Genomic DNA, 111,591 nt, shown 5'->3' with positions numbered 1-111,591 from the left:
GTGAACCACTCGGCTTGGCGCCGTGGCAGGCTGCGTGCAAGAATCGGCCTGCGATTTCAGGCGCAACAGCGCAGACACCACAGCGGATACGACACCCCTCAAGAACAAAAAGCGCATCACGCCTCTTCTCCGCCGAGCACGAGCGCCCCTGCGCCGTGCCTGCCGCCCTCTTCCCCAGGAGCCCAAATGAACACTCGCCGCTTCGGTGATCTCGAAGTCCTCTGCCACTCGCCCGCCACCCCGGTCCATTCGACGCCGCTGCTGTTCGTGCACGGCGCCTACGTCTCGGCCTGGTGTTGGGAAGAGCACTTCCAGCCCTGGTTCGCCTCGCGCGGCTGGACGTCCTACGCGGTGTCGCTGTCCGGCCACGGCTTCAGCCGGCAGCGGGAGCATCTCGACACCTACTCCATCGACGACTACGTGCGCGACGTCGCCGAAGTGGCCGCGTCGCTGCCGGCGGCGCCGGTGCTGATCGGCCATTCGATGGGCGGCCTGGTGGTGCAGAAATACCTCGAGCGGCACGACGCGCCCGCAGCCGTACTGATGTCCTCGGTACCGCCGCAAGGCCTGATGAGTTCGGCGCTCGGCCTGATGATGCAGCGCCCCACGCTGATGAGCGACCTCAACCGCATCATGGCCGGCAACGACATCGACATCAGCAGCCTGCGCGAGGCGCTGTTCCACCAGCCGGTGGACGCCCGCGACCTGCAGCGCTACTACACCCTGTGCCAACCCGAATCGCACCGCGCGATCTGGGACATGACGCTGTTCAACCTGCCCAACCCGATGCAGGTGCGCAAGGTGCCGATGCTGATCCTCGGCGCCGAGCACGACACCCTGATCCCGCCCGACCAGGTGCGGATGACCGCCATGACCTACGGCCGCCAGGCGGAAATCTTCCCCGGCATGGGGCACGGCCTGATGCTCGAGCGCGACTGGGAAAAAGTCGCCGAGCGCATCGCCGCCTGGCTGCAGGAACAGCGCTGCTGAAGCGGCGTGCCGCCGGCGGCACGCCTACAGGGTGTGCAGCCGGTCGCCGCGGGTGAAGCCCCGCAGCGGTTCGGCCATGCCGCGGCCGAGCGCCAGCACCTTGAACAGTTCGCCCATCTCCTGCGGTGCCGTCAGCCGCTGCACCGCCCGCGCTGCGCGGATGTAGTCGGCGCTTTCCTGCGGGCCGCGCCGCGCCAGGCAGTCGAGCACGCCGCAGTTGAACAGGAAATGGGCCTGGGAGGTGTAGCCCAGCACGTCCAGCCCCGCCGCGAAGCCCGCTTCCGCCACCGCGGTGAAATCGACGAAGGTCGTGATGTCGTTCAGCCCCGGCCACAGGAAGGGATCGCCGTGGGCATGGTGGCGGTAGTAGCACAGCAAGGTGCCGCCGGAGCGCGAAGGCAGGTAGTACTCGGCGCGCGGGTAGCCGTAGTCGATCAGCAGCATCGCCCCGCGCTCCAGCCGCTCGGCCCAGGCCGCCACCCAGGCGCCTCCGGCCAGATTCAGCTCGGTCACGTATTCGCCGCTGGCGGGTGCGGGCAGCTCCAGCGCCTGCGCGGCATCGCGCACCGCGCCGGCCGCCGGCACGTCGGCCCAGCACAGGCGGCGCCCGCCGGCACCGTCGTCGGCAAGCCCCACGCCGCGCTCGAACAGGCCGTCCGCGCGCGAAGCCAGCAGATGCACCGGCATCACGTCCAGCACTTCGTTCGCCACCACCGCGCCGCTGAAGCGCCCGGGCAGTTCGTCCAGCCAGCGCACCCGCGCGGCCAGATGCGGCGCCTTCTGCGCCAGGGTGTCGAACTGGCGCTCGCGTAGTTCGCCCGACAGTTCGAGAATGCCGTAGTGCTCGGGCAGGCAGCCGCGGCGCTCCAGTTCGAGCAGCAGGTCGGTGGCGAGCAGGCCGGTGCCGGCGCCGACTTCGATCACCTGCGGCGCGCTCGCCCGCATCACCTGTTCGACCTGGGCGGCCAGCGCCTGGCCGAACAGCGGCGTGAGTTCGGGCGCGGTGATGAAATCGCCGCCGGGGCCGAACTTTCGCGCGCCGCCGCTGTAATAGCCCAGGCCCGGTGCGTACAGCACCCGCTCCATGTAGCGGGAAAACGGCAGCCAGCCGCCGGCAGCATCGATGTCGGCCTCGACGAGTCGGAGCAGGCGGGAGCTCTGGTCGAGCGCATCGGCGGAGGGCTGGGGCAATGAGGACATGGGCGCGGCAGGCAGTGAAACGGAAGTGCGGGATTGTACCGGCAAGCCCGATCGTCCATGCTCATGCCGTGGGCAGACCAAAACCTTCGACAGCTCGATCCGACATGACGCTTTTCGATCCTTCCAAGACCGATCCGAACGCACCCGCCACGGGCAGCGCACCCGTCGTCCTCGTCACCGGCGCCGCCCGCCGCGTCGGTGCCGAGATCGCCCGCCAGCTGCACGCCGCCGGCGCCCGCGTCGTGCTGCACTACCGCAACAGCGGCGACGAGGCGGAAAGGCTCGCGGCGGAACTGAACAGGCAACGCGCCGGCTCGGCCGCCACCGTCGGTGGCGATCTCGCCCGTTTCGGCGCCGCCGACGAAGTCGCCGCCGCCGCCCTCGCCCGCTTCGGCCGCATCGACGGGCTGGTGAACAACGCCTCCAGCTTCTTCCCCACGCCGCTCGGCCACATCGACCGCGCCGCCTGGGACGAACTGGTCGGCTCGAACCTGATGGGTCCGCTGTTCCTGTCGCAGGCGCTGGCGCCCGAGATCCGGCATCGGCACGGCGCCGTCGTCAACATCGTCGATATCCACGCCGAACGGCCGCTGCCGCACTACCCGGTGTACAGTGCGGCCAAGGCCGGCCTGGCCGGTCTGACCCGCGCACTGGCGATCGAGCTGGCGCCCGAAGCGCGCGTCAACGGCATATCGCCGGGGCCGATCGAATGGCCGGAAGACGGCCAGTTCTCCGCCGAGGAACGCCGGCGGATCATCGGCGACACCCTGCTCAAGCGCATCGGCTCGGCGGCGGACATCGCCCGCACGGTGCGCTTCCTGATCTTCGATGCGCCCTACGTCACCGGCCAGATCATCGCCGTCGATGGCGGCCGCAGCGCCCACCTGTAGGCCAGCCGGGCAGCGCCAAGTGTATAATTCTTCGCTTTTTTCGCCGACCGAGCCGACCCGTGAGTGCAGCCACCGCCCCGCTTGAAACCCTCGCCCCCGCCGTCGATGCCGGGCCGGAAACCCGCCATTCGAACACCTTCCTGCGGCTGAAGAAGAAGCTCGAACGCAGCGTCGGCGAAGCGATCGGCGACTACGACATGATCGGCGACGGCGATACCGTGATGGTCTGCATCTCGGGCGGCAAGGATTCCTACACGCTGCTGTCCTGCCTGCTGGCGCTGCGCGAACGCGCACCGGTCGACTTCCGCATCGTGGCGATGAACCTCGACCAGAAGCAGCCCGGCTTCCCCGACCACATCCTGCCGGCCTATTTCGAATCCATCGGCGTCGAATACCGCATCGTCACCGAGGACACCTATTCCATCGTCAAGGACAAGATCCCGGAAGGCAAGACCACCTGCTCGCTGTGCTCGCGCCTGCGCCGCGGCATCATCTACCGCACCGCGAAGGAGATCGGCGCCACCCGCATCGCGCTCGGCCACCATCGCGACGACATTCTGGAAACCCTGTTCCTGAACATGTTCTTCGGCGGCAAGATCAAGGCCATGCCGCCCAAGCTCGTCAGCGACGACGGCAACCACGTCGTGATCCGGCCGCTGGCCTACTGCACCGAAGCCGAGATCGCCCGCTTCGCCCGCGCGATGGACTTCCCCATCATCCCGTGCAACCTGTGCGGCTCGCAGGAGAACGCCCAGCGCAAGCAGATCAAGGCGATGCTGCAGGGCTGGGCGCGCGACTTCCCCGGCCGCATCGAATCGCTGGCGACCTCGCTGAAGAACGTCGTGCCCTCGCACCTGGCCGATCAGCGCCTGTTCGATTTCACCGGTCTCACGCAGCAGACGGAAGTGGAGGAAGGCGACACCGCCTTCGACCCGCCCGAACTGCCGCGCCTAGTGCCACAAGCCGTCCGGATCGTGTCGCGGCTGCAGGATGCGGACTGAAGCCGCTGCCCCGGCGAGGGCTTGCGCAACAGGCCGCATTTCAACATCATTGGACGCTGCCACGCACGCTCCCTGCATCCAGACGACATCGAAGCCATGCCCGACCGCAAGAACCTCTGCGTGCTCGCCGCCAATGCGCTTGCCGACGACAGCTTCGTCGCACGCCTCGGCAGCACGGAAGCCAGCCATGCGGCCGAACGCTGCCTGAACCGCATCGAGCGCGCGATCGCTGCACACGGCGGCCGGATGCTGCAGCAGCAGGGCCGCTCGATCGTCGCGGCCTTCGAGCGCTGCGACACCGGCGTGCTCGCGGCGAGCGACATGCTCGAGCGGATCAGGAACCTGCCGAGCATGAACGGGCTGCGCCAGCCGGTGCGGATCGGCCTGCACTACGGCATCGTCGATCCGTCGCAGGGATCGGGAGAAGGCATCGACATCGCCCGGCGCATCGCCGCCCACGCCGAATCGGAGCAGGCGCTGGCCAGCAGCACCGCCGTGCTGCTGCTGACGCCCGCCGCCCGCCACACCGCAAGCGCCCATCCGCTGCAGGCACCGGCGCTGCAGGCGCTCGACTGGCCGATCTACGCCATCGGCCAGCGCATGGGTACGGTGACGTCCATCCCGCCCACCGCACGACTGTCGCAGCGCCTGCGCCTGCGCCACCAGCAGGACGTCGTGTTCGTCGAGGAACAGCGGCCGGTCCTGCTGCTGGGCCGCGAACTGGGCAACGACATCGTGATCATGGACCCTCGCGCCTCGCGCCAGCATGCGCGCATCGAGCGGCAGCGCGAGGGCTTCACCCTCATCGACGAAAGCACCAACGGCACTTTCGTGTCGGTCGAAGGCGGCGAGGAACGCCGCATCCGTCACGACAAGCTGGTGCTGCGCGGCCCCGGCCGGATCGGCTGTGGCTTCTCCGCCGATGAAATCGAGCGCGACCTGGTGTTCTTCGACATCGTCTGAGACCGCGCCCCCGCCACGCCCTCTCCCGGCGCCCACGAAGCATTGCGCCGCCTTCCCGCCCTTGGCGGGTCGGCGGCGCATGTCGAGAAAAAACCTGTCAGGCCTTGGTGCACTCGGCAATGAAAGCCTTGCGCTTGGCGCCGGTCAGCGACTGCTCGGTCGCCGCCTGGTTGCAGGCCTTCTTCTTGTCGACACCGTCATCCGGCATCGCAGCCCGGGAAACCGGCTGCTCGTCGGCGACCGGCACAGCGGCTGCGGCCCCCGTCTCCGCCGCGACGTGCTTGCCCTTCAGGCAAGTGCTCATGAACGCTTTCCGCTCATCGCCTTTCAGCTCCTGCGCCTTGGCTTCGGCATTGCAGTTCCTCATGCGCTCGTGCTGCGGATTGGCCAGTGCATCGGCAGGAGCCAGCATCAGGACGGCAAGGCTGGCGACAAGAGCATGCAATGTGTTCTTCATCATCGAATCTCCTCTGGTTTGCGCAGCATGGCTGCGGCCAGATTCTGCTTTTGTCATATTCATATGTCAATTAAATTGAATCGAATGTCATCGTCAACAGCACACCGCCGCCCCTGCCATGGGCGCTGACACCGATCTCGCCCTGCTCGGCTCGCTGACGCTTGCCGCCTTCCTCGCCGCAACGCTGCTGCCCGGCGGCTCGGAAGCGGTGTTCGCCGGCCTCGTCGCCCTTCGGCCGGACCTGAGCCTGCCCGCACTCGCGCTGGCGACCCTCGGCAACACCGCAGGCGGCATGAGCACCTACGCCCTCGGCCGCCTGCTGCCGCGCAAGGAGCTGCCGCCGCGGCTCGAACTGGTGCGCCGCCACGGCAGCCTGATCCTGCTGCTGTCCTGGGTGCCGCTGATCGGCGACGCGCTGTGCGCCGCAGCCGGCGTGCTGCGCCTGAACTGGCTTGCCTGCATGGCCTGGATGGCTCTTGGAAAGGGTTTGCGCTACGGTGCGATCGCCTGGCTGATGGCGTGAGGAAGCCTTGCAAGCAAGCATCGCGCACTGGAGCCTGGCCCATACTGCCCCACTGACAGGAGCCTCTTCCGCATGGAAACCGTGGACGTCGTAGTGATCGGCGCCGGCGTGGTCGGCCTCGCCTGCGCCAGCGCGCTGGCCGAGGCCGGCCGCGAAGTGCTGATCGTGGAGCGCGAGCACTGCATCGGCAGCGGCATCAGTTCGCGCAACAGCGAAGTGATCCATGCCGGCCTCTATTACCCGCCCGGCTCGCTGAAAGCACGGCTGTGCGTGGAAGGACGGCAACGCCTGTACGCCTATTGCGCGCAGCGCGGGGTAGCCCATGCCCGCTGCGGCAAGCTGGTGGTCGCCAGCCGCGAGGCTCAGCTCGATGCACTGCAGGAGATCGCCGGCCGCGCACGCCAGAACGGCGTGGACGACCTGCGCCTGCTCGATCGCGCCGAGATCGCCGAACTCGAACCGGCACTCGACGCCGAAGCAGGCCTGCTGTCGCCCTCCACCGGCATCGTCGACAGCCACGGTCTGATGCTCGCCCTGCTCGGCGATGCCGAAGACCACGGCGCAATGCTGGCACTCGGCAGCCCAGTGGAAGGCGGTGCCGCCGACGGCGGCGGCATCGTACTGGAGATCGGCGGCAAGGCGCCGATGACGCTGCGCACGCGCTGCGTGATCAATGCGGCCGGCCTGGATGCGGTGGCACTCAGCAGCGCCATCCGCAGCGCAGCGTCGGCGCAGGCGCCGCAGGCTCATTTCGCCCGCGGCGTGTATTTCGGCTACAGCGGCAAGGCACCGTTCTCGCGCCTGATCTATCCGATTCCCGAGCCGGGCGGGCTGGGCGTGCATCTGACCCTGGATCTGGGCGGCCAGGCCAGGTTCGGCCCGGACGTCGAGTGGATCGTACACCCCGACTACCATGTCGACCCGGCCAGGGCCGCGCGCTTCGCCGACGCGATCCGCAACTGGTGGCCGGCGCTCGACGCCGATCGCCTGCAGCCCGGCTATGCCGGTGTGCGGCCCAAGATCGTCGGCCCCGGCCAGGCGGACGCGGATTTCCGCATCGACGGTCCGGCACGGCACGGTGTGGCCGGGCTGGTCCATCTGTACGGCATCGAATCGCCCGGGCTGACCGCTTCGCTGGCGATCGGCGCCCACGTGGCGAAGCTGGTGAGCGGCTGATCCCCACCGCACGCTGAACCGGCTCCTGCATGCCGATGCGTGCCCACGCTCCCGGTAAGGTCTTGTTTTTTGCTGCATGGTGCACTGCGGTCGGCTAAAATGGCACGTTCCCCAGCAGCAGCTCTCCCGGTATCCCGATGACCCAACGCCTGCGCGAAATTCCGTACAACTACACTTCGTTCTCGGATCGCGAGATCGTCATGCGCCTGCTCGGCAGCGAAGCCTGGGCGGTGCTCGATGAGCTGCGCGCGGAGCGCGTCACCGGCCGTTCGGCGCGCATGCTGTACGAAGTCCTCGGCGACATCTGGGTGGTGCGCCGCAACCCCTATCTCGAGGACGACCTGCTCGACAGCCGCGAACGGCGCGAGGCGCTGATCGGCGCGCTGAACCACCGCCTCAACGAAATCGAGAAGCGCCGCCAGGGCAACGACCGCGTGACCTTGCTGATTGCGCGCACCCGCGATGCCATCTCCAGCTTCGAGAGCTGGTTCGACGCCACCGCGCGGCGGCGCAAGTCGGTGCTCAAGGCGCTGTCGCGCCACACCCGGCGCGACAACATCTGCTTCGACGGCCACGCCCGCGTATCGCACGTCACCGACGCTACCGACTGGCGCGTCGAGTACCCCTTCGTCGTGCTCTATCCCGACACCGAGGAAGAGATGGCGCCGCTGGTGCGCGAGTGCATCAGCCTCGGCCTCACCATCATTCCGCGCGGCGGCGGCACCGGCTACACCGGCGGCGCGGTGCCGCTGGACGCCGACTCGGTGGTGATCAACACCGAGAAGCTGATCGCCATCGGCACGGTCGAGGACATGGTGCTGCCCGATGCCGAAGGCAAGCCGATGGATTCGCCCTACGCGACGATCCGCACCGGCGCCGGCGTCGTCACCGAGCGCGTGTCCGAGGCCGCCGCGCTGGCCGGCCGCGTGTTCGCGGTCGACCCGACGTCGGCCAGCGCCTCCTGTGTGGGCGGCAACATCGCGATGAATGCCGGCGGCAAGAAGGCCGTGCTGTGGGGCACCGCACTCGACAACCTGGCGTGGTGGAAGATGGTCACGCCGGACGGCAACTGGCTGGAAGTCGAGCGCCTCGACCACAACTTCGGCAAGATCCACGAACAGCACACCGCGCGCTTCCGCCTGCGCCGCTTCGACGGCTTCACCTACGCGCCGCTGGGCGAGGAGCTGCTGTCGATGCCTGGCGCCCACTGCCGCAAGGACGGCCTGGGCAAGGACGTCACCGACAAGTTCCTCGGCGGCATCCCGGGCGTGCAGAAGGAAGGCACGGACGGCCTGATCGTCGCTGCGCGCTGGGTGCTGCACAAGATGCCGCCGATCACCCGCACCGTGTGCCTGGAGTTCTTCGGCCAGGTGCGCGAGGCGGTGCCGGCGATCGTCGAGATCACCGACTGGTTCAAGCCGGGCGGCGCCGGCAACCTCGCCGGCGTGCTGCTGGCCGGCCTCGAGCACCTCGACGAGCGCTACGTGAAGGCGGTCGGCTACGCCACCAAGGCCAAGCGCCACGGCCGGCCGAAGATGGTGCTGATCGGCGACATCGTCGGCTTCGACGAGAACGCGGTGATGCAGGCCGCCTCCGAAGTCGTGCGCATGACCAACAGCCGCGGCGCCGAAGGCTTCATCGCCGTCAGCCCCGAGCAGCGCAAGCGCTTCTGGCTCGAACGCAGCCGCACCGCGGCGATCTCGCGCCACACCAACGCCTTCAAGATCAACGAGGACGTGGTCATTCCGCTGCCGCGCATGGGCGAGTACTGCGACGGCATCGAGCGCATCAACATCGAACTGTCGCTGCAGAACAAGATCGAGCTGTGCGACACGCTGGAAACTTTCCTGCGTGGCGAGTTGCCGCTCGAGGTCAAGGACGAGATCGTCGACCGTGAGACGCTGATCGCCGATCACCGCGCCCAGGCGCTGGCCTACGTCGCCGCGGTGCGGCGGCGCTGGCAGTGGCTGCTCGACAACCTCGACCTGCCGCTGGCCGAAGCCGAGCCGCAGTTCGCCGACTACGGCATCGACGCCGGCGAGCTGAGTAACCGCGCCGCCGATCCGGTGCTGTTCCACCGCCTGCAGGATTACTCCATCCGCGTGTCGTGGAAGACCGAGCTGCGCCCGCTGCTCGAACAGGTCTTCGACGGCGCGCTGTTCGCCCGCATCCTGGCCCGCATCGCCGACATCCACCGCGAAGTGCTGCGCGGCCGCGTCTTCGTCGCGCTGCACATGCACGCCGGCGACGGCAACGTGCACACCAACCTGCCGGTCAACTCCGACCACTACGAGATGCTGCAGACCGCCAACCGCGCGGTCGACCGCATCATGGCGCTGGCGCGCAGCCTGGACGGCGTGATCTCGGGCGAGCACGGCATCGGCATCACCAAGCTCGACTACCTCACCGACGAGGAGATGGCGAGCTTCTGGGCCTACAAGCAGAAGGTCGACCCCGAGGGCCGCTTCAACCGCGGCAAGCTGATGCGCAAGGGGCCGGTCAAGGGCAACCTCGACAACGCCTACACGCCCAGCTTCAACCTGATGGGGCACGAGTCCCTGATCATGGAGCAGACCGACGTCGGCGACATCGCCCACGACATCAAGGACTGCCTGCGCTGCGGCAAGTGCAAGCCGGTGTGCTCGACCCACGTGCCGCGCGCCAACCTGCTGTACAGCCCGCGCAACAAGATCCTGTCGACCTCGCTGCTGATCGAGGCCTTCCTGTACGAGGAACAGACCCGCCGCGGCGTGTCGCTGGCGCACTGGGCCGAGTTCGAGGACGTCGCCGACCACTGCACGATCTGCCACAAGTGCGAGAAGCCCTGTCCGGTGGACATCGACTTCGGCGACGTCTCGATCAAGATGCGCAACCTGCTGCGCAAGCAGGGCAAGAAGTCGTTCAACCCGGGCAAGGCGGCGGCGATGGCCTTCCTGACCATCAAGGACCCGGCGACGATCAAGGCCATGCGCGTCGGCATGATGGGCTGGGGCTACAAGGCCCAGCGCTGGGCGCACGGCATGGCGAAGAAGTTCGGCCTGATCCAGCCGCAGCTGAAAGCGCCGCCGGCGACGCTCGGCAAGCCGCCGGTCAAGGCCCAGGTGATCCACTTCATCAACAAGCCGATGCCCGGCAACCTGCCCAAGCGCACCAGCCGCGCGCTGCTCGACATCGAGGACGACAAGGTCATCCCGGTGATCCGCGACCCGCGCAAGGTCAACGGCCCCGACTACAACGGCGACGCCGTGTTCTACTTCCCCGGCTGCGGCTCCGAGCGCCTGTTCAGCCAGGTCGGCCTGGCCACCCAGGCCATGCTCTACCACGTCGGCGCCCAGACCGTGCTGCCGCCGGGCTACCTGTGCTGCGGCTACCCGCAGACGGCCGCCGGCGAAGACGAAAAGGGCCAGAAGATCACCACCGACAACCGCGTGCTGTTCCACCGCGTCGCCAACACGCTGAACTATCTCGACATCAAGACCGTGATCGTGTCCTGCGGCACCTGCATGGATCAGTTGCAGAAGTACGAGTTCGAGAAGATCTTCCCCGGCTGCCGGCTGCTCGACATCCACGAGTACCTGATGGAGAAAGGCGTCAAGCTCGATGGCGTGCAGGGCGTGAAATACATGTACCACGAGCCCTGCCACACGCCGATGAAGGTGCACTCCGGCATCAAGGTGGCCAATGAACTGATGGGCACGCGCGTCGACCTGTCCGACCGCTGCTGCGGCGAATCCGGCACGCTCGCCGTCGCCCGCCCCGACATCTCGACCCAGGTGCGCTTCCGCAAGCAGGAAGAGATCGAGAAGGGCGCGGCCAGGCTGCGCGAGGACGACCCCGACGCCCGCATCAAGCTGCTGACCTCCTGCCCGAGCTGCCTGCAGGGCATGCACCGCTACGCCAACGACGCTGGCGGCGTCGAGCCCGACTACATCGTGATCGAACTCGCCCGCCACCTGCTCGGCGAGAACTGGCTGCCCGACTACGTCAGCAAGGCCAACAACGGCGGCATCGAGCGCGTGCTGCTGTAGGCGGAGGCGACGCAGCAAAACAAAGGGCCGGGATCGCAAGACCCCGGCCCTTTGCATTCGACCCTGCTACAACAAGGCTGGACGAGCCAGCCATCGCGCCGGGCAGCGCAGCTTCAGCCTTCGGCAGCTTCGCTGGGGTGGGTGCGGTCCCACAGCGCACGCAGCGCTTCGCTCGCGGTCAGGCGCAGGCGATGGCGGACGATGCTGCTGACCTCGGTATCGCCCGGGTTGATCTCCACCGTCGGCACGCCGTCCTGCGCCGCCCATACGACGGGCCCGGCAATGTAGGGAAAGACGCTGGTGGTGCCGATCGAGACCACCAGATCGAGCCCCTGCTGCAGCACGTGCTCCAGGCGCTCCAGCGCATGCTGCGGCAACTGCTCGCCGAACAGCACGATGTCCGGCCGCATGATGCCGCCGCAGCGCGGACATTCGGGCGGGATCTGCAGCCCGGCGTAGTCGGCCACCCGGCGCGCATTCATGCAGTCGTCGCAGCGCAGGCGGTGCACCGTGCCGTGCATCTCGATCAGCTTGCGCGAGCCGGCATCGGCATGCAGGCCGTCGACGTTCTGCGTCAGCACGCAGACCATCGACTTCTCCTGCTCGAGCGCGGCGATCAGGCGATGCGCGGTATTGGGGCGGGCGCCGCGGCAGTTGGCCTCGATCTCGGCGATGTATTTCCACGAGACCTCGGGCCGCAGCGCCATCATCTCGCCCGACAGCGCTTCCTCGATCGTCAGCCCTTCGGCCGTCAGGCGCTCGTGGTACAGGCCGCCGATGCCGCGGTAAGTGGGCAGGCCGGAATCGGCCGAGATGCCCGCGCCGGTGATGAAGAGAATGCGTTGCGCCCGGGCCAGCAGCGCGGCGACGCGGTCCAGTTCGGAATCCGGATGATCGCGGTACATGGCGGGAAGAGCTCAGTGCCCCCCGGGCTGCGAGGCAGAAGAGGCGGGCGAGGTCAGCTCGATGTAGCGCTGCCGGTCTTCGTCGAAACGGTCGAGTATCGCCGAGCGCTCGCGCATCTTGGCATCGATCACGCTGCGCTGGGCGACGATCTCGCCGTCCAGGCTGCGGATGTTCTCCTCGATCACCGGATCGGCCTGGCCCTCGCCCGCCCGCGACGCTTCCTCGATCAGCTCGTGCTGGCGCTCGATCAGTTCGGCCTCGCGCTGGCGCAGGACCTGGATGGACTTGTCCAGCGCACCGATTTCCCGGTCGCGCCGCTCGTCGAGATGCTGCAGGCTGCGATAGGTTTCGAGCAGGGCCTCGTCCATGCGCTGCTGCTTCAGGCGAACCGCCTCCTGGGCGCGGCGCTCCCGTTCCAGCGCATTGCGCCGGGCGATCTCCTCGGTGGTCAAGGGTGCCGGCACGATGCGGCGCACGGTACCCGATGGATTCATCTCGCGATAGGCGCGGCCATAGCAGACAGGGGGCAGGATGTCGCCGCAGACCGCCTGGCTGCCGACGTCGCAGCAATAGATCACGCGCCCGCCTTGCGCCTGGGCCAGCGCCCCATCGACCGCCATCAGCGCCGCAGCGGCCAGCACGCCCGCCAGCACGCCCCTGCCGGACGACTGCTCAGTTCGACGCAATGCCATATTGTTCGCGGTAGGCCTGCACTGCACCCAGGTTCGCCGCAAGCTCGGGACTGTCGGCCAGGTAGGCGATCAGGTCTTCGAGCGTCGCCACCGCGATCACCGGAATGCCGAACTGCTCGCGCACTTCCTGCACCGCCGACAGCGCCCCCTTGCCGCGCTCCATGCGATCGAGGGCGATCACCACGCCTGCCGGCGTCGCGCCCGCGGCACGGATGATCTCCACCGACTCGCGCACCGAAGTGCCGGCCGAGATCACGTCGTCGAGGATCAGCACGCCGCCCTTCAGCGGCGCGCCGATCAGGGTGCCGCCTTCGCCATGGTCCTTGGCTTCCTTGCGGTTGAAGGCGAAAGGCAGGTCGATGCCTTCTTCGACGAGGCGGATCGCCGTGCCGGCGACCAGCGGGATCCCCTTGTAGGCCGGGCCGAAGAGCATGTCGCAGGCCACGCCCGAAGCACGGATCGCCCGCGCGTAATAGCCGCACAGCTCGCGGAAGGAGGCACCGTCGTCGAACAGACCGGCATTGAAGAAATACGGCGAGTTGCGCCCCGCCTTGGTCACGAAGGCGCCGAAGCGCAGCACCCCCTTGCGACAGGCAAGCGCGATGAAATCCCGGCTAAAATCCACGGCTGTCCGGCTGCTGTGCAGCATTTCTGGAAAGTATCCATGTTACGCATCATCTCCCTCAACCTCAACGGCATCCGCTCCGCAGTCAGCAAGGGTTACCTGGAATGGCTGCCCCGCCAGCAGGCCGACATCGTCTGCATGCAGGAGCTGAAAGCGCAGGCCGGCGACCTGAGCGCGGAGATGCGCGCGCCGGCAGGCATGAAGGGTTGGTTCCATCACGCCGAGAAGAAGGGCTACAGCGGCGTCGGCATCTACAGCCGCATCGAGCCGGACCGCGTCGTCGAAGGCCTGGGCATCGCCGACATCGACGCCGAAGGCCGTTTCCTGCAGCTCGATTTCGGCAAGCTCTCGGTGGTGTCGCTGTACCTGCCGTCGGGCTCCAGCTCAGAAGAGCGGCTGCAGATCAAGTTCGGTTTCATGGACCGCTTCCTGCCGCACATGGCCGCGCTCGCCGCCAGCGGCCAGGAAGTCGTGGTGTGCGGCGACTGGAACATCGCCCACCGCGAGATCGACCTGAAAAACTGGAAATCGAACCAGAAGAACTCGGGCTTCCTGCCCGAGGAACGCGCCTGGCTCAGCCGCCTGTTCGACGAGCAGGGCTGGATCGACGTCTATCGCCGGCTGCACCCCGAGGCCACCGATGCCTGCTACACGTGGTGGTCGAACCGCGGCCAGGCCTGGGCGAAGAACGTCGGCTGGCGGCTGGACTACCAGATCGCCACGCCCGGCCTGGCCGACACCGCCGCCGCCGCGGCGATCTACAAAGAACAGCGCTTCTCGGACCACGCGCCGCTGACCGTCGACTACGACTGGGCGCCATAGGGCGCACCGTTTCAGCGGCGGCGCGCGATCACGAGCTGGTAGAGGCCGCCGAAGCGGGTCTCCTTGTGCCATTCGAAGTCGCCCGCCTCGTCGGCGAGCGTTTCCAGCGGCACGTCGAGCAGGGATTCGGCGAAGGGCTCGAGCCAGCGGAACACGCCCGCCATCACCGGCGCCAGCGGATGCCAGGCGCGCGGCCGGTGGTAATCAACGAACACCGCGCGGCCGCCGGGCTTCACCGCCGCGAGCAGATTGGCGACGATGCGCCGCCGCTCGGCCTCGGGCACCTCGTGGAGCAGGAAGAAACAGCACACGGCGTCATGGCGTGTGGGCAGGGGATCGACGAGGTCGGCCACTTCGGCGTCGGCCTGCGGCAGGCCGGCGAGCTTGCGCCGCACGTTGTCGATCTGGATCGGCGCCACGTCGCGGATCGACAGGCGCCCCTGCGGGCCGACGCGCCGCGCCAGCATCGGCGAGAAATCGCCATACACGCAGGCCGCCTGCAAGACATGCTCGCCCGGCGCGAACTGCGCCGCCGCCCAGCGCATCAGGCGGCCGGCGTTGCCCCACAGGATCGCCGACACCACCGGCGCCCGGTCCAGCCAGGGCATGGTGCGCGGGCTCAGGTAAGCCCAGGTATAGGTGCGGCGCAGATATTCCGGCAGCTTCGCGCCGGACATCTTGTTACCGGCCAGCGGCACGGATTCGGTATGTATGCTCATCGGGCAGAGGGAAAGGGAATTGCTGCCTGGCTGGCCGCCCGCCACACGGATGGCGTATCCGGACGATGCCGTCAGGCTGTTGGTCTTCATCGGACTATACGCGGTTTTGCGCCGCACCAACCCTCCGGCGCCAGCACTGGCGCCCATTTCAGGGCACGCGCCCATTTTTTGTTACCCGCTTTTGCATTGCCTTTGCCCCCCTGCGGCGTTAGCCTGTGGATGGGCGCGCAGAAGCGCGATCATTCATGACGGATGAACAAGGAGAGATACCATGGCCAAAGCTGCAATCCCCTCGAAAGACAAGCTCGTCGATGATCTCAAGGCCATCATCACCGACGCTGAAGATCTGCTTGCCCTGACCGCCGACCAGACCGGCGACAAGCTGGGCGACCTTCGCGGCCGCATCACCGAACGCCTCGCCGCTGCCAAGGACAAGCTGTCCGACGCCGAAGCCGCGCTGATCGATTCGAGCAAGAAAGCTGCCCGCGCCACCGACGACTACGTGCATGAGCACCCCTGGCAGTCGCTGGGCGTCGCCGCCGGCGTCGCCTTCCTGCTCGGCCTGCTCGCCAGCCGCCGCTGACGCCGAAGATGGAGCAGGCCCGCAAGCCGCGCCTGGCCGGACGCCTGCGCGGCATCGCCGATGCCGCGCTGCAGACACTGCAGACGCGGCTCGAACTGCTGGCGCTCGAGGCGCAGGAAGAAAAACTGCGCCTCGCCCGCCTGGCGATCAACATCGTGCTGTGCGGACTGCTGCTGGGCTTCGGCCTGGTCTTCCTGATGGTGTTCCTGACCGTGCTGTTCTGGGAGGAGCACCGCCTGCTCGCACTCGGCCTGTCGACCGCGATCTGCCTCGGCGGTGCACTATTCACCGCCACCAACGTGGCGCGCGAATTCAAGCAGGGCAGCCGGCTGTTCGCCGCCAGCCTCGCCGAACTCGCCCGCGACCGGGATGCCCTGCGCGCACCCGACGACGACAACTGAACGGCTTTCCGCCATGGACCCGCGACTCGTCGACATCGCCCTGCGCAAGCAGCGCCTGCAGCTTCGCGCCGAGGCCCAGCGCGAAGACATGACGGCACGCCTGGCCGGCATCGAAGCCGGCCTGTCGCGCCTCGACGTCGTGCGCGACCAGTTGTCGTGGGCGAAGGAGAAGGTACCGCTGCTGTCGATCGGCGTGATCACCGTGCTGCTGTTCAAACCTCGCCTCACCTTGCGCCTGGCCCGGCGCGCCTGGCTGGGCTGGCTGCTGCTGCGCCAGGCGCGCGGCAGCCGTCTGCTGCCGTTCGCCGTCCCGGTGCTGCGGCGCCTGCTGCGCTCGCTGAAGCGCGCGCTGTCGGCCTGAACGGCGCCATCGTTTCCCGCTTGCCGCCCGGCCGGCGGCCTCATTGCCCGGAAACAAGGTCCGCCACGGCACGCCGCAGATCAGTCGTGGCGTGTGCCGAAGATCTTGTCGCCCGCATCGCCGAGCCCGGGAATGATGTAGCCTTGCTCATCGAGGTGGCTGTCGATGCTGGCCGTGAAGACATCGACATCCGGATGCTGCGCGTTCATCAGCGCGATGCCCTCGGGCGCCGCCACCAGTACCAGCGCGCGAACCTGCCTGCAGCCCTTGCGCTTGAGCATATCGACCGTCGCCGCCATCGAGCCGCCGGTGGCCAGCATCGGGTCGATGATCAGCGCCATCCGCTCGTCGAGCTGGCCGACGAACTTCTCGAAGTACGGCACCGGCTGCAGGGTTTCCTCGTCGCGTGCAATACCGACCACGCTGACCTTGGCGCTCGGCACCATGTCGAGCACCCCGTCGAGCATCCCCAGCCCCGCGCGCAGGATGGGCACCACGGTGACCTTCTTGCCCTTGATCCGCTCGATCCGGACCGGACCCGCCCAGCCGTCGATTTCGACCGTTTCCAGCGGGAAATCCTTGCAGGCCTCATAGGCCAGCAGGCGCGCGATCTCGGCCGTGAGCTCGCGGAATTTCTTGGTGCTGATGTCGCCTTCACGCATCAGGCCGATCTTGTGGCGCACGAGCGGGTGGCGGATTTCGTGGATGGGCATGGCGGTTCCAGGCAACAGGGCAAAGATCCGCTTCTTCTACCGCACAGCCGGAACCCACACAAGGACATGCAGCACCATATGCCGCCGCCGTTTCCAGTTCGGCGCTAGAATGACGAGCCCGAACATTCGCCAGGCGCGGCTCCGCGGCCCATCGACATGCAAGCAGATCTGGAAGAAATCAAACGCGCCCGCGAGGAAGCGGACTGTCTCGCCGACGGTGCCACCGTGGAAGCGGCGCTCGACCGCATGGCAGCGGAAATCACCGCGCGCCTGGCCGATCGCAATCCGCTGGTCTATACGGTGATGAACGGCGGCCTCATCCTCGCCGGACGCATCCTGCCACGCCTGCTGTTCCCGCTCGAAGTCGCCTACCTGCACGCCACCCGCTACGGCCATGCGCTGCAGGGCACCCAGCTCGACTGGCGCGTGCGCCCGACCCAGGATCTGCGCGGCCGCAGCGTGCTGGTGCTGGACGACATCCTCGACGAAGGCCACACGCTGAAGGCCATCATCGAGCACCTGAAGGAAGAAGGCGCCGCCGAAGTGCTGTCCGCGGTGCTGGTGCACAAGCTGCACGAGCGCAAGGCCAGCCCCGGCATGCGTGCCGATTTCAGCGGCCTCGACGTCGCCGACCGCTTCCTGTTCGGCTGCGGCATGGACTACAAGGGCTACTGGCGCAACGCGCCGGGCATCTACGCCGTCAAAGGCCTGTAAGACCGACCCTGACCACCAGGAGAATCGCCATGCTCTACACCTTCAAGTCTTCCGCCAGCGCCGACGTGCTGATGCTGGGCGACTCGGCGAAGAAGCTCATCGCCATCATGGGCAAGGACGCTGCCGACAGCCAGGGCATCGTCACGGTCGAACAGTTGCCGGACGCGATCGTCTGCCTGCGCACCGCGATCGAGGAAGACCGCGCGCGCCAGGCCGAACTCGAACGCCAGCGCACCGAACAGGATGTTGCCGCCGACCGCGAAGCCGGCCGCACCGGCATGGCGGCGCCGGTCGGGCTCGCGCAGCGCGCCTGGCCGCTGCTCGACATGCTCGAAACCGCGCAGAAGGAAGCAGTGCCGGTGACCTGGGGGACTTGAGCCGGCGTGCGTGCGGTACCGCGGCATCAGACCCGCTGCCCGCAGCGGGTGCAGAAAACCTGGCCAGGCGCAATCCGGTGGCCACAGGCGACGCAGAACTGCGGCCGCGCGGGTGTAGGCGGCGCGGCGGGCGCCACCAAGGCCTCGATCGCTGCCGCCAGGCGCTTGACGCCGTCGGCGAAGTAGGGCTCGGGCGGGATGATCACGGCATTGATCGAGGGCAGCGCCGCGAGCGAGGCCGGCAAGTCCTCGCGCGCGGGCATCCTGGCCTGCTTGACGAGCACCGGCACCAGTGGCAGCGCCAGGCCGAGCGCAGTCTCGAGCTCGAAGCGCACCGGATCGTCGGCCTGATCGAGGCGGCGGCGGCCCTGGCGATCGGTAGCCTCGGCCCATTGCGGACCGATGATCGCCACCATCGCATGCGCGACCCGGATCGTTTCCTCGACCTTGCGCACGAAGTCCATGCCGGCCGGGATCGAGTCGACGTCGCGGAAGATCGCGTGTTCGCCGAAGCACATGCCGAGCCGGTCGCGGATACGGCCGGTGATGTGTTCGGTGTCGTCGCGGCGGTAGGACAGGAAGATCATCGGCTCGGCGCTCGCCTGCAGGCGCGGCGGAGGCGTGATGCGGTCCGCTGCTGCGGTCGCGGAGCCGGCTGCAGGCGCCTCGGCCACTTCGGTGCCGACGACGCTCAGGTAGAAATAGTCGCTTGGTGACAGCATCGAACCGAACGCTGCGCCCAGCCCGCGCAAGGACAGTCCACTCTGGCCGAGCAAGGGCGCTCTTTCGCCGCATTCCAGGCGCACGGTCTGGCCCGCACGCAATTCGAGCATCAGCGGCAGGCTCTTGTAGAAATCCATCTCCACACCGATCTCGTGGGCGCCGGCCGGCAAGGCATAGCGCCGCGTAGCACCCGCTTCGAGGCTGTCCACCTTGCGGCCATCGATGAGCACGCCGTAGCTGCGCAGCACGTTCACCGCCGCGCGCGGGCGGGTAAGTTCAATGGCGGCCAGCGGGGCACTCACGAGTCCGGGCTCCCTCAATACTGCTCGGTACCGAGCAAAAGGTAGAAAACAGTGATGCCGAGGCCGACGAAGAACCAGGTCTTGCCGAGCGCCAGCTTCTCCGGCGACTCGGCACGCATCCAGTAATACAGCCCCATGCCCATGCCGACGATCGGGAACACCACGCTGGCGGCGATCACCCCCCATTTGAGCCCCGGCGAGACAGCGGGGCCGGCGCGGCTGAGATCGACGATACGCACAGGCTCGCCAGGCGCGACAGGGCGTCCCGGCGCCGGCGGGGGCTCGGGTGCGGGTTCGCCGACGGCCGCGCCGCAATGGCCGCAGAATCGTGCGCCCGCCTCGTTCTCCTTACCGCACTGGGGGCAGAACATGATGGCATCCTCCGCACTGGGGTCGGTTCCAGTATAGCCAAGGAAGCCGGTTCGTGAGCCGGTGCACAGCCAGGCGATCGGGTGCCGGGCGCCCACTGGAGCGCCGCGCTCGCCTGCCCCGCCGGATTGCGGAGGTCAGTTGCCGCCGCAGTCAACTATCACAACTCGCAGCGAGCCAGCGCGCCGCGGTTTCGACATCGAGATCGCCTTGCGTGGAGCGCATCGTCACCCGCGTGGTGAAGCGCTCGGGGCTATCGACCTGGGCCCTGAACCGGCCGGTCGCGTCCGGCCCGGTACACTTCAGCGTGCCGGTGACCGCATTGCCGGCCTTCGCGACATCGCTCAGCGTGCAGTTGCCTTCCACCTTGCCCGAATAGATCGTGTCCTGGCGCGCCTGCTCGGGCGTGATACAAGTGCGGGCGGAACCGTCCTGGCCAAGGCTCACGCCGCGCTGCGCCATCTCCTGTTCGAGCATGCGGCGGGTTTCGGCGGGCAGGAGCTTGAGCTGCTGCTGCAGTTGGGCCATCTGCGACGACATGTCGGGCAAACCGCCCAGGCTCAGGTGGGTGGAGCGGAACTCCCACAGGCCGGGGCGGATGTCGTCGACCGCGTGGGCAGGGAGCGAAAGGCCGGCCAGGGCCAGCAAGAATGCGGCGGATGCAGCGGGGCGACGAGAGGGCATGAACGGTGTCCTGTGGTGTGGGCTCGGTTATGGGCCGCAGACGATCGAAACGATGGAATTATCTCCGGCAGGGGCAGCGCGTTCCATGCACGCGCACCTTCCGTTGGTGAGCAAAGTTGTCCGCCAAGGCGCCCGACGCCGGCGGCCACTGCCGGATCGGCCCGGCAGGATGGTCGCCGCCGGCCGCGTTGGGCGTATTCTCCCGGGCTCGTCCGATCGACGACTTCCTGCACAGGCCGCGAGCCCTGCGCCGCGGCCTGTGCGGCACGACAACCCTGAACACGCTGAAGATGCCCGACGCCACGCCCGCCCCGCTCCGCCGCCTCCACGCCGACATCGACGCGCGTGTCGCGGCCATCCGTCAATCCCACCCCGACTGGCAGTGCGCGCGCGGCTGCGCCACCTGTTGCCGGCAGCTGGCCGATGTCCCGCGGCTGAGCGCGGCCGAGTGGGCCTTGCTGAAACAAGGCCTCGCCACCCTGCCACCGTCGCGCCTGGCCGGGATCGGCGACAAGCTCGCCCGGCTTGCCGCCGCGCCGTCGCGCCCCATCGTGTGTCCGATGCTGGACGAAATCGAAGGCGCCTGTCCGGTCTACGCCCAGCGCCCGGTCGCCTGCCGGACCTACGGCTTCTACGTGCAGCGCGAACTCGGCCTGTATTGCGGCGACATCGAACAACGCGCCGCCGGCGGCGAACTGGCCGACGTGGTGTGGGGCAACCACGACGCTGTCGACCGCGCTCTCGGCGCGCTCGGCGAACTGCGGCCGCTCACCGAATGGTTTGTGCGGGACACGCCAGGGGTCGAGGATGCCGGGCAAAACGTGCCGGGTTCCTCCGCGAAGACCTGACCGACAGGATCGCCACTTCCGGAAGCCGCCACTGCGCAAGGGCCTCCCAGGCCGGAACCTCCCTTCGCGGCCGGGCGGCAGCCCGCAGCCGGTCGCCCGCAGCCAGCCGCCGGGAACCGCCAGCTCAGCCGGCCACCAGCATGCCCTGGCGCTCGATGAAGCCGATGATCTCGACCAGCCCCTGCCCCGTCTTCTGATTGGAGAAGACGAAGGGGCGCGGGCCGCGCATCTTGCACGCGTCCCGTTCCATGACGTCCAGCGATGCGCCGACCAGCGGCGCGAGGTCGATCTTGTTGATGACCAGCAGGTCGCTGCGGGTAATGCCCGGCCCGCCCTTGCGCGGGATCTTGTCGCCGGCGGAAACGTCGATGACGTAGATCGTCAGGTCGGACAGTTCCGGCGAGAAGGTCGCCGCCAGGTTGTCGCCGCCGGATTCGACGAAGATGATGTCCAGCCCCGGAAAGCGGGCATTGAGGCGATCCACCGCCTCCAGGTTGATCGAGGCGTCCTCGCGGATCGCGGTATGCGGACAGCCGCCGGTCTCGACGCCGATGATCCGCTCCGGCGCCAGCGCCTCGTTGCGCACCAGGAACTGGGCGTCCTCGGCGGTGTAGATGTCGTTGGTGACGACGGCGATGTCGTACTTGTCGCGCAGCGTCAGGCACAGCGCCAGCGTCAGCGCGGTCTTGCCCGAACCGACCGGGCCGCCGATGCCGACGCGCAAGGGGCCGCGCCGATTGGGGACATGCATGTTCATGATCTGAAAAGCCTCGTGTATTGGGTTTCATGCCGACTGCTGGCGATCGCCAGGCCGGGGGTGTAGTTGCTCCAGCGCGCCTCGGGCAGGCACAGCGCCACCTCCACCAGCGGCACGATGCGCTCGCCCAGCGCGGCGAGCAGGCGCTGGCCGGCGCTCTGGCCCAGCGGCACGCATTTCACCGCCGCCATCACCTGGTTCTCGGCCCAGGCCCACAGGTAGGCGGCCAGCGCCTGCGCGGCCGGCACCTGCCAGGCCGCGGCGGCCGCCGACCAGGCGGTCGGGAAGGCCGGCGTGTCGATGGCGAGCAGGCGTTCGCGCCAGCCGGGCAGCGTGGCGAAGGCATCGAGCTCGGCCAGCAGGCGCACCAGCGACCAGCCCATCTGCACGGTTTCGGCGCGCAGTTCGGCGCTCTCGCGGCTGGCGAGGAAATCGTCGTTGAGGCGCGCGACCTCGGCATCGTCGCCCCGCGCCCAGGCACCGATCTGGCAGGCCAGCAGCGGGGCCTCGAAACGCGCCAGGCTCCATTCGAGCAGGTCGCCGATCCATGCCGCGGCATCCGCCTCCTTGCCCACGACACCGCTTTCCACCGCCCATTCCAGGCCTTGCGAATAGGTGTAGGCACCCACCGGCAGCGCCGGACTGCTCAATTGCAGCAGGCGCAGCAGCGGCAGCAGGCCGCCGTTCAGTGCCGGCGGACCGGCGGACATGTCCACGCTCAACGCCCCGCCATCATATGGATGCGTGCGCCGCTGCCGTCGCCGGGGTGCTGATGGCCGTGGGCATAGGCGCCGGCCTCGGGCTCGAACGGCGCATTCAGCTTCACCAACTGCGCGCCCAGGCCGGCGAGCATGCCTTCGAGCACATGGTCGTCCTGGATGCGCAGCCAGTCGCCGCCGGCGTCGCTGCCGACCTGCACCGCGACGTGGCGGTTGCCCAGGTGGTAGGCCGCACGGGCGAGTTCGACCGCCGAGGCACAGCGCGCTTCGATCAGCTCTTCGGCCGCGGCGCGGACTTCGACGATGCGGCCGTCCCTGGCCCGCAGCTTCTGCCCGCCGCGCAGGATGGTGCCGCGCGGCAGGAACAGCCCGGCCTCGGCGCCCGACACCAGCTTCGCGCGCAGCCGGCTCTTGGTGCGGTAGTTGAAGTCGAGTTCGAGCACCTCGGCCGCCGCTTCGCTGCCCTCGTAAAGCGATTCGATCAGCAGCACCGCGGCGGTTTCGGCCCGGGTATCGTTGGCCGGCATTCCGGTGGCCGGCGCGCCGGTGTCTGGAGTCAGGATAGTCGTCATGGCTGGATTCAGAACAGGAAATAGCGCTGCGCCATCGGCAGCGTGTCCGCCGGCTCGCACACCAGGTGCTCGCCATCGGCGCGGACGACGTAGGTTTCGGGATCGACTTCGATCTCCGGCGTGGCGTCGTTGAGCACCATGTCGCGCTTCTGCACCGTGCGGCAGCCTTTGACCGCGACCAGCGGCTTGCCCAGGCCGAGCGCCGCCACCGCCGGATTGGCCAGCGCGGCCTGCGACACGAAGGTCACCGACGTCGCCAGCGCCTTGCCGAAGGCGCCGAACATCGGCCGGTAATGCACCGGCTGCGGCGTCGGGATCGAGGCATTGGGGTCGCCCATCGCCGCCACCGCGATCATGCCGCCCTTCAGCACCAGGCTCGGCTTGACGCCGAAGAAGGCCGGCCGCCACAGCACCAGGTCGGCGAGCTTGCCTTCCTCGATCGAGCCGACGACGTGTCCGATGCCGTGCGTGATCGCCGGGTTGATGGTGTATTTGGCGATGTAGCGGCGCACGCGGAAGTTGTCGTTGCCGCTGCCCTCGTCCTCGGGCAGGGCGCCGCGCTGCAGCTTCATCTTGTGCGCGGTCTGCCAGCTGCGGATCACCACTTCGCCGACCCGTCCCATCGCCTGCGAATCCGACGACATCATCGAGAACGCGCCGGTGTCGTGCAGGATGTCCTCGGCGGCGATGGTCTCGCGCCGGATGCGCGACTCGGCGAAAGCGACGTCCTCGGCGATCGCCGGGTCGAGGTGGTGGCACACCATCAGCATGTCGAGGTGCTCATCGATGGTGTTGACCGTGTAGGGACGCGTCGGGTTGGTGGACGACGGCAGCACGTTCGGACGGCTGATCGCCTTGATGATGTCCGGCGCATGGCCGCCGCCCGCGCCTTCGGTGTGGAAGGTATGGATGGTCCGGCCCTTGAACGCCGCCAGCGTGGTCTCGACGAAGCCGGATTCGTTGAGCGTGTCGGAGTGGATCGCGACCTGCACGTCCATCTCGTCGGCCACCGTCAGGCAGTTGTCGATCGCCGCCGGCGTCGTGCCCCAGTCCTCGTGCAGCTTCAGGCCGATCGCACCGGCCACCACCTGTTCCTTCAGCGGTGCCGGCAGGCTGGCGTTGCCCTTGCCGAAGAAGCCCATGTTCATCGGAAAGGCATCGGCCGCTTCGAGCATGCGGTGGATGTGCCACGGCCCCGGCGTGCAGGTGGTGGCGAAAGTGCCGGTCGCCGGCCCGGTGCCGCCGCCCAGCATGGTGGTGACGCCGCTGGTCAGCGCTTCCTCGATCTGCTGCGGGCAGATCCAGTGGATGTGGCTGTCGATGCCGCCGGCGGTCAGGATCATGCCCTCGCCGGCGATGACCTCGGTACCGGCGCCGACCGGAATCGTCACCCCCGGCTGGATGTCCGGGTTGCCTCCCTTGCCGATGCGCCAGATGCGCCCGTCCTTGAGACCGACGTCGGCCTTGACGATGCCGGTCACCGCATCGACGATCAGCGCATTGGTGATGAGGGTGTCCGCGATGTTGGCCGCCACGTCCTGGCCCTGGCCCATGCCGTCGCGGATCACCTTGCCGCCGCCGAACTTCACTTCCTCGCCGTAGATCGTCCAGTCCTTCTCGACCTCGATCACGAGTTCGGTGTCCGCCAGCCGCACGCGGTCGCCCACCGTCGGGCCGAACATTTCCGCATAGGCGCGGCGCGATATCCTTGCCATCTCAGGCCTCCTGCCGGGCCGCCCCGCGGGAAGCCTGCGCCCCCATGGATGGCAGCGAATGCAATGAGCGCGGGGGCTCGCCCAGTGCTCCCATGACCTGGCCGTTGAAGCCATACACTTCGCGCTCGCCGGCCAGCGCCACCAGCTCGACGGTGCGCGACTGCCCCGGCTCGAAGCGCACCGCCGTGCCCGCCGCGATGTTCAGCCGGAAGCCGCGCGCCGCCGCGCGATCGAAGGCCAGCGCAGCATTGGTCTCGGCGAAGTGGTAGTGCGAGCCGACCTGGATCGGGCGGTCGCCGGTATTGCTCACCGCCAGACTCAGCGTGGCGCGACCGGCATTGAGTTCGATGTCGCCGTCGGCGACGAAGAATTCTCCGGGGATCATGCTATTTCTCCTTGAATCCTTGAAGCATGGTCAAACGTATGTCCGGCATGCGGGTGGAGGCGTATTGGCAGGAGCGGACGGTGAGGCCATCCAAAGGGGGTCAGACAATCGGTGCATGCACGGTCACCAGCTTGGTACCGTCCGGAAACGTCGCCTCGACCTGGATGTCCGGGATCATCTCCGGCACCCCTTCCATCACGTCCTCGCGTCTCAGCAGCGTCGCGCCGTGGCTCATCAGTTCGGCCACCGTGCGGCCGTCGCGCGCACCTTCCAGGATCGCGCAGGTGATCAAGGCCACGGCCTCCGGGTAGTTCAGCTTCAGGCCCCGTGCGCGCCGCCGCTCGGCCAGCAGGCCGGCGGTGAAGATCAGCAGCTTGTCCTTCTCGCGTGGCGTCAGTTCCATCGTCCTCTCCGCGGCGCCCGGCGCCGCCTGCAACACAATTGATCAGGTATTCCAGATGCGCGGGGTCTGCGCTTCCCGCCCCGCCACCACCGGCCGCGCCGCAGCCCACAGGCGCGCGAACCACGCCCGCCCCGGCTCGCAGACCGGCCCCAGCCAGCGCGCCAGCAGCAGGCCGGGCAGCAGCGTCACCGCGCCCTGACCCGCCTCGGTTTCGATGCCGCGCCAGCATTCGAGCAATGCACCATCACAGTGCGGCGAAGCGACGACGAAGCTGCCGCCGACCGGCTGCCCCTGCATGCCGACCGCCACGCCGAGCAAGGCGCTGCCGCCCGCCAGCACACCGCGTTCGAGCCACAGCGGACGGCCGTCGCGCTCGATCCGGGTGCGCATCGCCAGTTCGCCATGGTTGAAGCGCTCGCCGGACGCGGTGCGCCCGAAGCACAGCATCTCGCTGCCGACGAAGCAGGCGTCGCCATGCAGGCGCACGTCGGTAGACAGCTCGCCCAGCGCGCCATCGAAGACGATGCTCTCCTGCGGCAACCATTCGCAGACGCCGCCGGCAGCGACTTCGATGCGCTGCGCCAGCGAGCCCGTCTGCCCCGCACTGCGGTACCACTTGCCCGCGCCCGGGGTGGTCACCAGCGCATGCGCGCCCGGCCCGACGTCGAGATCGACGCTCAGGCGGTCGCCGCCCGCAATCCCCGCCGGCGGATGCACCAGAATGGTGTGGCATACCGCCTCTCCTTCGGGATACAGCGGCCGCTGCACCACCAGCGGTCCGACATGTTCGCGGCGCGCCAGCACCGTCCGCCCGCCGCGCCGCTCATAGCCAAGGCGCAATTCGGCCCGCCAGCCGCGGCCGGCGAGCTGCTCGGCCAGGGCATGGGTTTCGGGCGTGCTTACGGCGTTCATCCCGGACGATAAGCAAACGGCGTTCCAGCACTGGCAGGAAGGCCGTATCTGCTTGTCGATCAAGGAAATTTCAGCGCCACTCCGGCACCGGAACGGTCGATGGCAGGCAGTCGGACAGTCCGCGATCGAAGACTTGCACCATCTCGGTGCATGAACTCGATCGGCGTCTAGGGACAAGGCCGCCGAGTGCATCGAACCTGCTGCCGTGTCCCAATCCCGCAGGCCGAAGCCGCAGCGGCCGGCGCCCTGCCTTAGGGCGTGTCGCCGCCCTGCGCTTTCTTCATCAGCGCCACGTCCTTGCACGGCACTTCGCACAACCAGCCGAAACGATCCGCCAGCCAGCGGAAGGTCGCCTCGCGGTAGAACACCACGTGCGTCGGGTCGCGGCGGTAATGCCAGCCGGCGAAGCGGGCATCGTCGGTCTGGAAACAGGTCATCACCGCCAGCCAGCCGCCGGGCCGCAGCAGGCCGTCGAGGCGGGCGAATTCGGCTGCCGGATCATGGAAATGCTCCGCGACCTCGGTGCAGGTGATGAAGTCGTAGCTTCGCGCCAGCGCGGTGGCATCCGGCACGAAGAAGGGGTCGTACAGCGCCACCGCATGCCCGGCTGCGCGCAGCATGCCGGCCAATGCCGGGCCGGGGCCGCAGCCGTAGTCCAGTCCCGTGCTCGCCGGCGCCAATCGTGCCAGCAGCGGCGCGGCCAAGCGGCCGAGAAAACGGCGATAGGCTGGATCGGCGGCATCGTTGCAATGCAGCTCGTACTCCGCCCGCTCGGCTGCCGCCGCAGGGTGCTGCGCGGGCAGCAGGAAAGTCGCCTCGCAGCGTCCGCAGCGCAGATAGTCCCGCCCTTCGACGCACATGAAGGGGCGCACGTCGGCGCCCCGGCACACCGGGCAGACCGCGGCGGATGCCGGCGGGACGGCTTCAGCCCTTGCGTTGTCGGGCACGCCTGGCCGCCGACAAGGTGGTGATCGCCACGCCGGCCAGCACCGCCGCGCCCGCCAGCCAGCGCTCCGCGCCAAGGTGCTCGCCGAGCATCATCATGCCGAGCAGGGCACTGAGCACCGGCACGCTCAGTTGCACCGAACCGGCGGCGATCGCGGTCATCCGCACCCGGACCCAGTACCACACCGCATAGCCCAGCCCCGACATCACGGCGCCGGACAGCAGCGCGTAGGCCACGCCGACGCCGTCCAGCCGGATGGCGTCGCGCTGCAGGAACATCAGGCCGAGCGCCAGCGGCAGGGCCCAGATGAAGCTGCTGGCGGTGTTGCCCACCGGCGTGTCCTGGCTGAAGCGCCCGAGCAGCGAGAAGCCGCCCCAGGCGATGCCGGCGATCGTCATCAGCCCGGCGGGCAGCAGCGCCGGCGCCGACGCGCCCGGCGCCAGGAAAGCCACCAGACCGGCGAGTGCCAGCAGCACGCCCGGCAGGCTGGCACGCTCGCCGCGGGCATAGCCGTAGGCGATCATCGTCAGTTGCGCGCTGGCGAACAGCAGCAGCGCCCCCGCGCCGGTGTCGATGCCGCGATAGGCGAAGGAAAAAGCCACCGCATAGATGAACAGCAGCACGGCGGACGGCCATGATTTCTGCAGTGACGGCAGCCTGAGGCGCTGGAGCATCACGATCAGCGCCAGCATCGCCGCACCCGAGGCGAGGCGGACGACGATGAAGGATGTCGGGTCGATGGATGTCGTCTGCAAGGCCAGCCGGGTGAGCAGCGAATTGGCCGCAAAGGCCAGCATGGTGGCGACCGTCAGCAGGACGATGAGCGAGCCATGCCTTTCCGCCCCGGCGGCATCCTGCGATGCCGCGGTCTCGTTGCCATTCATCGATGATGTCTCCTCAAAGCGGGCGGCCTTGGAGGCTGCCTCATGTCTGCGACCTCGCCCGCTGGCCTCGTCCTGCGGCCGCGGTGCCAATCATCCGGCGAAGTTCGGGATACGGCGCTCAGCCCGGCGGCGGCCGCTCATGAGGCCGCGCGGATTCATCCACACCCGCGATGCGCAACAGGATGCCGGTATCGAAACGACCATCGCCTTGCAGCACCCAGTCGACGAAGCTCGCCCCTTCCATCTGGCTGAGAAGCTGGTGCGCACGGGTCCTGGTGTCGATGCCCGAAGGGATCTCGCTGCGCTTCACGCCCTCGTCCAGCACCTTCGTCAACCAGTCGATCTGGAACTGGAAGAAATGCCGGGTCAGCAGCTGCAGCCGCTCCGGCAGCACGGCCATCTCTGCCGCCAGCGCGCCGCACAGCGGCAACTGGCCCTCCTGCTTGCCAACCTTGAACACACCGGCAAAAGCCTCCAGGCGATCCGCAACCGCAGCGAATTCGGCCTCGATGCCGGCGAAGGTCTGCACGACGCCTTCGACATAGGCCTCCACCACCGCCACACCCAGATCCTCCTTGGTGGGAAAGTGGTAGTGGATGCTCGCCTTGCGGATGCCGATCGCCTGTGCAAGGTCGGCATAGCTGAAGGCCGCATAGCCCTTGGATCGCAGCAGCGACTCGGCCGTCTTCAGCAGGGATTCGCGGGTGCCGGGAGCGCTCATCGGATGCGTCGTATCGGATTGGTCGGCGCGATACTACCTACTAGTTGATAGGCAATCAAGGCAAACAAAACGGGGCGAGCGCCCCGTTTCCGATCAAATGCTCCTGCGAACCTCTCAGAAGTGCAGTTCCATCTGGAACATCGGCGCCGTGGTCTTGATGCCCGGCTTCTGATCGCCATTGGCGAAGGCATGGTTGCCGAATTTGTTGCGCCAGTATTCGTAGCCCACGCCCATCAGGAAAGTGTTCTTCTTGCCCCAGGCCATCTGGCCGACGTCGACCATCAGCGAAGTGCGCATCAGGGTTTCGGTCTTGGTCTCGACGCCGGCGTAGTCCTTGCCCTTTTCGCTGTTGACGTTGATAAAGCCCTGGAACTTCAGCGGCACCGGACCGGCGTTGAAGGGGATGCCCCAGGCCGCGCTCAGGATCCATTGCGGGTCGAAAGCGATGTCGCTCTTCGGGCAGGCGGGCGAGCCGAGGCCGCAGTGGTTCCATTCCTTGCCGTACAGCAGGCTGACGTCGAGGAAGCCCGGCACGTCGAACTTCAGCGTCGGGCCGATGACCAGCAGACGCTTGCGCGGCGCGAAGGTGGTGTTCTTGGTGTTGAGGTCGAAACCGGCGGTCAGCGCGACTTCCTTGACCGGACCGAAGGCGAGGCTGCGGTCGAAGATCTTGCTCAGATGGAACTGGTGACGGTAGGTCAGGTAGAACTCGGTGGCGCCGTTGCTGCCGTTGCGCGTCGTCGGATCCTTGTCGTCGGACTGGAAGACGTCGAGGTTCACGAAATGCTGCCCGATCGAATAGCCGCTGGCATGGGTGAGCTGCAGCACATGCTTGCGCACCTTCTCGGTGTTGTTGGGCTCGCGGAAGTCGGTACCGTAGCGATAGCCGATGAAGGTGTCGCTCCAGGTCGCCGCCTGGGCGACGGCCGGCAGGGCGGCAAAGGCACAGACGATGGCGAGCGTCTTACCGCGAGGGTGTCTCTTTATCATTTTTTGGCTCCGGAGAAAGCTGTGGGTGGCAGGAAAAAGAAGCGGAACGGGAATCGGGCAAATCGATGGCAAACAGGCCGGCGAACGACTTTGCGTGCGCTTTTCTCAAGTTAACAGCACACTTCGCGTACGGAAATCACACAGCCGTGATAGCGCGCATCAGACTTGCCTGATACCGTGCATCCTGCTGCGATGCACAAACCATGCCAATCGCACATGCAGTATGCGTTTGTACTGCCACCCACAAGACGAAGCACCCCTATCGAGGGAATTTCCCACAGCCACGCAACTCGATAGACGTGTATGGTGTCGGGGCTTTTTCGACCGCAAGGCGCGCGAACCCAGGTTCGGAACGCAGCGCAGCCATAAGGAGGAAACACCATGAATGCGACCGCCGCCGACTCCCTGCCGAGCGAAGCCGAGATTCGCCAGGCCCCCGCCGACGACTACATGTCCGCCCGGCAACTGGCTTTCTTCCGCGCCCTGCTGGAGCGCGAGCGCGACGCGCTGCTGGAGTCCGCCCACCGCACCACCCTGCACCTGCAGGAGTTCGAGAGCACGCCCGACCCGTCCGACCGCGCCTCGCTCGAAGAAGACCACACGCTGGAACTGCGCGTGCGCGACCGCGAACGCAAGCTGCTGCACAAGATCGACGAGGCCCTGGCCCGCATCGACAACGGCAGCTACGGCTGGTGCGAGGACACCGGCGAACCGATCGGCATTCCCCGCCTGCTGGCGCGGCCGACCGCCACGCTGAGCGTCGAGGCGCAGGAAATCCACGAGGCACGGCGCAAGATGCAGGGTGGCTGAAGACCGCTCAGGGACGTGCCAGCCGCGCGAACTGGGCGACCGCGGCGGTCCGCGTTTCCACTCCGAGCTTCTCGTAAATGTGCTCGAGATGCTTGTTGACGGTGCGCGGGCTCATGTCGAGGATTTCCGCCACGTCGCGGTTGGTCTTGCCGCGCGCCACCCATTCCAGCACGTCCATTTCGCGCGGAGTCAGCGGATTCGGCAGCAGGCCCGGTGACGCACTTTCCGCCGACGCCTCACTGCCGCGGGCGCTGATCGCGGCATTCATTTCTCGCGCGACACGCAGATGGGCCTGCAGCCGGGCAACCAACTCGTCGGGTACCACAGGCTTCACCAGGTAGTCGATGCCGCCGGCCGACAAACCTTCGACCAAGCGCTCGGTTTCCGCCAGCCCGGTCATGAAGATCACCGGCACGGTGCGCATGCCCGATACCTGCTTGAGCCGGCGGCAAGTCTCGAAACCATCCATGCCCGGCATGCAGGCATCGAGCAGCACCGCGTCGGGAATGACGCGCCCGACCCGCTTCAGCGCGGTAACGCCGTCGGTTGCCACCAGCACGGTATAGCCGGCGTCGTCGAGCGCCTCGGCGATCATGCGCACCGTGTCGGGCGCATCGTCGATCAGCAGCACGACCGCGCGCTCACGCGCAGTGGCATTCGTCTCAGTCATCGGCAGCCTCATCCAGCACTCGCAGCAGGGCGTCGAAGCGTAGAGCGAGTGTCATTTCACGCAGCGAGGCAAGCGGCGCCTGCAGTTCGGGGTGCAGCACCTCGAGTTCGTCGAGGCGGCGGACCAAGCCCTGCAGGTGGCCCAGATCGGCCAGGTCGCGCAGCTCGGCACGGACGCGTGCAGACAGCCCCGACAGCCCGGAGTCAGGTACCGCAGAGAGGAGATCAGTGACCGTCAGCAAGGCATCGCCGGCCACTCCCATGCTCCGCTGCAGTGCATGCGGCACCGGCGAAGGCACCGGCATGGTATGCCCGGCGCCCGCGCCGGTCTCTCCGCCCGCCTGGGCGTCCGCATAGATCCAGCGCAGCCCCAGCCAGGCGCTCAGGCACGCAAAGAGTTCGGTTTCCAGCACCGGCTTGACGATGAAGTCATCGCAGCCTGCCGCCTCGCGCCGCTGCGGCAGGTTCTCGTAGGCATTGGCCGAAACCATCACGATCGGCATGCCGTGACCGGCGTCGCGCAGCCGGCGGCACAGCGTCCAGCCGTCGAGCACCGGCATCGACACATCGAGGAAAACCAAGTCGGGCTGCAAGCTGCCGAGCAGGCCCGGCACTTCGTCCGGATGCCGGCATTCATGCACCAGGAAGCCGCGCGGCCGCAACATGTCGGCGATCAGCCGGCTCTGGCCGGGCTGGTCATCCACCACCAGCAGGCAGCGGCGGCGGCCGGCATAGCCGCGGATCTCGCGCTCGGGCCGCAGCGCCAGCTTCGGCCGGGCAACGCGCGGCAGGTGAAGCTTGACGCGGAACACGCTGCCGCGCCCCGGCGTGCTGCTGACGGTGAGCTGGCCGCCGGCGAGTTCGACCAGCAGGCGGGTGATCGTCAGCCCCAGGCCCGTGCCGGGTACGCTGGCCACGCCAGCACCGGCGCCACGCTCGAAGGGCAGGAAGATGCGCTCCATGTCCTCCTGCGCGATGCCGCAGCCGGTATCGCAGACCTCGAACACCGCGGTCTCGCTTCGCCAGGCGATCTTCAGCCGCACTTCGCCGCGCTCGGTATAGCGCACCGCGTTGGCGAGCAGGTTGATCAGGATCTGGCGCAAGCGGCCGGTGTCGCCCTGCACCACTTCGGGCATGCCGTCGCTGAACTCGGAGCGGAAATCCAGCCCCTTCCTCACCGCTTCGAGACGGAACATCTTTTCGATGTGGGCGAGGAATTCGCCGAAGCGGATTTCCTCGCGCCTGAACTGCAGGCGGCCGGCCTCGATGCTGGCGATGTCGAGCAGGCCGTCGATCAGCCCCAGCAGGTGCTCGCCGCTGCGCTGGATGGTGGAGATCGCGTCGCGCCGCCGGCGCGGCAGGTCGGTGTCGCGCAGCATGATCTGGCAGTAGCCGAGAATGGTGTTGAGCGGCGTGCGCAGCTCGTGGCTGATGCCGCGCACGTAGCGGCTCTTGGCCGCATTGGCGGCCTCGGCGTCTTCCTTGGCCTGCTGCAGCTTGGCGTCGGTGTCGCGGTGGGCCTCGATCTCGCGCAGCAGCAGCTGGTTCTGGCGCTCGGACTCCTCCTGCGCCACCCGCCGGCTTTCATTGACCAGGACCAGCCACCAGATGCCGAGCGCGGCGAGCAGCACCAGCACCGCGAAGATGCGCACGAAGGCGATGCCGAGATCGGTTTCGCCGGCCTCGGCGGCGATCAGCTCCTGCTGGTAGACCAGCGCCACCACCGCGGCCAGCACCAGGCTGCAGACCGAGAACACCAGCAGGAACTGCCCCACCCGCCGCGCCACCCGCGCCGAAGCCGGCGACGGCATCCAGCCTGCCATCCGCGCCGCCAGGCGCCCGAACAAGCCAGGTGCCGGCTTGCAGCGGTCGCGGCAGCGCGCATCCAGCGTGCAGCACAGCGAACAGATCGCGCCGCCGTAGGCTGGGCACTGCGCCATGTCCTCGGACTCGAAGCGGTTCTCGCACACCACGCAGCGCAGTTGCTGCGCCGGCCGCCACTGCGTTTCGCGCGGCCGGGCGAGGTAATAACGGCCGCCGCTGGCCCAGGCGATCAGCGGCGCCAGCACGAAGGCGGTGCCGAGCGAGATGAAGGGCGCGAAAGCCTGCGCCGCGGCGCCCAGATGGCCGCCGAAGGCGACGATGCCGAGCACCGAACCGGCCAGCATCGAACCGACGCCGACCGGATTGATGTCGTACAGGTAGGCGCGCTTGAACTCGATGTGGCGCGGCGACAGGCCGAGCGGCTTGTTGACGACGAGATCCGCCACCACCGCGCCGATCCAGGCCACCGCCACGCTGGCATACACGCCGAGCACCTGTTCCAGCGCCTCGAACACCCCCAGCAGCATCAGCATCAAGGCGATCAGCACGTTGAAGATCAGCCATACCACCCGTCCGGGATGGCTGTGGGTCAGGCGCGAGAAGAAGTTCGACCAGGCCAGCGAGCCGGCATAGGCGTTGGTGACGTTGATCTTGACCTGGCAGATGATGACGAAGACGCAGGCCAGCGCCACCGCGGCGCGCGGATCGTCCACCACGTGGCCGAAGCCGGCCAGGTACATCTGCGTCGGCTGCAAGGCCTTGTCGGGCGGCACCATCGCCTGCAGCGCGACAAAGGCGAGGAAGGCGCCGCCCAGCATCTTCAGCGCGCCGGGGATGATCCAGCCCGGCCCGGCGGCGATCACCGACGCCCACCAGCGCAGCGTGTTGCGCCTGCCCGGCGGCGGCAGGAAGCGCAGGAAGTCGACCTGCTCGCCGATCTGCGAGATCAGCGCCACCGCCACGGTACAGCCGGCCCCGACCGCCAGCCAGTCGAAGCTGTTGCCGTGGCGGCCGCCGAATTCGGTGAAGGCCACGTACAGCTCGGGCTCGCGCACCAGCATGAAGAAGAAGGGCGTCAGCAGCAGCACGACGAACACCGGCTGGGTCCACGCCTGCAGGCGGCTGATCCAGGTGATGCCGTGCGTGACCAGCGGAATCACCACCAGCGAACTGAGCAGATAGCCCCACTGCAGCGGCAGGCCGAACCATAGTTCCAGCGCCAACGCCATGATCGCCGCCTCGATGGCGAAGAAGATGAAGGTGAAGGAGGCGTAGATCAGCGAGGTGATGGTCGAGCCGATGTAGCCGAAGCCGGCGCCGCGCGTCAGCAGGTCCATGTCCAGCGCCTCGCGCGCGGCGTAGTAGCTGATCGGCAGGCCAGTGAGGAAGATCACCAGCGCCACCAGGCCGATCGCCCACACCGCGTTGGTGAAGCCCCAGTTCAGCGCGATGGTGCCGCCGATCGCCTCCAGGGCGAGAAAGGACACCGCGCCGAGCGCGGTATTGGCGATGCGCGAGAACGACCACTTGCGGAAGCCGAGCGGCGCATAACGCAGGGCGTAGTCCTCCAGCGTCTCGTCCGCGACCCAGGCGTTGTACTCGCGGCGGATGGGGAGAATGCGCTGGGTGGCAGGAGCGGTCACGGCGATAGGCGGCGAGAGAAAAGGATCGGGGCAAGCCCGAGGTTCAGCAAAAGGCGTTCCCGTACGGCACACGGGCCCCGGGGACGGCACCGCGGCCCTCCACGGTTCGCAGCGCGCGCCGGTTCGCACCGTGTCGGCGCATCCTGCCCGCGCTCATGCACCAGTATGGAAGACGAATGCCCGCGCGCGGCGCCTGTGCGCTGCACAAAACCATAGCGCCGCCGCCTGCGCATCCCCATACGTCGTTTGACGTATTCGCCGCATGGCGCCCGATGGGTAGTTTGTGCACCGCAGCGAGACGCCGAGCCGTCCCGCCTCCCGCACCGCCGCCCACCCATCAAGGAGCGATCCATGTCCGACCAGCACCTGCCCTCCTCCCAGCGCCGCAAGTTCATGCTCGGCGCCGCAGCCCTCCCGCTCGCCCTGGCGATGTCCCGCATCGGCCATGCCGCCGCGCTGCCCACCGCCCAGGTCAATACCACCGGCCTGGCCGTCACCGACACCGAGGTCGTGGTCGGCCAGCTGCACTCGGCCACCGGCACCATGGCGATCTCCGAGACCGGCTCGATCCAGGCCGAACAGCTCGCCATCGACCAGATCAACGCGATGGGCGGCATCCTCGGCCGCAAGATCCGCGTCATCAAGGAAGACGGCGCCTCCGACTGGCCGACCTTCGCCGAGAAGTCGCGCAAGCTGCTGGTCAACGACAAGGTCGCCACCGTGTTCGGCTGCTGGACCTCGGCCTCGCGCAAGGCGGTGCTGCCGATCTTCGAGAAGGAAAACGGCCTGCTCTACTACCCGACCTTCTACGAAGGCCTGGAGCAGTCGAAGAACGTCATCTACACCGGCCAGGAAGCGACCCAGCAGATCCTCTACGGCCTCGACTGGGCCAAGCAGGAAAAAAGCGCCAAGACCTTCTTCCTGATCGGCTCCGACTACATCTGGCCGCGCACCTCGATGAAGATCGCGCGCAAGCACGTCGAGGCCTTCCAGGGCGGCAAGATCGTCGGCGAGGAGTACTACCCGCTCGGCCACACCAACTTCAACTCGCTGATCAACAAGATCAAGATCGCCAAGCCGGACTGCATCTTCGCCGCGGTGGTGGGCGGCTCGAACGTGGCCTTCTACAAGCAGTTGAAGGCGGCCGGCATCACCGGCGCGAAGCAGTTCCTGCTGACGCTGTCGGTGACCGAGGACGAGATGCTGGGCGTCGGCGGCGAAAACTTCGCCGGCTTCTATTCCTCGATGAAGTACTTCCAGTCGCTCGACAACGCCAACAACAAGGCCTTCGTCGAAGCCTTCAAGAAGGCCTACGGGCCGAAGGCGGTGATCGGCGACGTCACCCAGGCGGCCTATCTCGGCCCCTGGCTGTGGAAGGCGGCGGTCGAGAAGGCAGGCAGCTTCGACGTCGACAAGGTCGTCGCCGCCTCGCCGGGCATCGAGCTGCCGACCGCGCCCGAAGGCTACGTGAAGATCCACGAGAACCACCACCTGTACAGCAAGGCCCGCATCGCCGAAGGCCAGCCCGACGGCAGCTTCAAGGTGGTGGCGGAATCGCCCGAGCTGATGGTGCCGGACCCCTTCCCCAAGGGCTACCAGTAAGCCCCGCCGGCCGCCGCGCCGCTCACGGCGCGGCGGCGCTGCCCCGTCCGACTTTCCCCGGAGAAGCGCCATGTCCTTCGACGAAATCTACAACATCACCCTGATGCAGGGTTTTGCCGGCCTGAGCCTGTTCGCGGTGCTGCTGCTGATGGGGCTGGGCCTGGCGATCATCTTCGGCCAGATGGGCGTCATCAACATGGCGCACGGCGAGTTCATGACCATCGGCGCCTACACCATCTTCCTGCTGTCGACGCTGACCGAAAGCTACGCGCCGGGACTGATGCAGGCCTATTTCCCCTTCGCCATCGTCTGCGCTTTCATCGTCGCTTTCATCTTCGGCTGGCTGGCGGAATGGGCGCTGATCCGGCACCTGTACAAGCGCCCGCTCGACACCCTGCTCGCCACCTGGGGCCTGTCGCTGGCGATGCAGCAGGCCTTCCGCACCCTGATCGGGCCGAAGGAAGTCAGCCCCACGCTGCCCGACTGGCTGATGGGCTCGTGGGAAGTCACCGAAGGCCTCGACATCCCGATCAACGGCATGTTCGTGCTCGCCCTCACCCTGCTCGTCACCGGCGGCGTGCTGCTGGCGCTGTACAAGTCGCGCTGGGGCCTGCGCGTGCGCGCCACCGTCGCCAACCGCGCCATGGCCAACGCCACCGGCATCAACACCACGCGCACCGACCGCGTCACCTTCGCCATCGGCTGCGGCATCGCCGGCGTCGCCGGCGCGGCCTTCACCACCATCGGCTCGACCGGCCCGACCAGCGGCTCGCTGTACATCGTCGACGCCTTCCTGGTGGTGACCTTCGGCGGCGCCGCCAGTCTGTGGGGCACCGTGGTGTCGGCCTTCGGCATCGCCCAGACGCAGTCGATCTCGGAGTTCTTCCTGTCCGGCTCGATGGCCAAGGTGCTGACCCTGCTGCTGATCGTGACCATCCTGATGCTGCGCCCGCAAGGCCTGTTCGCATCCAAGGTACGCCGCTGATCCGGCGCCCCGACACACGAGAACCCACGGAGAGCCAATCATGGATGCACTCAAAACCTGGCTGGATCGCAGCGGCCTCGCCAGCATCGCGATCCTCGCCGTCCTGCTGCTGGTGGTGTTCCCGCTGGCGATGGACAGCTTCCGCCTGAACCTGGTCGGCAAGTACCTGACCTACGGCTTCGTCGCCATCGGCCTGGTGATGCTGTGGGGCTACGGCGGCGTGCTGAGCCTGGGCCAGGGCGTGTTCTTCGGCCTCGGCGGCTACGCGATGGCGATGTTCCTGAAGCTGGAAGCGTCCGACCCGCAAAGCACCGCCATCCAGTCGACGCCGGGCATCCCCGACTTCATGGACTGGAACCAGCTCACCGCGCTGCCGCTGTGGTGGGAACCGTTCAACTCCTTCGGCTTCACCCTGTCCGCGGTGGTGGCGGTGCCGGTGCTGCTGGCCTTCGTCATCAGCTACGCGATGTTCAAGCGCCGCGTCGGCGGGGTGTATTTCGCCATCATCACCCAGGCGGTGGCGCTGATCCTGACCGTGCTGATCATCGGCCAGCAGGGCTACACCGGCGGCGTCAACGGCATGACCGACCTCAAGACCCTGCTCGGCTGGGACATCCGCAGCGACGAAGCCAAGACCGTGCTGTATTTCGTCACGACCGCGCTGCTGCTCGCCGCCGTGCTGCTGTGCCGCTGGATCCAGCTCAGCAAGCTCGGCACGCTGCTACTGGCGATGCGCGACAAGGAAGACCGCGTGCGCTTCTCGGGCTACGACGTGTCGATGTTCAAGGTCTTCGCCTTCTGCCTGGCGGCGGCGCTGTCGGCGATCGGCGGCGCGCTATTCACGCTGCAGGTCGGCTTCATGTCGCCGACGCTGATCGGCATCGTGCCCTCGATCGAGATGGTGATCTTCGCCGCGGTGGGCGGACGCATGAGCCTGGTCGGCGCGGTGTATGGCGCGCTGCTGGTCAATTTCGGCAAGACCTACTTCTCCGAGACCTTCCCCGACCTGTGGCTGTTCCTGATGGCCGCGCTGTTCATCGGTGTCGTCATGGCCTTCCCCAACGGCCTGGCCGGCCTGTACGAGAGCCACGTCAAGCCCTGGCTGGCGCGGCGCAAGGGCGGTGCCGCCGAGGCCGGCGGACCGCCGGCCGGCACGCCGGGCGAAGCCGGCCAGCAGGCTGCCGCCCCGATCGCATCGCCCGGCCCCTCGGCTTCCCCCGCGGCCCCACATTCCACACCCGCGGTCGCCGCCGACCCCGGCCTGGGCCTCGGCACCAAGGTCAGCAGCCAGTCGGCCTGACGGCACAGGGAGACAGACATCATGAGCAACACCGACTTCGTCCTCGCGGTGGAAGACCTGACGGTCTCCTTCGACGGCTTCAAGGCCATCGACGGCCTCAACCTCTACGTCGATCGCGGCGAGCTGCGCGTGGTCATCGGCCCCAACGGCGCCGGCAAGACCACGCTGCTCGACCTCATCTGCGGCAAGACCAAGGCCTCGGCCGGCAGCATCAAGTTCAAGAACCAGGAGATGACCCGGCTGCCCGAGCACATGATCGTGCGCGCCGGCATCGGGCGGAAGTTCCAGACCCCGTCGATCTACGAAAACCTCAGCGTGTTCAAGAACCTGGAAGTGTCCTACCCGCGCGGCCGCGGCGTGTTCGGCGCGCTCGGCTTCAAGTGCGATAAGGAAGTGAAGGCCAAGGTCGACGAGATCGCCGACATGATCGGCCTCGCCGACCGTCTCGAGCTGGAAGCCGGCCTGCTGTCGCACGGCCAGAAGCAGTGGCTGGAGATCGGCATGCTGCTGATGCAGGACCCCGAGCTGCTGATGCTCGACGAACCGATCGCCGGCATGAGCGCGCGCGAGCGCGAACTGACCGCCGAGCTGCTGAACCGCATCTGCCGCAACCGCTCGGTGATCGTCATCGAGCACGACATGGAATTCGTCGCCCGCATCGCCCACAAGGTCACGGTCATGCACCAGGGCAGGATCCTCGCCGAAGGGCCGATGGACAAGGTGCAGGCCGATCCCAAGGTCATCGACGTCTACCTGGGCCATTGATTGCGGCCACGCCCCCACTGGAGAACACCATGCTCAAGGTATCCAACCTCGTCGTCAATTACGGCCAGAGCGAGGCCCTGCACGGCATCTCGTTCGCCGCGCAGCGCAATGAAGCCGTCGCCATCATGGGCCGCAACGGCATGGGCAAGACCACCTTGTTCAAGTCGCTGATGGGCGTGCTGCCGCTCAGGTCCGGCAGCGTCGAGGTCGACGGCGTCGAAGTCGGCAAGGACGAAAGCTACCGCCGCGTCGCCAAGGGCATCGCCTACGTGCCGCAGGGCCGGATGATCTTCCCCACCCTCACGGTGCAGGAAAACATCGAGACCGGGCTGGAGAACGCCAGGGTCAAGAAAGTGCCCGAGGAAATCTACGCCCTGTTCCCGGTGCTGTGGGACATGCGCCGGCGCAAGGGCGGCAACCTGTCGGGCGGCCAGCAGCAGCAACTGGCGATCGCCCGCGCGCTCGTCACCGAGCCCAAGGTGCTGCTGCTCGACGAGCCCACCGAGGGAATCCAGCCCTCGATCATCAAGGACATCGCGAAGGCGCTGAACGAGATCCGCAAGATCCGCCAGATCACCATCGTCGTGTCCGAGCAGGTTCTTTCCTTCGCGATGGACGTGGCCGACCGCCTGTTCGTCATCGAAGGCGGACGCCTCGTCCATGAAAGCGCGCGCGCCGACACCGACGAAGCCCACATCAAGCAGTTCCTCTCCGTGTAACCCATCCAAGAAAGAGGTGTGCCATGCCTGAAACCCTGATCAAGGTCGATCTGAAGCAGTCCCCCTACGAAAACGAGATGGTGCACAACCGCTGGCACCCGGACATCCCGATGGCGTGCTGGGTCAAGCCGGGCGACGACTTCGTGCTCGAAACCTACGACTGGACCGGCGGCGCGATCAAGAACGACGACGATGCGTCCGACGTGCGCGACGTCGACCTGTCGACGGTGCATTTCCTGTCCGGCCCGGTCGGCGTCGAAGGCGCCGAGCCCGGCGACCTGCTGGTGGTCGACCTGCTCGACATCGGCGCCAAGGACGAGAGCCTGTGGGGCTTCAACGGCTTCTTCTCCAAGACCAACGGCGGCGGCTTCCTGACCGAGCACTTCCCCCACGCGCAGAAGTCGATCTGGGACTTCGAAGGCATGTTCACCAAGAGCCGCCACATCCCCGGCGTGCGCTTCGCCGGCCTGATCCACCCCGGCCTGATCGGCTGCCTGCCCGACCAGAAGATGCTCGACACCTGGAACGAGCGCGAAGTGGATTTCATCGCCACCCAGCCCGACCGCGTGCCGCCGCTGGCCAACCCGCCCGCGCCCAGGACCGCGCACATGGGCAAGCTCAAGGGCGAGGCGCGCGACAAGGCCGCCGCCGAAGGCGCCCGCACCGTGCCGCCGCGCGAACACGGCGGCAACTGCGACATCAAGGACCTATCGCGCGGCGCACGCGTGTTCTTCCCGGTCTACGTCAAGGGCGCCGGCCTGTCGGTGGGCGACCTGCACTTCTCCCAGGGCGACGGCGAGATCACCTTCTGCGGCGCCATCGAGATGGCCGGCTGGGTGCACATGCGCGTCAGCCTGATCAAGGACGGCATGGCCAAGTACGCCATCAAGAACCCGATCTTCAAGCCCAGCCCGATCACGCCGAGCTACAAGGACTACGTCATCTTCGAAGGCATCTCGGTCGATGAGCAGGGCAAGCAGCACTACCTCGACGTGCATGTGGCCTACCGCCAGGCCTGCCTCAACGCCATCGAGTACCTGAAGAAGTTCGGCTACTCCGGCGCCCAGGCCTACTCCATCCTCGGCACCGCGCCGGTGCAGGGCCACATCAGCGGCGTGGTCGACATCCCCAACGCCTGCGCCACGCTGTGGCTGCCGACCGAGATCTTCGAGTTCGACATCAACCCGAGTGCCGCCGGCCCGACCAGATTCATCGACGGCGCCGTCGACATGCCGATCGCCTACGACAAGGCCTGACCGCCACACGCCAGACGGACCGCCGCCCCAATGCGGCGGCCCGCTTAGGGAGCACACCATGCCGACCTACGAATACTTCTGCGAAGACTGCGGCGACTTCTCCGCGCTGCGCCCGATGAGCGCCCGCAACGAAGCCTGCCCCTGCCCCCGCTGCGGCACCGCCGCCTACCGCGTGATGCTGAGCGCCCCCACGCTGGCCACCCTGGACAGCGCCAGCCGCAGCGCCCACGCCACCAACGAACGCGCCGCCCACGCACCGATGACCAGCGCCGAATACGCCACCCGCCACAAGCACGGGCCGGGCTGCGGCTGCTGCGGCGGCAAGCCCTCGAAAGCCACCCTGCGTGCGCCCGACGGCTCGAAAGCCTTCCCGACCAAGCGGCCGTGGATGATCAGCCACTGAGGAAACGACAGCAGGGGCCATCGCCGTCTTCCGACCAGCCTGCACAGCCATCACGGCACGCTCCCCTGACACTCAAGGCTTCCGGCGCGGCGCGAGCAATTCGGATCGACCGATCTCCGTTCGAGCGCTCTCGGGTGGCTCCGGAGCGGAGAAACCCGCTGCGGCAATGGCCGCATCCAGTCCTCTGAACACCACCGATTTCTTCGGGCCGCGCAGGGACGACATGCCTTCGTTCCACGCATGCACCATCTGCTTGGCGACGACATGCCAGCGCGGCTCGTTCCTTGCCGCCTCGATCACTTCGTTGCCCACCTCCACGGCCGACTCGCACAGGCGCTCGACCATTTCGGCGTAGCGCCGCGGCGGCACTCCCAAACGTGTATTGAAGAAGCGCTCCAGCGTCTTGCCCGCGACCCAGGTCTGGCGGCCATCGACCGGCAAGCCCGGGGGATTGTTCGCGTAGCGCGGATACGCCTGAGTGGTCACGACATCGTAGACCGGGGAATAGCCCACGTCGGCCAGGCTGGTGTAATGGAGCGCGATGTTCTTCGCATGGCAGTCGGCATTGCGCACCACATAGTTGAGCAGCAGATGCCAGCCGAACTGCTCCAGTTGCCTGCGCGCCTGCGCAGGCGGCAGATAGGCGCGCGTGGCGTTCAGCACCTTCTCGGTGGTGGTGGCGTACTTCTCGTGCGGCGGTAGCCCCAGCAGGCCGCAAGCATCCTCGAGCCCATGGGTGGGCACACCATCCGCATCGACGTCGAAACGCTCGACGACCAGAACACGGCCATCATCCGACATCCGGGCCCTGGCGACGGGCACGACATCCAGGCGCTCCAGCACGCGCAGGCTGTAGAACTCATTGAAACCAAGGTACGGCGTACTGTCATCCGAACCCTTGATGATGTGGCGGCTCGTGCGCAACGTGGGCTTGCCCAGCGGATCTGCCTGCCCGTTCGACGGGCTGTCCGGTGCGATGAACTTGGGGACCATGCCCGAGATCGATGCACGCGCATATCGGCGCACCAGCGATGCGAAGTGCTCCGTGGTGTTATCGGCCTTCAACAGGGTTTCGATCTGCAGAGGCTCCATCTCCGCACCGGGCTGGCCCCCCTCGGTCGTGACCGTGACGCGGCCGATGCCAGCGCCGCCGACGACCGCCAACAGGGACAGATCGGTGCCATCGAGCAGAGGGCCGAAGACCTCGCGAATGATGTTCAGCAAATAGCCTTCCGGCAGGTTCTGGCGAAAGAACGGATGCAGGTCCCGCGGCCAGCGCCAGGGCTCTTCGCGCACCGGCATGGTCAGGCTCACGAAATGGGCCGGATCGGTGCCGGGGAGATATTTCAGGACGTACTCATCGCGCTCTCGATAGAGTTGGGCGACGGTTTTTCCGCTGACCTGGACGTCGAGTTTCATCACGCATCATCCTGGCGCTGCTCGGCCAGGATGTCCTCGACCGTGCGCACGTGACCGGCCTTGACCAGCTTCAGGTCATAACCCGCCGCTTCGAGCAGGCGCACCAGAACCGACACGCTCATGTCCCCCTTGGACAGATTCTCCATCCGCGCCACAGTCGTGCGCGCAACGCCTGCCCGCTGGGCCAGTTCATGCTGGCTCAGCAGCGCTTCGCGGCGAGCGCTCCTGAGCATCTGGGCAACATCGGAAAGTGTAGTCATTGTAGCCCTCAGGCATCTTTTTCCATTTTTTCATCAAAAATGTAGCCCAAGGGATACAGAACAGCAAGAGAGATCAGGGTGCTTGATGCTGACCGCGTACACTGGCGAACATGAGGAAACCAGACGCAACCGGGCACGCAGTCCGGTAGCCCAAGCGCGTCAACGCTGCAAATCCTGCGCCACGCTCTTCACCACGGCGCGGAAGAATGCCGCGCGCGGAAAATCGGCTGGCGAAGCGATGGTGCGAACCAGCAGGCTGGGATGTCCCGACAGCGGCAGCACATAAGTCCAATGGTCGGACTTCACTTCGGCCAGCAGCGTCGATCCCGGCAGCAGGCTCCAGCCGGCGATCACCTGCCCGTCGTTCATCGGGTCCAGCGTGGCCAGCAAGTCGTGGAAGTGGCGCAGGCCCGGAGAAACCGCGTCGCGCTCCGCATGAGCGACCACCGAATAAAGCGCGATGCGCTCCGGCAGGCGCCGGGCGACGAGCCAGGGCAGGCGCTCCCGTACCGTGAGGCTCGCCACCTCGCCGCCGGCCGACTGCGAGCATCCCAGCGGCGCAAACAGTGGCGCCAGGCTGTCGTGCAGGCGCTGGTAGCGATCCGCGATCGGCGTTCCCAGCAGCACACCCGAGATCGACACCAAGGCTTTCAGCTCCGACGGCAAGCGGCCTTCGCGCCGCAAGGTGTCCAGCGCCAGCAGCGCATCCGGCAATCCCTTGGAGTAGGCCACCAATACGATCACCTCGACATCCGCGCGCCGGGCCTCGGCCTGCACTTCGTCGGCAATCAGCACGGCATTGCTCGCCGACGAAGCACGTCCGCTCAACTGGATTGCGCGCACCGAACCCAGCGATGCCCGGTAATGCGCGTAGCCTTTGGTGTAATTCGCCGGCCGTTCACGCTCGATACCATCGCTGAAGGGCAGCGACTGCTCGTCCACGCAATCGCCGAAGATGCCGGGGACGAGCAGCACACTCAACCCGCCGGGGATCGCCTCCACAGGTAATGCCTTACCCGCCGCCTCATCGACATGATGGAGCCAGTGCGACGGATTCGCGGAGTAGCCATCCGCCTCGAGCTCGCGGGAGAAGCGCGCCGCAAATGCTTCGCGGCCGTCCTCGATCCCTGCTGCCTGGAAAGGCAGCGTCGCCAACAACGGATTTCCGGGGACACGCGGTACGGACAGCGAGGTACAGGCGGCACACAGCACGGCTGCCAGCGGCAGGCCCGTACGCAACAGGCAGTGGCGCATCATTGCTCCGCCTCTCGAGCAGCCCCGTCATGAGTCATGATTTCAGACGTTTCTTCAGGGCGTTTTCCAGAGCCTTCAGTTCGGCTTCGTCCCGCTCGTCGGCCTGACGTGCCTCGTCCTGTTTGCGGCGCCGGTCATAGTCCAAATAGCGCAAGCCCGTGGCGCGCTCCATCTGCGCATGGCTCACTTTGCCCGCATGCGCGAGCACGGAAAAGCCATTGCTGCTGATGATCTGGTCCACGTTCTGGCGCCAGAAGCTCATGCGAATCTCCTCGCGGCGTCTGGTACATTGCGCCGCACCCGGCGGGAAGCTTCGGTTTGAACTGTCAAGGATTCCTTGACAGTTGCCGCCGGGTCCAACTCTCCGTCGCCAAAGATGTTCTTCAGGTGCAGCGAAATGTTCTGCTTGGTAGCGTCGAACAACTCGGCCATTTCAAGCTGGGTCAACCAGACCGTCTGCTGCTCGGCCCTCAGCTTGATCTGGCTGCGTCCATCTTCGGTAGTGTAGAGGATCAGTTCGCTCATACGGCCAGCGCCTCGTTGATATGGCATCCGAGAATTCTATCTTGAGTCATCTACAGAGCCTCATGCTGGTGATGCGCAACACCAAGGATTTCGCCGGCCTGTACAGCGACTCCCCACGGCCTCACCCGGCTCAGCCCCCAATACGTCAAACGACGTATTTGTGCAGCGCACAAGCCTTCCGACAATGTCTCCAGGCCTTTCGCCCCCCCCCCCCACTTTCCACCGGAGACCCCGCCGATGAGACACGGAGACATTTCCAGCAGCGCCGATTGCGTGGGCGTTGCCGTCGTCAATTACAGGATGCCTCGCCTGCATACCCGGGCGGAGGTGCTGGACAATGCCCGCAGGATCGCCGACATGGTGGTCGGCATGAAGCAGGGCCTGCCCGGCATGGATCTGGTGATCTTCCCCGAGTACTCCACCCACGGGATCATGTACGACCCCAAGGAGATGTACGACACCGCCGCCACCGTGCCCGGCGACGAAACCGAAATCTTCGCCGCCGCCTGCCGCAAGGCCAAGGTGTGGGGCGTGTTCTCGCTGACCGGCGAGCAGCATGAGGAGCATCCCAACAAGGCGCCCTACAACACGCTGATCCTGATGAACGACCAGGGCGAGATCGTGCAGAAGTACCGCAAGATCATGCCCTGGGTGCCGATCGAGGGCTGGTATCCGGGCGACTGCACCTATGTGTCCGACGGCCCGAAGGGCATGAAGATCAGCCTCATCATCTGCGACGACGGCAACTACCCCGAGATCTGGCGCGACTGCGCGATGAAGGGCGCCGAGTTGGTCATCCGCTGCCAGGGCTACATGTACCCGGCCAAGGACCAGCAGGTGATGGTGTCGAAGGCGATGGCGTGGATGAACAACTGCTACGTCGCGGTCGCCAATGCCACCGGCTTCGACGGCGTGTATTCCTACTTCGGCCATTCCGCCATCATCGGCTTCGACGGCCGCACACTGGGCGAATGCGGTGAAGAGGACATGGGCATCCAGTACGCCGAACTGTCCACCAGCCTGATCCGCGATTTCCGCAAGAACGCGCAGTCGCAGAACCACCTGTTCAAACTGCTGCACCGCGGCTACACCGGCAAGATCAACTCCGGCGAGGATGCGGCCGGCGTCGCCGCCTGCCCCTACAGCTTCTACGGCGAATGGATCAACGATCCGGAAGGCACGCGCAAGAAGGTCGAAGCCCTCACCCGCTCGACGGTGGGCACGGCGGAATGCCCGATCGACGGCATTCCCAACCAGGAAAGCCAGCACCGCTGAACGCCCCGCCTGCCGAGCCGCACATGGATCTCTCTTCCTGGCGCATCGCCGCCGAGCCCTACTACCGCCCGACCGGCCACGAGATCGCGCTCTACGGGCACGCCTATGCCCACCGCCTGCCGCTGGTGCTGAAGGGCCCCACCGGCTGCGGCAAGACGCGCTTCGTCGAGTACATGGCCTGGCGTCTCGGCAGGCCGCTGATCACGCTGGCCTGCAACGAGGACATGACTGCCGCCGACCTCGTCGGCCGCTACCTGCTCGACGCCGACGGCACCCGCTGGCACGACGGCCCGCTCACCACCGCGGTGCGCCACGGCGCCATCTGCTACCTCGACGAAGTCGTCGAGGCGCGGCAGGACACCACCGTGGTCATCCACCCGCTCACCGACAGCCGCCGCATCCTGCCGCTCGACAAGAAAGGCGAGATCGTCACCGCCCACCCCGACTTCCAGCTCGTGGTGTCCTACAACCCCGGTTACCAGAGCCACAGCAAGAGCCTCAAGCAATCCACCCGCCAGCGCTTCGCCGCGCTGGAATTCGACTATCCCGCCGCCGCGGCCGAAGCCGACATCGTCGCCCACGAGGCGAACATCGAGCCGACGCTCGCCGCGCGCCTGGTGGACATCGCGGTCAAGTCGCGCCGGCTGCGCGAACGCGGGCTGGAGGAAGGCATCTCCACCCGCATGCTGATCTATGCCGGCATCCTGATCCGCGACGGCCTGCCGCCGGTCGACAGCTGCCGCATGGCGATGACCGCGCCGATCACCGACGATCCGGACATGCAGGCCGCGCTGGACGCGATCCTGGAAGCGACCTTCTGACGGGGCGTGCCACCATGCCCCCGGCGCCGACCAGCGATGTCCTTGCTACGCACCTGAGCCGGCTGAGCCACCTGCTCCACGCCTTCGGCGTCGAGGATGGCCAAGTCCAGTTGCTAGAGCGCCCGCCGCAGGACGGCCCGCCGGCACGCCCGGTGCTGCACGGCGCCACCCTGCTGCTGCCGGCCGTCCCCAGCAACTGGCGCAGCGACGGCGGCCACTTCCAGCTCGCCGCCACGCTGCACGCCATCGGCCACCTGCTGCATTCGCCGCGCCGGCAGCCGACCGGCAAGCGCAAACCGATGGGACTGGCGCTCGCCGCGGCGATCGAGGACGTGCGCGTCGACCGTCTGCTGATGGAGCGCTATCCGGGCGTCGCACGGCTGATCCGCCACCTGGTCCGCACCCAGGACGAACCGGCGCAAGTCGGTTTCGATGCCCGTATCGCGCGCCTGCAGCGCGTGCTGCTCGATCCGCTCGCGGCCGCCGACAACGATGACGATGCCTGGGTACGCAAGGGCCGCAGCCTGTTCGAGGAGCAGGGCGAGCGGCTGGACGACCCGGAAGCTTTCCGCCCGGTGATCGACGTACTCGCCAACGACCTCGGCCAGTTGCGCGTGCGCATGAACCTGCAGACCTATGCCCCGCCCTTTCCCTGGCACGACGACAACAGCCACCTGTGGGCCCACGCCGCCGACGCCGAGCAGGCGGACACGCCGCTGCGCCGCCCGCCGCCTCCCACCGGAGAAAGCAGCGCTGCCACAGCACAGACATCGGCCCCGCCGCCTGAAACAGCGGCGCTGCCCGAAATCGCCCGCCACGACTATCCCGAGTGGCACTACCAAATGGCGCGAATGCGCGACAACTGGTGCACCGTGATCGAACGCGCCGTGCCGCCTCCAGCTCCGGACGAAAGCGGGATACGGACGAGCGACAGCCTGCGACTGCAACGCGGCCTGCGCCTCGACCGCCGCGAACGCATCCGCCGCCAGTGGGAAGGCGAGGACATCGACCTCGACGCCGCTACCGAAGTTTTCGTCGACCGCCGCCTGGGCCTCGCCCCCGACCCGCGCCTGTTCCGCCGCACCGGCCGCAGCCCGCGCCATGCCAGCATCCTGCTGCTGCTCGACCTGTCGGCCTCGACCGCCGACTGCCTCGCCGACGGCCGCAGCGTGCTCGGACTCGAACACGAAGCCGCCGGCATGCTGATGACGGCGCTGCGGACAGGCGCCGACCGTCTGGAAGTCGCCGGTTTCGATTCCGATGGCCGGCAGGCGGTCAACTACCTGCGCCTGCTCGACTTCGGCCAGCCGATTCCGGCCGAGCCGGCAGCGGTCCTTGCCCATGCGCGCAGCGGCCTGTCGACGCGCATGGGCGCCGCGATCCGCCACGCCACAGCGCGCCTGGCCACGGAACGCAATGACTCCCGCGTGCTGATCCTGCTGTCGGACGGCGCGCCGTCCGACATCGACGTCTTCGATGAACGCCACCTCATCGAAGACGCGACCTTCGCCGTCGGCGAAGCGAGGCGCAAAGGCATCCGCTGCTTCTGCCTGACGCTGGACCGCCAATCCGAAACCTATGTGCGCCGCATCTTCGGCCGCGACGGCTACCGCATCGTCGACGACGCCCGCAGGCTTGCCCGCGTGCTGCGCGAGACCTGCGCGCGGATGGTGGACAGCAGCTGACGCCCCAAGGAGGTGCCGAAGAACCTGACCGACAGCGGGCCTGGCAGCCCCCGGACAGCCGCCATGCACACAACTGATGCCGACGCGCTCGGCAGGCCCTCGTTTTGCGCACGACATTGGTGCGCCGCAGCGCTTTTTCAGCCCGATGCACCGTTCGAGAGCATGAAAGCTCGAACCGCAGAATCCTGCCGCACCGCCGCAGCCAAAGGCTTGCAGGCGAATGGCACAGGCTTTGCTAAAGGGTCATCGAGCCCGCCAATCCGGCGGCATTCAGCCCTTTGGAGGACATCGTCACCATGCGTCACCTCACCCTCAAGACTCTCACCGCCGCCCTTGCCGTCGCCGGCCTGTCCTTCTCCGCACAGGCTGCGGACACCATCAAGGTCGGCGTGCTGCATGCGCTCTCCGGCACGATGGCGATCTCCGAAACCGCGCTGAAGGACATGGCGCTGATGACCATCGAGGACATCAACGCCAAGGGCGGCGTGCTGGGCAAGAAGCTGGAGCCGGTCATCATCGATACCGCCTCCAACTGGCCGCTGGCGGCGGAAAAGGCCAAGCAGCTCATCGGCCAGGACAAGGTGGCCGTCACCTTCGGCTGCTGGACCTCGGTGTGCCGCAAATCGGTGCTGCCGGTCTATGAAGAGAACAACGCGCTACTGTTCTACCCCGTCCAGTACGAAGGCGAGGAACTGTCCAAGAACGTCTTCTACACCGGCGCCGCGCCCAACCAGCAGGCCATTCCCGCGGTGGAATACCTGATGAGCGAGGACGGCGGCGAGGCCAAGCGCTGGGTGCTGCTGGGCACCGACTACGTCTATCCGCGCACGGCCAACAAGATCCTGCGCGCCTTCCTGAAAGCCAAGGGCGTGGATGACAAGGACATCATGGAGACCTACACGCCCTTCGGCCACAGCGACTACCAGACCATCGTCGCCGACATCAAGCGCTTCGCCGCGGGCGGCAAGACGGCGGTGGTGTCCACCATCAACGGCGACTCCAACGTGCCCTTCTACAAGGAACTGGGCAACGCCGGCCTGAAGGCCACCGACGTGCCGGTGGTCGCCTTCAGCGTCGGCGAGGAAGAGCTGCGCGGCCTCGATCCCAAGCCGCTGGAAGGCCACCTGGCGGCGTGGAACTACTTCATGAGCGTCAAGAACCCGACCAACGACGCCTGGATCAAGCAGTGGAGCGACTACGCCAAGGCCAAGCGCCTGCCCGGCCAATCGACCAAGCCGCTGACCAACGACCCGATGGAAGCCACCTACGTCGGCATCCACATGTGGAAGCAGGCGGTCGAGAAGGCCGGCAGCGTCGATCCCGACAAGGTCATCGCCGCGATGGCCGGCCAGAGCTTCGAGGCGCCCAGCGGCTTCACGCTGACGATGGACGAGAAGAACCACCACCTGCACAAGCCGGTGCTGATCGGCGAGATCCGCGGCGACGGCCAGTTCAACGTGGTGTGGAAGACTGCCGCGCCGGTGAAGGCCCAGCCCTGGAGCCCGTACATCGAAGGCAACGACAAGAAGAAGGACGAGCCGGAAAAGCAGTAAGCCTCCTCTTCCGCCTCTCGCCCTGGCGGGTCGCCCGGGCACGGCGTGCGCCGTGCCCGCGGCCCCCTCGTGCCCCGACACCGGTGCGTGCCGCGCCACTCGCCGCAATCCGCTCGTGGCCTGGCTCATACCGCTCGCCGCGCACCGCTAGGCGCAAGCCGCACCGTTTCTTTTGAGTGTTCCCCATGACTGGATACTTGCGAAAGCTGGCCCTGCTGGCCTGCCTTGCGCTGCCCGGCTTGTCGCACGCGCTGGCGCCCGACGCCGCCCTGGCGATGGCCAAGGGCGACAGCAACAGCCGCATCGCCGCCATGCAGGCGGCCATCGCCGACGACCCCGACGAGCGCACCGCGGCCTTCCTGCGCGCGCTGGCCGCCAATGAAGTGGTGGTGACCGACGACCGCGCCCTGATCGTGCGCAACGGCCAGGCGCAGGACCCCGTCAGCGGCGAAACCCTGGCATTGCCCGCGGGCGCGGAAAGCGTGATGAACAACAACCGCATGCGCGGCGCGATCAGCGCCGCCCTGGCCGCGCTCGACCTGTTCGCGGCCGACGCCGGCCAGCGCCTGAAGGCCGCGCAAGCCATGCGCCAGAGCGCATCGGCCGAGCGCCTGCCGCTGGTCGAAAAGGCGCTTGCCCAGGAAACGGATTCACGCGTGAAGCAGGCACTGGAGCAGATCCGCGCCTCGGTGCAGTTGAATGCCGAGCTGCCCGCCGCACGGCTGGCCGCGATCGACACGCTGGCCGCCGACGCCAGCCCCGCCACCCGCCTGCTGCTCGACGAGCGTCTGGCCGCCGAAAGCGACGACCAGGTGCGCAGCGAGCTGCAGCGCACACTGCGCAAGATCGACGACAGGCTGGCCTGGGGCGAGCGCCTGGGCGTCGCCTTCACCGGCATCAGCCTCGGCAGCATCCTGCTGCTGGTGGCGCTCGGCCTGGCGATCACCTACGGCCTGATGGGCGTCATCAACATGGCCCACGGCGAACTGATGATGATCGGCGCCTACGCCACCTACGTGGTGCAGGACCTGTTCCGGCAATACCTCCCGGGCGTCTTCGACGCCTACCTGCTCGCCGCGATCCCGGTCGCCTTCCTCGCCTCGGCGCTGGTCGGTGCGATCCTCGAACGCAGCGTGATCCGCTTCCTGTACGGCCGCCCGCTGGAAACCCTGCTGGCGACCTGGGGCATCTCGCTGATCCTGATGCAGCTGGTGCGCACCGTGTTCGGCGCGCAGAACGTCGCGGTTGAAAACCCCTCGTGGATGAGCGGCGGCTGGCAGGCGCTGCCCAACCTGACGCTGCCCTACAACCGGATCATCATCATCGGCTTCGCCTTCGCGGTGCTGGCGCTGGTGGCCTGGATCATCTCGCGCACCCGCATGGGCCTGTTCGTGCGCGGCGTCACCCAGAACCGCCCGATCGCCTCGTGCATGGGGGTCAATACCGCGCGCGTCGACACCATGGCCTTCGCGCTCGGCAGCGGCATCGCCGGGCTGGCGGGCTGCGCGCTGAGCCAGGTCGGCAACGTCGGCCCGGACCTGGGGCAGAGCTACATCGTCGACTCCTTCATGGTCGTGGTGCTGGGCGGCGTCGGCCAGTTGGCAGGCACAGTCTATGCGGCGCTGGGCCTCGGCATCCTGAACAAATTCCTCGAAGGCTGGACAGGTGCGGTGCTCGCCAAGATCGCCGTGCTGGTGTTCATCATCGCCTTCATCCAGAAGCGCCCGCAGGGCCTGTTCGCCATGAAAGGCCGCAGCGCGGAGGCATGACATGCAAGCTACGACTTCCTCGACTCCTGCCGTGCAACTCCCGGGCCGCAGGCCACTGCTGACGCGCAAGGGCTGGGGCGCATTCTTCGCCGCGCTGCTGGCGGTGTGCGCGCTCGCCCCGCTGCTCAACCTGTGGGTGCCGCCGGACAGCGCCTTCCACCTGTCGGACTACGCGGTGGCGCTGCTCGGCAAGATCATGTGCTACGCCATCTGCGCGCTGGCGATGGACCTGATCTGGGGCTACACCGGCATCCTGAGCCTGGGCCACGGCCTGTTCTTCGCCCTTGGCGGCTACGTCATGGGCATGTACCTGATGCGCCAGATCGGCACCGAAGGCAACTACGGCAGCGAGCTGCCCGACTTCATGGTCTTCCTCGACTGGAAGGAGCTGCCCTGGCACTGGATGCTGTCCGACAGCTTCGTCGCCACGCTGATCCTGATCGTCGCGGTACCCGGGCTGCTGGCCTTCGTGTTCGGCTGGTTCGCCTTCCGCTCGCGCATCAAGGGCGTGTATTTCGCCATCATCACGCAGGCGCTGACCTACGCCGCGATGCTGCTGTTCTTCCGCAACGAGACCGGCTTCGGCGGCAACAACGGCTTCACCGACTTCAAGCGCATCCTCGGCCAGCCGCTCGCGACGCAGGAAATGCGCATGCTGCTGTTCGTGCTGACCGGCTGCACCCTGCTCGGCTTCTTCCTGCTGGCGCGCTGGCTGGTGCGCAGCAAGTTCGGCCGCGTGCTGCAGGCGATCCGCGACGCCGAAAGCCGGGTGATGTTCTCGGGCTATTCGCCGCTGCCCTACAAGCTGACGATCTGGGTCATCAGCGCGATGATGTGCGGCGTCGCCGGCGCGCTCTACGTGCCGCAGGTCGGCATCATCAACCCCGGCGAGATGAGCCCCGCCGCCTCGATCGAGATCGCGGTGTGGGCCGCGGTGGGCGGGCGCGGCACGCTGATCGGCCCGATCGCCGGCGCCTTCCTGGTCAACGGCGCGAAGAGCTGGCTGACCGTGGTGGCGCCGGAATTCTGGCTCTACTTCCTCGGCGCGCTGTTCATCGCCGTCACGCTGTTCCTGCCGCAAGGCATCGCCGGCATGGCGCGCAAGCTGCGCCGCAGCGGCGGCGAAGCCCGGCCCCTTGCAGGCACACAGGCGGAAGACCGCAGCCCCGCTGCCAAAGAGGAGACGCGCGCATGACGCCCGAACTGATGAAGGCGGGCACGGCCCGCTTCGAACGCCACCTCGAACGCGAGGCCCAGCGCCGCGCCGCGCTCACCGAGTCGGGCGGCCGCAGCGCCGGTTATGCCCGCCACGCGCTGGCCGGCGAAGTGGACGTCACCCACGGCCGCATCCTGTACCTGGAGGACGTGCATGTCAGCTTCGACGGCTTCAAGGCCATCAACGGCCTGAACCTGGACATCGCCCCCGGCGAGCTGCGCTGCATCATCGGCCCCAACGGCGCCGGCAAGACCACGATGATGGACATCATCACCGGCAAGACCCGGCCCGACAAAGGCACGGTGTTCTTCGGTTCGACCATCGACCTGCTGCGCCACAACGAGCCGCAGATCGCGCAGTTGGGCATCGGCCGCAAGTTCCAGAAGCCGACGGTGTTCGAGCAGTTGAGCGTGTTCGAGAACCTCGAGCTCGCGCTGAAGACGCACAAGGGCGTCAAGCACTCGATGTTCTTCCAGCTCGACAGCGCCCAGCGCGACCGCCTCGCCGAAGTGCTGCACACCATCCACCTCGCCGGCAGCGTCGGCCGCATGGCGGGCGAGCTGAGCCACGGCCAGAAGCAGTGGCTGGAAATCGGCATGCTGCTGATGCAGGACCCCAAGCTGCTGCTGCTCGACGAACCCGTCGCCGGCATGACCGACGAGGAAACCGCCCGCACCGCCGAGCTCTTCCTGCGCCTGAAGGGCAAGCACTCGCTGATGGTGGTGGAGCACGACATGCACTTCATCCGCGCCATCTCGGAAAAAGTCACCGTGCTGTGCGACGGCTCGGTGCTCGCCGAAGGCACGCTCGACCAGGTCCAGGCCGACGAGCGCGTGATCGAGGTCTATCTGGGGCGCTGAAGCCCCGGCATGCCCTCTCCCGATGGATAAGCGATAAAGACCGAACCATGCTCAAAGTCCACAACCTGCACCAGTACTACGGCGGCTCGCACATCCTGCGCGGGGTCGGCCTCACCGCCGAGCCGGGCCAGATCACCGTGCTGCTGGGCCGCAACGGCGTCGGCAAGACCACCCTGCTCAAGAGCCTGATGGGCCTGGTGCCGATCAAGGACGGCAGCATCGAATGGAACGGCCAGTCCCTGCTCGGCCGCGCACCCTACGAACGCACCCGCGCCGGCATCGGCTTCGTGCCGCAGGGCCGCGAGATCTTCGGCCGCCTGACGGTGGAAGACAACCTGCGCATGGGCCTGGCCTACAAGAGCGCCAGCACGCCGATCCCGCCCGACCTATACGAACTCTTCCCGGTGCTGAAGCAGATGCTGCACCGCCGTGGCGGCGACCTGTCCGGCGGCCAGCAGCAGCAACTGGCGATCGCCCGCGCGCTGGCGCCGGGGCCCAAGCTGCTGATCCTCGACGAACCGACCGAAGGCATCCAGCCCAGCATCATCAAGGACATCGGCCGCGTGATCCGCATGCTCGCCAAGGAGCGCGGCATGGCCGTGCTGCTGTGCGAACAGTATTACGACTTCGCCGAGGAACTGGCCGACGCCTACCTGGTGATGGAGCGTGGCGAGGTCATCGCCCATGGGCCGGGCAGCGAGATGCGGGAGAAGAACATCCAGGGCCTGGTGGCAATCTGAGGAAGCGCGGGCCTGAAGAACCAGCCTGCGTTCCCCATTCCTGCCAAGCCGCCCGAGAAGAGCCGGCACGATATGCATGAGTTGAACTGTGCAGCAACTGTGCATAAAATGTTCACGTCGTCTGATCTTCCACAGGAGCCTGGTCATGGCAGCCATCCTCTCGGACGTGCTCGAATCGGCCCGCGAACCCGGCACGTCGCGGTTTTCTGCATCGAGCATCGCCGGCATTCTCGGCCTGCAGCAACAGGATCTGGCCGAACTGGCTGGCGTTCACCGCAATACGCTGCGCACCCATCCCGAGTCCCCGCGGCTGCAATCGGTGCTGCGTGATTTGATGCGGGTGCTGTCGGCCGCCACGGTGCTGCAGCCGGACCCGCAGCGGGCGATCTTCCTGATCAAGAACGAACCCATCCCTGCCTTCCGCCACAAGACTCTGTTGCAGTTGGTGCAGGAAGGGCGAACGGAGGATGCGATCGATTACCTGGAATCGGTCAGTTCCGGGTTCGTCGGATGATTCTTCAAGATCTGCCGCCCGGCACCACGCTGTTTCGGGCGCACACGCCGCAATGGGCCAGTCGGCCCGTCAGTGGCGAGGGAGCTGCGCGCAAAGGCGGCCGCTTCAATCGGCCCGGGGTCGCGGCCTTGTACCTGTCACTGGACGAACTGACGGCACTGCGCGAGTACCAGCAGACATCACCTTTCCTGCCCCCCGTAGCACCGCGATACGCGCTTCCATATCTGTACGCTCTTCAGGCGCCCTGGCCAGCCACCAGTGACGCACGTTCGAATTGTCCAGCGGCACCAGCCAATCGCCGTGAGCAGCACGCACCTGTTCGGGGAAGCCATTGCGCTCGCCGCGCACATACCTGTCGAAGAAAGTGCGCACCATGTCTTTCTGCAGGCCGATCATCGTGTGCGGCGGCACCTTCCCCAGGAACATCTGGCCCAGCGGCGGGCGGACGAACACGGTGAAGTCGGAGAAGCCCATATGCAGCGCGTCCCTGATCTGAAAGCGATGGACGTGATCCGATAGTCCAGCGGTTTCGAAACGCTCGTAGGAAAACTGGTTGAAGCTCTGCGGCGGCTGGCCGAAGCGCCCCAGCTCGGAATGCAGCATCAGGAACGGCACCGGCATGTCCGCATTCAGGGTCTGCAGATGATAGCTCAGCCCGTCGAGGTTCACGCCCGCTGCGCAGCGCGTATCCGTCATGCAGAAACCACCCGTCGTCGAGCCGCCGAAGGACATGCCGATCTGGCCCGTTCTCGACACGTCGCTGGCCGCGACGATGTCGGCAATGGCTTCCGGCACCTCACCTGCCGCCAGCCGGTCGAGCAGGAAGCTGCGGTCCTGCACCCATATCGCCGCGCTCGGCCCGACCATGCGCCCGTCCTGTTCGGGCAGCAGCAGATGCCCTCCAAAGCGTTCATTGAGCGTCTTGCCACCAAGGATGGCACTCATGCCCTCTGGGCGCCTGGCATCGTGACGACGCTTCAGTTGCGTATCCATCGGCGCGACGTCGCCATCGGGGAACACGGTGTCGGAAGCATCGTAGGTGTGCTGGATCGAATAGACGATATAACCGTGGCTCGCGAGTTCTTCCATCAGCGCGGTGTGCTGCCCCAGAAAGGACATGTAGCCATGGCCATAGACGACGACCGGGCGCTTGCCCGGCGCCGGCCGCAATGGCGCGTTTTCGTAGGCATTGGCGCGCACATGCTTGAGATGGCTCAGCAATTGGGGAAAGCCGATCAATTCCCCCAGGCCATGTGCGGTGCTGCGGGCCTCGGCGGCGGAGAAATACGGTGCAGGTCGCGCGTCGCCCGCAGGCGTGGTGGCGGGATACCAGACCCGCAGCAATAAACGGCGTGGTGCGTCCGGTGCGGCGGAAAAAACGCCCGGTCGGCTCGGATCGTCCAGTTCGAAGGTCCGCACACCGACTGCCTCCGGCCCGCCGGGTTTCGGCAGGGCGGTGACGGGAAACATGTAAAGCACCAGCCCTGCGCAAACACTCAGCAGCGCCAGCAGCGTCCCCGACACGAAAGGCACACCCCGTGTGCGCCCCCGCGCGATGAACATCGCCAGCAGGCAGACCAGGGCCACCACGCCGCCGACGGCGGCCTGCCAGCGCTCATCGAGTACCCCCCACAGACTGGCCGCCATTGCAACGAAAGCCGCGACCAGCAGAACCGTCCCCCGTTCGGGCAGCCTGGCAAGCCACCAGACGATCACGAAAACGGCAAGTGCGGCAATCAGTACGACATCGGAAACGAGCACGACGGTTCTTCCTCGGAAAATGAATGTACAGGCCGCTTCAGAAGCGCCGCTCCGCGGTCAGCATCCACTGCCGTACCGTACGCGAGTACAGCTCGGCGATGTTGCTGTCCACCTTCTCGAACTGGAAACCCAGCTTCGTCTCGAAACCCGCCATGTTCAGCCCGGCGTGGCCGATGTTGAGCATCGCGTTCAGGCGGCGGTCGCGGCGCTGGTGCGCAAACAGCGGATGCACACCCTCATGGCGGCGAAACGCCAACTGCACGTTGCCGCTCAGGTTCAGGCCCTTGTCCCACTGCGTCGAGAAGCCCCCATTGAGACCGCGCTGCTCGAACGACTCCGTCCGGACCGACACACGCTCGCGCTGCCAGACCAGCCCGCCGAACACTGCCGTGTTCGGCGAAATCACCCGCAGCAGCCCCGGCACCACGCTCAGCGCATGGCCGTCATAGTCGTCCAGCGCCTCGTCCACATAATCCTTGTCCATCCAGCGCACATGCAGCGTGGCCTGCCAGCCTGGCGACAGCCAGCGGCCATGCCCCGCGGCCACGCCGTGGCTGTTCACGTAGCGCTTCCCGTCCAGCCAGCGCAGTTCCAGCACCGGCCCCGCATACAGCCAGGAGCGGGCATCCTGCCAGCGGTAGGCCAGGTTAAGCGACACCGCGTTCTCGTTGAATTCCTGCGCGCTAGAATAATGCAGCCCGTCGGCCGAAAGCTCCCAACTCAGGAAATGGTTGCCCTGCAGGTTCCACTCCTGATCCAGCGTCAGACCATAGTTCAGCCCAGCCGACGAGCGCGGCATGAATTCCGCGTTCTTCTCGAATATCCAGCCGCCCAGTTCCAGATAACGATCGTCGCTCGCCTGGTTCACATTGTAGTTGTGCAGCAGCCTCAGCCGCAGGCGCTTGTTCACCCGTTCGCGCTGCACAATCTGCGCCAGGTACTGGCGCGCCATTTCCTGAAAGTTCCGGTCCACCAGCGGGTTGCCGACCGTATCGGCAAACAGCTCGCGCGCTTCGCGGTGCTCGCGGTTCTCGAACAGCATCGCCGCCAGATCGAAACGCACATAATCCAGACCGGCATCGCGCGCCAGCATCCCGCGGTACTGCTCGATCGCCTCCGCCTGGCGGCCCTGCTGGCGCAGCAAGGCGCCTTCCACATAGCTGACCATTTGCGCATCGTGCCGGAACGACTGCCGGTACAGCGGCAGCACCCGTGCCAGCGTCGGCCAGTCGCGCTGCTGCAGCGCGGTGTTGATGATGATCTCGGCAATCTGCGGGTTGGCCTTCACGTCCTCGTCGCTCAACTCGACGGGTTTGTCCGCGCCGGCTTCGGCGCTGCCCGCCGCGTCAGGCGCCGCGTGCTCCGGGGCACGATACTGCTCGGACCAGTCGGGCGAGAGAGTGCGCAGGTTGTCGATCGGTTCGCCCAGCGTGGCCGGCAGGCTCGGCTGCGCCAGCGCACTGCCGCTGAAGAGGCCGCCCCAAGGCAGGACGAAAACCAGCAAAAGCGGAATGCACCAATGGACGGCGCTGCGGCCGGTTTGCCGAAAAAAACGAAGAAAGTGCATCGGAATGGGCACCAGGCCGTGCATGCCGAACTCAGCCTGCATGCAGCCCCTGTAGCAATGAGGAAAAAAAGAAAAAGGACGCCGGTCGATGCATCGAATGACCGACGTCCAACACTTGGCCAGGCAAGGATGGAGCATCCCTGCCTGGCTGTATGCCATGGATTTGGCTGTTCAAATCAGGCTTTTGTCACTGCTGCTGGTGGCAAGCCTGAATCAACGCTTGCCGGCGAAGGCGTAGCCGCTGATTCGGGGCTGAAGCGTACCGCCGTAGATGCCGCCGGCAACCTCCTGGGCATTGGGGCCGAAGACACCCAGGTCATACTGGGCAGTATGGCTCTCGGAACCCGTTGCATTGCTCGCCGTGGCGGTGACGTTGCCACCGCTGACGCCCAGGCGTCCATCCGGTTGCGTCGTGATGGCTGCGGAATGCAGAGTGCCTGCCAGGGTGAAATTGCCGATACCTGAGCCACCGGAGCCTGTCACACCGCTGAACGAGCCCTGGCCTGTTGCCGCACCCGCCGCATTGACTGTGATGGTGTAGGCAAACGTGCCTTCCGTGCCCGGAATATGATTGAACGTCACCCCGCTGTAGTTATACGTCACATTGCTGGGAAGCGAAGTGGTGAACTGGCCAACCACGTCCTTGACGAACTGGCGGTTGGTAGCAGGAGCGGGAGGGAATGGGAAAATAGGAGCGGAAGCGATGTTGCCAATCACCGTCGAAACGCCTGCTTGTAGAAGCGGTAGGACACAGTTCTAAGGGCGCCGTCAACAACCTGCAGAGAAGTCGCAGGAGTGGTGAAGCCGCTGGGCAGACTATTTACATTAAACGTGCTGCCAGCACCATAGGTATTGCCACCATAACTGAATGTGCCGAGGTAATTGGTGCCGAAAGTGAAGGCCGTCTGATTCTGGGAAAAACCAACCCCAGCCGATGCGACAGCGGAAACGGCGGAAAGAGCGACAACTGCGGCCGCCTTGAGTGCGAATTTACGCATGAGAACTCCAGGAAAATAGGAAAACGTAAAACAAAAAATGCTTGAGTGTGTCCTGCTATGCGATAGCATCCTCCTTGTTTCGGTTTAGAAACTGGCATTTAAGGAGAAGGTGTAGCTTCTGGGCGAACCGTAGTAACTGCCGGCATAATCCATTTTGTAGACCTTGTCGAAGACGTTTCCAATATTCAGACCAGCGGTAATGTTCTTGCTGATCCGGTGCCGCGCCATCAGATCAAGAACGGCATAGCCCCCTTGATCAGCAAATCCGTTGTATGTGCCAGGACGGTCGGTACCCATACGAGATTTGCTCTTGAAGCGCCAACGGCCGCCCAATGTCAGCTTTTCGTCGAGCTGATAACTGGCGCCGATGTTGACCGTATGCCTCGGCCGGGCATAATCCATCGACTCCCCGTAATTGAAATACGACGAGTGATCGGGGAGAGCGCCATCGAGATCGACATGCAGATAGGTGTACCCCGCATTGAGCATCAGTTTCGGCGTCGGCCTGCCTGCCACCGAGAGATCAATGCCCGTTATTAGCGGGCCTTGATTGTTGTAATTAAGGTCGCAGTACCCGCCGTTCACCGGGTGCGTGCAGCCTTGTACCGGTGCTGGCACAGCGTCGCTGTACATGGTTGCGACTTTCTTCTGTTTCATTCGGAACACCGCTGCATGCAGGTTCAAGGCGTTGTCGTACAGCGCGCTCTTGATGCCGGCCTCGAAGGAATTGCCCTCCTTGGGCTCCAGGAGGTAATAACCCCGACCGGCTTTCCAGCCCACCTGGCTCTGCGGGTTGTAGGTGCCGGTATAGCTGGCATACATGGACGTACTCGGACTGATGTCGTAGATGGCACCGACGTAGGGAATGAATTTTTGATTGGGTGCTTCGCGGTAGGATCTGTTGAAAAACCACTGCGTACATCCAGGTGCATGTTGAGTACCGCAACCTCTGAGGTAGGCATCGGAAGCGCGTTCATAGTGGCTGTAGCGCGTACCAAGGATGAATTTAAGCCGCTCGATCGGCTCGAATTTGGCGGTGAGAAAATAACCCCATTGCTTGTCCTTGACGTCGGTATAGAACGTCTGCACACCCAATACATCCCTGGGCAATGAACTTTGATGGGTAACATTCTCCGGCCAAGGCTGGACACCATTGTTCCATTGATCCTCGAAAATCACATCACCATAGAGATTCAATTGGCCGGGATAGCCTCGCACCAAGGTGTCACCTTTGTAGCCATTGACGCCAAACGCCACCTGTGCCTCGCGCCCGAACCACTCGAACGTGCCGGTCGCGGTCAGATCCAGGTTGTGCAATTTGTGTTCGTTGTTGGAACGCCCATAGCCGTAGCCGAACACCCCGTAATCCGACCAGTAATTGGTCAACTGGCCATAGACTTGGTCGTTCGTGCCGCGGGTATGCTGATAGCTTGCCTGTACCTTCCATCGATCGTTGAATTCGTGCTTCAGATCAATGAAGACATTCCGGCTGTTCAGATCCACATAAGACCACTGTGTGGCGGCATTGAAACTGCGGCCGAAATCCACGGTGCCCACGGTTTCAGCAGTCATGGGATCCACGTTTAAACCGGAGACGCCGCCAGACTTCGCCGCGTCATCCAGCCGCTTCTCGAACCAGGTGCCGCCCAGGGTCAGAGTGCTCCTGCTGCCCAGGTCGGCCTCGACGACGCCATAAAGCAGCTTGCTCTTGTCTTCCACCCGGTCGATCCAGTGGTCGCCCTGGCCATACGCGGCCACCAGCCTGCCGCGCAGGCTGCCGTCTTCGTTGAAGGGGCGTGACAGATCCACCTCTGCCCTCGCCTTGTTCCAGCGCCCGTAGCTGAGCTTGGCGCTGCTTTGAGGCGTATAGCCGGGACGCTTGCGCACGAAGTTGATGCTGGCCGAAGGGTCGCCGGTGCCGCTGGACAGGCCGGTCGAGCCGCGCACGATCTCGACCCGCTCGTAGATGGCCGTGTCGTGGCCGGCCAACTGGCTCATGCCGCCGCCGAAGGCGCCGCTGCGGGTGGGCATGCCGTCGATCATCAGGTTGGTGATCTCGTAGCCGCGCGAGTAGAAGGTGGTCTCGCCCGCGCCAGGCACGCCGGTCTGCACGACGGAGATGCCGGGCGTGGATTCGAGGATGTCCTGCACCGAGGTGAGGTTCTGCTCCTCGATCTGGCGCTGGGTGATGATAGTCATGCTCTGCGGCGTTTCCTTGATGGAAAGGTCGAGCTTGGTGGCGCTGGTAGAGCGGCTGACGGTGTAGTTGGTCCGGGCTTCTTCCGCCGGGCTGGGCGACAGTGCGGGTTCGGTGACGACCACCGCGCCCAGCGTGCTGATACCGCTGGAGGGGATCCGCTGCAGGGTGTATTCATTGCCGGTGCCGCGCACGGCTTGCAAGCCGGTACCGGCAAGCAGCCGATTCAGGGCCTGCGGCGCGGAGTGATTGCCGCTCAACCCCGGACTGCGCAGGCCAGCCGTCAAGCTGCCGTCGACGACGATCTGCATGCCTGACTGGCGGCCGAAGCGGCTCAGAGCCTGGTCCAGCGGCCCTGCGGGAATGTCGAAGCGGTGTGGCGCGACGGCGGCGCTTTCCTGCGCCATGGCAACACCGGGCAGCGAGATCGCGGTGCAGGCGCAGAGGCTGAACAGGGCATGGGCGACCGGCGTGAGGATGGATGGCTTCGCTGGCGAGCGGCGCAGCGGGCGATGAAGCGGCATGTGCGGATCCTTGGGGGCTGCGTGGTTGATCCCGCCCCATGGGGGCGGCCGACACGCTGGATGCCGCATGGCGTTTCAGCCCTTCGCATCCAGCGTTCGGAAGTACAGCCGGACGAAACGCAAAAAACTGCCGTTTTTTTCAGGGGACCTGCTTCCCTCGCCTGTTTCAGGCTTCCGGCCGGGCCTCGATGCTGATCCAGTAGCGGGTCAGGCGAAGGATGAGCACGGGCAGGTGTTGCTCCAGGGAGACGAGGATGTGGCCGGTGGGGTCGGCCGGGTCGGGTCCGTCCAGGGGCCAGGCGCCGGTCAGGCGCAGATCGGCAACGTTGCCGGCACAGCGCAGGCGGCCAGGGCGGTAGCGGCCCAGGTCGGCAAGGAAGTCGGCGAGACGCATGCCTTCCGCAGTGATGAAGCCGTCGGTCCATGCCAGGCGCGATTCGTCCAGCGGCGCCGGCGGTGCGGAGTGCGTGGGCGTAAAACGGGTCTGCAGTCCTGCGGCAAGGCGCAAGCTTCTGCCGGCTGCGGCGGGGTGGATGTCGACCGCGCCTTCGACGACGGCGACCGAGCAGGTGCCGCTGTCTTCGCGGCGTACGGCGAAGCGGGTGCCGACCGGGCGGAGCAGGCCGGCAGCGGTGTCGACGACGAGGGGGCGGGCCGGGTCTGGCGCGGTAGCGACCAGAATTTCGCCCTGATGCAGGATGATGCGGCGCTCTTCGGCGGTCTGGCGGATGTCGATGGACGTGGCCGTATTGAGCAGCAGTTGGGTGCCGTCATCCAGCATTCTCCGGCTGCGCTGCCCTGTCGCGGTGCGGGCATCGGCCAGCATGCTGTCCAGATGGCCGGACCATGGCGGCTGCCCGTGCAGGACGTGCAGCACGGCAGTGCTTGTGCCGATGGCCGCCAGGCCGTAGAGCAGTGCGCGTCGCTTGCCTTGCAGGCTTCCGGCACGATTCAGGGCGTCGCGGGCAAGCGGCGACGGAACCCGAAGGGCGCTGTCCTGGAGGCGGCTGCCGATGCCCAGCATGCGCTGCCACGCCACAGCGTGGTCCGGGCTGGCATCGTGCCAGCGAGCAAATTCGACATTGCCGCCTTCATCGCGTGGATTGGACGAAAGGCGGACATACCAGGCGATGGCTTGTTCGACCACGGCTTCCGGCAGTTTGCCGCCATTGCCGGCGGAGTCGGGCAACGGATTCATGGTGACGGCGGCCGGTGGGCAGTGGGTTCACCGCTCAGCATGGGTAAAGTACCCGGTAGCAATTGACCAGCGCCCGGCTCATGGCTTTCTGCACGACATTGACGGTGGTGCCGAGTTGGGCGGCAATCTGGGGATAGGTGAGGCCGTCGAGCTGGGACAGCAGGAAAATGGTGCGCGTCCTCGGCGGCAGGCCATCGAGCAGGCGGGAGATTTCTTCCAGGGTCTCGATGATCAGGCTGCGCTCCTCGGGCGAGGGAGCGAGCGGCATGGGTTGCGCAGCGAGCGTTTCCAGCCAGGCCTGCTCCAGGGCCTGACGGCGCCAGTGGTCGTCGAGAAGGCCGCCGCCGATGCGAACGAGATATGCCCGGGGTTCGCGAATCTCGCCGATGTCGTGCGACTTGCCGAGTATGCGCACGAAGACGTCATGCGCCAGATCGGCTGCGCGGTGGCTGTTGCCGAGCTTCTTGCGCAGCCAGTTCTGCAGCCAGCCATGGTGTTCGATATACAGTTCGGCGACGCTGCCTGGAGAAACAGTGTTGTTTGCAGAGGACATGGAAAGAACCTGTGTGTCGGACAGCATGCCCGGGGGTTGAGGGACAGGCTGGTCGGAACACGCTCGTCACGAATTCGGCTTCCGGTGTTCCTGAACATAGAGTCCTTGCGAACGGCGCTCGAAAATTATTCATTACGATGTAAATAATGAGAATTATTTACATCGTCAAGCGGATTCTTTCTTGACATCGCTCTGCTGTCAAGACGATGTGATGTGCGCAGGGTACGGTAGAAATTGATACCGCCTTGTCTTACCAGTAAGACAAGAATAGGATGAGCGGCAGCTTCCCCCTCGGAGTACGCCATGACCACGGTCATCCTTTCGTCCAAAGGCCAACTGGTGCTGCCCGCCGAGGTGCGGCAGCACTTTGGCCTGACCCCCGGCAGCCGGCTCGAACTGGTCGAGGAACCGGACGGCATCCGGCTGATCGTTCCCCATCCTGCGCCCCAGGCAGACGTGGAGTCCGGCTACGGCATGCTCAAGCCTAGATCCAAGGGCAAGCCGCGGCGTCTGGCGGATTTCGATGCCGCCGGTCTGCTTGCCAAAGCCAAGCCATGAAAGCCGTCGACACCAATGTGCTGGCACGCTTCTTCGTGGATGATCCGGACGACCCGGAAGCCGCGCGCCAGCGCCCTGCGGCGCTGGAGGCCATGCGGGGCCGTGTGTTCGTTTCCGTGACGGTGATGCTGGAGCTGGAATGGGTGCTGCGCGGCTTCTACGAATTGCCGCGTGCTTCCATCCACCGCGCCCTGAGCGCGCTGTGCACGTATGGCAACGTCGTCGTCGAAGACCGTGCCCGCGTGCTGGCTGCCTTGCAGGCGTTCGAGCAGGGACTGGACTTTGCCGACGCGCTGCATCTGAGCCGCGCCGCATCCTGCACGGCGCTGCTGACGTTCGACAAGCGCTTCATCAAGCGGGCGTCCAGCCTGCCGGATGCCATTCCATGCGAGCAGCCTCGCTCGTCCTGATGATGCTCCCGTGTGAGGAAACGCGATGTTCTGGCAGGCTCTGACCACGATGCGCGATCTGGGGCGCTTGCACGAAATCGCCTCGATCCTGGTCCGTTACGGATTCGGCGACATCGTGCGGCGGATGGGGCTGGCCAACGCCCTGGAGCGCACGGGGACGGCGCTGCACTGGAGTGAAGCGGCCGACTTCGCCCACATGACGCCGCCCGAACGGGTGCGGCGGGCGCTGGAAGACATGGGGCCGGCCTTCGTCAAGCTCGGCCAGGTACTCGCGACCCGGGTCGATCTGCTCGAACCCGAATGGATCGCCGAATTCGGGAAACTGCAGGACAGCGCGCCGCCCGCCCCCTGGGCTGCCGTGCATCAGCAGCTCAGCGAAGACCTCGGCGCGCCACCCGAGGAAATCTTCGCCGCGTTCGAGCCCGAGCCGCTGGCAGCCGGCTCGATTGCACAGGTACATCGAGCGCGCCTCGACGACGGCAGCGAAGTCGTGGTCAAGGTGCGGCGGCCGGGCATTCGCCCGATTCTGGAAGCCGACCTGCGCTGGCTTGCACGCCTGGCCGAACTCGCCGAGGCGGAGAGCCCCGAATGGCGTGTCCTGCACCCACGGGAGATGGTGCGCCAGTTCGCCCAGTCGCTGCGCAACGAACTCGACTTCGCCGGCGAATGCCGCAATGCCGATCGCATCGCAAGAAACTTCGCGGGCTATGCCGACCAGGACTCGGCTGCTGCCGTTCCCGGCAGCGGGGAGCCGGATTCCGCCGGTGACCCGGCCATCATCGTCATTCCCCGCGTCCATTGGCAATGGACCGGCGAGCGGGTCTGCGTACAGGAATTCATCGGCGGTATTTCCGGGCGCAGGCTGCAAGCCATCGACCAAGCCGGTCTGGACCGCAAGCTTCTCGCCCGGCGCGGCGCCAATGCCGTACTAAAAATGATCGTCGAGGATGGGCTGTTCCACGCCGACCCTCACCCGGGCAACGTGTTCTACCTGCCGGGCAATCGCATCGCCTTCATCGACTTCGGCATGGTCGGCAGGCTGTCGGAGGAGCGCCGCGACGAGCTGATCCGGCTGATGCTGGGGCTGGTGAAGAACGACGCCCGCAGCGTCGTCGACGTCATGCTCGAATGGGCGAACGACGGTGCGGCAAATGAACAGGAGCTGCTGCTGGAAATCCAGTCCTTCGTCGATCGCTACCACGGCGTGCCACTGAAGCAGCTGCGCCTGAGCGAGATGCTGACCGATCTGGTCGCAATCCCGCGCCGGCATCATCTCGTGCTGCCCAACGATCTGGCCTTGCTGGTCAAGGCCTTCGTCACCCTCGAAGGCCTGGGCCGCGAACTCGACCCCGGTTTCGACATCGCCAGCCAGGCCCTGCCCCTGCTGGAGCGTGCCATGCAGGCACGCTACTCCCCGGCCGCACTGCTCAAACGGGGAAAACAGTCAGCAACCGAGGTGTTCTCACTGCTGGCGAGCTTGCCCCAGGATCTCTCCCGCCTGCTGCGCCTTGCCCGTCGCGGCCGGCTGGAAATGCACATCGACGTCCCCCACCTGAAACGGCTCGGCGATCAACTCGATCGCGCCGCCAACCGACTCGTACTCGGGATCGTCGTCGCCGCGCTCATCGTCGGCTCGTCCATCGTCATGACCGTGCCGGGCGGGCCGACGCTCCTGGGCTTGCCGGTCTTCGGACTCGTCGGCTTTCTCGGCGCGATGGTCGGCGGCGTATGGCTTCTGCTCTCCATTCTGCGCAGCGGAAAAGGGCCATGAGTGCTGATGGGGCGACAAATGCCTGCAACGCGGTCAAATCTGGTGCAGGCACTCGCGGGGATGCGGGTCCATGTAAGCGGCATCCGCCAGCCGCACGCCCCTACGTCGCCGGCAGCCGCCGGACGAGCGAATCCATGTAGCGCTCGAACAGCAGGTCCGGATTCTGCCTGAACAGCCGGATCCGCCCGGTGTTGTTCAGCACCAGCACACCGACGATGTGGGCGAACGCCGCGGTGGTCTCGGCCACCGCCTCGTCGGCATCCAGGCCCAGCACCATCAACTGCTGCTCGACCGGCTGCAGCGCGGCCATCAACCGTTCGTTCAACTGCTGGTTCAGTGCCGGCGTCAGGCCCCGCGGCTTGACGCCGTCGAACAGGTAGAAGCCCAGATCCAGCTCCTTCGGGTTGTCGCGGTAGAACACGTAGAAGGCGGTGGCCTTGGCCCGCAGCAACTCGACCGGCCCGGCGGCGCCCGCCCCCGCCGCATCGACGACGCCGTTCAAGCGCTGCAGCGACTCGCCGAGCAGCGCGCCGTAGATCTCTTCCAGGTTGGCGAAGTAGCTGTAGATCGCGCCCGGCGTGTAGCCCGCCCGCTTTGCGATCTCCCGCAGGCTCGCGCCATCCAGCCCCAGCTCGAAGAAGGCCGAGCGCGCCGCATCCAGGATCAGTTCGCGGCGCGCCTGGTTGAGGGTGTTCTCCCTGAGTGCCTTCGATTCCGCCCGCGACTCTGTTGTCGACTCGGCTTTGGCTGCGCGGGCGCGCGCTCGGGGCGGATTCTGGCGAGTAGTCGTTGACTTGGGCATGAGCAGAATTCTACACTGCACGACACATTGAACACTGTTCAATACAATCAACGACACTCAGAAAGGAGCCACCATGTCTGCCACCAACACCAGCGGCCTGATGGACGGCCGGCAATTCCGGGAATCCCTGCGGAAGTACGAGCCCGTCGTCTATGTCGATGGCCAACGGATCGAATCGGTTGTCGATGCTCCTTCGCTGCAGCCCGGCATCAACGCCCTCGCCGTCACCTACGACTTCGCCCACGACCCCGCGCTGGCACCGCTGATGCTCGCGAAGCAGACGGCCTCGGGCAAGACGGTCAACCGCATGCTGCACGTCAACGAATCGGCCGGCGATCTGCTCAACAAGCTCGAAGCGGTCCGCGTGCTCTGCCAGGAGACGGGCTGTGCGCAGCGCTATCTGGCGCACGACGCCCTCAACGGCATCGGCCAGGCGATGGCCAAGCTGGACGATGCCAGGGGTTCGACCGAATACCGCGCGAAGTTCGCCGCCTATCTGCAGAAGGTGCAGGACGAAGACCTGACGCTGGGCATCGCGATGACGGACGCCAAGGGCGACCGCAGCAAGCGCCCCAACCAGCAGCTGAACCAGGACGTCTATGTCCACGTCGTCGAACGCAATGCCAAAGGCATCGTCATTTCCGGCACCAAGGCCATCGTCACCGGCGCGCCCTACGTGCATGAATTCCTCGTCATGCCCTCGCGCAACATGCGCGAAGACGACAAGGATTTCGCCCTCTGCTGTGCGGTGCCGGTCGATGCGCCGGGCATCACCATCGTCGCCCGCCCGGCCGGACGCCCCGGCGAGAAGCCCGAGCACGGCGCGCCGCTGTTCTCGCGCAAGTACGGCCAATCGACCGGCGTGGTGATCTTCGACAAGGTCTTCGTGCCCTGGGAGCGCGTGTTCCTGGCCGGCGAGTGGGAATTCTCCGGCGACGTCACCTACAACTACGCCACCCACCACCGCCACAGCTGCATCGGCGCGCGGGCGGGTTTCGGCGACCTGCTGATCGGCGCCGGCGCCCTGATGTGCGAAGCCAACGGCCTCGACCCGGACAGGAAGGCCAATCTGCGCGACCCGATGGTCGAGCTGATCAAGATCACCGAAGGCTTCTACGCCTGCGGCGTGGCCGCGAGCGTCTATTCGGTGCAGGACCCGTACTCGAAGAGCTTCATGCCCGAGCCGGTGTATTCGAACATCGGCAAGCTGCTGCTCTCCACCCAGATCTACGACATGCACCGGCTCGCCCACGAAGTCTCCGGCGGCCTGATCGTCGCCCTGCCGGGGCCGGACGAGGACCACAACCCGGCCACGGCGGCGACGCTGGCCGAAGTGCTGCGCGCCAACCCGGCCGTCCCCTACGACAAGCGGATCGAAGTATCCCGCTTCATCGAAGACCTGACCGCCTCCTACCAGGGCGGCTGGTACTCCCTGATCAGCCTGCACGGCGGCGGCTCGCCGACCGCGCTGAAGCAGGAAATCTGGCGCAACTACCCGGTCGGCAACAAGGTCGAGTTGGTCGAGCGCCTGCTCGAACGCGGCGTGCTGGCCGAGGACGGCCGTTCGATCAGCAAGAACAAGCAGCCCGGGCGCTGCTGCGACGCCGGCTGCAGCCAGCCCGGCCAGCCGGTGATGGTGCCGCTGCCGAAGGTCGGCAAGGACGCCTGAAAACCGGCGCCAGCATCAGCCGGCGCCGGGAGGCAGCCGTCAGTCCGTGGCGGCTGCCTCCGATGCGTCCGTCTGCTTCGCTTCGGCCAGGATCCAGTCGATCAAGGCCTGGGCGCCCTTCGACGGCTCGCCATCCCGCTGGAACAGGTAGAAAGCCTTGCTCGACTGCGGGCCGGGCCGGCGCGTCGGTAGCGCAATCAGACGTCCATCGTCGAGCATCGGGCGGATGAACTGGCTGCGGCCGAGGGCAATACCCTGGCCCGCGACCGCGGCATGGATCATCTGATCGAACAGATTGAAGCGGATCACCCCTTTCGGCCTGATGCCCGCCCAGCCCTGCGCCTCGAGCCAGGCATCCCAGTTCCAGCAGGGCGACGAATCGCCCTCGAATTCGAGCAGCACCGAGCGCGCAACGATCTCCGGGTCGTCCAGCCTGCGGATGCCCAGGCTCGGGTGTGCCACCGGAAAGATCGTTTCGCCGAAAAGCCGCCGCGCGCCAGCCGGCATCTGTTCCGGTATGCCGTAGCGGATCGCGATGTCCAGCCCTTCGCGGCGCAGGTCCATGATGCTGTCGCTGGCCGACAGGCGGACCTCGACCTTTGGATGGTGCTGCTGAAACTGCGGCAGCCGAGGCAGCAGCCACAGCCCTACGAAGGAAATGCTGGCGGTCAGCGTGACCGGCCGCTGCGCAAGCAGGCTGGCCTGCAGCGCACCGACCGTGTCCTGCAACTGCTGCATCGCGCTGTCGGCGCTGACGAACAGGCGCTCGCCTTCGGCCGTGAAATGGATCGCGCGGTGCGTGCGCTCGAACAGCTTCATTCCCACTGCCGCTTCCAGCGCATGGATCTGGCGGCTGACGGCCGACTGGGTCAGGAACAAGTCCTGTGCAGCCAGCGTGATGCTCATGCGCCGCCCCACGGCGACGAAGCTGCGCAGAAGATCCGGCGAAGGGAGCCTGGCAAGTGAAATTGACATTCCGTCACCGCATGCGAACTGCCGAAAAACTCGTTTGTACCAACTTCACGCATGAATTCAAATGAAGCTCCATGCATAAAAGGAGCTTCAGGCATGCCACACGCCATCGATCCCGACTTCACCGTCCGCGTCCGTGAGAGCTTCGAACGCCAGAACGTCATGCACCTCATCCGAGCCACCCTGCTGCCCGTCGAGCCGGGGCGCACCAAAATCCACCTACATCGCAAGTAAGCGAGGACGACGATGATCCATCTCTACAGCTGGCCTGCCCCCAATGGGCACAAGGTGCAGATCCTGATCGAGGAACTGGGCATTCCCTACACCCTCGTCCCGATCGACATCACCAAAGGCGAACAGCACACGCCCGCTTACCGGGCGATCAACCCGAACACCAGGATTCCGGCAATCATCGACGACGAGCCGCTGGACGGTGGCGGACCAATCACCATCTTCGAGAGCGGAGCGGTCATGCTCTATCTCGCCGAGAAGACCCGGCGCTTCATTCCCGCCGAACCGCGTCGGCGCATCGAGATGCTGCAATGGCTGTTCTGGCAGGTCGGCGGTCTCGGACCGATGATGGGGCAGGCACAGCATTTCTTCCGCTATGCACCCAGCCCCGTTCCCTACGCCATCGAGCGCTACCAGAAGGAGACGCGGCGGCTGCTGACGGTGCTCGACCAGCGGCTCGCCGGCAGGGACTACCTCTGCGACGACTATTCGATAACCGACATGGCCTGCTTTCCGTGGGTCCGCATCCACAAATACACCGGCGTCGGCCTCGACGATTTCGCGAACGTGCAGGCCTGGTACGGCCGCGTGCGCAGCCGGCCCGCGGTGGGCAGGGGCCTCGACCTGCTGCGGGAGCGCTGGGTGGACGTGACGACCTCCGACGAGGCCAAGCACAACCTGTTCAAGGCGGGAGACGGCGCATGAGTGCGCAGGAAACCCCGGTGGTCGATGCTTTCATCGATCTGCGCAGCCCGTATTCCTATCTCTCCCTCGGGCCTGCGCGTCGATTGGCCGAACGCACCGGCGCGCGTTTCGACTGGTGGCCGTACATCACGGATTTCCGTTCCGCTTACGGCGGAGAAGTCGAAGCACGCAGCAGCCGCGATATCGCCAAGGTGAAGTACCTGTACATGGACTGCCGCCGCCTGGCAAAAAAGCAGGGCCTGACGATCCGCGCCACGACCAAGCTGTGGGAGCCGACGCTGGGCTGCCAAGCCCTGCTGTTCGCCATGTCGCACCACCGGCTGTGGGCCTTCCTCGATCCGATGCTCGCTGCGTTCTGGCGCCGCGAATTCGATCTCGAATCCCATGCGGAGATCGAGGCCGCGCTGCAGTCGGCCGGGCTGGACGCGCAGGCATGGCAGGCCTACCTTGCCACCGATGCCGGGGCGGATCTCGCTGCGGCGCATGCGAAGGCGGAAGCGCTCGGCGTGTTCGGCGCTCCGACCTTCGTTTACCAAGGCGAGCTTTTCTGGGGAAGCGACCGTATCGACCTGCTTGCCGAAACCCTGACCGGGGCGGCGTGACTTTTCCCGACTACATACCGCGCGACCGGACATGCTTGGTCCACCTTCCCGCCGCATATACGATGCCCGACACCCCGTGACCGAGGAAACAAATCGTGAGCACTGCCGAACCCACAGCCAAAGCCATCTTCTATTTCGACGTCATCTCGCCCTGGGCCTGCCTGATGGACCAGGCCCTGCGCCGCGAGCCGCTGCCGGTCGAACTCGAACGGCGCCCCGTGCTGTTCGCCGGGCTGCTGAACGCCTTCGGCCACAAGGGGCCGGCCGAGATCGAGCGCAAGCGGCGCTTCACCTACGAGCTGTGCACCTGGACGGCCCAGGAACAGGGCTTCCCCTTCGTGATGCCGGCCGTGCATCCGTTCAACCCCCTGCGCTACCTGCGCCTCATCGTCGCGCTGGGCGCCACGCCCGCTGCGGTGTCGGCGGTGTTCGACGCGCTCTACACCACCGGCTGCGACCCCGAGAGCGCCGAAGCCTGGCAGGACGTGCTCGGTCGCCTGGGCGTCGACGCAAGCACGCTGGATCTGGATGCACCCGAGGTCAAGAACCAGCTCAAGGACAACACGGCCCAGGCCGCCAGCGATGGCGTCTTCGGCGTGCCGACGATCGTGGTCGGCGAACGCCTGTTCTGGGGGCTGGACGCCTTGCCGATGCTGCACGCCCATTTGCGGAATGATCCCCGGCTGACATCGCCGGCGATGCAGGCCGCAGCCAAGGTCCGTTTCGGCGCCCGCCGCGCCTAGCCGCTGAAACACGCGTCATATGCCGCGTGATCCGGCAGCGCCGTTTTGGGAGCCGCCGGCCACGCGTGCTAGGCTGCATGGCACTTGTTCATCGACGAGGAACGATCGACATGTCATTCAGGAATGCTTGCGCTGCATTTGCTCTGTTCTCAGCCGCCATTGCCCCCGCGCAGGCCGGCGACATCATTCGTCATCCGCTTCCCAACTCCAACTTTCCGATCCTGCAAGCGGTCGAAGTACCCGCAGATAAAACCGTCGTCTATCTCAGCGGCGCCGTGCCCAGCGTCATCAACAAGAACGCCGACATCAACAGCGTCGAAGCCTACGGCACCATGGAAGAGCAGACCGTATCGGTCATGAAGCGGATCCAGGCCCAGTTGCAGGAGCTGAAGCTGGATGTCGGCGACATCATCAAGATGCAGGCCTTCCTGGTTGCCCCGGAGGGCAGGGCCGTGGACTTCAAGGGTTTCATGGCCGGCTATTCGCAGTTCTTCGGCACCGCCGAGCAGCCCAACCTGCCGGTTCGCTCCGCCATGGTCGTCGATGCGCTGGTCAACCCCGGCTGGCTGGTGGAGCTGGAAGTCACTGCCGTACGTCCCTGACGGTTTTTCCGTCCGACCGCCGTATCCTGATCATTCCAACAACTGCTCCGCAAGGCGCCGATGGCGATCAGGTCATCGCTGCCCCCGAGATCCGCGCAACGATACGGGGTATTGCCTGGCGTTTTCGGGAAGAGCCGGATCAACACCGCAAGGCCAACCGTGAACAACGACATCACCCCCGCCAAACGGTGCGCATGCCGACAGGCATACAAGAATACGCTCACATCAACGCATGGTTGGCGGCGCGTAGCACCTGCCAACAACCCGAAAAATCGACTCTTGAACCCCCAATAACGTCTGTCAGAGCCTCTTTCCCCCTGACTCCCATATGCCGAAGCCGGCTCCATCGTGCCGGTCAGTGACAAGGAGATCCAGGGCAGCCTGATTCAGTCTTGCGTCCATGATCAAAGGTCTTGCTGCTTCAATCACCGCGTCCGTGCTGTTCGGCGTGCTCTACTACTTGGCGCCCCTGCTGGTGCCGCTCGACGGTGAGCAAATCTTCGGCTGGCGCATGTTGTGCACCATGCCGTTCACAACCATGCTGCTCTTCTCGAAAGGGCAATGGCCGCTCGTGCAACAGCTGGCACTGCGGGTTCGGCGGCAACCGCTGCTGGCCCTGGGGCTTGTGGGCAGCTCGGCCCTGCTGGGAATACAGCTCTGGCTGTTCCTCTGGGCGCCGCTGCACGGGCGGGCGCTACCGGTGTCACTGGGTTATTTCCTGCTGCCGCTGGTGATGGTACTGACCGGGCGCGTACTGTACCGCGAGCGCCTCTCGCTCCTGCAATGGCTGGCAACTGCGCTCGCGACCGTGGGAGTGACGCACGAGGTGGTACGCACAGGTGGCATGCCGTGGGAAACCTGGCTCGTCGCACTGGGCTACACCGCGTATTTCGTGTTGCGCCGACGCATGAACACCCATCACCTGGGCGGACACTGGCTGGACATGCTGCTGCTCGTGCCCGCCGCATCGTGGTTCGTACTGCGCACACCCTCGTCGCTGCCGCTGATGGCGGACAATGCGCACCTGTGGGCGCTGATGCCGGCGGTAGGCATGGTGAGCGCGGTGTCGCTGGCGCTCTACATGGCGGCCAACCGCCTGCTGCCGCTCGGACTGTTCGGGCTGCTCGGCTACGTGGAGCCGGTTCTTCTGGCCATGGTGGCGCTACTGCTGGGCGAGAGCATCGGCGCGGCGCAGTGGCCGACCTACGGACCCATCTTCGCGGCTGTGGCGGTGCTGATGATCGACGGGACGCTGCAGCTACGCCAACACGGCCAGCGTCCTGTCCCAGTCTAGCACTCGCCCCCTCGACACATCTCACGGCAGGCTTGCGCTCCATCATGATGTGAACTATCGTTCACTCAATGAATCACGATTCACTTCATCATGGCCTATCGCAAGACAGAACGCATCGAAGCACGCCTTGCCGACAACCGGCAGCGCATCCTGGACGCCGCGCGCAGGCTGGTTTCCGAGGGCGGCTGGGCCGAGGCGCAGATCAGCCACGTCGCCTCCGCCGCCGGCGTGGCAACCGGCTCGGTGTATCGCTACTTCCCGTCCAAGGTGGATCTGTTCGTCGAAGTGCTGTCCGTCGTGTCCCAGCGCGAAGTCGACGTGCTGGAAGCCATCGCGGAGAGCGACGATGCGCCCTGGCGGACCCTTCACGTCGCGGTTTCGACTTTCGTCGAACGGGCGATGCGCAACCGGCGACTGGCCTATGCCCTGATCGCCGAACCCTGCGAACGGGAGCTCGATGAAGCCCGGCTGGTGTATCGCCATGCCATCAGCAAGCAGATCATGCGCATCGTCAAGGATGGCCAGGCGCAGGGCGATTTCCGTGCAGACCTCGACCCGAGCATTGCCGCCACGGTGATCGTGGGCGGCTTCATGGAAAGCCTGATCGGTCCGCTTTCGCCCCTCAACGCCGATTTCGACCGCTCGGGCAAGCAGACGCCCGACGCGGTTCATGCCCTGGCCAGCCAGATTGCCGATGTCTGCTGCGCGGCCGTCGTCGCGCAGGACGGCAAGCTTGCTTCATTCGACGCCACCCGAAGGAGACAGAAATGAACGCCCCGATTCCCTCGAGCAATGCACTCGAGCCGGCATCCGACCGCCATTCCACCCACATCGTCAGGAACCAGGCCGCGATGCCGACCGGTTTCAGCGCCTTCGACGACGACGTGGTGCTGAAGGCCGCAATCGAACGCGAGGCACCGTGGGCTGCGTCGCGCTGCTCGGCCATCGGCAAGCTGGCAGGCGACGATGCGGTGCAGGAGCTTGCCCGCCAGGCCAACCGCAACGATCCGGAACTGAAGACCCACGACCGCTTCGGCAACCGCATCGACTGGGTCGAGCTGCATCCCGCCTGGCACGCGCTGATGTCGCTGGCCTGGAAGCACGAAGTACCGACGCTGTCGTGGACCAGCAAGGAGAAGCAGCCGCATTTCGCCCGCGCCGTGCTTTCCTATCTGTGGAACCAGGTCGAACAAGGCACCGGCTGCCCGACCGGGATGGCCTATGCGTCCTACGCCGGCTTCCGCCACGAGCCGGCGCTGAAGATCTGGGCCGAAAAAAGCCTCGGCACGGTCTACGAGAACAGCCGCCGCGAAGTGGCCGACAAGCCCTCGGTGGTGATCGGCTACGCGATGACCGAGAAACAGGGCGGCTCCGACCTGCGCGAAACGCAGACCACCGCGGTGTTCTCGCACAGCGCCGACTACCACGGCACCACCGCCCACTGGTACGAACTGACCGGCCACAAGTGGTTCTGCTCGGTGCCGCAGTCCGACGGCTTCTTCACCCTGGCCAAGGTCGATGGCGGCGTCACCTGTTTCTTCCTGCCGCGCACGCTGCCCGACGGCAGCCATAACCGCTTCTTCATCCAGCGGCTCAAGGACAAGGCCGGCAACCGCTCCAATGCCAGCAGCGAAGTGGAATACAGCGGCACCCTGGCGATCCGCGTCGGCGAAGAAGGCGCCGGCCTCAGGGAAATCCTCTCCCACTCCCACCTGACCCGGCTAGACTTCGCCGTCGGCTCCGCCGGCCTGATGCGCCAGATGCTGACGCTGGCGCTGAACCACGCCACCACCCGCAACGGCTTCGGCTCCAGCCTGGCCCGGCGCCCGATGATGGCCAACGTGCTAGCCGACATGGCGGTGGAAGTCGAGGCCGCGACGCTGATGGCCCTGCGCATCGCCAGGGCGACCGACCATATCGACACCGATCCACAGGAAAAGGCCTTCGCCCGCGTGACGACGCCGATGGCCAAGTACTTCAACTGCTCCCGCGTCGTCGCGGTCGCCAACGAGGCCCTGCAATGCCACGGCGGCAACGGCTTCGTCGAGGACGGCCCGATGGCCCGCCTGTACCGCGAAGCGCCGCTCAACAGCGTCTGGGAAGGCACGGCGAACATGATGTGCATGGATGTCCGCCGCGCCATGCTGAAGGACGCCAACTGCCGCGACGCCCTGTTCGCCGAACTGGCCGACGTGCGCGGTCAGGACGCACGCTTCGATGCCTACGTCGCCGCGATGGGGCCGCTGCTGGACGCCATGCTGCAGGACGAGTTCCTCGCCCGCCCCGCGTCCGAAGCCATCGCCCGCTCGCTGCAGGGCGCCGAGCTGCTGCGCCACTCGGCACCGGAAGTGATCGACGTCTTCATGAAGACCCGGCTGGGCGGGAGCGTGAACGGCTGGGGCGCCATGTTCGGCTCACTGGGCCCGGGCGTGACTCAGGCGCAGGCGGACATCATCGTCGAACGGGCGCGGGTCAAGCGCTGAACGTTGCTGGTCGCGTTTTCCATGAATTGATGCTGCCGACCACCTGCGCAAGCACCAGAATCGCGTGGGCGACCGGGGGCGTCAGCACTCGACCGCGCCGACCACCACGATCTCGATCCGGTAGGCCGGGTTGGCGAGTTGCGCCTGCACCGTCGCGCGCGGCGGGGTGTGGCCGGGCACGATCCACTCGTCCCAGACGGTGTTCATCGCGCCGATCTCGCTGATGTCGGCCAGGAATATCTGGCATTGCAGGATGCTACGCCTGCTGGAACCGGCTTCTTCCAGCAGGCGCTCGACGTGGCCCAGCACCTCGCGGGTCTGGGTGGCGATGTCGGCGCCGGGGCTGTTCTCGGGGATCTGTCCGGCCAGATAGACCACGCCGTTGAACACGGCGCTTTCGGACAGGCGCGGGCCGACGTGGCGGCGTTGCAGGGCGGATTCGGGTGTGGACATGGCGGGTTTCCTTTCCTGGGTTCGATGGCGAACAAGCTTACATCCTGCCGGGCGAGCAGGTGGCGATGCCGGGGAACAAGCACAGCAACACCAGGGCCGCGATCACCAAGCGGAAATGGCGCACGGCCCGGCGATGCCGCTGTGATCTACTTGCCTGCCATGCTTCGATCGTCAGGGTTCACAGCCAACGCGGGGTTCGCTTGCAGAAGCTCGCGTACGCTTCCGGGAAGCGAGCGGACAGATGCCGTTCCTCCGGCTGGATCTGGAATCGCGTGATGTAAAGCATGAAGGCCGGGACGGCCACGAAAGCCGCAGCATTGCCGAGGTATAGCGCCCATCCCAGCAGGATTACGGAGTCGCCGAGGTACATCGGGTTGCGGGTATGGCGATAAATACCGGATGTCACCAGGCTCGTGGCCGACGCGGGCCGGAGCGGATTGAAGGTCGTACCTGCGCGCAGAAAGGCGAGTGCAGGAAGAATATTCAAGGCCAGGCCTACAAGGACCAGCGCAATCGCGAGAGTGGTGCGCAGCGCAAATTCAAAGGAGAGTTCAGGCAGCAAAGGTGCGACGCCATAAACGACGGCACCAAGCAGCACCATGACGACCGGCGGCGGAATTTTTGTCTCGAGCCACTGCATTGTTTGAACGAGGCTTCAAGTCGCGCCGCACGACAACGGCGACCCGAGGCAGCTTACTACCGACTGCCCCCACCCACAAACACCGGCTCTGCCTCCAACATCACGCCGAAGCGCCCCTCCACGTCGGCCACGATCGCCCGCGCGATCCGCTCCACGTCCGCCCCCGTCGCCCCCCCCCGATTGACCAGCACCAGCGCCTGGCGCTCGAAGCAGCCCACCGGGCCGAGGTCGCGGCCTTTCCAGCCAGCCTGTTCGATCAGCCAGCCGGCGGCGAGCTTCTCGCGGCCGGCTGGCTGCGGGTAGTGCGGCATCGACGGGTGCGCTGCCAGCAGGCGAGCGCAGTGGGCGGCGTCGACCACCGGATTCTTGAAGAAGCTGCCGGCGTTGCCGATTTCGGCGGGGTCGGGCAGCTTGCGGCGGCGGATGGCGACGACGGCGTCGGAGACGTCGAGCGGCGTGGGCGCGGTGATGCCGGCGGCGGCCAGCTCGCGTTCGACGTCGGCGTAGCGGGTCACGGCCTGCCAGGGTTTCGGCAGGCGGAAGCGCACCGCCGTGACCAGCCAGCGGCCAGGGTTGCGCTTGAATATGCTGTCGCGGTAGCCGAAGGCGCAGTCGACCAGGGTGAAGACCCGGCGTTCGCCGGTTTCGAGCTCGATCGCGTCGAGCGAATCGAAGCGGTCGGCGGTTTCGATGCCGTAGGCGCCGACGTTCTGGATCGGCGCCGCGCCGGCGGTGCCGGGAATCAGCGACAGGTTCTCCAGCCCGGGCCAGCCCTGCTGCAGCGTCCAGCGCACGAAGTCGTGCCACAGCTCGCCCGCACCGGCCTCGACGATCCAGGCATCGGTATCCTCGCGCACCAGGCGGCGGCCGGCGATTTCCACCTTCAGCACGGTGCCGGCGAAGTCGCCGCGCAGCACCAGGTTGCTGCCGCCGCCGAGCACCAGCCGCGGCTCCGACGTCCAGCCGGGCGCAGCGATGGCAGCGGCAAGTTCGTCCACCGAACGCAGGCGCAGCAGCTTCGCCGCGCGCGCGCGCAGGCCGAAGGTGTTGAGTGCGGTGAGGTCGGCCTGCACCTCGACGCACGTCGATGCACCGGGCATCTCAGCGCTCCAGCCTCACCGTGTCGCGCTCGGGGGCGGCAGGCGTGTCGGGGATGGGGAACAGGCGGTCGTAGCCCATGTTGAACAGCAGCGCGTACACCGTGTAGGTGATGGCGAGGAAGATGTCGGCGATCGCCGCCTCGATCCAGCCCATGCCGGTCCACCAGACGATGATCGGCAGCGTCATGCCGAACAGGCCCAGCTCGAAGCCGACCGCGTGGATGCAGCGCAGGCGGAAGGGCCGGCGGTCGGCCTGACGGCCGGTGAGCCGGCCTTCGAGCCAGTCGAAGCTGGTGTTGTAGCAGCCGTTCCAGATCGCCGCGATCAATGCCAGCAGCGCCAGCAGGCCGAGCGATTCGGTGATGGGGACGCCGCTGCCCCAGGCGAAAGGCGGCGTGACGATCAGCAGCCCGCCGATCTCGAACATCGTGATCTGGCGCAGCCGGTCGCCCAGCGAGCGAAGTTTGGGTTTTGAAGACACGGTGAAATCCTGCAATGAAGATGCGACCCCGAGGGTTGAACCCAGGGGGGTTGCCGTCAGCACGGGTCGTCCCGTGGGTAACCGACGGTCGCTGCGTCATTGCGCATGGCGGGCGGGGCCGTCCCCGCGTCGGAACACGAGGTCCACTGGCGCGGACCAGCGAACCTTTTAGCAAATCCCCCTCACTTCTGGCAAGCGTGGCACGCAGCGGCGGGTGCGGCATCACGCTGCTAAAATATAAGCCATCACTGATTCTGACCCCGCCCCGCACAGAGAAGGAGCACCGCCATGAAAACCGCTCATGACCTCGTCGTCACCGCCAAGGCCCGCGTCGCCGAAATCACCGTCGATGAAGCCGAAGCCGCCGTCCGCGGCGCCGATTTCGTCATCGACGTGCGCGAAGCCGACGAGTTCGCCGCCGGCCACATTCCGGGCGCCACCCACATTCCGCGCGGCCTGCTCGAGTTCAAGCTCAGCGGCGCACCGGAGCTGGGCGCACGCGATCTCGACGTGGTGCTCTACTGCAAGACCAGCGGCCGCGCCGCGCTGGCCGCCTGCGCGATGCAGGACATGGGCTACACCCGGGTGCGCTCCATCGCCGGCGGCTTCGATGCGTGGGCGGCAGCCGGCAAGCCGGTCGAGCAGCCGAGCCTGCCATCCTTCGAGTAACAAAGCGCCACATGGGCGGTTCCCGTTCCACAACGCACGCCGGCTAAACTATTTGCCCGAATAGTCGTCAAGACGTGCTTGTGCCGGCACCGCCGGTCTTCGAGATTCCGCCCATGCTCCCTACCCTGCTGCCGATCGGCTCCCTGCTCACCGGCATCGCCCTGCTGCTGCTCGGCTCCGGCCTGCTCAACACCATCGTCGCCCTGCGCGGCGGCCTGGAAGGTTTTTCCGACACCACGCTTGGCCTGATCGGCTCGACCTACTTCCTCGGCTTCTTCCTCGGCGCCTTCGTCGCCCCGCGCCTGATCCGGCGCATGGGCCACATCCGCGCCTTCGCCTTCTTCGGCGCCGCGGTGGCCGCCTGCATGCTGCTGCACGTGCTCGTCGTGCACGCGGCATTCTGGATGGTGCTGCGCGTGATCACCGGCGTGGCGCTGGTCGGTTTCTACACCGTGATCGAAAGCTGGCTCAACGAGCAGACGACGTCCGAGCGGCGCGGCCAGGTATTCGCAGTGTACATGGTGGTCAACCTGCTGGCGCTGGCCGGCGCCCAGCAGTTGCTGCGGCTCGACGGGCCAGGGAACTTCACCCTGTTCGCGGTCGCCGCCATCTTCGCCTGTCTGTCGCTGCTGCCGGTGACCATGACCCGCCTGCCCCAGCCGCAGCTCGGGCACACGCCCAAACTCGACTTGCGCATGGTGTGGCGCGCGGCGCCGGCAGCCTTCGTCGGTGCGCTGTCGTCGGGCATCGGCATGGGTGCGTTCTGGAGCCTGGGGCCGATCTACGGCCAGCGCATCGGCCTCGACCCGACCGGCATCGCGATGCTGATGAGCAGCGCCATCCTGGGCGGTGCGCTGCTGCAATGGCCGATCGGCCGCCTGTCTGACAGCGGCGACCGCCGCCGCGCACTCGGCCTGGTCGCAGCCGCGGCCGCCATCACCGGCGCCGTGATGGCGGCGCTGGGCGACGTCACCGGCAGTATCGAAGCCGTCGCGCTGGCCGGCTTCTTCATCTTCGGCGGCGCCGCGTTCACCATCTATCCGGTCACCGTCGCCCACCTGATCGACCATGTGCACCAGCAGGACATCCTCGCCGGCAACACCGGCATTCTGTTCCTGCATGGCGTCGGCGCCGCCATCGGCCCGATGATCGCCGGTGCCTTGCTCGGCTTCGCCGGCCCTGCCGGCCTGCCGCTGCACTTCGCCATCGCCTTCGCGCCGCTGGCAGTCTTCGCGCTGCTGCAGGCCCGCCGCGGCAGCGACGAGATCGTCGACGAGGCCGCACACTTCTCGCCGATGCTGCGCACCTCGCCCACGGCGCTGGACATGGTGGCACCGGATGCGGAAGCAAGCACGAAGACGCAACCCGACGCCGGCGACCAATCCGCCAGCGCCTCCCTCGACGCGTCCGCGGACGGCACCACGGACACCGCTGCCGAACCCTTGGTCGAAACGGTCGGCGCTCCCAGGACTGCCCCCACGCCGAATTCCTGAGCAGCCGGCCGGACGGCTGCTCCCGGCCATCACCCCATTCACATATACTGTGCGCCGTTTTGCGACGCATCAATGACATGGACGCGATGGCCTGTACATGCGGCGGCGCCCGACTGCGGCCCGCCACGACCTCTTGACCGGAAAAAGGAAACCCCCGGATGAACCGCCCCACCAAGATCGCAGCCGCGCTGGCCGTGATCGCCCTGAGCTACCCCGCCGCCGCATGGTTTGCCGGCCAGAAGATCCAGACCATCCTGGATGAGCAGTACGCCGAGATGCAGTCGCACCCCACGCTGAAGATCGCCGAACGCAGCTACGAGCGCGGCCTGTTCTCCAGCACCGAGAAAGTCAGCTTCGAGATGGCGATGCCGCTCGTCGCCGAAGACGGCACGCTGCAGGCGGGCGAGCCGTTCCGCATGCATGCCATCAACCGGATCGAGCACGGCCCGCTGCCGGGCTTGTCGACGCTGGCCGCAGCGACGATGGACACCGAGCTCGTGATCGACGGCGAACAGGGCGAGAGGCTGGCAGCGGCGCTGAATGGCAGGGCACCGCTGACGGCCCGCACGGTGTTCCAGTTCGACGGCAGCGGCCGCTCGGCGGTCGACAGCCCCGCACTGGAATTCGGCATGCCCGACGGCACCGGCAACGAACTGCGCATCAGCCTCGGCGGGCTGAAGGCGGACGTCGCCTTCAGCGCCGGCCTGCGCAGCTACACCACCAAGGGCACGGCGGAAAGCATGTCGATGGAAGACCCCAACATGCGCATCACGCTGTCCGGGCTGAGCTTCGACGGCGACCAGCGCCGCCTGTTCGACGACGAGCCCTGGCTGCATGTCGGCAGGCAGCGCGCGACAGTGGCGTCGATGGACGTCAGCGGCAAGGAAGACAGCGAGCTCGACGGCATGGCCTTCCAGCTCGAGCGCATGAGCTACGACATCGACGCTCCAGCCGAGGGCGACTACGTCGACGTCAAGGCACTGATCGGCACGGAAGTGTTGCGCATCGGCGATGCCGACTACGGCCCCGCGCACTATGACTTTTCGCTCACGCACCTGCACGGACGCACCCTGGTCGAGCTCTGGCGCAAGCTGGTCGAGATCGGCTCCGACCCCACGGCACTTGCAGCCCAGGCCGAAGACCCCACGGCAATCTTCGCTCCGCTGGCCGAGCCCGCCATGGCCTTGCTGGGCCACAACCCGGCGTTCAGCATCGACCGTATCAGCTTCACCAGCCCGCACGGCAAGACCGACCTGTCGGCACAAGTCAGGCTCGACGGCCTGCAGCCCGAAGAACTGGCCAATCCGATGATGCTGATCGCCAGGCTGCAGGCGGCGGCCGACCTGTCGGTGCCGCAGGCCCTGTTGCTGGCCTTCGGCACCAGCCAGGCCGAAAACGAGGACGAAGCGGCATTCGCGGCGGCACAACTCGACGCCCAGCTCGGCGCGCTGGAAGCGCAAGGCTATCTGCAGCGCAACGGCGGCATCGTCAAGACCCAGGCGGCCTTCCGCCAGGGCCAGTTGACGGTCAACGGCAAGCCCTTCAATCCCCTGGCACTGGGCGGGCACTGAGGCCGACGCCGGGCAGGCGGAGCGGAGCGTCGTCCTTGGACAACAGCCACTCCGCCGCCCCTTCGTGGGTGGGCGCCCACCACCGCCACTGCCCCTTGCGCGATTTCTTGATCGCGTACAGCGCGAGATCGGCCCGCTGCAGCAGTTGATGCAAATCCGCCGCCTGCTCGGGATAAATGCAGGCGCCCATGCTCGTGGTGACATGGACCGTCCGGTCCGCCAGGACGATGGGTTCGCCGACCAGGTCGACGATGCGCTGACAGATGTCGTCCATCCGCTCGAGCTTTCCCGGCACATCGAGCAGCAGGCCGAATTCGTCCCCGCCGAGCCTGCACACCAGGTCGGAACCGCGCACCACCCGCTTCAGGCGCTTCGCCACCGTGCACAGCACGGCATCGCCCACCAAGTGGCCGTGGGTGTCGTTGATCGGCTTGAAGCCATCCAGATCCAGCATCAGGAAAGCCAGGCGCCGCTGCTGCGGACCGGAGGTCGCGTCGCGCCAGTGCTCCTCCAGGCCCCGCCGGTTGGCGATGCCGGTGAGCGGGTCGAGAAAGGCGAATTCCTTGAACAGCAGGCTGTCGCGCTTCAGCCTCGTGATGTCCTTGCAGATGGCGACGGCCAGCCTCTGCTCGTGCAGGATCAGGCCGCAATGCAGCGCCGTGCGAACCTGGCCATCGCCACCGCGGATGTCGATCTCGATGTCCGGCACGACGCTCACGCCCTCGGCATCCCGGCGCCACAGGGACATATCCCAGTGCTGCCGCAGCAAGGCCTTCTGCCGCTCATGGACGCAGGCGCTCGCGATCAGTTGCCGCGCTGACCTGAAGTGGCCGGACGGGTGACCCAGCAGGCTGTCGAAAGCATGGTTGCTGTAGCGGATCCGGGCATCGGGCATGGTCGCCACCACGACGGCGACGGGCAGCGCTTCGAGAATGCGGGTGAACAGCGCATCCGGCAGAAATTTCATCCGCCCATCCCCGGGCAAGCCTCCACGACGCCCGACGCCGCGGCGGCCCGGAAGCGTTCGAGCCACGAGGGAATGTCCTGGGGGCTGAGCGGGCGGGAGAACAGGTAGCCCTGGACGACCGGGCAGCACTGCCGCCTGAGCAGTTCGCATTGCCCCACGGTTTCCACGCCTTCGGCAACGACCGTCAGGTTCAGGCTGCGGCCGATGCCGATGACCGCCGTCACCAGCGCCTGCAGGCGGCTCTCCTGCAGGCATCTGTCGATGAAGCTGCGGTCGATCTTGACCTCCGTCACCGGCAGGCTGGCCAGATTGGACAGGCTGGAGAAGCCGGTGCCGAAATCATCCACCGACAGGCCCACGCCCAGCGCGCGGATGCCATGCACGATCTCCAGCATTTCCGGGGTCAGCACCATCGCCGCGCTCTCGGTGATCTCGATGGTCAGGCTTTCGCCAATCAACGCGTATTCCTGCAGCAGCCCGGCGACGAAATCCGGCAGCGCGCGGCTGCGGAAGCTGCGCGGCGACAGATTGACCGACACCACGGGCACGTTCACGCCCTGGTCGCGCCACGCCGCCATCTGCCGACAGGCTTCGCGCAGGGCCCAGTGCCCGATGGCCTCGATCTCGCCGATCTCCTCGGCCAGCGCGATCATCCTGCCGGGCGGGATCTCGCCGAAATTGTCGTCGTGCCAGCGCGCCAGCGCCTCCACGCCGTACAGTTCGCCGTCCTCCGCACGCACCTGCGGCTGGTACACCAGGCGCAGGCCGGCCCCGGCGACGGCCCGGCGCAGCGCCGTCCCGAGCAGCAGGCGCTCGCGCGCGAGTTCGTTCATGCCGGTATCGAAGAACAGGATGCCGCCACCGTTCGACGCCTTGACCTCGTCCATCGCACTCTTGGCACTCTGCAGCAGTCCATCGCGGTCGCGGCAGCCTTCGTCGGGATAATGGCTGACACCGATGCAGGCCGACAAATCCAGCAGCACGCCGGCGATGTCGACCGGTTCGCCGATGACCTGCTGGATCTGCGAAGCCACCTGCGCGGCGCGGGATGGGCTGCAGTCGGAAACGACCAGCACAAAGGTGCAGCCTTCGAGCCGCGCCAGGAAGGCACCGCCGCTCAGGCGGGATCGCAGGCGATTGGCGATCTCGACCAGCATCTGGTCGCCCACCCGATGGCCCAGGGAGTTGTTGATGTCCTTGAAGCGGACCAGCCCGACGCAGAAGAAGGCAACCTCCTGCTCCACACCGGAAGCCAGCAGATCGTCGGTGTAGCGATATAGATTGTTGCGGTTCGGCAATCCGGTCAGGGCGTCGTAGTGGACCAGCTGGTCGAGCTGCTGCCGGCTTTCCTCGCGCTCGATCGCCAGCGCGCACAGGTACATGCTGACGTCCGCAATCCGCCTCAGATAGGCGTCCTGCGGGGAATCCTGGCGGAGATGGAGGGCGAAAATACCGATCACGCTGCCGTCGCGCCGCTTGACCGGATAGACCATGCACGCCCGGCAACCGACCGGCGGCATCCGCCCGCAGTAGGCCGAGCGCAGCGGTTCGGCCTTGATGTCGGCCAGCATCACCGGCTCGCCACGATGGGCGCAGCTACCGTAGCCCGCCACACCTTCGCCGATCTCCACGTCATCCCAGCCGGCCGCGTACGAGGCCTGGAAGCTCGGCGCGGCCCAGTGCCGCAGCCTGCGCCCGACGACCCTGAACACGGAGACCAGCACGCCCGGCGCAATGGCTTCGATGCGCTGGCAGATGAAGTTGCCCAGCCCCGTGAAGGACAGGTTGCTGGTCAAGGCCTCCAGCACGTCGCGCTCGAGATCCCTGATCCGCCGTGCTTCGGTGATGTCGGAGATGGCAATGACCTGGTTGCGCAATTGTCCGCTGTCGTCGTCGAGGACGGGGTTGACCGAAATCTTCACCCACATGTCCCGGCCGTCCTTGCTCCTGACCAGGATCTCCTCGTTGAATCCTTCCGTGCCCTCCCGGGCCTTGCTGCGTACTCGCTCCAGCGTCTCGGCATCGGTGTGCGGGCTGGCCAGCAGTTCACTCGGCAAGCAGCCGATCGCCTCGTCGGCGGCATAGCCGAACAGATCGCTGAAAGCACGGTTGATCTGCACGATGCGGCGCTCGCCATCGACGACGAACAAGGGACGCTCGGTATGGTTGACCGCCAGCAGCAGCAGGCGATTCTGCTCGCGCCGGGACACTTCGTCCGACACGTCGCGCGCGAAGGCCAGGTAGTGGATGCGGCCCGACAGGTCGATCTTCGACAGCGAGAACGACACCCACAGCCGCCGGCCATCCTTGCGCTCCACCAGCAGGTCGCGGTTCATGCCGACGGCCCGGGGCTTGCCGCCCTCCCGGTTGCTGCGCATGTAGTTGCCATGAACGGCCTGCAGCGCCTTCGGCAGCAGCGGCTGCATGTCCCGGTCGATGATTTCCTCGCGCGCATAACCCCACAGCCGTTCGGCAGCGGGGTTGAAATAGCGCACGCAGTTGTTCTCATCGACCAGCACCGCCGCCATGATCGACTGCTCGAGCGCCGGGAGCAGCATCCCGTACACACTCGCATCCGGCACGCTCATTCCCTGCTCTCTCCGGCCATGCGCACCGGCTCAGCGGCTCAGGCTGCTGGCGAAATGGCTGGCGAGCACCCGCAGATTGGCGATGTGCTCGCCCAACCTGGCGGTGTGTGCGCTGAACGTCGCGCTGGACTCGATCGCCTGGTTCGCACTGCTGCGCAGCACTTCCATCTGCCGGCCGGTCTGCTCGCTGATCAGGGACTGCTCCCGCATCCCGGCATCGACGTTGCCCGCCAGTTGGTTGATGTTGTCGACCGACTCCAGAATCACGCCGAAAGCCCGGTCGGTCTGCCCGGCGACATCCACGGTCTGCTGTGAAACCGCCACGCCGCTGCCGATCGCGCTCACGCACGCCTGGGTGCCGTCCACCAACCCCGAGATGATCTCGCGAATGTCGCGTGTCGCATCCTGGGTACGCTGCGCCAGGTTGCGCACTTCGTCGGCGACGACCGCGAAGCCGCGACCCGCCTCGCCGGCACGGGCAGCCTCGATCGCCGCATTGAGCGCCAGCAGATTCGTCTGGTCGGCGATCGCGGTGATGACGTCGATGACCCTGGAGATGTCGCTGCTGCGCTCGGCCAGCGCACCGACGGTATTGCGCGTTTCCTCCAGCCCGGATGCCAGGCGATCGATGGCCCCCATCATCTGCGCCAGTTGCTCCCGCCCCTGCGCGGTCGCACGCCGCGACTGCTCGGCCGCCTCCGCCGTGTGTGTCGAGGCTTCCGCGACCTGGCGCTGGCTGTCCAGCATGCGCGTCATGGCCTGGGATATTTCCGCCACTTCCTGGCCCTGCCCCTGAACGGCCTGGTTGGCCTCATCCACGCAGGCGTCGGCGTTCTGCTTGGAATGCGAAATGAGCTGGCAGGAGTTGTTCAGACGGGCGACGATCGCGCGCATCTCGGAAGCCCGGCTCTGCAACAACTGCATGATCGTGCCCAGTTCGTCCTTGCGGCCGCTGTACAGATAGGCGAGCGCCGGATGGCCGGTCGCGCCGCGGAAGCCGCGCACCATGGCGCGGAAGGGCTGCAGCAGCATCGCGGCGGATGCGCCCGCCGCCACGGCCATCAGCAGCGCGGCGGCAGCCAGCACCGACTCGCCGCGCCACAGCGCAAACGCCGCCACCGCCAGGCCCGGCAGGGCAGCCACCGACACCAGCTTCGTCGCCAGCGACAACAGCGGCGGCCGCGAACCGGCTGGCGTACCGCCGGCTCGCCAGCGCCGATACTCGCGCTCGGCACGCGCCTTCGCCGCCGGCGACGGCAGGGTCCGTACCGACTGGTACTCGACGACGACACCATCCTTCACGATCGGCGTCACGTAGGCATCCACCCAGTAGTAATCGCCGTTCTTGCAGCGATTCTTGACCAGGCCCTTCCACGAACGACCGGATTTGATGCTCGCCCACAGGTCGGCGAACGCGCCCGGCGGCATGTCCGGATGACGGATGACGTTGTGATGCTGGCCGACCAGCTCCTCGCGGCTGAATCCCGACACCGCGATGAAATCATCATTGACGAAGGTGATCACGCCTTGCAGGTCGGTGGTCGTGATCAGGTGGGCGTCATGCGGATAGCTGACCTCCCTGTCGGTCACCGGCAGATTGGTTCTCATGCCAGCGCCCCGCCGCGATACGCGACGGCCTCCCTGCTTCCCGGACCGTACGGCGTTTCCGCACGGACATGCGTTGCACACATGACATCTCCTCCCTCATTCTTGTTTTGGCCGGATCGGATACACGATCCTGCGTGGACTGAAAAAATGTACCCATAACAGGTACATTAACAGTGCCAAAGGCCCGGCACGGTGACAAACCGCACGATCGAGTCGATCAAGTGATTTGCGGGATGGATGCTACCCGTGTGACAAGGGATGGACCGCCTGTCGGGCATTTGGAGTTGCCCATTTCGGGGCGGAACCGTCGGCGACGGCAACGCGGCCCGCATGACATGCAGAAAACGACGGCTTCAATTGCCGTCCGGTGCATCCCCGGCGGGGCGGAGCTCACTCCTTGCCCCACTCCGGCATGTTCTCGGCGCACTTCAGCACCAGGCCCAGGCCTTCGCCGGGCTCGGCGTCGAGCGCCCTGCAGTACCAGATGTATTCGACCACATCCAGCCGGCGCTCGCCGGACTCGACCTTCTGCACGTAGGAATGCGCGACGCCCAGGCGCTCGCCGAGTTCGCGCATGGTCAGGCCCCGGCTCTTGCGCCTCTCGCGCAGCCAGCGGTTCAGACACGACATTTCCGGGGTGTGGATACTTTTCGTCACCTGTACCTTTTATCGGCACAGACTGATGTACCCAACTTGGGGACACGACGAGAAACTACCCGCTCATGCGGGCGGAGCCGGTATGGACGAAGCCGGCGGACGGAGGCAGCCTGCATCGGCCTCCGGCGTCAAGTGCGGCACCAGCACCGGCGCCATCGACTTCAGGATCTGCACCGGCAGCGCCGAGGTGAAGCGATAGGCGGCGGCGCCGGGACCGGTGACGTAGGCGGTCAAGGTGCCGAAATGGCGCGGGCCGAGATAGAAGACGAAAGTCGCGGTGCGATTCAGCGCGGTGCCGGCGCGGCCGCCGATGACGATGCGGTTGTCGCCGGTGCCGGTCTTGCCGCCCAACGCCAGCTCGCTGCCGTCGGCCAGGCGGAAGCTGCCCGCCAGCCGGCGCGCGGTACCGCTCTCGACCACGTCGGACAGCGCGTTGCGCAGCGCCGCCGCCACTTCCGGCGCCATCACCCGCTCACCGTCCTCGGCGCGCAGCGTGAAAGCGGTTTCGTACGGCGTATCGACGGCAAAATCGATCCGCTCGATGCGCTGCATCGGCAGGCGCAGGCCGTCGTTGACGATGATGCCCATCAGTTCGGCCAGCGCCGCCGGCCGGTCGCCCGAACTGCCGAGCGCGGTGGCCAGCGAAGGCACGAGATGGCCGAAGGGATAACCCAGCCGCGCCCAGCGGCGGTGGATCTCGAGGAAGGCTTCGACTTCCAGCATCGTGAAGATGCGCGAATCCTGCGCATTGCGCGAGCGGGTGCGGAACAGCCAGCGGTACACCGCCTGGCGCTCGCCCTCGCTGGCGGCGATCGCTTCGCCCAGGCTCGCCTGCGGATTGCGCATGCGGTAGCCGACCAGCCACAGCTCCAGCGGATGCAGGCGCGCGACGTAGCCGCGGTCGGGCAGGTCGAAAGCCTCCGGCGCGTAGCGGCCGTAGAGCCGGGCGATGCGCGATTCGGTCGGCAGCGCCTCGCCCAGGCGCTGGCCGAGGAAGGCGGCGAGCGCCTCGGGCGGCGCATCGGGTTCGAGATAGCGGAACACCGCGGCCAGGCGTTCGGCGCCGGGACGCAGGCCGTCGAGCAACAGCGCGCGCATGTCTTCCGCGCCCAGGCCCTGGTACTTGCGCCAGAAGCGGCGCAGGAAGACCTGGCCCTCGCGGTCGGCGAAGCGCGCCAGGTATTCGGCTCGACGCGGATCCTGGGCGTCCTCCAGCAGTTGCGCGGTGCTGCCCGGCACCTGGTACATGGTGTGGCGCACGATCTCGCGCATCAGCCGCACGAAGGGCAGGTTGATCGACGCCTGCAGCGCTTCGCGCAGTGTCGGCATGCGCACATCGTCGCTGCGGTTGAAGTTGCCGAAGCTGTGCAGCCCGCCGCCGGTGAAGAAGCCTTCGCCCGGGCTGGCGGAGAAGCGCCGCTCCAGCGCCGCGTCCAGCATCGCCGGCAGGCTGCGGTCGCTGGCGGTGGCGAGGTGGTCGATGGCCCAGCGCGTCAGGTTGTCCTGGCGGGCGACGTCGACCCGGCGCAGCGCCGGCATGTCCAGCTCGGCCAGTTGCCCGTGCAGTTCGGCGACGATTTCCAGGTAGGTCGCCAGCACGCGCAATTTGGCGGTGGAGCCGAGTTCGAGCTTGCTGCCTTCGTTGATGTCGAACAACTGGTCGGAGGTGTCGGTCTGCACCCGCACGCGGTTGCCGCCCGGCGTGCGCTCGACCAGGGTGAAGCTGTAGCGCACGGCGCCGAGCGTCGCCGGGTTCAGCATGCGATCGCCGACCAGCCCCTGGCTGCGGGCGAAATCCGCATCGGCCAGGCGGCCCAGATAGTCGCCGACCGCCTGCTGCAGGCCGCCGTGCAAGCTCGTGCCGACTTCGGCATCGAGCCGGTCCAGGCGGTACAGCGAAATACCCAGCATGCCCGCCAGCCGCGTGCGCACCGCGGTCGTGCCCTTGCCCGGACGGGCCGGCAGCACCGCCGGATCGGCTGCCAGGTCGCGGAAAACCGGTCGCTGCGACAGCGCGGCATCGCGCAGCGCGGCGCCGATGGTGCCGGCCTCGGCGAGCAGGCGCAGGTAGGCATCGGTGCTGCGCACCAGTTCGTCGCGGCCGCGCGCCAGGTACCACGACGGCCGGCGGTGGGCGATCATCAGCGCCACCACCTGGCGCAGCGCCAGCCCTTGCTCACGCAGGATCTCGCCCTGCCCCGACGGCGCCGACAGCAGCGCATTGACGCGGTCGAAATCGGCGCCGAACCACACCCACAGGCCGTCGCCCAGGCCATTGACTTCGCCATGCCCCGGCGCCGCCGACAAGGGCACGGTGTTCAGGTAGTCGAGCACCAGCCGCTGCCGCAGCGGCAGGGTCCGTTCGCCTTCGCGGTAGGCGCGCACGCTGGCCGACACCATCTGGCGCAGCTTTTCGCGCGCATCGACGGTGATGCCATCGGGCGAGTGGCGGTACTTCTCGATCTGCGTCGCCAGCGTGCTGCCGCCGGGGGCGTCGAGGTCTTCCTTGACCATGCGCCCCAGTTGCGCCGCCGCCGCGCGCGCGAAGCGCACCCAGTCGACCGCCGGGTTCAGCGTCGGCCGGCTGTCGTCGAGCAAGTCGCGGTTCTCGATGAACAGCAGGGCCTGCGCCACCACCGGCGGCACGGCGGCGAAGTCGGCATAACCGCGATACGGATAGCGGAAGTCGTACAGCGGTCCGCCGCGGCAGTCGAGCACGTCGAGGCCGGCGCGGGTCTTCTCGCGGTAAGGTGGAAACAGGCCGCGATCGACGTAGTCGATGAGTTCGGGGCTGAAGCGGGTCTGCGCCACCAGGTCGAAGCCGCGCGCCTGCAGCCGTTCGATGAAATCCGGCAGTTCAGTGTAGCCGAGGCGCTGGTCGAAGGGGCCGTGCGTCGGGTAGCGCAGCGCATCGCTGCGGCCGGCGACGCGCTGGTAGTCGAGCTTCGCCGCGAAACGCGAGATCTCGCGCGCCTGCAGGCGCGAGCTGTGCAGTTCGTGGACGAGCAGCACGGCGCCTGCCACCAGTACGACCAATACCAGGATGAACAGCCCGGCACCGAACAGACGCCAGGGACGCAGGCGGTGCCGGACAGAGGGAGCATCGGCTTCTTGCGCGGCGGGTGCTTCGGCTTCGGAATTCACATCAGGGTGCAGGGCAGGACGAATCGATATTGCATCGCCACGATTATGCGTTTTTCGACGCAAGAAAATGACACTGTTACAGAAGCGCCACAGAGCCGGGCACGGCGATTCGAAGTGCCCCTGCCAGAAATGGAATAAGCAATCCGTTTTTTCTACGTTCAGGTTATGAAGCAGGAAGGCTAGATTTCCGCCATCGCAATCGACACTACATGGAGAAACCTCGATGGCCTTCAACCCCCTTCGGTCCACTCGCCGCGGCCTGCTCGCCCTGGCGGTCGCCGCCAGCTTCGCCGGCGCAGCCCAGGCCCAGACCACGCTGCTCAACGTCTCCTACGACCCGACGCGCGAGCTCTACCAGGAGTTCAACCCCGAATTCGCCAAGCACTGGAAGGAACAGACCGGCGAAACCGTCACCATCAAGCAGTCGCACGGCGGCGCCGGCAAGCAGGCGCGCGCGGTCATCGACGGCCTGGAAGCAGACGTCGTCACGCTGGCGCTGGCCTACGACATCGACGCCATCGCCGAACAGACCGCCAAGATCCCCGCCGACTGGCAGAAGCGCCTGGCGCACAACAGCTCGCCCTATACCTCGACCATCGTCTTCCTGGTGCGCAAGGGCAATCCGAAAGGCATCAAGGACTGGGGCGACCTGGTGAAGCCCGGCATCGAAGTCGTCACGCCCAACCCGAAGACCTCGGGCGGCGCGCGCTGGAACTACCTCGCCGCCTGGGCCTACGCGCTGCAGCAGCCGGGCGGCAACGAAGACAGCGCCAAGGAATTCGTCGGCCAGTTGCTGAAGCACGTGCCGGTGCTGGATTCGGGCGCACGCGGTTCGACCAACACCTTCGTCCAGCGCGGCATCGGCGACGTGCTGCTGGCCTGGGAGAACGAAGCCTTCCTGTCGATCAACGAGCTCGGCCCGGACAAGTTCGAGATCGTCGTGCCCTCGATCTCGATCCTCGCCGAACCGCCGGTCACCGTGGTCGATGGCGTCGCCGACAAGCGCGGCACCACCAAGGTCGCCCAGGCCTACCTGGAATACCTGTATTCGCCGGTCGGCCAGAAGATCGCCGCCAAGCACTACTACCGGCCGTCCGCACCGGAACATGCCGATCCGGCCGACGTCGCCCGCTTCCCCGAAGTCAAGCTGGTCACCATCGACGACCTCGGCGGCTGGCAGGCGGCACAGAAGAAGCACTTCGCCGACGGCGGCGTGTTCGACCAGCTCTACGCCAAGTAAACGGGAGATTGACGATGGCAATCCAGGCAATCAACGTCCGCAACCAGTTCCGCGGACGGGTGAAGGAAATCATCCGCGGCGACGTCGTCAGCGAAGTCGATGTCGAGACGCCTTCGGGCATCGTCACTTCGGTGATCACCACGCGCTCGGTGGACGAGCTGGGGCTGAAGCCCGGCTCCGAAGTCGTCGCGCTGGTGAAATCCACCGAAGTGTCGATCGCGACGCTCTGAGCCCGCCGTGCGCCACACGATACTGACCGTGCCCGGCTACCACGGCAGCGGCGCCGGGCACTGGCAGACCTGGCTCGAAGGTGAACTGCCGGAAGCGCGCCGGGTCGGCGGCATCGACTGGGAAGACCCGCTGCTCGCGCGCTGGGCCGGCGAGGTCCGGCGCGAGATCGACGAAGCGCCCGGCGCGGTGTGGATCGTCGCGCACAGCTTCGGCTGCCTCGCCAGCGTCGTCGCCGCGGCGGACCGGCCGCAGAAAGTGGCCGGCCTGCTGCTGGTGGCGCCCGCCGACCCGGAACGCTTCGACCCGCTCGGCCTGCGTGCCGATGCCGGACAAGGCCTGAGCCTCGCCGACTACCTGCCGCAGACCGCGTTCGACTGTCCCAGCATCCTGGTCGCCAGCCGCAGCGACCCCTGGCTGAAGATGCCTGCCGCCCGTACCTGGGCCGAGCGCTGGGGCAGCCGACTGATCGACGTCGGCGACGCCGGCCACATCAATACCGACTCCGGCTACGGGCCGTGGCCGCAGGCGCTCGAGCTGCTGGCGCAGTTGCGCGCGGCCGCCGACACCCCGCTCGGCGCGATCGCGTCGCGCAAGCAGGCCCGGCGCGGACGCATGGGCGCACTGGCCCGGCTGCGCCACCAGACCCGGCGCCTGATCAACGGCGAAGCCCGCGTACCGAGCCGGCCATAGAACTCGGCCACGAACCGGCCATCCGGGGGCCGGCCGTCCGGTTGCCGGGAACGCCGGATTCTTATTCACCGCACGGGAATCCATTGGAATTTTTGTTGGTTCGGATGCGGACGGGGCAAGCGTAAGGTTTGCGTATATCGACACAGGGCAAAACGCCCGAAGACACAGGAGGAAGGAAGATGGCCATCAGTGCAAGCACCGCAGCCCCCACCAGCCCCGTCGCCTCGCAGCCGGCGCAGGCCGGGCCGCTCCACCCCATTCTCGAGCGCGCCCTGGTCCATGCGGCCGACGAAGGTCTGCCTTATGCGGGCGGCGTGACCCCGGCCGAGGCCTGGGAACTTGTCTCGGCCGGCGAAGCCGTACTGGTGGACGTGCGCAGCGGCGAGGAACGCAAGTTCGTCGGCCACGTACCGGAATCCATCTTCGTGCCCTGGGCCACCGGCACCTCGCTGACACGCAACCCGCGCTTCGTCCGCGACCTGGAAAGCAAGACCGGCAAGGACGCGGTCGTGCTGCTACTGTGTCGCAGCGGCAAGCGCTCGGCCCTGGCGGCCGAGGCCGCCGCAAGGGCAGGCTTCAAGCATGTGTTCAACATCCGCGAAGGCTTCGAAGGCGATCTGGACGACCAGCAGCGCCGTGGCTCCTTCAACGGCTGGCGACACGCCGGCCTGCCCTGGGTCCAGGACTAATCACACGGAAACAGGAGTCACATCATGTCGCACTGGTACACCGACAACGCGCAGTCCATCGGCCATACGCCGCTGGTGCGCCTGAACCGGATCATCGACGGCGCCCCGGCGACCGTGCTGGCCAAGATCGAAGGCCGCAACCCGGCCTACTCGGTCAAGTGCCGGATCGGCGCGGCGATGGTCGAGGATGCCGAGAAGCGCGGCCTGCTCGGCCCCGGCAAGGAGCTGGTCGAACCCACCAGCGGCAACACCGGCATCGCGCTGGCCTTCGTCGCCGCCGCCAAGGGCATTCCACTGACGCTGACGATGCCCGAGACCATGAGCATCGAGCGGCGCAAGCTGCTGGCGACCTTCGGCGCCAAACTGGTGCTGACCGAAGGCGCCAAGGGCATGCCCGGCGCAATCGCCAAGGCCGAGGAGATCGCCGCCGCCGAGCCGGACAAGTACGTGCTGCTGCAGCAATTCAACAACCCGGCCAACCCCGCCATCCACGAGGCCACCACCGGCCCGGAGATCTGGGACGACACCGACGGCGCGATCGACATCCTGGTCTCGGGCGTCGGCACCGGCGGCACCATCACCGGCGTGTCGCGCTTCATCAAGCAGGCCAAGGGCAAGGCCATCCAGGCCGTCGCGGTCGAGCCCACTGCCAGCCCGGTGCTGACGCAGGCCCGCAGCGGCGAGCCGCTGAAGCCCGGCCCGCACAAGATCCAGGGTATCGGCGCCGGCTTCGTGCCGAAAGTGCTGGAGCTGGAACTGGTCGACAGCGTCGAGCAGGTCAGCAACGAGGACGCGGTCGATTACGCCCGCCGCCTGGCGCGCGAGGAAGGCATCCTGTCCGGCATCTCCAGCGGTGCGGCAGTGGCCGCGGCCGTCCGCCTGGCGAAGAAGCCGGAGAACGCCGGCAAGACCATCGTCGTGGTCCTGCCCGACTCGGGCGAACGCTACCTCAGCTCGGTGCTGTTCGAAGGCCTGTTCAACGAAGCAGGACTGCCGGCATGAGCGACCGTCCCGTGAGCCTCGCGCCGCTGGCGGCGGTGGCGCCTTCGTCGATACCCCATCTCGATTTGCGGGGCATCGTCGCCGGCCTGCACGAGGCGCGGGACCGTTGGCGTGCGCAACGCAAACGCGGCGGCGAAGGCGGCGCGCGCGAGTTTCCGTCGCGCGACGCCCTGCGCAGCATCGCCACCGACTTGTGCGGCGCGCTGTTTCCGATGCGGCTCGGACCGCCGGACCTGCACGTCGAAGGCGAGGATTTCTATGTCGGCCATACCCTGGACCGTGCCCTCACCGGCCTGCTGGCCCAGGTGCGGCTCGAGCTGGCCTGCCAGGCGCGCCACGACGAAACGCTCGCGCCCCAGGTCGATGAGCGCGCCGCCGGCATCGTGCGCAGCTTCGCCGCCGGCCTGCCGGCGCTGCGCGCGCTGCTCGACACCGACGTGCTCGCCGCCTTCGACGGCGACCCCGCGGCACGCAGCGTGGACGAAGTGCTGCTGTGCTACCCCGGCGTACTGGCGGTCATCCACCACCGCCTCGCCCATGCACTGTACGAACTCGGCGTGCCGCTGGTGGCGCGCATCCTGGCCGAGCTCGCGCATTCGGACACCGGCATCGACATCCACCCGGGCGCGCAGATCGGCCCCGGCTTCTTCATCGACCACGGCACCGGTGTGGTCATCGGCGAGACCGCGGTGATCGGCCAGCGCGTCCGCCTGTACCAGGCCGTCACGCTCGGCGCCCGGCGCTTCGAAGTCGACAGCGACGGCCATCTCGCCAAGGGCGGCGCGCGCCACCCGATCGTCGAGGACGACGTCGTCATCTACGCCGGCGCCACCGTGCTCGGCCGCATCACGATCGGACGCGGTTCGAGCATCGGCGGCAACGTCTGGCTGACGCGCAGCGTGCCGCCGGGCAGCAACGTCACCCAGGCTGGCCTGCACCACGAACGGCTGGAGGAACGGGATGGGGCCGACAGCTAACTTCGGCCCCGTCGTCCGCAGCCTGCGCCGGCGCCAGCGATGGTCGCAGGAACGCCTGGCCGAGCTGGCGGACCTCGACCGCACCTATATCGGCGAGATCGAGCGCGGCGACGTCACACCTTCGCTGCTCACCGCGCAGAAGCTCGCGACCGCTCTGCAGACCCCGCTGTCGGCGCTGATCGCGTGCTGCGAGCACGACGCCTCCAGCGCACTCCACTCCTGAATTTGATGGCGATAGCCGGTTGAGACGGCCCCGTCCGGGGCAGGACACTTGCTGCGTCCCGCTTTTCCATTCCATATGGTTTCTGACAGAAAGGAGTCGACCATGGCAGCAACAGAGAAGGTGCATCACGCGCTCGGCGACACGGCAGCCCGCCAGCTCGCCAACGCCACCAAGACCGTCCCCCAACTCGCCACCATCACGCCGCGCTGGCTGGTGCATTTCCTCGAGTGGCTGCCGGTCGAGGCCGGCATCTACCGCCTGAACAAGGTCAAGAACCCGCAGGACGTGCGTGTGTCGTGCTCGCAGCGCGAGGACGAAGGCGATCTGCCGGAGATCTTCGTCGACTACGAGGACCAGCCGCGCGAATACTTCCTCAACGCCGTCACCACGGTGCTGGACGTCCATACCCGCATTTCCGATCTCTACAGCAGCCCGCACGACCAGATCAAGGAACAGCTGCGCCTGACCATCGAGACGGTCAAGGAGCGCCAGGAGTCCGAACTGATCAGCAACCCGGACTACGGCCTGCTGGCCAACGTCGCCGACGAGCAGCGCATCTCGACGCTGACCGGCGCGCCGACGCCGGACGACCTCGACGACCTGCTGACCCGCGTGTGGAAGGAACCGGCCTTCTTCCTGACCCACCCGCTCGGCATCGCCGCCTTCGGCCGCGAATGCACCCGCCGCGGCGTGCCGCCCCCCACCGTGTCGCTGTTCGGCTCGCAGTTCCTGACCTGGCGCGGCATTCCGCTGGTGCCTTCGGACAAGGTGCCGGTCGAGGACGGCAAGACCAAGATCCTGCTGCTGCGTGTCGGCCACAAGCGCCAGGGCGTGTCGGGCCTGTTCCAGCCCGGCGTCGCCGGCGAGCAAGGGCCGGGCCTGTCGGTGCGCTTCATGGGCATCAGCCGCAACGCGATCGCCTCCTACCTGATCTCGCTCTACTGCTCGCTGGTGGTTCATTCCGACGACGCGCTGGCCGTGCTCGATGACGTTGAAGTGGGCAAGTACCATGACTATTCCGCACTCGATACCTACAAGTGAGGGGCTGGCCGCCATCGGCGGTCCACCGCCCGGCTTGCCTGCCGGCCTGCCCGAGGAAGCGCTGCTGAGCCGGCTCGCGGGCGAGTTCTTCGCCCTGCTGCCGAGCGGCGCGCCGGACGCGCAGCTGCCCTTCGGCCAGCCGCCGCAGCCGCCACAGACCGAGATCGCGCTCGGCAACCGTGCGCCTGCGCTGGCGCCGCTGCCGGGCACGCCCCACGCGGCGCCGGACGAAGCCGTCGATGCCGCGCCGCTTGCGGGCCGGGCGGCCAATCCGGTGCTCGGCGTGCCCGAAGCCCATGCCGCGGCGCTGCCGCCGCTCGCGCCGCCACCGGCGGCGACCGTGCCGGGCGCACCCTCGACGCCCTACTACTTCCTGGGCGAAGCCAGTGCCTGGCCGTCGCAGGCTGATCCCGGCGCTCCGGAGCACATCGGCCCGGGGCACGCCAGCCCGGCGCCCGGCACCTTGGCACACGCCAATCCGGCGCAAGAGGACCGCATCACCGCGCGCTCCTTCGGCCTGCCGGGCGAGGCGGAGCTGGCACGCCTGCTCGGCGATCTCGACCGCGGCCAGCGCAGCCCTTCGCCGGCAAGCAACTCCGGCCCGGGCTTCTACTTCCTCGATCCGGCGGTGGAGCAGCAGGTCCCGGCCGTGCCGGCCGCCCGTGCGCCCTTCGACGTCCATGCGGTGCGCAAGGATTTCCCCATCCTGCAGGAGCGCGTCAATGGCAAGCAGCTGATCTGGTTCGACAACGCCGCCACCACGCACAAGCCGCGCGCGGTCATCGACCGGCTGGCGTACTTCTACGAGCACGAGAACTCCAACATCCACCGCGCGGCGCACGAACTGGCCGCGCGCGCGACCGACGCCTACGAAGGCGCGCGCAGCAAGGTGGCGCGCTTCATCGGCGCCGCGTCGCCGGAGGAGATCGTCTTCGTGCGCGGCACCACCGAAGGCATCAACCTGATCGCCAAGACCTGGGGCGTACAGAACGTCGGCGAAGGCGACGAGATCATCGTTTCCCACCTCGAACACCACGCCAACATCGTGCCCTGGCAGCAGCTCGCCGCCGCCAAGGGCGCGAAGCTGCGGGTGATTCCGGTCGATGACAGCGGCCAGGTGAAGCTCGATGAATACGCCAGGCTGCTCAACCCGCGCACCCGCATCGTCTCGGTGACGCAGGTATCGAACGCGCTCGGCACCGTGGTGCCGGTCAAGCAGATCGTCGCCATGGCGCACGCCGCCGGCGCCAGGGCGCTGGTCGACGGCGCGCAGTCGGTGTCGCACATGCGGGTCGATGTGCGCGACATCGACGCCGACTTCTTCGTCTTTTCCGGCCACAAGGTGTTCGCGCCGACCGGCATCGGCGCGGTCTATGGCAAGCGCGAAGTGCTCGAGGACATGCCGCCCTGGCAAGGCGGCGGCAACATGATCGCCGACGTCACTTTCGAGAAGACGATCTACCACGGCCCGCCGACCCGCTTCGAAGCCGGCACCGGCAACATCGCCGACGCCGTCGGCCTGGGCGCGGCGATCGACTACGTCGAGCGCATCGGCATCGACAACATCGCCCGCTACGAGCACGACCTGCTGGTGTATGCCACGCACGGCCTGCTCGGCGTGCCCGGCCTGCGGCTGATCGGCACCGCCGCGGACAAGGCCAGCGTGCTGTCCTTCGTGCTGAACGGCTACACCACCGAGGAAGTCGGCCGCGCGCTCAACGAGGAAGGCATCGCGGTGCGCTCCGGCCACCACTGCGCCCAACCCATCCTGCGCCGCTTCGGCCTCGAAGCGACGGTGCGGCCTTCGCTGGCCTTCTACAACACCTGCGAGGAAGTCGACACCCTGGTCGCAGTGCTGAAGCGGCTGGCGTCGGGCAGGCGGTCGTTGCGCTGAGTTACGCAAGCCGGCAGCGAAAGGAAAGAGCCATGGCGCAAGCCGTGGCTCTTTTCACATGTACGCGCGCGAGCTTCGTGCTGCCGTTTACTATTCGACGGCCCTGGGCTAATGTACATACACGTACACTCATCTCGAGGCCGACATGCACACCACTCGCGTCTTCAAGAACGGAAACTCACAGGCCGTCCGGATTCCGGCCGATCTGGCCTACGAACGCACCGACATCGAGCTGGAGATCGAGCGCAAAGGTGACGAAATCCGCATCCGCCCGGCTCGCCGCTCGCTGGCTGGCGTGATGTCGAAATTTGCCCGCTTCTCTCCCGATTTCATGGCGGAAAGCCGCGGCGAGCACGAGCAGGCAGAACGGGACGCACTGTGATGCCGCGCTACATGCTCGACACCAACATGTGCATCTACTTGATGAAGAACCAGCCGCCTGCAGTGGCGCGCAGGTTTGCACGCTGCTACGTGGGCGATGTGGTGATGTCGGCCATCACCTATGCCGAACTGAGCTACGGTGTCGCCGTCTGTGCCGACCCGGAACGAGAGCAAGCCAAGCTGGCTGCACTCATCGAAGACATCCCCGTAGTGCCATTTGGCGCCGAGGCCGGAAGCGCCTCTGGTCCGATCCGCTTCGCCACACGGGAAAGCAGGAAAGACCAGCTCGACAAGCTGATCGCAGCCCACGCGGCCTCGCTCGGCATGGCCATCGTCACCAACAAGGTCAAGGATTTCTCCAAATATCCTGGCGTGAGCATCGAGAACTGGCTGGAACCGGACAATGATGACATGCTACATACGACACGTTGACACGCCGGGTCCGTGTCATTGAATCCACTTCGCCTCTCTGCATCACCTCTAGTAAGAAGCGCAAGATCGTCTCCATCATTGAAGATGTGAAACATGTCCCATCGGGGCGCAAATACTTGTTGCTACAGATACAACCCCGAAAATAGCATCATGGCTTAAATTGCATAAGGGGAGGTGTCATGGAGTTCATCGACAGGCTGACCGGCCTTGCAGCAAAGATCCGGCAACAGGGCGGAGCAATTCAAACTGAAGAGGCAACGAAAACTGCCTTTGTGATGCCTTTCATCCATTCTGTGCTCGGCTACGACGTCTTCGATCCCACGGAAGTCATCCCTGAGTATGTATGCGACATTGGAACAAAAAAGGGAGAAAAAATCGACTATGCAATTCTAAAGAACGGCGATGTTCAGATTCTAGTCGAGTGCAAAAAGGTGGGCGAGCCTTTGAGCATTAACCATGCAGGCCAGCTTTTCCGCTACTTCCATGTAACAAACGCTCGCATCTCGATCCTTACAAACGGGCAGGTCTACAAATTCTTCACGGACCTCGATTCGCCCAATAAAATGGATGAAAAACCATTCCTCGAACTTGATCTTCTCGATATTGACGAGCACGTCGTACCCGAGCTATTGAAGCTCACCAAGACAGCTTTCGACGTCGAATCAATTATTAGTGCGGCAGGTGAACTGAAGTACGTCAGTCAAATCAAGAAAATCATAGCCGCTCAGCTGAGCACACCCGATGATGATTTCATAAGATTCATTGCCTCCCGTGTATACGATGGCATGATCACACAGAAAGTGCGCGAGCAATTCAGCGAGCTCACCAAGAAAGCCGCCTCTCAATTTCTAAGCGATCAGATAAACGAACGTTTGAAATCAGCCATGAGCGGAACCGTCCACATCCCCGCCCCGACTCCCGCTCCGGAAGATATCGCCGAGCCAACAGAGAATAACGAGGAGGAAGACAAGATCGTTACGACACTCGAGGAGATGGAAGGCTTTCATATCGTCAAGGCGATTGTTCGCTCAATTATTGACGTGAAGCGTATTTCAATTCGAGACACACAGAGCTACTGCGGCATCCTGCTTGATGACAACAACCGGAAACCCATTTGCCGACTTCACTTCAATCGCAGCAAAAAATATCTTGGATTATTCGACCAAGAGAAAAATGAAACCCGGCACCCGATTGAATCCGTAGACGATATATACAATTTTTCAGACAAACTTCGAGAAACAGCCGCTTATTATCTATAGCGCGTCATGCATCACCGAGATCAAACTCTCCGTCACGGCCCGTGAATATATCCCGATCATCCGGCTTGCGAATCACGATGATGGTCACGGCCGGCGGAGCATGAGGGAAATCATCCTTCAAGTGCTGCTGCACCGGTGGGAACAATCGCTCCCATAGCTCAAAGGAGTTCTCGATCGCGCCCGGCAGCGCCAGGACCGCCGTCAGCATGGCGACCGTCGCTTGGTCGGCCAGCGCAGAGACCACGCGCTGCTTCGCCTTGACCAGAACTTTCCAATCGAAGATGTAGCTTCCGCGCCGCAGGCCGGTTCCCACGAACTCGAGATCGTAGAGCAGTGCCAGCGCGGGCTGCTGCCGCCTGAATTCCCGCACCAGCAGATACTGAAAACCCCTTGCGGCGACCTGCGCATCGCTGAAATCCTCGCCCGGAACATGGAGCGAAACTTCGATCACCGCCAGTATCTTCTCGAGCGCCAGTGCTTCGGAATGTACGGTGCCAGAAACAGGTTCGTCGGACTGCGTAGTCATGATCTGCTCTCCCGGTGGTCGAAGCGCTCACTCACCCGAGCCCGCGCCGCCTCTACCAGGCAATCATAGAACAACGCCAAACGTAGTCCAGGCGGCAAAGCGGCATTCCGTCGAAGGAGCCTGTCAATGGACGCGAGCAGCTACCCGCGACAGCTTGTCGCGCAGTTCCACCACCGAATGCCGGCAGAACACCAGCACCAGATCGCGGCTCGCCGCCTGGCGCTTGATGCTGTACAGCAGGTCGTGGCTGACCCGGTTGCACAGCACGACGACGACACGGGTGTCGATGGGGATCGGCTTGCGGTTCTGATGCACGTGCCGTCCCGACCAATGCTCGGCGCAGGTGATGCCGAGATGCGCCGAGCGGATGAGTTCGTTCCTGATCGCGTCCACCCGGTCCGCGCCTACCACGAGTGCTCTCATTTTCTTCTCCGCCGATACTGGACTTCGATCCATACCTGTCCATGTGCATTTCCATTCCGGAATTGGCAGGGACATTCATGAATGCCGTGGAGAAAAGATAAGCAAGAAGCGCCGGGCAACGAACCAAGTTAATCTGATTTTCATTTCCAGATTCCGGAGCGGCCTGCTTTTCACAAAGCGCTCAGAAAGGCCAGCAGCGCGGCCTTTTCCGCATCGGTCAGCCCCAGCGGGCGTAAATGGGATGATTTACGCGCAATAGCCATATACAGCGGATGGGCAGCTTCAGCCGGATTGCGTGCCCACGTCTCGCCGCCGCCCCGGTCATACAGGTTGATGACGCCTTCCAGGGTACGGAACAGGCCGTTGTGCATGTACGGTGCGCTCTCGGCAACATGGCGCAGGCTCGCGGTGCGGAAAGCACCGGCATCCGCCCTGCGGCCGGTGACGAGGTAGCGGCCGAGATCGGCCGACGGTTCGCCGAAGAAGGCAATGCCCAGATTGTGGAAACCACCATCGGTCAGCAAAGGGCCGAAGTGGCAGTTGGCACAGCGGGCCTTGGTACGGAACAGATGCAAGCCTTCGATTTCGGGATCGGACAACTGCCGGAAGTCGCCGGCGGCAAAACGATCGAAACGGCTTGGCTTTTCCAGCGAGCGCAGAAAGGCGGCGAGCGCGTCGCCGAGCTCGGCCGCGCCGATGCCGCCATCGCCGAAATGCTCACGGAACGAGGCCACGAGAGTGGTATCACTGCGGATGCGCGCCAGTACCTGCTCGAGGCTGTCGTTGCCCATCTCGTGCGCCAGCGTCAGCGGCAGGAGCGTCTGGGCCGCCAGGCCGGCGCCTGCACCGTCCCAGCCAAGCCGGGCTTGCCAGGCTGCGGCATATAACGACGGCGGATTGCGCCTGCCGAGCCTCCCCCCATGTCCCCGCGCCACCGCCGCGGGAATGCTCCAGCCATGCTGCGGCTGGTGGCAGCCGGCGCAGGCAGGCGCGCCATCCGCAGCAAGGCGGCCATCATGGAACAGGCGCCTGCCCAGTTCTGCCTTGGTGCCTGCAACCGGCAGCGCCAGCGCGCCAAGCTCGACGTAATCGACCTCGGCATCGATCCACGGCGCCGGCCAGCGCTCGGGCGGCTGCTGATAGGCAGCGCGCAGTGCAGACGACGTGTCCGAGCTGCCAGCAGTGGCCAGGGACGACAGCAGCAACGCCACCAGCAATGCGGCAGCAAGAACACGCTCCATCAATGGCAATCGGGGCCGATCTGGTCGAAAAAGACTTCGAAAGCAACATTGGAAGCCCATTGGTCGGCCCGTCGCTGCCAGTGCGCGGAACCGTCCAGCGCCTTCAATGCCCGGCGCAGCGCGGCTTCGACGGTAGGGTTTTCCGGCGGCAGCACCAGCCGCAGCACCGCTGGCTGGCGCGCCCCCAAGCTCGCCGAAAACTTGCGCCATTCGTCCTTTCCGCGCAACGCGTCCAATAGCACGGCATCGTGCAGCGAGGCGTCGCACTGCCCGGTTCGCATCGCCACCAGGGCCTGCGCGGGCGCTTCGAACGAAAGCGTTTGCGCGCCAAGGACATGGGCCAGCGCCTGCGCCTCGGCGTGCGCGCTGGTCACGCACAGCCTACGCCCGGCAAGCTGATCCCAGCGCCTGATCGTGGTGTCGGAGCGCATCAGCACATCGAGGCCGGAGGTAAATCCGGTGTCGACCAGCCTCGCACCCGGTGGCAACTCAGCCGGCGTGCCGCGCACGAGCAGCGCATCGACCTCGCCGCTACCGAGCGCCGCCTGTGCCTGTCCTGCAGGCAGCGGCACCAGTTCGACCACCACGTCCAGGTGGCGCCCGATCTCCTCCGCGAACACGGGTTGGAGGCCATCCGCGGTGTAGTCGCGGCTATCGCTGCGCGGCTGGGCGATATCGACAAGGCCGATCCTCAGGACGGTATCGGCAGGCAGGCGCTCGGCGCTGGCCTCCCGGGGTATCCCGCCAGGAATCACCACCGCCATGGCCGCAATGGCGAGCAGGGCCATGACGAGAATCGGCTGCCAGGTAAGCTGCTTTCCTGAAATGAGGTCGCCACGATCCGGCGGCCTTCCACCGGAAGGCGGCGACAATACGGGATCATCCTGCTCGGAATTTGAATTCAATAGCATTGCACTCCAGAGAATAAGGCCTATTCATTTCATGGCATGCCGAAATTAGCATCTCCGTGCGCGGCCTGTGGAATAAGAAATACGGGAATACTTATCTGCAAATATTCGTTCCCCGCCGCCAGGCCCATCCCTAGACTTTCCCCAGCCCGATCGACACGGCAGCCGGAAACAAATCGGCATTGCCGGTCATGAATCGATGCAGGCCGCAAAAAAAACCCACCTGAATCCGAATGGATGAAATCCGTTCCAGGGCCGCTTTTCCCCATTCCCCACGGAGATCGAGAATGAAAACGTCCAGTAAACGCAAAACACCGGTCCGCCGGCATCTGCTGGCCCTCGCGGCGCTGGCCGGCGCAATGCTGCTGCCGGCCATTCCGGCCACGGCCGCCGCCGAGACCCTGCCCGCGATCAATCTCCAGCTCTCGCCCTGGACCGTGATCGCGCGGGAAAAAGGCTTCTTCAAGGAAGAATTCGAGCGCATCGGCACCAGGCAGGTGAACCTGATCGCTTCCGGCGCCGCCGACCTGCTCGGCGCCGAGGCCGCTGCGGTCGGCAACGGCGCGATCGCCATCGCACAGCGCATGATCTATCCTGCGACGGTGCACCGCGCCAACGGACTGGACGGCGTCGTCGTCTGGGCCTCCGAGCCGTCCAACCGCTACCGCGCGCCGATCCTGACCCGCGCCGACGACGACAGCATCAAGACGGTGGCGGATCTGGACGGGCGCAAGTTCGGCAGCAGCCGCATCAGTTGCTACTGGTCCTCGCCTTTCGAGCAACTGCACAAGGCCGGCCTGCCGCTCGATTCGCGCGCCGAGCGCGGCCGTGTCCGCTACGAATCGATCGACAACGGCGTGGTGGCGATCTCGGCCGTGCTGTCGGGCGCCACCGACGCCACCACCGCGCACCTGGCGGCGACCCAATTCACCGGCGCATGGCTGTCGGGCAAGCTGAAGGTCGTCGGCCATTCGCCCGACGACGGCGTGTACGTCAATCATGCCGGCCGTGTCACCTACTTCGCCCGCCGCGACTTCGTCGACAAGTACCCCGAAGTGGTCAAGGCCTTCCTCGCCGCACGCGAGCGCACGCTGGCATGGACGCTGGACAACGTCGATGAGGCCGCAAAGATCGTCGCCCGCGACACCCGGGTGCCGGTTGAAGTCGCCAAGTTCCAGATCACCCATGCAGGCCAGTGGGAGTTCATGGCCGGCGAGCCGAATGCCGAGCGCGCCCGCAACGCGATCAGGACCTTCCAGGAATGGCACATCGCCAACGGCGACGACATCCTGTCCGAACGCCAGTTGAGCGATGCGCAGATCCACGCCTTCATCGACGAGCGCTTCTTCGTCGGCGGCCAGTACTCGATCTATCAATGACCCGCGTGGCGGGCCATCGCGCCCGCCCCAACCGAGCACAGGTAATCCCCATGAGTACAGCAGAAGTCGTCGACGGCAGGCTGGCCGCCGGCAGCGCCGGCCCTTCGCGCCTGTCGCGCATCCAGTCCTTTCTGGCCCGCCTCGACCCCATCGGCCTGATCCTGCCGGTGCTGATCCTGGCCTTGTGGCAGCTATCGTCCTCGCGCGGCTGGGTCGACCCGGTCTTCCTGCCCGAACCGCGCACGGTGGCCAGCGCCTTCTGGAAGATGCTGACGGAGCAGGATCTCGCGCTGGACTTTCTCGCCAGCGTGACCATCGTCGGCCAGGCCTTCATCTACGGTTCGCTCGCCGCGGTCGTGCTCGGCATCGCCGCCGGCCTGTCCCGGCGGGTGGAGCGCTTCCTCGGCCCGACCTTCGACACCATTCGCCACATTCCCGGCATCGCCTGGCTGCCGCTGATCGTGCTGTGGCTCGGCCTGGGTGCGCCGGCCAAGATCCTGGTGATCGCCAAATCGGTGTTCTTCCCGGTGTTCCTCAACACCCTGCAAGGCATCCGCAACGTGGACAAGGCCCACATCGAACTGGCGCAGGCGCTGACCCTGACGCGCTGGCAACTGGTGCGCAGGATCATCATTCCGTCGGCCATTCCGAACGTCATGGTGTCGCTGCGCTATGCCGCCGGGCTGGCGTGGGCGCTGGTGGTGGTGGCCGAAGGACTGAGCGGCCTGGAAGGCCTGGGATTCCTGATCTTCCGCGCCCAGGGCCTGCTGCTGACCGATCAGTTGCTGGTGTGCATGGTCGTCATCGGCGTGGTCGGCTTTCTGATCGACCGCAGCATGTACCTGCTGCAACGCCGCGTGCTGCGCTGGAAGCAGGGTTTCGAGGGCTGAACCCGCCTCTTCCCCACCAAGCATCACCCTCATTCCGGAGAAAACCCAATGGCAGAACCTTCGCGCCTGGAGATCCGCAATGTCTCCAAGCACTACGACGTCAATGGCAAGCGGCGGCTGGATGTGCTGGCCGGCATCGAGCTCATCGTCGAGCCCGGCTCCTTCGTCTCCATCGTCGGCCCGAGCGGCTGCGGCAAATCGACCCTGCTGCGCCTGATCGCGGGCCTGGACACCGACTACCGCGGCGACATCCTGCTGCACGGCAAGCGCGTTTCCGGCACCAGCCTGTCGCGCGGCATCGTGTTCCAGGATCACCGCCTGCTGCCCTGGCTGACTCTGGAAGAAAACATCGCTCTCAGCCTGGAGAACTCGGGCTGGAGCAAGGCCAGGCGAACCGAGGCGGTGCGCTCGCACATCACCCTGGTCGGCCTCGGCGGCTTCGAGAAAGCCTATCCGCACCAGTTGTCGGGCGGCATGGCACAGCGCGGCGCGATCGCCCGCGGCCTCGTCGGCCAGCCCGAAATCCTGTTGCTGGACGAACCGCTGGGCGCACTCGACGCCCTCACCCGGCTGCGCCTGCAGGAAGAACTGCAACGCATCTGGCGGGCCGAGGGCGTCAGCATGATCCTCGTCACCCACGATGTGGACGAGGCGCTCTTCCTCAGCGACAAGGTGGTGGTGATGAATGCCGGGCCGGGGCGCATCGTGCGCGAATTCGAACCGAGGCTCGCCCACCCGCGCGAGCGCGGCAGCCACGCCTTCGGTCAACTGAAAGGCGAGATCCTGGCCGCGATGGGCGACAGCATCCACGCCGAGGCGCTGGCTGCATGATCGCCACCGTCTTCGTCCGCCGGCGCATCGCCGCGCTTGCGCTGCTGGCCGGCCTTGTCTCGAGCGGCAGCGCCGGGGCGGCCGACATTCCGCCAGCGACCGATCTGCCGGATCTCGCCCCCATCCGCGCCCGGATCTACGCCGGCGAGTTCGACGACGCGGCTGCCGCACTGCTCGCGCTGAGCGCGAGCGTCCGCCATGCCGACGTCTACAACCTGCTCGGCTTCAGCCTGCGCAAGCTCGGCCGCTACGAGGAGTCGGGCCGCTGGTACCGCGAAGCCCTGCACTTCGACCCCGGCCACCGCCCCGCGCTCGCCTACCAGGGCGAGCTCTTCATCGCCCTCGGCGACATCGAATCGGCGCAGAAGAACCTGCGCTATCTGGAACTGCTGTGCGCCCCGCCCGCCTGCCTCGAACGCGACGAACTGCTCGCCGCGCTGGCGCAGGCCGGCCATGCACCTGAATGAAAAACCCCGGAACCATGGACATCCCCCTGGACGGCATCCTCGCCCGCCTGCACGCCACCGCCGTCGAGCGCGACGCCCGCGGTGGCCATGCCGCAGCCGAAAAAGCCCTGCTGCGCGATGCCGGCCTGCTGCGGCTGTCGATTCCGCGCGCCTTCGGCGGCGAGGAACGCAGCTGGCAGGAAATCTACGCGATCGTGCGCCGGGTCGCTGCGGTCGACAGCGCGCTCGGCCACGTGCTCGCCTTCCATCACCTGCAAGTGGCGACCGTGCTCATCTACGGCGACGCCGAACAGGCCGAGCGCCTGCTGAGCCACACCATCGCCCACCAGTGCTGGTGGGGCAACGGCATGAACCCGCGCGACCGCCGGCTGGCGGCACAGCGTACCGGCGACGGCCTGCTGCTGAACGGCATCAAGTCCTTCTGCTCCGGCACGGTCGGATCGCATTTCATGACGCTGTCGGCCGTGCTCGGCGATGCGCCGCGGCCGCTGCTGGCGGTCGTGTCCACCGCTCATCCGGGCGTCCGCATCCAGGACGACTGGGCGCCGATCGGCCAGCGCCAGACCGACAGCAACTCGGTCGTGTTCGAGCAGATGCCGGTCGCCGAAGGCAACGTGCTGCTGTGGCCCGAGCGCGAGCCGACGCCTTTCCACACCTTGCGCAACTGCCTCGCCCAACTGGTGCTGACCAACCTCTACCTGGGCATCGCCGAAGGGGCGTTCGCCGAAGCCAGACACTACGCACACACGCAGGCCCAGCCCTGGCTGGCCTCGGACGCCGCCCACGCGGTCGACGACCTCTTCACCCAGAACCGTTTCGGCGAGATGCATGTGCACATCGCCGGCGCCCGCGCACTTGCCGAACGCGCCGCCGAACGGGTCGACCGCGCCTTTTCCCGCGGCCAGGCGCTCACCGCAGCCGAGCGGGCCGACGTCGCGGTCGCCGTCGCGGAATCGAAGATCCTCGCCCACCGCGCCGGGCTCTTCGTCAGCCAGGAACTGTTCGACGTCACCGGCGCACGCGGCACCAAGGCGAGCCTGGGCTTCGACCGCTTCTGGCGCAACGTGCGCACCCACACCCTGCACGATCCCATCGACTACAAGCTCAACATGCTCGGCCGCTGGACGCTGAAGGGCGACCTGCCCGACCCGCAGCTCTACGCCTGAATCCATTTCATTCCTGCCGCCTTGCCGCGGCACCGCCTGAACGCCCAGATCCAACAGGAGCCCCCATGAGTACCCCCATCAAGGTCGTCGCCGTATCCGGCAGCCTGCAACGCCCGTCCCGCACCCTGAGCGTGGTCGAGGCACTGCTCGACGAACTCGCCGAACAGGCCCCGATCGACACCCGCCTGATCGAACTCGGCAACATCGGCCCGCGGCTGGCCGGCGCACTCTATCCCTCGCAACTGCCGGACGACATCAAGGCCGACATCGCCGCCATCGAGTCGGCCGACTTCCTGGTGGTGGCGAGCCCGGTCTACCGCGCCTCCTTCACCGGCCTGTTCAAGCACCTGTTCGACTTCGTCGACCAGCACGCCCTGATCGACGTGCCGGTGCTGCTGGCCGCCACCGGCGGCAGCGACCGCCATGCGCTGGTCATCGAACACCAGTTGCGGCCGCTGTTCAGCTTCTTCCAGGCCCACACACTGCCGATCGGCGTCTATGCCAACGAAGCCGAGATCCGCGACTACAAGGTCGACAGTCCCTCGCTGCGCGCCCGCATCGAGCTCGCTGCCGAGCGCGCCCGCCCCTTCCTGCGCAAGCGGGCCACCCCCCTGGCGGAGGCGCCGAAATTCGTGCGCGCCGCCGCCTGAGCGAGGACACACCATGAGCCTGGACATCTTCTGGTTCCTGCCGACTTCCGGCGACACCCGCTACCTCGGCAAGTCCGACTCCGGCCGCCCGGTCACCATCGA

116 protein-coding genes and 1 pseudogene (2 of these 117 only partly in view) are annotated in these 111,591 nt (G+C 66.5%); 67 read left to right on the top strand and 50 right to left on the bottom strand.

All coding sequences use genetic code 11. From position 1 onward, the window contains the following. A protein-coding gene (locus NX068_RS07125) for a multifunctional CCA addition/repair protein (protein WP_263460592.1) crosses the window boundary here: on the top strand, positions 1-4 show its final stretch. Its footprint begins 1,253 nt before the window's first position; only the last 4 of its 1,257 coding nucleotides appear in the window; its start codon lies beyond the left edge, outside the window; the stop codon is at positions 2-4. Positions 5-186: 182 nt separating this feature from the next. After that, positions 187-990: an alpha/beta hydrolase gene (locus tag NX068_RS07120; RefSeq protein ID WP_263460591.1), complete on the top strand. Its 804-nt coding sequence runs from the start codon at positions 187-189 to the stop codon at positions 988-990. 24 nt (positions 991-1,014) lie between these two features. On the opposite strand, the gene NX068_RS07115 is transcribed toward NX068_RS07120, so the two are convergent. Then, positions 1,015-2,190, bottom strand: a complete 1,176-nt coding sequence (locus NX068_RS07115; protein ID WP_263460590.1) for a class I SAM-dependent methyltransferase — start codon at positions 2,188-2,190, stop codon at positions 1,015-1,017. 104 nt (positions 2,191-2,294) lie between these two features. Here NX068_RS07115 and NX068_RS07110 point away from each other — a divergent pair, with 104 nt between their 5' ends. From NX068_RS07110 to NX068_RS07100, 3 genes are all read left to right on the top strand, one after another. Then, entirely contained in the window at positions 2,295-3,080 is a 786-nt protein-coding gene (locus NX068_RS07110; protein ID WP_263460589.1) for a pteridine reductase, read from the top strand. 59 nt (positions 3,081-3,139) lie between these two features. Further along, positions 3,140-4,081: a tRNA 2-thiocytidine(32) synthetase TtcA gene (ttcA, locus tag NX068_RS07105; protein ID WP_263460588.1), complete on the top strand. Its 942-nt coding sequence runs from the start codon at positions 3,140-3,142 to the stop codon at positions 4,079-4,081. Between the two features lie 96 nt (positions 4,082-4,177). Further along, complete coding sequence (locus NX068_RS07100; RefSeq protein WP_263460587.1) at positions 4,178-5,044, top strand: FHA domain-containing protein; 867 nt, start codon at positions 4,178-4,180, stop codon at positions 5,042-5,044. Positions 5,045-5,141: 97 nt separating this feature from the next. Here NX068_RS07100 and NX068_RS07095 read toward each other — a convergent pair whose 3' ends face one another. Next, positions 5,142-5,504 (bottom strand): PsiF family protein, encoded by a 363-nt coding sequence (locus NX068_RS07095; protein WP_263460586.1) that lies wholly within the window; start codon positions 5,502-5,504, stop codon positions 5,142-5,144. Positions 5,505-5,619: 115 nt separating this feature from the next. Between NX068_RS07095 and NX068_RS07090 the strand changes: the two genes are divergently transcribed. The 3 genes from NX068_RS07090 (at position 5,620) to NX068_RS07080 (ending at position 11,228) form a co-directional block, all read left to right on the top strand. After that, on the top strand, positions 5,620-6,024 hold the full coding sequence (locus NX068_RS07090; protein ID WP_263460585.1) for a YqaA family protein: 405 nt from the start codon (positions 5,620-5,622) through the stop codon (positions 6,022-6,024). Positions 6,025-6,096: 72 nt separating this feature from the next. Next, positions 6,097-7,200: an NAD(P)/FAD-dependent oxidoreductase gene (locus NX068_RS07085; protein ID WP_263460584.1), complete on the top strand. Its 1,104-nt coding sequence runs from the start codon at positions 6,097-6,099 to the stop codon at positions 7,198-7,200. Between the two features lie 137 nt (positions 7,201-7,337). Continuing rightward, positions 7,338-11,228, top strand: coding sequence for a DUF3683 domain-containing protein (locus NX068_RS07080; protein WP_263460583.1), 3,891 nt, complete (start codon positions 7,338-7,340; stop codon positions 11,226-11,228). Between the two features lie 113 nt (positions 11,229-11,341). On the opposite strand, the gene NX068_RS07075 is transcribed toward NX068_RS07080, so the two are convergent. From NX068_RS07075 to pyrE, 3 genes are read right to left on the bottom strand one after another with little or no spacing between them, the layout of a single operon-like run. Further along, positions 11,342-12,133, bottom strand: coding sequence for an NAD-dependent deacylase (locus NX068_RS07075; RefSeq protein ID WP_263460582.1), 792 nt, complete (start codon positions 12,131-12,133; stop codon positions 11,342-11,344). A gap of 12 nt (positions 12,134-12,145) precedes the next feature. Then, entirely contained in the window at positions 12,146-12,826 is a 681-nt protein-coding gene (locus NX068_RS07070) for a hypothetical protein (protein ID WP_263460581.1), read from the bottom strand. Further along, positions 12,807-13,451, bottom strand: coding sequence for an orotate phosphoribosyltransferase (pyrE, locus tag NX068_RS07065; RefSeq protein ID WP_263460580.1), 645 nt, complete (start codon positions 13,449-13,451; stop codon positions 12,807-12,809). Before pyrE ends, NX068_RS07070 begins: the two co-directional genes overlap by 20 nt. A 39-nt stretch (positions 13,452-13,490) precedes the next feature. On the opposite strand from pyrE, the gene NX068_RS07060 reads away from it, so the two are divergent. Then, positions 13,491-14,273 carry an exodeoxyribonuclease III gene (locus NX068_RS07060; RefSeq protein ID WP_263460579.1) on the top strand — a complete coding sequence of 261 codons (783 nt, stop codon included), beginning with the start codon at positions 13,491-13,493 and terminating at the stop codon, positions 14,271-14,273. A gap of 11 nt (positions 14,274-14,284) precedes the next feature. Here the strand turns inward: NX068_RS07060 and rquA are convergent, their stop codons facing one another. After that, positions 14,285-14,992, bottom strand: coding sequence for a rhodoquinone biosynthesis methyltransferase RquA (rquA, locus tag NX068_RS07055; protein WP_263460644.1), 708 nt, complete (start codon positions 14,990-14,992; stop codon positions 14,285-14,287). 271 nt (positions 14,993-15,263) lie between these two features. Between rquA and NX068_RS07050 the strand changes: the two genes are divergently transcribed. The 3 genes from NX068_RS07050 to NX068_RS07040 are packed head-to-tail and all read left to right on the top strand — an operon-like array spanning position 15,264 to position 16,337. Then, positions 15,264-15,575 carry an ElaB/YgaM/YqjD family protein gene (locus tag NX068_RS07050; protein WP_263460578.1) on the top strand — a complete coding sequence of 104 codons (312 nt, stop codon included), beginning with the start codon at positions 15,264-15,266 and terminating at the stop codon, positions 15,573-15,575. A gap of 8 nt (positions 15,576-15,583) precedes the next feature. Continuing rightward, positions 15,584-15,976 carry a phage holin family protein gene (locus NX068_RS07045; protein ID WP_263460577.1) on the top strand — a complete coding sequence of 131 codons (393 nt, stop codon included), beginning with the start codon at positions 15,584-15,586 and terminating at the stop codon, positions 15,974-15,976. A 13-nt stretch (positions 15,977-15,989) separates the two neighbouring features. Further along, the gene (locus tag NX068_RS07040) at positions 15,990-16,337 is read left to right on the top strand and encodes a YqjK family protein (protein WP_263460576.1); all 348 of its coding nucleotides are present in this window, start codon (positions 15,990-15,992) and stop codon (positions 16,335-16,337) included. Positions 16,338-16,417: 80 nt separating this feature from the next. On the opposite strand, the gene upp is transcribed toward NX068_RS07040, so the two are convergent. Further along, a complete protein-coding gene (gene upp, locus NX068_RS07035; RefSeq protein WP_263460575.1) occupies positions 16,418-17,050 on the bottom strand; it encodes a uracil phosphoribosyltransferase in 633 nt (210 codons plus the stop codon). Between the two features lie 156 nt (positions 17,051-17,206). Here upp and NX068_RS07030 point away from each other — a divergent pair, with 156 nt between their 5' ends. Beyond that, positions 17,207-17,764: a hypoxanthine-guanine phosphoribosyltransferase gene (locus NX068_RS07030; RefSeq protein ID WP_263460574.1), complete on the top strand. Its 558-nt coding sequence runs from the start codon at positions 17,207-17,209 to the stop codon at positions 17,762-17,764. 29 nt (positions 17,765-17,793) lie between these two features. Further along, positions 17,794-18,141 (top strand): DUF1840 domain-containing protein, encoded by a 348-nt coding sequence (locus tag NX068_RS07025; protein ID WP_263460573.1) that lies wholly within the window; start codon positions 17,794-17,796, stop codon positions 18,139-18,141. 26 nt (positions 18,142-18,167) lie between these two features. Here the strand turns inward: NX068_RS07025 and NX068_RS21185 are convergent, their stop codons facing one another. The 3 genes from NX068_RS21185 to NX068_RS07010 all read right to left on the bottom strand — a co-directional run bounded on the left by NX068_RS21185 (position 18,168) and on the right by NX068_RS07010 (position 20,219). Beyond that, positions 18,168-19,166: a TIR domain-containing protein gene (locus tag NX068_RS21185; RefSeq protein WP_263460572.1), complete on the bottom strand. Its 999-nt coding sequence runs from the start codon at positions 19,164-19,166 to the stop codon at positions 18,168-18,170. 14 nt (positions 19,167-19,180) lie between these two features. After that, positions 19,181-19,537 (bottom strand): zinc ribbon domain-containing protein, encoded by a 357-nt coding sequence (locus NX068_RS07015; protein ID WP_263460571.1) that lies wholly within the window; start codon positions 19,535-19,537, stop codon positions 19,181-19,183. 151 nt (positions 19,538-19,688) lie between these two features. Then, entirely contained in the window at positions 19,689-20,219 is a 531-nt protein-coding gene (locus NX068_RS07010; RefSeq protein WP_263460570.1) for a DUF3617 domain-containing protein, read from the bottom strand. Positions 20,220-20,335: 116 nt separating this feature from the next. On the opposite strand from NX068_RS07010, the gene NX068_RS07005 reads away from it, so the two are divergent. Beyond that, entirely contained in the window at positions 20,336-21,067 is a 732-nt protein-coding gene (locus NX068_RS07005) for a YkgJ family cysteine cluster protein (protein ID WP_263460569.1), read from the top strand. A 124-nt stretch (positions 21,068-21,191) separates the two neighbouring features. On the opposite strand, the gene ureG is transcribed toward NX068_RS07005, so the two are convergent. The 11 genes from ureG to NX068_RS06950 form a co-directional block, all read right to left on the bottom strand. Then, complete coding sequence (gene ureG, locus NX068_RS07000; RefSeq protein ID WP_263460568.1) at positions 21,192-21,824, bottom strand: urease accessory protein UreG; 633 nt, start codon at positions 21,822-21,824, stop codon at positions 21,192-21,194. Beyond that, positions 21,821-22,534, bottom strand: a complete 714-nt coding sequence (locus tag NX068_RS06995) for an urease accessory protein UreF (protein WP_263460567.1) — start codon at positions 22,532-22,534, stop codon at positions 21,821-21,823. Before NX068_RS06995 ends, ureG begins: the two co-directional genes overlap by 4 nt. An 8-nt stretch (positions 22,535-22,542) precedes the next feature. Next, positions 22,543-23,070, bottom strand: a complete 528-nt coding sequence (ureE, locus tag NX068_RS06990; RefSeq protein WP_263460643.1) for an urease accessory protein UreE — start codon at positions 23,068-23,070, stop codon at positions 22,543-22,545. A gap of 53 nt (positions 23,071-23,123) precedes the next feature. Continuing rightward, entirely contained in the window at positions 23,124-24,830 is a 1,707-nt protein-coding gene (gene ureC, locus NX068_RS06985) for an urease subunit alpha (RefSeq protein ID WP_263460566.1), read from the bottom strand. Between the two features lies 1 nt (position 24,831). Next, positions 24,832-25,215 (bottom strand): urease subunit beta, encoded by a 384-nt coding sequence (locus NX068_RS06980; RefSeq protein WP_263460565.1) that lies wholly within the window; start codon positions 25,213-25,215, stop codon positions 24,832-24,834. Between the two features lie 100 nt (positions 25,216-25,315). Next, the gene (ureA, locus tag NX068_RS06975; protein ID WP_263460564.1) at positions 25,316-25,618 is read right to left on the bottom strand and encodes an urease subunit gamma; all 303 of its coding nucleotides are present in this window, start codon (positions 25,616-25,618) and stop codon (positions 25,316-25,318) included. A 42-nt stretch (positions 25,619-25,660) separates the two neighbouring features. Beyond that, the gene (locus NX068_RS06970) at positions 25,661-26,530 is read right to left on the bottom strand and encodes an urease accessory protein UreD (protein WP_263460563.1); all 870 of its coding nucleotides are present in this window, start codon (positions 26,528-26,530) and stop codon (positions 25,661-25,663) included. Between the two features lie 251 nt (positions 26,531-26,781). After that, positions 26,782-27,477 carry a class I SAM-dependent methyltransferase gene (locus NX068_RS06965; protein ID WP_263460562.1) on the bottom strand — a complete coding sequence of 232 codons (696 nt, stop codon included), beginning with the start codon at positions 27,475-27,477 and terminating at the stop codon, positions 26,782-26,784. Next, positions 27,455-28,360 (bottom strand): DMT family transporter, encoded by a 906-nt coding sequence (locus NX068_RS06960; protein ID WP_263460561.1) that lies wholly within the window; start codon positions 28,358-28,360, stop codon positions 27,455-27,457. The genes NX068_RS06965 and NX068_RS06960 overlap by 23 nt, the downstream gene beginning before the upstream one ends. Positions 28,361-28,478: 118 nt before the next feature. Further along, positions 28,479-29,081, bottom strand: coding sequence for a TetR/AcrR family transcriptional regulator (locus tag NX068_RS06955; RefSeq protein WP_263460560.1), 603 nt, complete (start codon positions 29,079-29,081; stop codon positions 28,479-28,481). Between the two features lie 114 nt (positions 29,082-29,195). Continuing rightward, complete coding sequence (locus tag NX068_RS06950; protein WP_263460559.1) at positions 29,196-30,071, bottom strand: outer membrane protein OmpK; 876 nt, start codon at positions 30,069-30,071, stop codon at positions 29,196-29,198. Between the two features lie 381 nt (positions 30,072-30,452). Between NX068_RS06950 and dksA the strand changes: the two genes are divergently transcribed. Next, complete coding sequence (gene dksA, locus NX068_RS06945) at positions 30,453-30,881, top strand: RNA polymerase-binding protein DksA (protein ID WP_263460558.1); 429 nt, start codon at positions 30,453-30,455, stop codon at positions 30,879-30,881. Between the two features lie 7 nt (positions 30,882-30,888). Here the strand turns inward: dksA and NX068_RS06940 are convergent, their stop codons facing one another. Next, positions 30,889-31,551 carry a response regulator transcription factor gene (locus NX068_RS06940; RefSeq protein WP_263460557.1) on the bottom strand — a complete coding sequence of 221 codons (663 nt, stop codon included), beginning with the start codon at positions 31,549-31,551 and terminating at the stop codon, positions 30,889-30,891. Continuing rightward, positions 31,544-35,017 (bottom strand): ATP-binding protein, encoded by a 3,474-nt coding sequence (locus NX068_RS21180; RefSeq protein ID WP_263460556.1) that lies wholly within the window; start codon positions 35,015-35,017, stop codon positions 31,544-31,546. Before NX068_RS21180 ends, NX068_RS06940 begins: the two co-directional genes overlap by 8 nt. Before the next feature lie 351 nt (positions 35,018-35,368). On the opposite strand from NX068_RS21180, the gene urtA (NX068_RS06930) reads away from it, so the two are divergent. The 7 genes from urtA (NX068_RS06930) to NX068_RS06900 all read left to right on the top strand — a co-directional run bounded on the left by urtA (NX068_RS06930) (position 35,369) and on the right by NX068_RS06900 (position 42,047). After that, entirely contained in the window at positions 35,369-36,619 is a 1,251-nt protein-coding gene (gene urtA, locus NX068_RS06930; RefSeq protein WP_263460555.1) for an urea ABC transporter substrate-binding protein, read from the top strand. A 70-nt stretch (positions 36,620-36,689) separates the two neighbouring features. Beyond that, positions 36,690-37,604, top strand: a complete 915-nt coding sequence (gene urtB / locus NX068_RS06925; RefSeq protein ID WP_263460554.1) for an urea ABC transporter permease subunit UrtB — start codon at positions 36,690-36,692, stop codon at positions 37,602-37,604. A gap of 40 nt (positions 37,605-37,644) precedes the next feature. Continuing rightward, positions 37,645-38,904 carry an urea ABC transporter permease subunit UrtC gene (gene urtC / locus NX068_RS06920; protein WP_263460553.1) on the top strand — a complete coding sequence of 420 codons (1,260 nt, stop codon included), beginning with the start codon at positions 37,645-37,647 and terminating at the stop codon, positions 38,902-38,904. A 21-nt stretch (positions 38,905-38,925) separates the two neighbouring features. After that, positions 38,926-39,669 (top strand): urea ABC transporter ATP-binding protein UrtD, encoded by a 744-nt coding sequence (gene urtD / locus NX068_RS06915; RefSeq protein ID WP_263460552.1) that lies wholly within the window; start codon positions 38,926-38,928, stop codon positions 39,667-39,669. A 29-nt stretch (positions 39,670-39,698) separates the two neighbouring features. Beyond that, positions 39,699-40,388: an urea ABC transporter ATP-binding subunit UrtE gene (gene urtE / locus NX068_RS06910; protein ID WP_263460551.1), complete on the top strand. Its 690-nt coding sequence runs from the start codon at positions 39,699-39,701 to the stop codon at positions 40,386-40,388. 23 nt (positions 40,389-40,411) lie between these two features. After that, on the top strand, positions 40,412-41,644 hold the full coding sequence (gene fmdA, locus NX068_RS06905; RefSeq protein ID WP_263460550.1) for a formamidase: 1,233 nt from the start codon (positions 40,412-40,414) through the stop codon (positions 41,642-41,644). Positions 41,645-41,702: 58 nt separating this feature from the next. Then, complete coding sequence (locus NX068_RS06900; RefSeq protein ID WP_263460549.1) at positions 41,703-42,047, top strand: FmdB family zinc ribbon protein; 345 nt, start codon at positions 41,703-41,705, stop codon at positions 42,045-42,047. Between the two features lie 72 nt (positions 42,048-42,119). Here the strand turns inward: NX068_RS06900 and NX068_RS06895 are convergent, their stop codons facing one another. The 5 genes from NX068_RS06895 to NX068_RS06875 all read right to left on the bottom strand — a co-directional run bounded on the left by NX068_RS06895 (position 42,120) and on the right by NX068_RS06875 (position 45,505). Then, entirely contained in the window at positions 42,120-43,466 is a 1,347-nt protein-coding gene (locus tag NX068_RS06895; protein ID WP_263460548.1) for a type II toxin-antitoxin system HipA family toxin, read from the bottom strand. Then, entirely contained in the window at positions 43,466-43,726 is a 261-nt protein-coding gene (locus tag NX068_RS06890) for a helix-turn-helix domain-containing protein (protein ID WP_263460547.1), read from the bottom strand. The genes NX068_RS06895 and NX068_RS06890 overlap by 1 nt, the downstream gene beginning before the upstream one ends. Before the next feature lie 159 nt (positions 43,727-43,885). After that, complete coding sequence (locus NX068_RS06885) at positions 43,886-44,983, bottom strand: hypothetical protein (protein WP_263460546.1); 1,098 nt, start codon at positions 44,981-44,983, stop codon at positions 43,886-43,888. 31 nt (positions 44,984-45,014) lie between these two features. Further along, positions 45,015-45,242, bottom strand: coding sequence for a hypothetical protein (locus NX068_RS06880; protein WP_263460545.1), 228 nt, complete (start codon positions 45,240-45,242; stop codon positions 45,015-45,017). Beyond that, entirely contained in the window at positions 45,239-45,505 is a 267-nt protein-coding gene (locus NX068_RS06875) for a virulence RhuM family protein (RefSeq protein WP_263460544.1), read from the bottom strand. The genes NX068_RS06880 and NX068_RS06875 overlap by 4 nt, the downstream gene beginning before the upstream one ends. A 237-nt stretch (positions 45,506-45,742) precedes the next feature. Here NX068_RS06875 and NX068_RS06870 point away from each other — a divergent pair, with 237 nt between their 5' ends. From NX068_RS06870 to NX068_RS06825, 10 genes and pseudogenes are all read left to right on the top strand, one after another. Beyond that, the gene (locus NX068_RS06870) at positions 45,743-46,780 is read left to right on the top strand and encodes an aliphatic amidase (RefSeq protein WP_263460543.1); all 1,038 of its coding nucleotides are present in this window, start codon (positions 45,743-45,745) and stop codon (positions 46,778-46,780) included. A 23-nt stretch (positions 46,781-46,803) separates the two neighbouring features. Continuing rightward, positions 46,804-47,601: a CbbQ/NirQ/NorQ/GpvN family protein gene (locus tag NX068_RS06865; RefSeq protein ID WP_263460542.1), complete on the top strand. Its 798-nt coding sequence runs from the start codon at positions 46,804-46,806 to the stop codon at positions 47,599-47,601. 14 nt (positions 47,602-47,615) lie between these two features. Beyond that, on the top strand, positions 47,616-49,286 hold the full coding sequence (locus tag NX068_RS06860; RefSeq protein WP_263460541.1) for a nitric oxide reductase activation protein NorD: 1,671 nt from the start codon (positions 47,616-47,618) through the stop codon (positions 49,284-49,286). Positions 49,287-49,582: 296 nt separating this feature from the next. Beyond that, positions 49,583-50,839, top strand: coding sequence for an urea ABC transporter substrate-binding protein (gene urtA, locus NX068_RS06855; protein WP_263460540.1), 1,257 nt, complete (start codon positions 49,583-49,585; stop codon positions 50,837-50,839). Positions 50,840-51,024: 185 nt separating this feature from the next. Beyond that, positions 51,025-52,608 carry an urea ABC transporter permease subunit UrtB gene (gene urtB, locus NX068_RS06850; protein WP_263460539.1) on the top strand — a complete coding sequence of 528 codons (1,584 nt, stop codon included), beginning with the start codon at positions 51,025-51,027 and terminating at the stop codon, positions 52,606-52,608. 1 nt (position 52,609) lies between these two features. Further along, positions 52,610-53,803 (top strand): urea ABC transporter permease subunit UrtC, encoded by a 1,194-nt coding sequence (gene urtC, locus NX068_RS06845; protein WP_263460538.1) that lies wholly within the window; start codon positions 52,610-52,612, stop codon positions 53,801-53,803. Next, complete coding sequence (gene urtD / locus NX068_RS06840) at positions 53,800-54,684, top strand: urea ABC transporter ATP-binding protein UrtD (protein ID WP_263460537.1); 885 nt, start codon at positions 53,800-53,802, stop codon at positions 54,682-54,684. The genes urtC (NX068_RS06845) and urtD (NX068_RS06840) overlap by 4 nt, the downstream gene beginning before the upstream one ends. Positions 54,685-54,731: 47 nt before the next feature. After that, a complete protein-coding gene (gene urtE / locus NX068_RS06835) occupies positions 54,732-55,424 on the top strand; it encodes an urea ABC transporter ATP-binding subunit UrtE (protein ID WP_263460536.1) in 693 nt (230 codons plus the stop codon). 145 nt (positions 55,425-55,569) lie between these two features. Next, a complete protein-coding gene (locus tag NX068_RS06830) occupies positions 55,570-55,938 on the top strand; it encodes a helix-turn-helix domain-containing protein (protein ID WP_263460535.1) in 369 nt (122 codons plus the stop codon). Further along, positions 55,935-56,084: pseudogene (locus NX068_RS06825) on the top strand (RES domain-containing protein); the annotation flags it as partial. The gene NX068_RS06830 and the pseudogene NX068_RS06825, both read left to right, overlap by 4 nt. On the opposite strand, the gene NX068_RS06820 reads toward NX068_RS06825, so the two are convergent. The 7 genes from NX068_RS06820 to NX068_RS06790 form a co-directional block, all read right to left on the bottom strand. Next, on the bottom strand, positions 56,044-57,408 hold the full coding sequence (locus tag NX068_RS06820; protein WP_263460642.1) for an alpha/beta hydrolase: 1,365 nt from the start codon (positions 57,406-57,408) through the stop codon (positions 56,044-56,046). The pseudogene NX068_RS06825 and the gene NX068_RS06820 sit on opposite strands and share 41 nt — an antisense overlap. Before the next feature lie 328 nt (positions 57,409-57,736). Further along, positions 57,737-59,425, bottom strand: coding sequence for a surface lipoprotein assembly modifier (locus tag NX068_RS06815; protein WP_263460534.1), 1,689 nt, complete (start codon positions 59,423-59,425; stop codon positions 57,737-57,739). 54 nt (positions 59,426-59,479) lie between these two features. Continuing rightward, positions 59,480-59,983 carry a factor H binding protein domain-containing protein gene (locus tag NX068_RS06810; protein WP_263460533.1) on the bottom strand — a complete coding sequence of 168 codons (504 nt, stop codon included), beginning with the start codon at positions 59,981-59,983 and terminating at the stop codon, positions 59,480-59,482. Next, entirely contained in the window at positions 59,980-60,264 is a 285-nt protein-coding gene (locus NX068_RS06805; protein WP_263460532.1) for a hypothetical protein, read from the bottom strand. Before NX068_RS06805 ends, NX068_RS06810 begins: the two co-directional genes overlap by 4 nt. Positions 60,265-60,348: 84 nt before the next feature. After that, positions 60,349-62,985: a TonB-dependent siderophore receptor gene (locus NX068_RS06800; RefSeq protein WP_263460531.1), complete on the bottom strand. Its 2,637-nt coding sequence runs from the start codon at positions 62,983-62,985 to the stop codon at positions 60,349-60,351. A 166-nt stretch (positions 62,986-63,151) separates the two neighbouring features. Then, positions 63,152-64,183 carry a FecR domain-containing protein gene (locus NX068_RS06795; RefSeq protein ID WP_263460530.1) on the bottom strand — a complete coding sequence of 344 codons (1,032 nt, stop codon included), beginning with the start codon at positions 64,181-64,183 and terminating at the stop codon, positions 63,152-63,154. Positions 64,184-64,217: 34 nt separating this feature from the next. Further along, entirely contained in the window at positions 64,218-64,736 is a 519-nt protein-coding gene (locus tag NX068_RS06790; RefSeq protein ID WP_263460529.1) for a sigma-70 family RNA polymerase sigma factor, read from the bottom strand. Between the two features lie 303 nt (positions 64,737-65,039). On the opposite strand from NX068_RS06790, the gene NX068_RS06785 reads away from it, so the two are divergent. The 3 genes from NX068_RS06785 to NX068_RS06775 are packed head-to-tail and all read left to right on the top strand — an operon-like array spanning position 65,040 to position 67,475. Then, complete coding sequence (locus NX068_RS06785; RefSeq protein WP_263460528.1) at positions 65,040-65,294, top strand: AbrB/MazE/SpoVT family DNA-binding domain-containing protein; 255 nt, start codon at positions 65,040-65,042, stop codon at positions 65,292-65,294. Continuing rightward, complete coding sequence (locus tag NX068_RS06780) at positions 65,291-65,704, top strand: type II toxin-antitoxin system VapC family toxin (protein WP_263460527.1); 414 nt, start codon at positions 65,291-65,293, stop codon at positions 65,702-65,704. Before NX068_RS06785 ends, NX068_RS06780 begins: the two co-directional genes overlap by 4 nt. Before the next feature lie 25 nt (positions 65,705-65,729). After that, positions 65,730-67,475, top strand: coding sequence for an ABC1 kinase family protein (locus NX068_RS06775; protein WP_263460526.1), 1,746 nt, complete (start codon positions 65,730-65,732; stop codon positions 67,473-67,475). 100 nt (positions 67,476-67,575) lie between these two features. On the opposite strand, the gene NX068_RS06770 is transcribed toward NX068_RS06775, so the two are convergent. Further along, on the bottom strand, positions 67,576-68,277 hold the full coding sequence (locus tag NX068_RS06770) for a TetR/AcrR family transcriptional regulator (RefSeq protein ID WP_263460525.1): 702 nt from the start codon (positions 68,275-68,277) through the stop codon (positions 67,576-67,578). Between the two features lie 73 nt (positions 68,278-68,350). On the opposite strand from NX068_RS06770, the gene NX068_RS06765 reads away from it, so the two are divergent. Next, on the top strand, positions 68,351-69,946 hold the full coding sequence (locus NX068_RS06765; RefSeq protein WP_263460524.1) for a 4-hydroxyphenylacetate 3-hydroxylase family protein: 1,596 nt from the start codon (positions 68,351-68,353) through the stop codon (positions 69,944-69,946). Between the two features lie 39 nt (positions 69,947-69,985). On the opposite strand, the gene NX068_RS06760 is transcribed toward NX068_RS06765, so the two are convergent. Then, positions 69,986-70,921, bottom strand: a complete 936-nt coding sequence (locus NX068_RS06760) for a LysR substrate-binding domain-containing protein (RefSeq protein ID WP_263460523.1) — start codon at positions 70,919-70,921, stop codon at positions 69,986-69,988. Positions 70,922-71,014: 93 nt separating this feature from the next. Here NX068_RS06760 and NX068_RS06755 point away from each other — a divergent pair, with 93 nt between their 5' ends. The 8 genes from NX068_RS06755 to NX068_RS06720 all read left to right on the top strand — a co-directional run bounded on the left by NX068_RS06755 (position 71,015) and on the right by NX068_RS06720 (position 77,578). Continuing rightward, positions 71,015-71,152 carry a hypothetical protein gene (locus NX068_RS06755; RefSeq protein WP_263460522.1) on the top strand — a complete coding sequence of 46 codons (138 nt, stop codon included), beginning with the start codon at positions 71,015-71,017 and terminating at the stop codon, positions 71,150-71,152. A 12-nt stretch (positions 71,153-71,164) separates the two neighbouring features. Beyond that, positions 71,165-71,854 carry a glutathione S-transferase N-terminal domain-containing protein gene (locus NX068_RS06750; protein WP_263460521.1) on the top strand — a complete coding sequence of 230 codons (690 nt, stop codon included), beginning with the start codon at positions 71,165-71,167 and terminating at the stop codon, positions 71,852-71,854. After that, the gene (locus tag NX068_RS06745; RefSeq protein WP_263460520.1) at positions 71,851-72,456 is read left to right on the top strand and encodes a DsbA family protein; all 606 of its coding nucleotides are present in this window, start codon (positions 71,851-71,853) and stop codon (positions 72,454-72,456) included. The genes NX068_RS06750 and NX068_RS06745 overlap by 4 nt, the downstream gene beginning before the upstream one ends. Before the next feature lie 95 nt (positions 72,457-72,551). Next, positions 72,552-73,199: a 2-hydroxychromene-2-carboxylate isomerase gene (locus NX068_RS06740; RefSeq protein ID WP_263460519.1), complete on the top strand. Its 648-nt coding sequence runs from the start codon at positions 72,552-72,554 to the stop codon at positions 73,197-73,199. Positions 73,200-73,309: 110 nt separating this feature from the next. Beyond that, positions 73,310-73,801 carry a RidA family protein gene (locus tag NX068_RS06735; RefSeq protein WP_263460518.1) on the top strand — a complete coding sequence of 164 codons (492 nt, stop codon included), beginning with the start codon at positions 73,310-73,312 and terminating at the stop codon, positions 73,799-73,801. A gap of 400 nt (positions 73,802-74,201) precedes the next feature. Beyond that, the gene (gene rarD / locus NX068_RS06730; protein WP_263460517.1) at positions 74,202-75,095 is read left to right on the top strand and encodes an EamA family transporter RarD; all 894 of its coding nucleotides are present in this window, start codon (positions 74,202-74,204) and stop codon (positions 75,093-75,095) included. Between the two features lie 90 nt (positions 75,096-75,185). After that, positions 75,186-75,866 carry a TetR/AcrR family transcriptional regulator gene (locus NX068_RS06725; protein ID WP_263460516.1) on the top strand — a complete coding sequence of 227 codons (681 nt, stop codon included), beginning with the start codon at positions 75,186-75,188 and terminating at the stop codon, positions 75,864-75,866. Beyond that, a complete protein-coding gene (locus NX068_RS06720) occupies positions 75,863-77,578 on the top strand; it encodes an acyl-CoA dehydrogenase family protein (protein WP_263460515.1) in 1,716 nt (571 codons plus the stop codon). Before NX068_RS06725 ends, NX068_RS06720 begins: the two co-directional genes overlap by 4 nt. 81 nt (positions 77,579-77,659) lie before the next feature. Here NX068_RS06720 and NX068_RS06715 read toward each other — a convergent pair whose 3' ends face one another. From NX068_RS06715 to NX068_RS06700, 4 genes are all read right to left on the bottom strand, one after another. Continuing rightward, the gene (locus NX068_RS06715; RefSeq protein WP_263460514.1) at positions 77,660-78,031 is read right to left on the bottom strand and encodes a RidA family protein; all 372 of its coding nucleotides are present in this window, start codon (positions 78,029-78,031) and stop codon (positions 77,660-77,662) included. Positions 78,032-78,209: 178 nt separating this feature from the next. Next, a complete protein-coding gene (locus tag NX068_RS06710) occupies positions 78,210-78,671 on the bottom strand; it encodes a methyltransferase family protein (protein ID WP_263460513.1) in 462 nt (153 codons plus the stop codon). A 56-nt stretch (positions 78,672-78,727) separates the two neighbouring features. Beyond that, on the bottom strand, positions 78,728-79,771 hold the full coding sequence (gene murB, locus NX068_RS06705; protein WP_263460512.1) for a UDP-N-acetylmuramate dehydrogenase: 1,044 nt from the start codon (positions 79,769-79,771) through the stop codon (positions 78,728-78,730). 1 nt (position 79,772) lies between these two features. Beyond that, positions 79,773-80,252 carry a PACE efflux transporter gene (locus tag NX068_RS06700; protein WP_263460511.1) on the bottom strand — a complete coding sequence of 160 codons (480 nt, stop codon included), beginning with the start codon at positions 80,250-80,252 and terminating at the stop codon, positions 79,773-79,775. A gap of 288 nt (positions 80,253-80,540) precedes the next feature. On the opposite strand from NX068_RS06700, the gene NX068_RS06695 reads away from it, so the two are divergent. The 3 genes from NX068_RS06695 (at position 80,541) to NX068_RS06685 (ending at position 83,985) form a co-directional block, all read left to right on the top strand. Continuing rightward, positions 80,541-80,921 (top strand): rhodanese-like domain-containing protein, encoded by a 381-nt coding sequence (locus NX068_RS06695; protein WP_263460510.1) that lies wholly within the window; start codon positions 80,541-80,543, stop codon positions 80,919-80,921. A gap of 113 nt (positions 80,922-81,034) precedes the next feature. Beyond that, entirely contained in the window at positions 81,035-82,414 is a 1,380-nt protein-coding gene (locus NX068_RS06690; RefSeq protein ID WP_263460509.1) for an MFS transporter, read from the top strand. 158 nt (positions 82,415-82,572) lie between these two features. Then, positions 82,573-83,985, top strand: coding sequence for a YdgA family protein (locus NX068_RS06685; protein ID WP_263460508.1), 1,413 nt, complete (start codon positions 82,573-82,575; stop codon positions 83,983-83,985). Here the strand turns inward: NX068_RS06685 and NX068_RS06680 are convergent. From NX068_RS06680 to NX068_RS06660, 5 genes are all read right to left on the bottom strand, one after another. Further along, positions 83,957-84,952 carry a GGDEF domain-containing protein gene (locus tag NX068_RS06680; protein WP_263460507.1) on the bottom strand — a complete coding sequence of 332 codons (996 nt, stop codon included), beginning with the start codon at positions 84,950-84,952 and terminating at the stop codon, positions 83,957-83,959. The two genes, NX068_RS06685 and NX068_RS06680, sit on opposite strands and share 29 nt — an antisense overlap. Continuing rightward, on the bottom strand, positions 84,949-87,540 hold the full coding sequence (gene dosP, locus NX068_RS06675) for an oxygen-sensing cyclic-di-GMP phosphodiesterase DosP (RefSeq protein ID WP_263460506.1): 2,592 nt from the start codon (positions 87,538-87,540) through the stop codon (positions 84,949-84,951). The genes NX068_RS06680 and dosP overlap by 4 nt, the downstream gene beginning before the upstream one ends. A 30-nt stretch (positions 87,541-87,570) precedes the next feature. Next, entirely contained in the window at positions 87,571-89,148 is a 1,578-nt protein-coding gene (locus NX068_RS06670; protein ID WP_263460505.1) for a methyl-accepting chemotaxis protein, read from the bottom strand. A gap of 390 nt (positions 89,149-89,538) precedes the next feature. After that, positions 89,539-89,778, bottom strand: coding sequence for a helix-turn-helix domain-containing protein (locus tag NX068_RS06665; protein WP_263460504.1), 240 nt, complete (start codon positions 89,776-89,778; stop codon positions 89,539-89,541). Positions 89,779-89,868: 90 nt separating this feature from the next. Next, positions 89,869-92,949 carry a transglycosylase domain-containing protein gene (locus NX068_RS06660; protein WP_263460503.1) on the bottom strand — a complete coding sequence of 1,027 codons (3,081 nt, stop codon included), beginning with the start codon at positions 92,947-92,949 and terminating at the stop codon, positions 89,869-89,871. 223 nt (positions 92,950-93,172) lie between these two features. Between NX068_RS06660 and NX068_RS06655 the strand changes: the two genes are divergently transcribed. The 12 genes from NX068_RS06655 (at position 93,173) to NX068_RS06600 (ending at position 103,008) form a co-directional block, all read left to right on the top strand. Further along, entirely contained in the window at positions 93,173-94,189 is a 1,017-nt protein-coding gene (locus NX068_RS06655) for a sulfate ABC transporter substrate-binding protein (protein WP_263460502.1), read from the top strand. A 14-nt stretch (positions 94,190-94,203) separates the two neighbouring features. Continuing rightward, positions 94,204-94,419 (top strand): TOBE domain-containing protein, encoded by a 216-nt coding sequence (locus tag NX068_RS06650; protein ID WP_004338061.1) that lies wholly within the window; start codon positions 94,204-94,206, stop codon positions 94,417-94,419. A 7-nt stretch (positions 94,420-94,426) separates the two neighbouring features. Continuing rightward, positions 94,427-95,110: an RBBP9/YdeN family alpha/beta hydrolase gene (locus NX068_RS06645; protein WP_263460501.1), complete on the top strand. Its 684-nt coding sequence runs from the start codon at positions 94,427-94,429 to the stop codon at positions 95,108-95,110. A 179-nt stretch (positions 95,111-95,289) separates the two neighbouring features. Then, positions 95,290-95,799 carry a rhodanese-like domain-containing protein gene (locus NX068_RS06640; protein ID WP_263460500.1) on the top strand — a complete coding sequence of 170 codons (510 nt, stop codon included), beginning with the start codon at positions 95,290-95,292 and terminating at the stop codon, positions 95,797-95,799. Between the two features lie 24 nt (positions 95,800-95,823). Then, complete coding sequence (gene cysK / locus NX068_RS06635) at positions 95,824-96,801, top strand: cysteine synthase A (RefSeq protein ID WP_263460499.1); 978 nt, start codon at positions 95,824-95,826, stop codon at positions 96,799-96,801. Further along, positions 96,798-97,778 carry a serine O-acetyltransferase EpsC gene (gene epsC, locus NX068_RS06630; protein WP_263460498.1) on the top strand — a complete coding sequence of 327 codons (981 nt, stop codon included), beginning with the start codon at positions 96,798-96,800 and terminating at the stop codon, positions 97,776-97,778. Before cysK ends, epsC begins: the two co-directional genes overlap by 4 nt. Further along, positions 97,762-98,001, top strand: a complete 240-nt coding sequence (locus NX068_RS06625; RefSeq protein WP_263460497.1) for a helix-turn-helix domain-containing protein — start codon at positions 97,762-97,764, stop codon at positions 97,999-98,001. Before epsC ends, NX068_RS06625 begins: the two co-directional genes overlap by 17 nt. Positions 98,002-98,103: 102 nt before the next feature. Then, on the top strand, positions 98,104-99,042 hold the full coding sequence (locus NX068_RS06620; protein WP_263460496.1) for a family 2A encapsulin nanocompartment shell protein: 939 nt from the start codon (positions 98,104-98,106) through the stop codon (positions 99,040-99,042). After that, positions 99,011-100,936: a family 2A encapsulin nanocompartment cargo protein cysteine desulfurase gene (locus tag NX068_RS06615; protein WP_263460495.1), complete on the top strand. Its 1,926-nt coding sequence runs from the start codon at positions 99,011-99,013 to the stop codon at positions 100,934-100,936. Before NX068_RS06620 ends, NX068_RS06615 begins: the two co-directional genes overlap by 32 nt. A gap of 145 nt (positions 100,937-101,081) precedes the next feature. Continuing rightward, the gene (gene vapB, locus NX068_RS06610; RefSeq protein ID WP_263460494.1) at positions 101,082-101,318 is read left to right on the top strand and encodes a type II toxin-antitoxin system VapB family antitoxin; all 237 of its coding nucleotides are present in this window, start codon (positions 101,082-101,084) and stop codon (positions 101,316-101,318) included. Positions 101,319-101,329: 11 nt separating this feature from the next. Continuing rightward, the gene (locus NX068_RS06605) at positions 101,330-101,749 is read left to right on the top strand and encodes a type II toxin-antitoxin system VapC family toxin (protein ID WP_263460493.1); all 420 of its coding nucleotides are present in this window, start codon (positions 101,330-101,332) and stop codon (positions 101,747-101,749) included. 179 nt (positions 101,750-101,928) lie between these two features. Further along, on the top strand, positions 101,929-103,008 hold the full coding sequence (locus tag NX068_RS06600; RefSeq protein WP_263460492.1) for a type I restriction endonuclease: 1,080 nt from the start codon (positions 101,929-101,931) through the stop codon (positions 103,006-103,008). Positions 103,009-103,012: 4 nt separating this feature from the next. On the opposite strand, the gene NX068_RS06595 is transcribed toward NX068_RS06600, so the two are convergent. The 4 genes from NX068_RS06595 to NX068_RS06580 form a co-directional block, all read right to left on the bottom strand. Further along, positions 103,013-103,534, bottom strand: coding sequence for a hypothetical protein (locus tag NX068_RS06595; protein ID WP_263460491.1), 522 nt, complete (start codon positions 103,532-103,534; stop codon positions 103,013-103,015). 123 nt (positions 103,535-103,657) lie between these two features. After that, a complete protein-coding gene (locus NX068_RS06590) occupies positions 103,658-103,957 on the bottom strand; it encodes a hypothetical protein (RefSeq protein WP_263460490.1) in 300 nt (99 codons plus the stop codon). A gap of 170 nt (positions 103,958-104,127) precedes the next feature. Next, entirely contained in the window at positions 104,128-105,198 is a 1,071-nt protein-coding gene (locus NX068_RS06585) for a cytochrome-c peroxidase (protein ID WP_263460489.1), read from the bottom strand. Then, positions 105,198-105,986, bottom strand: coding sequence for a type 2 periplasmic-binding domain-containing protein (locus NX068_RS06580; protein ID WP_263460488.1), 789 nt, complete (start codon positions 105,984-105,986; stop codon positions 105,198-105,200). The genes NX068_RS06585 and NX068_RS06580 overlap by 1 nt, the downstream gene beginning before the upstream one ends. Positions 105,987-106,393: 407 nt before the next feature. On the opposite strand from NX068_RS06580, the gene NX068_RS06575 reads away from it, so the two are divergent. From NX068_RS06575 to ssuD, 7 genes are all read left to right on the top strand, one after another. Further along, positions 106,394-107,485 carry an ABC transporter substrate-binding protein gene (locus NX068_RS06575; protein ID WP_263460487.1) on the top strand — a complete coding sequence of 364 codons (1,092 nt, stop codon included), beginning with the start codon at positions 106,394-106,396 and terminating at the stop codon, positions 107,483-107,485. A gap of 50 nt (positions 107,486-107,535) precedes the next feature. After that, the gene (locus tag NX068_RS06570) at positions 107,536-108,375 is read left to right on the top strand and encodes an ABC transporter permease (RefSeq protein WP_263460486.1); all 840 of its coding nucleotides are present in this window, start codon (positions 107,536-107,538) and stop codon (positions 108,373-108,375) included. A 48-nt stretch (positions 108,376-108,423) separates the two neighbouring features. Next, on the top strand, positions 108,424-109,206 hold the full coding sequence (locus NX068_RS06565) for an ABC transporter ATP-binding protein (RefSeq protein ID WP_263460485.1): 783 nt from the start codon (positions 108,424-108,426) through the stop codon (positions 109,204-109,206). Then, positions 109,203-109,673 carry a tetratricopeptide repeat protein gene (locus NX068_RS06560; RefSeq protein WP_263460484.1) on the top strand — a complete coding sequence of 157 codons (471 nt, stop codon included), beginning with the start codon at positions 109,203-109,205 and terminating at the stop codon, positions 109,671-109,673. Before NX068_RS06565 ends, NX068_RS06560 begins: the two co-directional genes overlap by 4 nt. A gap of 14 nt (positions 109,674-109,687) precedes the next feature. Beyond that, on the top strand, positions 109,688-110,839 hold the full coding sequence (locus NX068_RS06555; protein ID WP_263460483.1) for an acyl-CoA dehydrogenase family protein: 1,152 nt from the start codon (positions 109,688-109,690) through the stop codon (positions 110,837-110,839). A gap of 65 nt (positions 110,840-110,904) precedes the next feature. Further along, positions 110,905-111,489, top strand: a complete 585-nt coding sequence (msuE, locus tag NX068_RS06550) for an FMN reductase (protein ID WP_263460482.1) — start codon at positions 110,905-110,907, stop codon at positions 111,487-111,489. Between the two features lie 13 nt (positions 111,490-111,502). After that, positions 111,503-111,591: the 5' portion of an FMNH2-dependent alkanesulfonate monooxygenase gene (ssuD, locus tag NX068_RS06545; protein ID WP_263460481.1), read on the top strand. The gene runs 1,054 nt beyond the window's last position; the window shows 89 of its 1,143 coding nt (coding positions 1-89); the start codon lies at positions 111,503-111,505; the stop codon falls past the right edge of the window.

Origin of the sequence: Thauera carbonicopians (assembly GCF_025699485.1) — a bacterium.
Classification (GTDB): domain Bacteria; phylum Pseudomonadota; class Gammaproteobacteria; order Burkholderiales; family Rhodocyclaceae; genus Thauera.
Note: the sequence above shows the minus strand (reverse complement) of the source record. Positions and strands in the feature narration are given on the sequence as shown.

Bases quoted from the DNA above. Each gene is read 5' to 3' on its own strand.
- NX068_RS07120 (WP_263460591.1), top strand. From the start codon at position 187: ATGAACACTCGCCGCTTCGGTGATCTCGAAGTCCTCTGCCACTCGCCC.
- NX068_RS07115 (WP_263460590.1), bottom strand. From the start codon at position 2,190: ATGTCCTCATTGCCCCAGCCCTCCGCCGATGCGCTCGACCAGAGCTCC.
- NX068_RS07110 (WP_263460589.1), top strand. From the start codon at position 2,295: ATGACGCTTTTCGATCCTTCCAAGACCGATCCGAACGCACCCGCCACG.
- NX068_RS07100 (WP_263460587.1), top strand. From the start codon at position 4,178: ATGCCCGACCGCAAGAACCTCTGCGTGCTCGCCGCCAATGCGCTTGCC.
- NX068_RS07095 (WP_263460586.1), bottom strand. From the start codon at position 5,504: ATGATGAAGAACACATTGCATGCTCTTGTCGCCAGCCTTGCCGTCCTG.
- NX068_RS07090 (WP_263460585.1), top strand. From the start codon at position 5,620: ATGGGCGCTGACACCGATCTCGCCCTGCTCGGCTCGCTGACGCTTGCC.
- NX068_RS07085 (WP_263460584.1), top strand. From the start codon at position 6,097: ATGGAAACCGTGGACGTCGTAGTGATCGGCGCCGGCGTGGTCGGCCTC.
- NX068_RS07080 (WP_263460583.1), top strand. From the start codon at position 7,338: ATGACCCAACGCCTGCGCGAAATTCCGTACAACTACACTTCGTTCTCG.
- NX068_RS07075 (WP_263460582.1), bottom strand. From the start codon at position 12,133: ATGTACCGCGATCATCCGGATTCCGAACTGGACCGCGTCGCCGCGCTG.
- NX068_RS07070 (WP_263460581.1), bottom strand. From the start codon at position 12,826: ATGGCATTGCGTCGAACTGAGCAGTCGTCCGGCAGGGGCGTGCTGGCG.
- NX068_RS07060 (WP_263460579.1), top strand. From the start codon at position 13,491: ATGTTACGCATCATCTCCCTCAACCTCAACGGCATCCGCTCCGCAGTC.
- rquA (WP_263460644.1), bottom strand. From the start codon at position 14,992: ATGAGCATACATACCGAATCCGTGCCGCTGGCCGGTAACAAGATGTCC.
- NX068_RS07050 (WP_263460578.1), top strand. From the start codon at position 15,264: ATGGCCAAAGCTGCAATCCCCTCGAAAGACAAGCTCGTCGATGATCTC.
- NX068_RS07045 (WP_263460577.1), top strand. From the start codon at position 15,584: ATGGAGCAGGCCCGCAAGCCGCGCCTGGCCGGACGCCTGCGCGGCATC.
- NX068_RS07040 (WP_263460576.1), top strand. From the start codon at position 15,990: ATGGACCCGCGACTCGTCGACATCGCCCTGCGCAAGCAGCGCCTGCAG.
- upp (WP_263460575.1), bottom strand. From the start codon at position 17,050: ATGCCCATCCACGAAATCCGCCACCCGCTCGTGCGCCACAAGATCGGC.
- NX068_RS07030 (WP_263460574.1), top strand. From the start codon at position 17,207: ATGCAAGCAGATCTGGAAGAAATCAAACGCGCCCGCGAGGAAGCGGAC.
- NX068_RS07025 (WP_263460573.1), top strand. From the start codon at position 17,794: ATGCTCTACACCTTCAAGTCTTCCGCCAGCGCCGACGTGCTGATGCTG.
- NX068_RS07015 (WP_263460571.1), bottom strand. From the start codon at position 19,537: ATGTTCTGCCCCCAGTGCGGTAAGGAGAACGAGGCGGGCGCACGATTC.
- NX068_RS07010 (WP_263460570.1), bottom strand. From the start codon at position 20,219: ATGCCCTCTCGTCGCCCCGCTGCATCCGCCGCATTCTTGCTGGCCCTG.
- ureG (WP_263460568.1), bottom strand. From the start codon at position 21,824: ATGAACATGCATGTCCCCAATCGGCGCGGCCCCTTGCGCGTCGGCATC.
- NX068_RS06995 (WP_263460567.1), bottom strand. From the start codon at position 22,534: ATGTCCGCCGGTCCGCCGGCACTGAACGGCGGCCTGCTGCCGCTGCTG.
- ureE (WP_263460643.1), bottom strand. From the start codon at position 23,070: ATGCCGGCCAACGATACCCGGGCCGAAACCGCCGCGGTGCTGCTGATC.
- ureC (WP_263460566.1), bottom strand. From the start codon at position 24,830: ATGGCAAGGATATCGCGCCGCGCCTATGCGGAAATGTTCGGCCCGACG.
- NX068_RS06980 (WP_263460565.1), bottom strand. From the start codon at position 25,215: ATGATCCCCGGAGAATTCTTCGTCGCCGACGGCGACATCGAACTCAAT.
- ureA (WP_263460564.1), bottom strand. From the start codon at position 25,618: ATGGAACTGACGCCACGCGAGAAGGACAAGCTGCTGATCTTCACCGCC.
- NX068_RS06970 (WP_263460563.1), bottom strand. From the start codon at position 26,530: ATGAACGCCGTAAGCACGCCCGAAACCCATGCCCTGGCCGAGCAGCTC.
- NX068_RS06960 (WP_263460561.1), bottom strand. From the start codon at position 28,360: ATGAATGGCAACGAGACCGCGGCATCGCAGGATGCCGCCGGGGCGGAA.
- NX068_RS06955 (WP_263460560.1), bottom strand. From the start codon at position 29,081: ATGAGCGCTCCCGGCACCCGCGAATCCCTGCTGAAGACGGCCGAGTCG.
- NX068_RS06950 (WP_263460559.1), bottom strand. From the start codon at position 30,071: ATGATAAAGAGACACCCTCGCGGTAAGACGCTCGCCATCGTCTGTGCC.
- dksA (WP_263460558.1), top strand. From the start codon at position 30,453: ATGAATGCGACCGCCGCCGACTCCCTGCCGAGCGAAGCCGAGATTCGC.
- NX068_RS06940 (WP_263460557.1), bottom strand. From the start codon at position 31,551: ATGACTGAGACGAATGCCACTGCGCGTGAGCGCGCGGTCGTGCTGCTG.
- urtA (WP_263460555.1), top strand. From the start codon at position 35,369: ATGTCCGACCAGCACCTGCCCTCCTCCCAGCGCCGCAAGTTCATGCTC.
- urtB (WP_263460554.1), top strand. From the start codon at position 36,690: ATGTCCTTCGACGAAATCTACAACATCACCCTGATGCAGGGTTTTGCC.
- urtC (WP_263460553.1), top strand. From the start codon at position 37,645: ATGGATGCACTCAAAACCTGGCTGGATCGCAGCGGCCTCGCCAGCATC.
- urtD (WP_263460552.1), top strand. From the start codon at position 38,926: ATGAGCAACACCGACTTCGTCCTCGCGGTGGAAGACCTGACGGTCTCC.
- urtE (WP_263460551.1), top strand. From the start codon at position 39,699: ATGCTCAAGGTATCCAACCTCGTCGTCAATTACGGCCAGAGCGAGGCC.
- fmdA (WP_263460550.1), top strand. From the start codon at position 40,412: ATGCCTGAAACCCTGATCAAGGTCGATCTGAAGCAGTCCCCCTACGAA.
- NX068_RS06900 (WP_263460549.1), top strand. From the start codon at position 41,703: ATGCCGACCTACGAATACTTCTGCGAAGACTGCGGCGACTTCTCCGCG.
- NX068_RS06895 (WP_263460548.1), bottom strand. From the start codon at position 43,466: ATGAAACTCGACGTCCAGGTCAGCGGAAAAACCGTCGCCCAACTCTAT.
- NX068_RS06890 (WP_263460547.1), bottom strand. From the start codon at position 43,726: ATGACTACACTTTCCGATGTTGCCCAGATGCTCAGGAGCGCTCGCCGC.
- NX068_RS06885 (WP_263460546.1), bottom strand. From the start codon at position 44,983: ATGATGCGCCACTGCCTGTTGCGTACGGGCCTGCCGCTGGCAGCCGTG.
- NX068_RS06880 (WP_263460545.1), bottom strand. From the start codon at position 45,242: ATGAGCTTCTGGCGCCAGAACGTGGACCAGATCATCAGCAGCAATGGC.
- NX068_RS06875 (WP_263460544.1), bottom strand. From the start codon at position 45,505: ATGAGCGAACTGATCCTCTACACTACCGAAGATGGACGCAGCCAGATC.
- NX068_RS06870 (WP_263460543.1), top strand. From the start codon at position 45,743: ATGAGACACGGAGACATTTCCAGCAGCGCCGATTGCGTGGGCGTTGCC.
- NX068_RS06865 (WP_263460542.1), top strand. From the start codon at position 46,804: ATGGATCTCTCTTCCTGGCGCATCGCCGCCGAGCCCTACTACCGCCCG.
- NX068_RS06860 (WP_263460541.1), top strand. From the start codon at position 47,616: ATGCCCCCGGCGCCGACCAGCGATGTCCTTGCTACGCACCTGAGCCGG.
- urtA (WP_263460540.1), top strand. From the start codon at position 49,583: ATGCGTCACCTCACCCTCAAGACTCTCACCGCCGCCCTTGCCGTCGCC.
- urtB (WP_263460539.1), top strand. From the start codon at position 51,025: ATGACTGGATACTTGCGAAAGCTGGCCCTGCTGGCCTGCCTTGCGCTG.
- urtC (WP_263460538.1), top strand. From the start codon at position 52,610: ATGCAAGCTACGACTTCCTCGACTCCTGCCGTGCAACTCCCGGGCCGC.
- urtD (WP_263460537.1), top strand. From the start codon at position 53,800: ATGACGCCCGAACTGATGAAGGCGGGCACGGCCCGCTTCGAACGCCAC.
- urtE (WP_263460536.1), top strand. From the start codon at position 54,732: ATGCTCAAAGTCCACAACCTGCACCAGTACTACGGCGGCTCGCACATC.
- NX068_RS06830 (WP_263460535.1), top strand. From the start codon at position 55,570: ATGGCAGCCATCCTCTCGGACGTGCTCGAATCGGCCCGCGAACCCGGC.
- NX068_RS06820 (WP_263460642.1), bottom strand. From the start codon at position 57,408: ATGTTTCCCGTCACCGCCCTGCCGAAACCCGGCGGGCCGGAGGCAGTC.
- NX068_RS06815 (WP_263460534.1), bottom strand. From the start codon at position 59,425: ATGGCATACAGCCAGGCAGGGATGCTCCATCCTTGCCTGGCCAAGTGT.
- NX068_RS06805 (WP_263460532.1), bottom strand. From the start codon at position 60,264: ATGCGTAAATTCGCACTCAAGGCGGCCGCAGTTGTCGCTCTTTCCGCC.
- NX068_RS06800 (WP_263460531.1), bottom strand. From the start codon at position 62,985: ATGCCGCTTCATCGCCCGCTGCGCCGCTCGCCAGCGAAGCCATCCATC.
- NX068_RS06795 (WP_263460530.1), bottom strand. From the start codon at position 64,183: ATGAATCCGTTGCCCGACTCCGCCGGCAATGGCGGCAAACTGCCGGAA.
- NX068_RS06790 (WP_263460529.1), bottom strand. From the start codon at position 64,736: ATGTCCTCTGCAAACAACACTGTTTCTCCAGGCAGCGTCGCCGAACTG.
- NX068_RS06785 (WP_263460528.1), top strand. From the start codon at position 65,040: ATGACCACGGTCATCCTTTCGTCCAAAGGCCAACTGGTGCTGCCCGCC.
- NX068_RS06780 (WP_263460527.1), top strand. From the start codon at position 65,291: ATGAAAGCCGTCGACACCAATGTGCTGGCACGCTTCTTCGTGGATGAT.
- NX068_RS06775 (WP_263460526.1), top strand. From the start codon at position 65,730: ATGTTCTGGCAGGCTCTGACCACGATGCGCGATCTGGGGCGCTTGCAC.
- NX068_RS06770 (WP_263460525.1), bottom strand. From the start codon at position 68,277: ATGCCCAAGTCAACGACTACTCGCCAGAATCCGCCCCGAGCGCGCGCC.
- NX068_RS06765 (WP_263460524.1), top strand. From the start codon at position 68,351: ATGTCTGCCACCAACACCAGCGGCCTGATGGACGGCCGGCAATTCCGG.
- NX068_RS06760 (WP_263460523.1), bottom strand. From the start codon at position 70,921: ATGTCAATTTCACTTGCCAGGCTCCCTTCGCCGGATCTTCTGCGCAGC.
- NX068_RS06755 (WP_263460522.1), top strand. From the start codon at position 71,015: ATGCCACACGCCATCGATCCCGACTTCACCGTCCGCGTCCGTGAGAGC.
- NX068_RS06750 (WP_263460521.1), top strand. From the start codon at position 71,165: ATGATCCATCTCTACAGCTGGCCTGCCCCCAATGGGCACAAGGTGCAG.
- NX068_RS06745 (WP_263460520.1), top strand. From the start codon at position 71,851: ATGAGTGCGCAGGAAACCCCGGTGGTCGATGCTTTCATCGATCTGCGC.
- NX068_RS06735 (WP_263460518.1), top strand. From the start codon at position 73,310: ATGTCATTCAGGAATGCTTGCGCTGCATTTGCTCTGTTCTCAGCCGCC.
- rarD (WP_263460517.1), top strand. From the start codon at position 74,202: ATGATCAAAGGTCTTGCTGCTTCAATCACCGCGTCCGTGCTGTTCGGC.
- NX068_RS06725 (WP_263460516.1), top strand. From the start codon at position 75,186: ATGGCCTATCGCAAGACAGAACGCATCGAAGCACGCCTTGCCGACAAC.
- NX068_RS06720 (WP_263460515.1), top strand. From the start codon at position 75,863: ATGAACGCCCCGATTCCCTCGAGCAATGCACTCGAGCCGGCATCCGAC.
- NX068_RS06715 (WP_263460514.1), bottom strand. From the start codon at position 78,031: ATGTCCACACCCGAATCCGCCCTGCAACGCCGCCACGTCGGCCCGCGC.
- NX068_RS06710 (WP_263460513.1), bottom strand. From the start codon at position 78,671: ATGCAGTGGCTCGAGACAAAAATTCCGCCGCCGGTCGTCATGGTGCTG.
- murB (WP_263460512.1), bottom strand. From the start codon at position 79,771: ATGCCCGGTGCATCGACGTGCGTCGAGGTGCAGGCCGACCTCACCGCA.
- NX068_RS06695 (WP_263460510.1), top strand. From the start codon at position 80,541: ATGAAAACCGCTCATGACCTCGTCGTCACCGCCAAGGCCCGCGTCGCC.
- NX068_RS06690 (WP_263460509.1), top strand. From the start codon at position 81,035: ATGCTCCCTACCCTGCTGCCGATCGGCTCCCTGCTCACCGGCATCGCC.
- NX068_RS06685 (WP_263460508.1), top strand. From the start codon at position 82,573: ATGAACCGCCCCACCAAGATCGCAGCCGCGCTGGCCGTGATCGCCCTG.
- NX068_RS06680 (WP_263460507.1), bottom strand. From the start codon at position 84,952: ATGAAATTTCTGCCGGATGCGCTGTTCACCCGCATTCTCGAAGCGCTG.
- dosP (WP_263460506.1), bottom strand. From the start codon at position 87,540: ATGAGCGTGCCGGATGCGAGTGTGTACGGGATGCTGCTCCCGGCGCTC.
- NX068_RS06670 (WP_263460505.1), bottom strand. From the start codon at position 89,148: ATGAGAACCAATCTGCCGGTGACCGACAGGGAGGTCAGCTATCCGCAT.
- NX068_RS06665 (WP_263460504.1), bottom strand. From the start codon at position 89,778: ATGTCGTGTCTGAACCGCTGGCTGCGCGAGAGGCGCAAGAGCCGGGGC.
- NX068_RS06655 (WP_263460502.1), top strand. From the start codon at position 93,173: ATGGCCTTCAACCCCCTTCGGTCCACTCGCCGCGGCCTGCTCGCCCTG.
- NX068_RS06650 (WP_004338061.1), top strand. From the start codon at position 94,204: ATGGCAATCCAGGCAATCAACGTCCGCAACCAGTTCCGCGGACGGGTG.
- NX068_RS06640 (WP_263460500.1), top strand. From the start codon at position 95,290: ATGGCCATCAGTGCAAGCACCGCAGCCCCCACCAGCCCCGTCGCCTCG.
- cysK (WP_263460499.1), top strand. From the start codon at position 95,824: ATGTCGCACTGGTACACCGACAACGCGCAGTCCATCGGCCATACGCCG.
- epsC (WP_263460498.1), top strand. From the start codon at position 96,798: ATGAGCGACCGTCCCGTGAGCCTCGCGCCGCTGGCGGCGGTGGCGCCT.
- NX068_RS06625 (WP_263460497.1), top strand. From the start codon at position 97,762: ATGGGGCCGACAGCTAACTTCGGCCCCGTCGTCCGCAGCCTGCGCCGG.
- NX068_RS06620 (WP_263460496.1), top strand. From the start codon at position 98,104: ATGGCAGCAACAGAGAAGGTGCATCACGCGCTCGGCGACACGGCAGCC.
- NX068_RS06615 (WP_263460495.1), top strand. From the start codon at position 99,011: ATGACTATTCCGCACTCGATACCTACAAGTGAGGGGCTGGCCGCCATC.
- vapB (WP_263460494.1), top strand. From the start codon at position 101,082: ATGCACACCACTCGCGTCTTCAAGAACGGAAACTCACAGGCCGTCCGG.
- NX068_RS06605 (WP_263460493.1), top strand. From the start codon at position 101,330: ATGCTCGACACCAACATGTGCATCTACTTGATGAAGAACCAGCCGCCT.
- NX068_RS06600 (WP_263460492.1), top strand. From the start codon at position 101,929: ATGGAGTTCATCGACAGGCTGACCGGCCTTGCAGCAAAGATCCGGCAA.
- NX068_RS06595 (WP_263460491.1), bottom strand. From the start codon at position 103,534: ATGACTACGCAGTCCGACGAACCTGTTTCTGGCACCGTACATTCCGAA.
- NX068_RS06590 (WP_263460490.1), bottom strand. From the start codon at position 103,957: ATGAGAGCACTCGTGGTAGGCGCGGACCGGGTGGACGCGATCAGGAAC.
- NX068_RS06585 (WP_263460489.1), bottom strand. From the start codon at position 105,198: ATGGAGCGTGTTCTTGCTGCCGCATTGCTGGTGGCGTTGCTGCTGTCG.
- NX068_RS06580 (WP_263460488.1), bottom strand. From the start codon at position 105,986: ATGGCCCTGCTCGCCATTGCGGCCATGGCGGTGGTGATTCCTGGCGGG.
- NX068_RS06575 (WP_263460487.1), top strand. From the start codon at position 106,394: ATGAAAACGTCCAGTAAACGCAAAACACCGGTCCGCCGGCATCTGCTG.
- NX068_RS06570 (WP_263460486.1), top strand. From the start codon at position 107,536: ATGAGTACAGCAGAAGTCGTCGACGGCAGGCTGGCCGCCGGCAGCGCC.
- NX068_RS06565 (WP_263460485.1), top strand. From the start codon at position 108,424: ATGGCAGAACCTTCGCGCCTGGAGATCCGCAATGTCTCCAAGCACTAC.
- NX068_RS06560 (WP_263460484.1), top strand. From the start codon at position 109,203: ATGATCGCCACCGTCTTCGTCCGCCGGCGCATCGCCGCGCTTGCGCTG.
- NX068_RS06555 (WP_263460483.1), top strand. From the start codon at position 109,688: ATGGACATCCCCCTGGACGGCATCCTCGCCCGCCTGCACGCCACCGCC.
- msuE (WP_263460482.1), top strand. From the start codon at position 110,905: ATGAGTACCCCCATCAAGGTCGTCGCCGTATCCGGCAGCCTGCAACGC.